A 96,247-nucleotide genomic window follows, 5' to 3' on the forward strand; every position below is an offset into this window, starting at 1 on the left:
ACGCGGATAGATATAGGTCTCGATGCCATTCGCCTCATTCCAGCCCGTGCCGTACGCATTGGCGTGGATCGAGATATAAGCATCGGCCCCCCAGCTGTTCGCCTTGCGCACACGTTCCGCCAGCGGAACGTCACGACCTGATGCATGTGCCGTCATCACCGTGATTCCTTCGGCCTTGAGAAGCTTTTCTGCATACGCTGAAACCGATGTGTTAAAGGCAAATTCCAGCATTGATCCGTCGGGCGTCCGCTTGCCCGGTGTTGTGGGTCCGTGGCCGGCATCCAGCATGATTTTCTTCATCTTCAATACACCTCCGCCTGTTACATAGAGCTGTAAGGCATGGCGGATACACCCGAATCAGGGCTTTCGGATAAAAGCGATGTTCATTGACCGAATCTTTGTTAGAATATAGGGCATGGCCGACATTCGGCAGCGAAGGGGGCAATGCCGATGGATCACGTGACGGTAAAAGACGTGATGGAACGTTTCGGACTTGAACTGTCTGCGGGCGCGGAAGGGGTCGGGCGGCATATCGCCAGCAGCGACATTTCCCGTCCCGGACTTGAAGTGGCCGGCTTCTTCGAATATTACCCGGCGAACCGCATTCAACTCCTGGGGAAAAGCGAGATCTCATTTTTCTCGATGCTTCCCCGTCTTGACAAGATGGAGCGCGCCCGGAAGCTCTGCTCTCCGGACACGCCCATGATTGTCGTCTGCCACAGCATGCGGATTCCTCCGGAACTTGTGGCGGCGGCGGAGGAGGAGCAGGTGCCGCTCTTATCGTCACCGATGACGACGACCAAACTGTCGAACAAATTGAGCGACTTCCTCGAAAACCGTCTTGCTCCGATGACGGCGGTGCATGGCGTCCTGCTTGATATCTATGGGCTTGGCGTCCTGATCACGGGCAAAAGCGGCATCGGCAAAAGCGAGGTGGCGCTCGACTTGGTCAAGCGCGGGCACCGGCTCGTCGCGGATGACATGGTGGAAATCCGACAGGTGGCGGAAGACACTTTGGTCGGCAATCCGCCGGAGCTGCTCCGCCATCTGCTTGAGATCCGCGGGCTCGGCATCATCGATGTACAGATGCTTTTCGGGGCGAGCGCCATCCGTGACTTCAAGCGCATCACGCTCGTCATTGACCTGGAACTTTGGGATCCGGGACGTACCTATGACCGTCTTGGGCTCGAGGAAGAGAAACTGAAAATCCTCGATACCGAGCTGACACGGCTCACCGTGCCGGTGCGTCCGGGACGGAACATGTCGTCAATCGTCGAGGTGGCGGCGATGAACCATCGAATGAAGCAAATGGGCATGAACGCAGCCGAGCAGTTTTCCGATCGGCTGAACGATATGATCGGACGGGAACAGGACCCGTCCTACTAAGCCGGCAATCCCGCCGGTGTGCACGGAAGAAGGGGTCATTGAATGCAGTTTACTCTCGCGGCGATCGATCCGATCGCCTTTTCTCTCGGACCGATCGACGTCCGGTGGTACGGGATCCTCATTGCGACAGGAATCGTGCTCGGGTTCCTCGTCGTTCAGCGGGAAGCGGTGAAGAGGGGCCTCCATCCCGACTTCATGACGGACTTCCTCATCTGGGCAGTGCCGATCTCAATCGTGGGTGCCCGGCTCTACTATGTCATCTTCCAGTGGGAGTACTACCGGGACGATCCCGGAAGAATCTTCAAGATCTGGGAAGGCGGGCTCGCCATTCACGGCGCGCTGATCGCGGCAGTGATTACGGCCATCATCTATACAAGGAAGCACGGTGTATCATTCTGGAAAGTCGCGGACATCACGGCACCCGGCCTGCTCATCGGCCAGATTCTCGGCCGATGGGGTAACTTCGTGAATCAGGAAGCGCACGGCGGGCCGGTCGCAGATGACTGGTGGGGCTATTCCGCACTGCCGGACTGGATCGTCAATCAGATGACAATCGATGGCGTGACCTATCATCCGACGTTCCTTTATGAATCGGTCTGGAACCTGATCGGACTTTTGCTGATCTTGTTTGTACTCCGCCGGATGAATCCGGAGCGCGGCGTCATTTTCCTGTTTTACATCGCATGGTACTCGTTCGGCCGCTTCTTCATCGAGGGAATGCGGACGGACAGCCTGATGGCTTCCGGCCTGAAGGCGGCACAGATTGTCTCGATGATCGGGTTCTTCGGCGCGATCGTGATTTATGTGGTCCGCCGGTTCGTGATGAATATCCGCACACGCTATAAAGAATAAGTCAGCAGACGGCCCGGCTGAGCGGGCCTGAAAGATAAGCAAAGGATGTCGAACTGAAACATGTCTACTCTACGCAAAGGAATACAGGCGGGGCTGAAAACGACTTGGACGCTCGGCAAGATCATTTTCCCGATCACGCTGCTGGTCGTCATCCTGCAGCATACGCCCGTCCTCCCGTGGATCATCGACCTCGTGGCGCCGCTCATGGGACTGTTCGGGCTAAGCGGAGAAGCGGCGATTCCCCTTGTCCTCGGTAATGCACTGAATCTGTATGCCGGCATCGCCGGCATCCTGTCGCTGGAACTGACGGTGAAGGAAGTCTTCATCCTGGCCGTCATGCTGTCGTTCTCGCATAACCTGTTTATCGAATCGGGCGTCGCGATGCGCGTCGGGGTCAAGCTCTGGGTCATCCTGGTCGTGCGCCTCGGACTTGCATCGGTTTCCGCCATTCTGATCAACCTGTTCTGGAAGGGCGGATCGGAAATTGCGCAGTATGGGATGGCGCCGGCACCGGAAGCGGCACCTGAAACCTGGGGAGCCATTGCCCTGCTCGGATTTGAAAAAGCAGGATTCGGAGTCCTGCAGCTTGCGGTGATTGTGATTCCGCTCATGGTCGCCATCCAGTTCCTGAAAGACGGAGGCTGGATGCAGAGGCTCTCCGCCAAGCTCGGGCCGCTTACGAAGCTGATCGGCGTCCAGCCAAACGCCGGCATGACACTGGCCACCGGACTTGTCGCGGGACTGGCAATGGGAGCGGGCGTCATGATCCAGGCTGTGGAAGAGGACGGCGTCAGCAAAAAGGACGCGACACTCGTCCTTATCTTCCTCGTCAGCTGCCACGCGGTCATCGAAGACACACTGATCTTCGTTCCGCTCGGTATTCCGGTATGGCCGCTCCTGCTGATCCGTGTGGTGACCGCGTTTGCGCTAACGATGGCGGTTGCTTGGGCATGGAAGCGGGCAGAACTATCCAAAGGGAAGGGAGTCGTGCTGCCGCATGGCCAATAAAATCGAAACCATCCTGTTTGACTTTGATGGGACTCTGTTTGATACGAACGATCTGATTATCGAAACCTTCATGGCGGTGCTCGGCAAGCATTTCCCGGGCCGCTATTCACGCGAGGACTGCCTACCGTTCATGGGGCCTCCGCTGCGTGAGACGTTCGAGGCGCTTGCGCCTGAGAATGTCGAGCAGATGATGGAAGAGTACGTGAACTGGAACCTGGAAAACCATGACAGACTGACGACGGAGTTCCCGGGCGTGTCTGACGTCCTCAAGAAGCTGAAGGCGCGCGGCCTCAAGATGGCAATCGTCTCCACCAAGAGGAACAAAACCATTCACAGGGGCCTCGGCCTCATGGATGCGGACGGTATCTTCGACATAGTGATCGGATTGGACGACGTCACTCACGCGAAACCCCATCCGGAACCGCTTCAGAAAGCGATGGACGCGCTTGGCGCCGACCCGGTGACTACACTGATGGTCGGCGATAACTCGCATGACATCGAAGGCGGCCGCAATGCCGGCACTCTAACGGCAGGCGTTGCCTGGAGCGCGAAGGGAAGGGAGTTCATGGAATCCCTCAAGCCGGACTATATGCTGGATGCAATCGAGGATCTGCTGGAGATTGCGGATGGGAAGGTCCGGGCGAAATGAGGCGGACCGACCGCCATCCTGCGCCGGTCAAAGGGACGAATCCGCTCTGGCACATGTACCGGACGGTCTCGTTCTTCAAGGTTGCCAAGAATTTCATCGTCATCCAGATTGGGCGGTATACCCCGTTCCTGTCCGTGAAGCGTTGGCTTTACCAAACATTTCTCGGCATGAACATCGGGGAGAAGACGGCGCTTGCGCTCATGGTCGTTCCGGATACGATGTTTCCGGAGCGCATCCGCATCGGCCGCAATTCGATCATAGGGTTTAACACGACGATCCTCGCCCACGAATACCTGACCGATGAATACCGGCTTGGTGATGTCATCATCGGCGACAACGTGATGATCGGCGCCAATACGACGATCCTGCCGGGAGTGGAGATCGGGGACGGCGCCACCGTCTCCGCTGCCTCGCTCGTCAACCGCGACATCCCCCCCGGCAGCCTTGCCGGGGGGAACCCGGTCCGCATCATCTACACCGCGGAACAACTGAAGGAACGGAAGAGAACCCCCCGTCAGCAATGACGGGGGGTTCTTAGGTATTGCGCTGATATGTCAACGTTTCACTCGAGTATGTTAACGTTTCACTGGAGTATGTTAACGTTTCACTGGAGTATGTTAACGTCTCACTCGAGTATGTCAACGTCTCAATGAAATAACGCAACGTCTCATCGGAACGCACCAGCCCCTGCCGCTCCGGGGGAATCATCCGCGTAATGCCCATCCATTACCGGCGACCGGGAGACGGTCACTATGATATAATGGGTAGCTGAAAACATTTGAACCTATTTGTACCATTACGCGGCTTTGCCGCTTTCATAATGCGGAGGAATTTTTATTGAACAACCACTCTCAACAGGGAAACCATAAAAAAGTCATCAACTTCATACCGAACGGCGAATTCTATTACAAGAAGGCGCTCGGCGCACTGAAACGCGACGAAGTGGAGAAGGCCCACAAGTTTCTCAGCAGGGCGGCGGACCTGAGTCCGGAGGATGCTGACATCCTCCTTCAATACGCCATCCTGGAGATTGACATGGGGCGTTTTGAGCATGCCCGCGACTTGCTGATGACTGCGCATGACTCGGGCCCGGAAGATCCGGACACCCTGTTTTACCTGTCGGAGGTGCACGTCAATCTCGGCTATCTGCGGGATGCGATCCGGTATGCCCAGCGGTACCTCAAGCTCGCACCGGAAGGGTTGTATCGCGATGAGGCAATGGACATCATTGAGTTCTCGGAGCATGAGCTCTACGGGCTGCCGGATGATGCGGAAGGGGACGGGCGGCTCGACTATATCCTCGACCGCGGCCGCCGGCTGATGGAGTCCGGTGAATTTCGGGAAGCTGTCAGCCTCCTTGAATCGGCAATCGAGGAACACCCCGATTTCTGGGCGGCCTACAACAATCTGGCGCTCGCCTACTTCTATATCGGCGATACGGAGCAGGCCGAGGCCCTTCTGAATCAGGTGCTCCGGGGAGATAACGGCAACCTCCATGCCCTCTGCAACTTCGCAGTGTTCCACTTTTACAAGCAGGACGCTGAAGCCCTCAACCGGATGGTCTCCATCCTGCTGAAGATCCGTCCGATGCTCGTTGACCACCGCTATAAACTCGGGGCGACACTCGCGCTTGTCGGCCGCCATCAGGAGGCGTACGGCTGGCTGCGCGGCCTGCAGAGGATCGGCTTTGAAGGGGATCCGGGCTTTTATTTCTGGCTTGCGCATGCCGCGGCCATGATCGGAGAGGATAAGGTCGCACGTGATGCATGGGCGATGCTCGTCTCGATGGATCCGTCCAAGGAAGGCAAAGAACCGTGGCTTCGGGCCCGCATTCCGGATACGCCCGAAAACGATCCGAAGTTCGTCATCGGCAAGCTGAACAGCGGGGAAGAGGGGCTGCGCCTGCTCGGCCTGTTCCTGACGGGCAAATCGATGCGCCGCGAAGACATCCTGACACATCCGGAATGGCCGGATGTCGAGAAAATGTCGACGACCGAAAAACTGTTTCTGGCGAACGGCCTCGGTCACCGTCTGCCGGGACGGGACCGCGGGGAACTGCTCTATAACCGTGTGTTCGAAGCGACCGACCTGCTGTACAGCCGGTATGAGCCGCTTGCGGAAGAGGATCTGCCCATTCTGGAAATGTGGTTCCTTATGTGCAGCCGTGCGATCGACGAAAGCTATGCTTTCCGCAATCCGCGTGCAATTGCCGCATCGGCGGAGTACATGTACCGTTCTTCCCGACATGCGGGCACGACGAAAAAGGAAATTGCGGAAGCTTACGGCATTTCGGTGAAGACACTCACGAAGTATGTCAATGAACTGTTCCGCTTCCTGCCATTCCCGCGCAGTTAGGCAGAAATGTTGAGCCTGGGCTGCAAATGGAATAGCATGAATGCAGACAGGCGTTCACATTTAAGGAGGAACCATTCATGGCTGAAGATAAAATTTATGATGTCATCATCATCGGTGCCGGTCCTGCCGGCATGACGGCAGCGGTCTATACAAGCCGCGCCAACATGTCCACGCTCATGCTCGAGCGCGGAATCCCCGGAGGACAGATGGCCAACACGGAAGACATCGAGAACTACCCGGGATTCGACAGCATCCTTGGTCCGGATCTCTCCAATAAAATGTTCGAACATGCGAAGAAGTTCGGCGCCGAGTATGCATACGGCGATGTGTCCGAAATCCGTGACGGGGAAGAATACAAGACGATCGTTGCGGGCGGCAAGGAATACAAAGCCCGCTCGATTATCATCGGCACGGGCGCGGAGTACAAAAAGATGGGCATCCCGGGCGAATCCGAACTCGGCGGCCGCGGCGTCAGCTACTGTGCGGTCTGTGACGGCGCATTCTTCAAGAACAAGAACCTCGTCGTGGTCGGCGGCGGCGATTCAGCCGTTGAGGAAGGCAACTTCCTGACTCGCTTTGCGGACAAAGTGACCATCGTCCACCGCCGCGATGAGCTTCGCGCGCAAAAAATCCTGCAGGACCGCGCTTTTGCGAATCCGAAGATCGACTTTATCTGGAGCCATACCCTGAAGTCGATCAACGACAAGGACGGCAAAGTCGGCAGCGTCACGCTCGTTTCGACAAAAGATGGCAGCGAGCGCGAATTTGAAGCGGATGGCGTATTCATCTATATCGGCATGGTTCCGCTCACCGCTCCGTTCAAATCGCTCGGCATCACTGACGAGAACGGCTACATTCCGACGGACAAACATATGAAGACCGCGATTCCGGGCGTGTTCGCAGCTGGAGACGTACGCGAAAAAACTCTTCGTCAGGTCGTCACGGCGACAGGCGACGGCAGCATTGCGGCGGAGTCCGCACAGAAGTTCGTCGAGGAACTAAAGGAGAAAATCGGCGCGGGTGCCTGATTTAATACGTTCTTAACCGCACTGTAACAGCGCTGCAATAAAAAGGGTGTATAGTCAGAAGTGTAAATTGACCCCCCTTTATGATTGAAATACTTTTAGACGGCACCGGGAACGCCCGGCTGCCGTCCTTTTTTGCATTCCTTTTGTATCCCCTATCCGTTGCATAGTATAATAAAGGGTAGAATGTTTTCCGGGAAGGTGGGAGACCGATGCAGCGGATCGCCAATCTGTTGGTTATCCAGGACGGAAAAGTCCTGTTATTGAAGAAGCCCCGCCGCGGCTGGTATGTCGCGCCGGGCGGGAAGATGGAGTCGGGAGAGTCCGTCTATTCGGCCGCTTTCCGGGAGTTTACGGAAGAGACCGGTGCGACACCGGTCGAGCCGCATCTGAAAGGGATTTATACGATGGTGATCCGGGACGAGGAAAACACCCGGACACTGGATGAATGGATGCTATATACATTCGCGGCACGCGGTCTCGAGGGCGTTCCTTTTGAGGAGAACCGGGAAGGGAAGCTTGAATGGCATGATGTCGGGGAACTCGACACCCTGCCGATGGCCGAAGGCGACCGGATGAACCTGAAGTTCGCCGCGGAAAGCCCCGGCACCCAGTACGGCACGTTCACCTATACGGAAGAGTTCAGGCTGCTCGGGGCGGACCTCCAGCAGTCCGCAGAAAGGGTGGGACCATGACGGAGCAGAAGAAAGAAAACAGCGGCAACATGGAACTGGTTGTCATCACCGGAATGTCCGGCGCCGGCAAGACGGTCGCCATGCAGAGTTTCGAGGATCTCGGCTACTATTGCATCGACAACCTCCCTCCGGAATTGCTCCTGACATTCCTGAAGCTTCTGGCGCACTCGGACCACAAGCAGAGACGGGTTGCTGCCGTGATGGACATGCGGGGCAGGGAGTACTTTGATTCCCTGACCGGGACACTGGACCAGATCGATGCGGCGGATGGGTTTGACCTGCAGGTGCTCTTCCTTGACGCCGACGACAGCACGCTCGTCAAGCGTTACAAGGAAACCCGCCGCAAGCATCCGCTGTCCCACGGCGGGCTGGTCAGCGACGGCATCCGCAAGGAACGGGAGATGCTGTCGGATCTGAAAGGCAGGGCACGCTACCTGTTCAATACGTCCAATCTGGGGCCGCGGGAGCTCCGGGAAAAGATTGTAGAAAGCTTTTCCGAATCAGAAAAGGGCACATTCACAGTCAATGTCATGTCGTTCGGCTACAAGCACGGCATCCCGATTGACGCGGATATCGCACTTGACGTGAGGTTCCTGCCGAACCCTTACTATATCGAGAAACTCAAGCCCCTAACCGGCCTCCAGTCGGAAGTCTACGATTATGTCATGGAACAGAACGATACAAAGGAACTGATCACGAAGCTGGAAGATCTCTTCCGCTTCCTCATCCCGAGATACAAGGAAGAGGGCAAGGCGCAGTTGGTCATCGCATTCGGCTGCACGGGCGGCCAGCACCGCTCCGTGTCGCTCGCGGAGTATTTCGCTGAGAAGCTGAGCGAAGAATACAAGACGTCGGTGACCCACCGGGATATCAAACACAGAAAGGGCTGATCTGATGCCCGGAAAAAAGGGGAAAAAGCGCATTGTGGCAATCGGCGGGGGAACCGGCCTTTCCACAATCCTGCGTGGCCTCAAACAATATGATGTCGACCTGACCGCCATCGTGACCGTCGCAGACGACGGAGGAAGCTCGGGGAAGATCCGCAAAGATTATATGATTCCGCCGCCGGGTGATATCCGGAACGTCATGGCGGCGCTTTCAGACGTCGAGCCGCTCGTGCTGGAAATGTTCCAGTACCGCTTCTCCTCTTCGGAAGGTCTCGGAGGCCACTCGCTCGGAAATCTGATGCTGGCAGCGATGACAAATATCACCGGTGATTTCTCCAGGGCAGTGGCGGAAATGAGCAGGATTCTCAACATCAAGGGGCGCGTGCTTCCTGCCGCAAATCAGATCATCACCCTCGGAGCGGAACTTGAAGACGGCTCGATCATCAACGGCGAGTCGAAGATTCCGGCTTACGGACACCGGATCCGGCGTGTGTTCCTGCTCCCGGATGAAGTGGAGCCGCTGGAAGATGCAATACGTGCGATCCGCAAGGCCGACATGATCGTCGTCGGGCCCGGCAGCCTATATACCAGCATTTTGCCGAACCTGCTTGTCCCCGGGATCGGGGAAGCCGTACTTAAGTCGAAGGCGAGCAGGCTCTACATATGCAACATCATGACCCAGCCGGGCGAGACATCATCGTTCAGCGCATCGGACCATGTCCGTGTGATGTACGACCATCTCGGCGGCCGGTTCCTCGACGGCATCGTCGTCAATGACGGTACGGGACTGGAGGATGTGGCGGAAGAATACCGCCAGCAGCAATCCATACCGGTGCATAGTGATGTGGAGAGACTCAGGGAACTGGCGGATGATGTCATTCTGGCAGACATCGCAACCATCGTGGGCGGACATGTCCGGCACGATGCGGGCAAGGTGGCGGAACTGCTCTGCAGCTACCTGGACAGCCCGGACGGGGCGGCCGTCTGATCTGGACGGCCGTCCGTGAAAGGAGAGGAAGCCGGTGTCATTCGCATCGGAAACGAAAAAAGAACTGACGCAGGTGGAGATGGAAGAGTGCTGCACCCGCGCGGAGCTGTCGGCCTTCATCAAGATGAACGGGGTGCTGTCGTTTTCAAACCGGCAGATGAGCCTGGACGTCCAGACGGAGAACGCGGCGATCGCCCGCAGGATGTACACGAACATGCGGAGGCTTTATCCGTATAAAGTGGAGCTGCTCGTCCGGAAGAAAATGCGGCTGAAAAAGAACAATGTCTATATATGCAGGATCCGTGAAGGTGCAAAGACGATGCTGGAGGATCTGAAGATCACCGGAGAGGGAATCAGTTTTGCCGAAGGCGTCTCAGAAGAGATCATCAAAGATGACTGCTGCAGGCGGTCGTATCTGCGTGGTGCGTTCCTGGCAGGCGGTTCGGTCAATAATCCGGAGACCTCGTCTTATCATCTGGAGATTTTCTCGCTTTATCAGGAGCACAGTGAAGCATTGGTGGAGCTGATGAATGCCTATCATCTGAACGCCAAGTCGATCGAACGCAAAAAAGGGTTTATCGCCTATCTCAAAGAAGCGGAGAAAATCTCAGACTTTCTCAGCCTGATCGGCGCCCACTCGGCACTGCTCAAGTTCGAGGACGTCCGCATCATCCGGGACATGCGCAACAGCGTCAACCGCCTCGTCAACTGCGAGACGGCAAACCTGAACAAGACGATCGGTGCCGCCATGCGCCAGGTGGAGAACATCCAATACATCGACCGGATGATCGGCATCGACGGACTGCCGGAGCGGCTGCAGGAGATCGCCCGGCTCCGTGTCGAGTATCAGGACATCACGCTGAAGGAACTCGGAGAAATGGTGTCGGGACCAGCCATCAGCAAGTCGGGGGTTAACCACCGGCTGCGCAAGATTGATGAGATCGCGGAAAAGCTCCGCAAAGGCGGCGTATCGCTGAAGTAAGTTTGTCCTTGTTCTTTTCGGGCTTCTCCGATACGATAAAGGAATAGACAAGCAACCGGTTGCAAAGGAGGAAGTCGGCCATGACCGAACGGACACTAGAGGTGAAACTGAAATCCGGCCTGCAGGCCAGGCAGGCGGCGCTTTTCGTTCAGGAAGCGAACCGTTTCTCCTCGGACATCTACCTCGAGAAGGGGGCGCGCAAGGTGAACGCCAAAAGCATCATGGGCATCATGAGCCTTGCAATCGCCAGAGGGGCTGAAGTGACGCTGAGCGCGGACGGCCACGATGAGGAGAACGCAGTAACGGCTCTTGCGTCAATCATAGAAGATGAAGCGGCAAAGTGAAAAGCAGCCGTTATTAATGAAACCAACAAGAAAAGACCCGGCATCCGCCGGGTCTTTTGACTTTCTTACTTGTCTTTTTTGTCTTTCTGAAGCTCGTTGCGCTCGATGATGTGGTCGATGAGACCATATTCTTTCGCGCGCTCGGCCGTCATGAAGTTGTCGCGTTCCGTGTCGCGCTCAAGCACTTCAAGCGGCTGGCCGGTGCGTTCGGCAAGAATGGTGTTGAGCTTTTCGCGGAGGAAGAGGATGCGTTTGGCCGCAATCTCGATTTCCGTCGCCTGGCCCTGTGCGCCGCCGAGTGGCTGGTGGATCATGACTTCCGCGTTAGGGAGCGCGTAACGCTTGCCTTTTGTTCCCGCGGCGAGGAGGAAGGCGCCCATCGATGCCGCCATGCCGATGCAGATTGTCTGCACATCCGGCTTGATGAACTGCATCGTATCGAAGATGGCCATACCGGCCGTGATGCTGCCGCCCGGGCTGTTGATGTAGATCGAGATGTCTTTGTCCGGATCTTCAGCTTCGAGGAAGAGAAGCTGTGCGACAATAGAGTTTGACACGTTATCGTCAATGCCCGATCCGAGCATGATGATGCGGTCTTTCAGAAGCCGCGAGTAAATGTCATAAGCCCGCTCACCGCGGTTTGTCTGTTCAATTACTGTAGGGATGAGATTCATCTGTTCGTCCTCCTTTGAGTGGATAAGTAAATACCTGCACTGGAACACTATACCCTCCAGCCCTTGAAATTATCATAAGCTATTTGGTCAATGAAGGTCAAATGGGACGCTTCATCAAAAATGAAAAAGGGGCTTGCATCCCGGACATCATACTTGTATAATGAAAACTGTCGTCCGGTAAGGAGACTATGAATGTTCTGCCCTCGTGGTGCAACGGATAGCACGTAAGATTCCGGTTCTTAAGATGTGGGTTCGATTCCTGCCGAGGGCGCTGACAGACGCATCACCTTTATAGGTGGTGCGTTTTTTGTTGTTCCAGGAAACTTGCGGCCGCCTGCTGCTCCCTGCTTTGATTCCACATCTCCTGAATCTTTTCCTTCTTTTATACGTAGAGAATAATGAAACGGCCGTTGTTTCAAGAAGAAATGGGATAGGGTAAGGTAGGGTTATATATCGCAGATGAAGAGAGGGGACTAAGCGAATGAGAAAAATGATGGGACCGCTGCTGATCATTGTCGGCATCCTGGTCGTATTGGCCATTATCCTTGTGCCTAAGTACAATTCCTTCGTCAATCTGGAGGAAGACGTGAACAAGTCCTACAGCCAGATTGAAAACCAGCTGCAGCGACGGATGGATCTCATCCCGAACCTGGTTGAAACCGCAAAAGGCTATGCCAAGCATGAAGAGGAAGTCTTTACGGACATTGCGGATGCACGATCGCGGCTGGCAGGGGCGGGATCGCCCGAAGAACAGGCCAATGCCAACGAAGAGCTGACCGGCGCGCTGAGCCGACTGCTCGTCATCGCAGAAAACTATCCGGACCTGAAGGCGAACGAAAACTTCCGCCAGCTCATGGATGAACTGGCCGGGACGGAAAACCGTCTTGCGGTCGCCAGGATGGACTATAATGAAGCGGCCACTGAATATAACCGGAATGTCCGGAGGTTCCCGGGCAATCTGGTCGCCGGCATTTTCGGATTCGATCAGAAAGAGTACTTCGAAGCGTCGGAAGCCGCCCAGGAAGCGCCGAAAGTCGATTTCGGGGAGTACGGTAACTGATGAAGCGGATCAGCAGGACTCTTCTGTTCGTCCTGCTTCTCTTTGCCGGAACGCCCGCTCTGGCGGCGGAGCCGGACGTGCCGGAATCAACCGGAACATTTGTGCAGGACCATGCTCAAGTTCTTACGGCCGATCAGACTTCTCAGATTGAATCTATGGCAACACAGCTTGAACAGGCAACAGGAGCCCAGATCGTAATATTGACTATCCCAAATGCAATCGAAGTCCCGGAAATGTACGGTGTCGAAGCTTTCCGGAAGTTCGGTATCGGTTCCGGGGAAGACAACAATGGGGTCCTTCTTCTGGTATCGACTGTGCCGAACTCCTCGGGTGACCGGGCATTTGAAATTACGGTCGGTTACGGCCTTGAAGGTGCCCTGCCGGATGGCAAGGTCGGAAGGATTATCGATGAATATGGTATTCCTTACCTGCGCGAAGAACAACCGGGCACGGCCATTATGAACGTTTACCGCGTGCTCCATAACGAAGTGGCCAAGGAATACAACTGGGACGGCACTGTCGAGCAGCCGGAGTCGCAAGCGGATGCGGGAAGTGGTGACGGCGGGGGCGGAATCAATCCGATCGTCGCGATCATCATCATCTTCGTCCTAGTCAATATGTTCTTCGGTGGCGGAGGACGCGGCGGAGGCGGAGGCGGTCCGGGCGGCCGGAGACGCAGGCGCGGTTCGGTCGTATTCATCCCCGGCTCCTTCGGCGGCGGTGGTGGCTTCGGCGGTGGCGGCGGCTTCGGCGGTGGCGGCGGCTTTGGCGGTGGTGGCGGCTTCGGCGGAGGCGGCGGATCCACCGGCGGGGGTGGCGCCGGCCGGGGCTGGTAACCTCACAGGAAAGAAGGCTTGTACATGAACGTCACATTGTATGTCGGCAACGACTGCCCGCTCTGCGACGAAGCGATGCTTAATCTGAAACTTGCAGCACAGGATCTCCCGCTCGATATCGAAGTTGTCGACATCAGGCGGGATGACCGGCTGCACGAAAAATACATGCTGATGATCCCGGTCCTGGAAAAGGACGGAAAAGTCCTGCTCTACGGGAACATCGGCTACGGTGATGTGATGGAAGCGCTCCTGTAGCGCTTCTTTTTTTGTTTGGTTAAAAAGTTTGCAACTGTGCGTTGCGTGGAATACAATAAGTATGAAGTGGGACATGATTTAAAACACCGGGACTAAAACAGTCCCGATGTAAGGAGGATGTCCATGGATGCAGTGACACGTTCATTGCTCAGTATTCTTCCCGAAATGCCGGAGATGTTATCCGTGCGCTGCAGCATCCTGAATGCGATCCGGCAGGAAGGTCCGGTCGGCAGGCGCTCGCTTGTCGGACGGGAAGGCCTCAGCGAAAGGGAGGTTCGCGCAGTTTGCGACCTCCTCAGGAAGCAGGGGCTGATCACTGCGGAGACATCGGGTATGACAGTAACTCCCGAAGGGGAAACTGCGTTGGACTCGTTGCAGCAGGTGATCCGGCAATGGACAGGACTTGAAGAATTGGGGACTGAACTATCCCGGAAACTGGGTATACAGAAGGTGATGGTCGTTCCCGGCGGGGATGACCATGACCTGACGAAGCACAGGATGGCAAGATCCGCATGCGGCTATATGGCCGGCGTCCTGCAAGAGGGATCGATTGTGGCCGTCACCGGGGGAAGCACCGTAGCGTCGGTTGCCGACGAGGCGGTTACTGCCGGACTGCCCGCAGGGATCCGCTTTATCGCGGCCCGCGGCGGCACAAGCGGTGATGTGAAGTCACAGGCCAACATGATCGCTGCCATGCTTGCGGCTGCGACAGGCGGGGACTGGACGCCGCTCCATCTCCCGGAGACCCTTGCGGAAACATCAATCGGACCTCTCATGGAAGAGCCGTCTGTGATGGAAGCGATGGACCTGTATAACCGGACCGACTGCATTGTCCATGGCATCGGTGATGCGCTTGAATTGGCGCGCCGCCGGGGAGCCGATGAAGCGACCCTTGAAAAACTGGCTGCGGAAGGCGCAGCTGCAGAAGCCTTCGGCTACTATCTGGACCGTGACGGTTCGGTGATTCATCGTCTCCTCACAATCGGGCTCAACAGGAGCCAGATCGACCGGATCCCGCATCCGCTTGCCGTGGCAGGCGGGAAGGAGAAAGCCGGGCCGATCCTCGCTTATATGAAACAGGCGCCAGGCCAGACGGTTCTTGTGACGGACGAAGCAGCCGCAAGAGAAATGCTGCGCCTGTCCGAAAGTGAAACAAACTGAATGTCGGTAAATTGAATGAATGATAAAAATATCGGAGGGATTCAGATATGGCATTGAAAGTGGCAATCAACGGATTTGGGCGGATCGGACGCGTGGTCTTCCGCCAGGCATGGGAAAACCCGGAACTCGACATCGTTGCGGTCAACGATCTGACGGATGCGGCGATGCTCGCCCATCTCCTGAAGTTCGACTCCGTACACGGTACATTCGGACCTGAAGTGAGCAGTGACGAAGAGCATCTGGTCGTGGAAGGCAAAAAAATCCGCGTATTTGCAGAAAAGGATCCTGCCGCTCTTCCATGGGGCGACCTCGGAATCGACGTCGTCCTCGAATCGACGGGTGTCTTCCGCGACCGCGAGTCGGCCGGCAAACACCTTGAGGCAGGCGCCAAGCGCGTGCTCCTGTCCGCACCGGGCAAAGGCGACATCAAGACACTGGTGATGGGCATCAACGAGAACGACTTCGATCCGGAAAAAGACCAGATTGTTTCGAACGCATCGTGCACGACGAACTGTCTGGCACCGGTCGTGAAAGTCCTCCATGAAAAGTTCGGCGTGAAAAAGGGACTTATGACTACAGTCCACTCTTACACGAACGACCAGCGTATCCTTGACCTTCCGCACAGTGACTATCGCCGTGCACGTGCCGCTGCGGAGTCGATGATTCCGACGACCACGGGCGCCGCGACTGCCGTTACAAAAGTGCTTCCTGAACTGAAGGGCAAGCTGGACGGCATGGCCGTCCGCGTACCGACACCGAACGTCTCCCTCGTAGACTTCACGGCGCAGCTGGAAAAACCGGCGACACCGGAAGATGTGAACGCGGCGATGAAGGAAGCGGCTGAAGGCGATCTGAAAGGCCTCCTGTTCGTATCCGACCTGCCGCTCGTCTCCAAGGACTACAACGGCGTGCCGGCTTCGTCCACGGTCGATGCGCTGTCGACGATGGCGATCGGCGACGATATGGTCAAAGTCATCAGCTGGTACGACAACGAAAGCGGCTATTCCGCCCGCTGTATCGACCTGATGGTCCACATGTCGAAGGCAGGAATCTGATAGCCTTCCCATAAAGAAACCACTATAATGGAATGGGGCCAGGAACGGACGCCCCGTTCCTTTTTACATACGGAGAATATGGAGGGGTTTTCATGATCCGAAAAAAATCCATTAATGATCTCGATGTCGCCGGCAAGCGTGTGTTTGTCCGCGTCGACTTCAACGTGCCGCTTGACGGCGGTCATATCACGGACGACACCCGCATCCGCGCGGCGCTGCCTACAATAGAGAAACTGTCTGATGCAGGCGCGAAAGTCATTCTTGCGAGCCACCTCGGCCGTCCTAAAGGCCAGGTCAATGAAGACATGCGCTTAGCACCGGTAGGCAAGCGCCTGTCCGAGCTGCTCGGCAAGGACGTCCGGTCTCTTCCGGAATCAACGGGAGACGCCGTGAAGGACGCAGTGGCGTCCATGCAGGAAGGCGATGTCATCCTGCTCGAGAACGTCCGCTTCCATGCGGGGGAAGAAAAGAATGACCCGGAGCTGGCCAAGCAATTTGCCCAGCTTGCGGACATTTACGTGAATGACGCTTTCGGAGCCGCTCACCGAGCGCATGCATCCACTGCCGGCATCGCGGAACATCTTCCTGCGGCTTCAGGCCTTCTGATGGAGAAGGAATTGGACGTGCTCGGCAAGGCGTTGGCTGACCCGGAGCGGCCGTTCACCGCCATCATCGGCGGAGCGAAGGTCAAGGATAAAATCGGTGTCATCGATCACCTCCTTGATAAGGTTGATCACCTGCTTATGGGCGGCGGTCTTTCCTACACCTTTACTAAGGCCCAGGGCCATGATGTCGGAAACTCGCTTGTCGAGGAAGACAAGATCGATCTGGCAAAGTCATTTATACGGAAGGCAGAAGAAAAGGGCGTGAAGCTCCACATCCCGACGGACGCTGTGGCTGCTTCCGAATTCAAGGCCGATGCGGAGACCAGGATCGTCAAGACCGATTCGATTCCCGAAGGCTGGATGGGGCTGGATATCGGCCCTGAGACAGCGGCCGCCTACGCGGACGTAATCCGCCAGTCGAAGACCATCCTCTGGAACGGACCGATGGGCGTGTTCGAGATGGATGCCTTTGCGGAAGGGACCAAGAAAGTGGCTCAGGCGGTTGCCGAGACAGAAGGCTACACGATCATCGGCGGCGGTGATTCAGCGGCCGCCGTCGAGAAATTCGAATTGGCAGACCGGATGGACCATGTCTCGACGGGCGGCGGGGCTTCCCTCGAGTTCATGGAAGGAAAAGACCTTCCGGGCGTATCTGCTTTGGACGACAAGTAAACGGCGAAAAAATTGGAGGGAACGGATATGCGAAAACCGATCATTGCAGGCAACTGGAAAATGCACAAAACACTCGGTGAAGCGGAATCGTTCTTTGATTCGGTCAAGGACAGGCTGCCAAATGCCGGCCGGGCCGACACGGTGATCTGCGCACCTGCGCCTTTCCTGGCAAGTCTTGCGGGACGCGCCGGTGACGGTTCCCCTGAAATCGGTGCACAGACGATGCATGAAGAAGAAAAGGGCGCTTATACCGGGGAAGTAAGCCCGGTGATGCTGGCGGACCTGGGCGTCAGGTACGTCATCATCGGACACTCCGAGCGCCGAGAGTACTTCAACGAAACCGACGAGTCGGTCAATCGGAAGACCAAGTCTGCGTTCGGCCATAAACTCATTCCGATTGTCTGTGTCGGTGAGTCGCTGGAGGAACGCGAGGGCGACAAGACCGCCGAGAAAATCTCCGGGCAGGTCCGGGCTGCGCTGGAAGGCATCAGCGCGGAAGATGCAGCCAATGCGGTGATCGCCTATGAGCCGATCTGGGCGATCGGGACAGGGAAAACCGCAACATCCGATATGGCGAATGAGGCATGCGCCACAATCCGCAGCACGCTTGCCGATCTCTACGGACAGGAAACGGCAAATCAGATCCGGATCCAGTACGGCGGCAGCGTGAAGCCGGAGAACATAGCGGAACTTCTCGCACAGCCGGACATCGACGGCGCCTTGGTCGGAGGCGCGAGCCTGGAGCCGGAATCGTTCATCGCGCTTGCGGAGGCGGCTGGCAATGAATAAACGTCCTGTCGCACTGATCATCCTCGACGGCTTCGGCCTGAGGAACGAGACGGCCGGCAATGCTGTCGCTCAGGCGGACAAGCCGAACTTTGACCATTACCATGCACACTACCCGACGACAACGCTCACTGCGAGCGGAGAGGCGGTCGGCCTCCCTGAAGGCCAGATGGGCAATTCCGAGGTCGGCCACCTGAACATCGGTGCGGGCCGGATCGTCTATCAGAGTCTGACCCGCATCAACAAGTCGATCCGGGAAGGGGATTTCTTCGAAAACGAAATGCTCCTTTCCGCCGTTGAGAATGCCAAGGTGCCGGGACGGTCTCTTCATATCATGGGGCTGCTTTCGGATGGCGGCGTCCATAGTCACATCGGCCACCTGCATGCCTTGATCGACCTGGCGAAAAAACAGGGTCTGGAGCGCGTCTATCTGCATGTCTTCCTCGACGGCCGCGATGTCGGCCCGAAAACGGCTCTCGGCTACATCGAGGAGACCGAGCGGCATCTTAAAGAAGCGGGTCTCGGCCAAATCGCATCGGTCAGCGGCCGATACTATGCAATGGACCGTGACCGGCGGTGGGACCGTGTCAAGCTTGCTTATGACGCCATCACGGACGGGACGGGTGCAACGGCCCGCTCAGCCGCGGAAGGCGTCGAAGCCGCCTACGGACGGGGGGAGACGGATGAATTTGTCATCCCGTTCGTTGTGTGCGGAGACGATGGGAAGCCGGTCGCCACGATCAATGACGGCGATTCAATCATTTTCTTCAACTTCCGGCCGGACCGGGCGATCCAGCTGACGTCCGCATTTGTTTCGGATGATTTCAGCGGCTTCGGCACAACCTATCGCCGTCCGGCGGACCTGACATATGTAACATTTACACAGTACAGCGAAGACTTCGCAGGTCATGCACGCGTTGTCTATCCGAACATGAATCTGCGGAAAACGGTCGGTGAAGTGATTTCCGAAGCGGGACTCCGTCAGCTCCGGATCGCGGAGACGGAAAAGTATCCGCACGTTACGTTCTTCATGAGCGGCGGCCGGGAAGAGGTCTTCCCGGGCGAGCAGCGAATCCTCATCGATTCACCAAAGGTCGCAACCTACGACCTGAAACCGGAGATGAGCGCCTACGAGGTCGCGGAAGCGCTCGTCGGCGTGATCGGACGGGACGAAACGGACGCCATCATCCTGAACTTCGCCAATCCGGACATGGTCGGACACAGCGGCATGCTGGAACCGACGGTCAAGGCGATCGAGGCCGTCGATGAATGCCTGGGACAGGTCGTTGAGGCGATCCTCGCTAAAGGCGGTGCGGCCATCATCACCGCAGACCACGGGAATGCCGACGAAGTCGTCACGACAGACGGCCGGCCGATGACCGCGCACACGACCAACCCTGTTCCGGTCATCGTGACGGAAGAAGGGCTTGAACTCCGGGAAGGCATACTCGCCGACCTGGCACCGACCATGCTAAAGCTTCTGGGTGTCGAACAGCCGGAAGATATGACAGGCAAACCACTATTCTAATCAGAGGGAGTGTCAATGAAATGCCAATCATCAGCCAGATCCAAGCACGTGAAGTACTCGATTCCCGCGGGAACCCGACAGTGGAAGTGGAGGTCTTCACAGACAGCGGCGCCTACGGCCGCGCAATCGTGCCATCCGGCGCGTCGACCGGCGAATACGAAGCGGTCGAGCTGCGAGACGGGGACAAGTCCCGCTACCTCGGAAAGGGCGTCCTGAAGGCCGTCGACAACGTCAACGGCGTCATCGCGGATGAACTTTCGGGCATGTATTCGGTTCTTGACCAGGTATCGATCGACCAGGCACTCATCGAACTCGACGGGACGGAAAACAAGGGCAAGCTCGGCGCCAATGCCATCCTGGGTGTGTCCATTGCAGTCGCTCACGCGGCCGCGGATTACCTGGATCTGCCGCTTTACCAGTACCTTGGCGGCGTCAATGCCAAGCAGCTGCCGGTTCCGATGATGAACATCCTGAACGGCGGAGAGCACGCCGACAACAACGTCGACATCCAGGAGTTCATGGTCATGCCGGTCGGCGCGGAATCGTTCCGCCAGGCACTCCGCATGGGCGCGGAAGTGTTCCACTCCCTCAAATCGGTGCTGAAGGAAAAAGGACTCAACACGGCAGTAGGCGACGAGGGCGGCTTCGCTCCGAACCTCGGCTCCAACGAAGAAGCGCTTTCGACAATTATGGAAGCGATCGAGAAAGCCGGCTACAAGCCGGGTGAAGACCTTGTTCTTGCAATGGATGTGGCATCTTCCGAGTTCTACGACAAGGAATCCGGCAAGTATAACCTTTCGGGCGAAGGCATCACCCGCACATCAGAAGAAATGGTTTCCTGGTATGAAGAACTGTGCAATAAATACCCGATCATCTCGATCGAGGATGGACTCGACGAAAACGACTGGGAAGGCCACCGCTTGCTGACCGAGCGCATCGGCGACAAGGTCCAGCTTGTCGGCGACGACCTGTTCGTCACCAACACGAAAAAGCTGGCGCGCGGCATCGAGGAAGGTGTCGGCAACTCGATCCTCGTCAAGGTAAACCAGATCGGCACCCTCACCGAAACATTCGACGCGATCGAAATGGCGAAGCGCGCAGGTTACACGGCTGTCATCTCCCACCGCTCCGGCGAGTCGGAAGACGTGACGATCGCAGACATCGCGGTTGCAGTCAATGCCGGACAGATCAAGACCGGCGCTCCTTCGCGCACAGACCGTGTCGCCAAGTACAACCAGCTTCTCCGCATCGAAGATCAGCTGGCGGCAACTGCCCAGTACCCGGGCATCAAGACGTTCTACAACCTGAAGAAGTAATGGTGAGGACCGGCACATATGCCGGTCCTTTTTTGTCGATGGTGGAAATCGTAGTGGCGGATTGCAATAAAGACTGACGACATGCAACATGGAGCGCGAACTTGCCACATGGCGCACGGACTTGCCGCATGGCGCACGAACTTGCAACATGGGACGCTGACTTGCCACATGGCCTGCGAACTTGACACATGGCGGGCGGACTTGCAACATGGGGCGCCGACTTGCCACATGGCGCACGAACTTGCAACATGGGACGCTGACTTGCCACATGGCCTGCGAACTTGCCGCATGGCGGTCGGGATTCTGGTGCGCAATCAGCAATCTATCAGAAAGTTTTTTCGAGATAGTTGTGGCGGCAGTCCTGCTTTGATAGAATGGATATTGTTGAGAATGTTTCAGGAGGTGGAAAAATGCATACACTGCTCATGACGCTGCTGCTGATCGTATCGATTTCGCTGATTGTCGTCGTCCTGTTGCAATCCGGGAAAAGTGCAGGTCTTTCCGGAGCCATCTCCGGTGGAGCGGAGCAATTGTTCGGCAAACAGAAGGCGCGCGGTCTTGACCTCGTCTTTCATCGCGTGACGATTATTCTGTCGGTCCTTTTCTTCGTGCTTGCAATTGCCGTCACGAAGTTCTGAATTTAAACCACCCGCCCGGCCGCATGCGCGGTTGGGCGTTTTTACATAGGAGGCGAAATCATCATGAAAAAAGTGAAACTCACCCCTCCAAAGCCATTCTTCTTTAAACACGGGCCGCGGGCGGTGCTGCTGCTGCATGGGTTCCGTGGAAGCTCTGCGGATGTCCGGATGCTCGGGCGATTTCTCGAAAAGCATAATTACACTTGTATGGCGCCGCACTACTCCGGACATGGAGTTGAGCCCGAGGAACTGCTGAAAACCGGACCGTCCGACTGGTGGGCTGATGTCGAGGCTGCTTACGAGCAACTGAAAGAAGAAGGCTACGAAGAAATCGCCGTTGCCGGATTGTCCCTTGGAGGTGTGTTCACCCTCAAATTAGGGTATAACTATCCCGTAAAAGGGCTTGTATCCATGTGCGCGCCCATGGTCATGAAAACAACGGACATCATGTTTGAGGGCGTGCTGCAATACGCGGCGGAATTCAAGAAATATGAAGGAAAAGAACCGGACCGGATCGAAGAGGAAGTGGAACAGATCCGTGAGCAGGGAATGGCTTCGCTTCCGGCATTGAGGGACTTTGTCCATGACGTCCGGGATCACGTCGAAGAGGTGTATGCGCCGGTCTTCGTCGTCCAGGCCGAGCAGGACAGGGTGATTGATCCGAAATCCGCCGACATCATCTACGAAACCGTCGGATCTCCGGAAAAGAAGATCAAGAAATATCCGGAGTCGGGCCATGTCATCACGCTCGGGCCGGAAAAAGAGGAGCTCCACCGGGATATCCTTGAATTTCTGGAGTCACTGGACTGGAGCAAATAAAATCGCAAGTTGAAGACAGGCCATCGCAGGAGGGATATTGTGGAAGACTATTTAAAAGAATTGCGTGACCGGTTACTTTCGTTCATGCGGGATGACAGCTACAAACCATTGACCGTACAGGAAATCCAGGAAGAGCTGGAACTGACGGATGCAGGGGAATTCAAGGAACTCGTAAAGGTCCTAGTGGAACTTGAAGAAAAGGGCGACGTGATCCGATCACGTTCGGACCGCTACGGGGTGCCGGAGCGGATGGACATCATCCGTGGCCGGTTTATCGGACATGCCAAAGGATTCGGCTTTGTCGTACCGGAAGAAGAGGGCATGGATGATATTTTCATCCCGCCGAATGAGACGAATACTGCGATGAACGGAGATACGGTGCTGGTCAAGATTCTTAAAGAATCCGGCGGAGACCGGCAGGAAGGATCCGTCATCCGCATCGCAGAGCGGAAAAACACAAAAGTCGTCGGGACATTCCAGGCGCACCGCGGCTTCGGCTTCGTCATCGCGGATGACAAGAAGCTGCCGATGGACGTGTTTGTATCCAAGGAAAACACGCTTGGTGCGGTCGATGGTCACAAGGTGGTCGTGGAAATCACCGAATGGCCGAGCGAGCGGAAATCCGCTGAAGGTATCGTGGTGCAGGTGCTCGGACACAAAAACGACCCGGGCGTCGACATTCTCTCGATCATCTATAAATATGGCATTGAGATCGACTTCCCGGACGAAGTCATCGAACATGCAAACCGAGTGCCGGATGAGATCCGCGAGCAGGACCTGTTCAAGCGGCGGGACCTCCGTGGCGAACAGATCGTCACGATTGACGGCGCAGAAGCGAAGGACCTTGACGATGCCGTCACAGTCACCAAAAACAGCGATGGCACCTATAAGCTCGGTGTCCACATCGCTGATGTCAGCTATTACGTGACGGAGAACTCTGCGATTGACGAGGAGGCCCGTGAACGCGGGACGAGTGTGTATCTGACGGACAGGGTGATCCCGATGATCCCTCACCGCCTATCGAACGGTATCTGCTCGCTGAACCCGCATGTCGACCGCCTTACACTCAGCTGTGAGATGATCATCGACAGCAAGGGCAAGGTCGTGTCCCACGAGATCTTCCAGAGCGTGATCCGGACTGTGGAGCGGATGACCTATCACGATGTCTATAAGATCATCGAAGAAAAGGACGAGGAGCTCCGGGCGCGCTACGAGCCGCTTGTACCGATGTTTGAACATATGGCTGAACTCGCAGCCATCCTGCGCCAGCGTCGGTTCGACCGCGGAGCAATCGACTTTGATTTCAAGGAATCGAAGATCATTGTCGACGAAGAAGGCTGGCCGACGGACGTTGTCGTACGGGAACGTACGGTAGCGGAGAAGCTGATCGAAGAGTTCATGCTTGTCGCGAACGAGACGGTTGCGGAACATTTCCACTGGCTTCGAGTTCCGTTCATCTACAGGATCCACGAAGATCCGAAATCCGAGAAGCTGGAGCGGTTCTTCGAGTTCATCACGAACTTCGGCTTGCTCGTGCGCGGAACGTCGAACAAAGTGCATCCGAGGGCACTCCAGGAAATTCTTGAATCGATCTCCGGAGAGCCGGAAGAGCCGGTCGTCTCGACAATGCTCCTGCGTTCGATGCAGCAGGCAAGGTATTCTGAGCTGAGCCTCGGCCACTTCGGACTTTCCAGCGAGTTCTACACGCACTTCACTTCGCCGATCCGTCGGTATCCCGACCTTCTCGTTCACCGGCTGATCCGGACATACCTCATCGAAGCAGATACTTCGCCGGCTACCGTCGCAAAGTGGAAAGGTGAAATCCCTGAAATCGCGGAGCACTCTTCCGACATGGAGCGGCGGGCGGTCGATGCCGAGCGGGACACGGAAGCGCTCAAGAAGGCCCAGTTCATGGTGGACAAGGTCGGCGAAGAGTTCGAGGGCATTATTTCCTCCGTCACGAACTTTGGCCTGTTTGTTGAACTGGAAAATACGATTGAAGGACTTGTCCACGTCTCTTATATGACTGACGACTATTACTGGTTCGATGACCGTAATCTGATGATGGTCGGTGAGCATACTGCCAAGCAGTTCCGGATCGGGGATAAGGTGAAAGTCCGCGTTATTTCGGTCAAGCCTGAAGAGTCGGCAATCGACTTTGAACTGGCGGATATGGACAGCACGAACGCACCGGTCCGCCGGACGCGCAAAGACTCTCCTAAAGTCATCCGGACAAAGGGTGACACGCGAGGCGGAGGCAAAGGCCGCGGTGAAGGCGGACGTGGCGGACGCGACTCCGGAGGAAACCGGGGCGGAGGCCGTAATGGCGGCGGTCGAGGTGGAAGCGGTGGCGGTCGCGGAAACCGTAGCGGCGGTTCTGGCTCAGGCAGACCATCCGGCCAGGGCGGTTCCGGAGGCAGGAACCGTTCCGGCGGCGGTGGCGGTAACAGAGGCGGCCGCGGAAACGCACCGCGCGGCGGCAACCGGCAGAAATAACACCAGCCGAAATGAATAAACCATGACACCGGACGGCATCCTGCCGTCCCGTTGTCCGTTATAGAGGGGGGAAACCGATGGCAAAAGGAAATGACAATCGTGTCCTGGCACAAAACAAAAAAGCCGGGCATGATTATTTTATCGAGGATACTCTTGAAGCGGGGATTGTCCTGCAAGGGACCGAGATCAAGTCCGTCCGGAACGGCAAGGTCCAGCTGAGGGATGCCTTTATCCGGATCCGGAACAATGAGGCTTGGATCTCGAACATGCATATCAGCCCCTATGAACAGGGGAACCGCTATAACCATGATCCGCTGCGGGCGAGAAAGCTGCTCCTTCACAAAAAGCAGATCAGCCAGCTGATCGGCAAGACGAAGGAAGAGGGATTCTCGATCATCCCGCTAAAAATGTATGTCAAGAACGGCTATGCAAAAGTCCTGATCGGTGTTGCGAAGGGCAAGAAGAAGTACGACAAGCGGGAAGACCTGAAGAAAAAAGAACACAAGCGCGAAATGGAGCGGGCATTCAAGGCAAAACAGCAATATTGAATGCGCTCCGCCTGCAAGCGGACAAGCAGTACTGAGTGCCCTCCGCTTGCAAGCGGGCCCGAAATATCCTATAATAAGGTTACAGATTGCCAGTGTAACGAGCTTCAGTAATCCTATTCAGGATTTCCAATCTTCCCAAACGGGGACGTTTTGGATTCGACAGGGATGGTCTGAGCTCCGGTTGCGCGTCGGAGGGTCGGCTCCGTATCAACGACATTTAACAACAACTGGCAAAACTAACAACAACCTCGCTTTCGCAGCGTAAGCTGCTGAAACGGTCCTTCGGTTCCATCGCCCATGTGGCATCGCGGGACTCACTTATCAGTGGGATACGACGTCTGTCTGCCGCCTGAGGCTGACGTAAGAGATTTACAGGATAGCGCGCAGGACGCCTGCTGACCGGCAAAATGCCGCGCGAACTTCAATAGATCAGATACACGCGTAGAAGCCGGAGTATTGGAGTCTCTGGACGCGGGTTCGAATCCCGCCGTCTCCATAATTATGGTGACATCATAACGATTCAAGCCCCCTCATCTGTTGAGGGGGCTTTTTCATGCATGCCTGATCCGCTCAGCGGCAGGAGAATGAACGGATTTCGTCCAGGTCGATGCCGAAATACTCCCAGCGGCCCTGCCGTGATCTCCACCGGTAACCGGCAACCGAGCGCCGGCCGACAAAGGTCGGATAGAACCAGAAACGCTGGCCATTAGTGAGGCGTACCTGGGTCACGCGGTTGAGGCATCTGCGGATAGCACCAGGGTCCACTGCGTGCGGCATGATAGGAGGCTGTCCGGGCGGTCCGGGTTGTCCCGGCCTGCCTGGTTGTCCAGGTCTGCCTGGTCTTCCTGGCTGACCCGGGAACCCAGGCATCCCCGGGAACCCCGGTCCGCCGCGTCCTCCATCATCCCACGGCAGCCAATCCATCGGAGACTCCCACATGTCTCCTCCTCCGGGTCTGTTAACCATGATTTCACTCCTTCCGGCAATCTTCCGTATTCTATGCAGGAACCGGGTAATGGACCGGGCGCCGGAAAGGTGAGCAAGGGTCTTTCGCCGGTGCACAGGAAAATCCGGCTCCTTTGAAAGTAAGGAGCCGGATGATTCGGTTGTGGAGTTGATGTGCATGTCGGTCAAAATGGCCTATTGAGGTGGTGCGGGCTTATGATTCATCCGTAGACGATGATGTCTGTTTTCCGATCGAGACGGCGTGCAGCATCTTCAGGACGGGCTTGATCAGCAGAAGGACGCTGCCGATCAGGAAAAGAACGGTTCCGGCATCCATTGCACTTTTAAAAAAGAAACAGATGCTCCCGATAATAAACAGAAGGCCAGTGAGAATTTCATTGGCCAGGGAGATGATCCGACAGTTTTTGTTAAAGAAAATTGCATACTTGCTCATTGGCAAGTCGAGTTCCTCATACTTGTCTAGATTCTTAAGAAACGGCAAAAAAAACCTCCTTTTGCCCGGTTGCCCCTCTTGTTGTCCCATACCCTCAAAAGATTCTTTGAAACGGTGTCCGGCTTGCAGCCCGTTAATGGCTTATACCAGCGGGCAATCCAAGCAAAAACAGGTCCATCCCATTATCGGGATGGACCTGTTGGCGGATTTAAGGTCGAGGTTTTTTCCATTCCTCTGATTTAAGGAGCCGCTTATGATCGCTCTGCATCGCCTTGATCAGGGACACCATCATGAGCATCATGATAACTGAGAACGGCAATGCCGCGATGATCAGCGAGTTCTGCAAAGCAGTCAGGCCATTTGCATACAGCAGGATGACCGCGATTGTAGCCTGCAGGGCGCCCCAAGTCAACTTCACTGCGTTCGGTGGTGTCAGCGAACCGTAGGTCGTCTGCATACCCAGAACGAATGTGGCCGAGTCGGCCGAAGTGATAAAGAAGATGGCGACCAGCAGGATGGCAACTATGGACAGGATCCAGAACATCGGCAGCTGTTCAAATACCCCGAACAGCGTTTCTTCCGTGAGAAGGCCTGTCAGGTCTGTGCCTGAGCTCTGGACATCCATTGCCGTCACACCGAACACCGAGAACCAGAAAAAGCTCACAATGGCAGGGAGGAGCAGTACGCCCGTAAGAAATTCCCTGATGGTGCGGCCACGGGATACCCGGGCGATGAAGATGCCGACAAACGGCGACCAGGAAATCCACCATGCCCAATAGAAGATGGTCCATCCGTCAATCCATTCACGTGCATCCGAATTAAGCGGAGCGGAGCGGAAGCTCATTCTTGGCAGGTTCTGAAGATATGACCCGATCGTATCGGTAAACGTGTTCATGATCAGCAGTGTCGGACCGACCGTGAGAACAAGGATCAGGAGAATCACTGCCAGAACCATGTTCGTATTGGACAGGATTTTGATGCCTTTGCTGAGTCCTGACCAGGCGGAAATGGAAAACAGGATGGTGACGACGATAATGATGATCGTCTGTACACCGAGACTTACCGGAATGCCCCACAGATAAGACAGGCCTCCGTTTATCTGGATGGCTCCAAAGCCGAGCGTCGTGGCTACGCCGAAAACAGTAGCGAACACCGCCAGGACATCGATCAGTTTCCCGAGTGGACCATTCATTCTCTCTTCACCGAAAATGGGTCGCAGCGTGGAAGAAATCAGGCCGGGATAGCCGCGGCGGAACTGGAAATAGGCCAGTGCCAGCGCGACCACGCCGTAGACCGCCCATGCGTGGATTCCCCAATGGAAGAAGGTGTAGCGCATCGATTCAATAAAAGCTTCGCGTGTCCCCGGTTCTTCCGTGGCGGGATCGATGGCAAAGTGGGATAGCGGTTCTGCTGCTCCCCAGAAAACAAGGCCGATTCCCATGCCGGCAGAGAAAAGCATGGCAAACCAGCTGATTGTTGAAAATTCCGGGCGATCTTCTGGCTTGCCCAGCCGCATCTTGCCCAGCGGACTGACGATCATGGCGAGGCAGAAGATGACAATCACTGTCACGATCAGAAGATAATACCACCCGAATGAGGATGTGATAAATGCAGTCATGGAACTGGTTACCTGCTCGAAACTATCCGGAGCAAATGTACCGTATCCAACTGCGAGGATCACAAGAGCAACTGCGATCCAAAAAACACTGGAAACTTTCTTCATATAATCCCTCCAATATGTTCGATTTTCGGGAACGTGCACACAGTGACCGACCTTAACGCAAAATTCCGGTCACTGTCAAGGATGCGGCTTGCCTGACATTGGCCAGCCGCATCCATATCGTCATTTTGCACTTCCGGACACCGGATAAAACCGGGATGCAGAATGATTGCCTGCTTCCGGCAAAATCGTTCCGTTTCTTTAATCATCAATTTCCAATACCCCAAATGGGCACATTGAAACGCCGGCTTCCTTTCGTCGGGTAAACGGCTGGCTTATTAATTGGGCAGGAAATTGTCGGTGATCGGAGAAAGCGTTATCATTTTTCGATAAGATAAAAGAAGAAGGGGTTGAGGCGATGATTACACTGACCGGGAGCGGGCTGACCCTCAGGCAACTTAAGCAGATTGTCGTCGGCAGGGAGCAGGTGACTCTTTGCTCTGAAGCGATGAAAAAAGTAAGTCGCAGCAGGGATGCCGTTGAGCGCCTCATCGCAGATGGACGGACCGCCTATGGCATCAATACTGGATTTGGCAAATTCAGTGATGTCAAGATAAACGCAGAGGATACGGAGGCACTCCAACTTCATCTTATCCGGTCCCACGCGTGCGGACTCGGGGAGCCGTTTCCCGAGGAAGTGTCCCGGGCGATGGCTGTTCTCCGCCTGAATGCACTTCTGAAAGGGCACTCCGGCATCAGGACTGTTGTGCTCGAGCGGCTGCGTGATATGGTGAACCTTGGAATCACGCCGATTATTCCGAGCCAGGGCTCGCTTGGCGCATCAGGCGATCTGGCTCCGCTTGCTCATCTCGCACTTGTGCTGATCGGGGAAGGGGAAGCCGTACTGGAGGGGATCGCAATGCCTGCAGGGCAGGCATGGGAGCGGTTGGGCATCCGGCCAGTCCGCCTCCGTGCGAAGGAAGGGCTTGCTCTCATTAACGGAACCCAGGCGATGACAGCCTGCGGGGCACTTGCTTTTCTGGAAGCCGAACAGCTTGCCCTGCAATCAGAATGGATTGCGGGGATGACCATAGAGGCGCTCACGGGGATCACGGATGCTTTCCATCCGGCCGTCCATGCGGCAAGAGGTTATCCGGAACAATCGGCGGTGGCAGAACGGATGAGAAATTGGCTTGACGGAAGCCGGCTGACAACACGCCAGGGGGAGCAGCGGGTCCAGGATGCCTATTCGATCCGTTGCATCCCGCAAGTGCACGGAGCGACCTGGCAGGTTTTGGGCTACGTCAGGGAAAAGCTTGAAATCGAATTTAACGCTGCGACCGACAATCCGCTTATTTTTGACGAAGGAGAGACCGTCATCTCGGGCGGGAATTTCCATGGGCAGCCGGTGGCATTTGCACTGGATTTTCTGAAGATCGGCATGTCTGAGCTTGCCAATATTTCGGAGAGACGGACCGAACGGCTCGTCAATCCTCAGTTGAATATGGGCTTGCCGCCGTTTCTCAGCCCGGAACCCGGACTGCAGTCGGGTGCCATGATCCTGCAGTACGCTGCGGCAAGTATCGTTTCAGAGAACAAGACATTGGCCCACCCGGCTTCTGTCGATTCCATACCGTCTTCGGCCAATCAGGAGGACCATGTCAGTATGGGAACAATAGCTGCGAGGCATGCAGCCAGGATCGTCGGTAACGTGAGGCGGGTACTGGCCGTCGAAGCATTTTGCGCGTTTCAGGCTTGCGCCATACGCGGGGAGGAGAAGATGTCTCCTGCCCTCCGGAGTAAGTGGGACAGCCTCTCCAAAACCATTCCGATATTAACAAAAGATCGGATATTCAGTTTGGACATCGCCAAAGTCGAGCGGCTGCTTGATGAGGAAGCCAGAAAATCCGGCCTTCATTCCGACACAGCGGACGGCTCCTGCGGTATGATGGAAGGAACGCAATGAGGAAAAGGTGATCGCATGAATACGATGGAGAAAATGGGGACGGAAAGCTGTAAGGAAACGGAGCGGCCGAAACTGCTTTTGATCGACGGCATGGCGGTACTGTTCCGTGCCTTTTTTGCAACGTCCGTGCACGGACGATTCATGAGGAATGCGGAGGGGACACCGACAAACGCCGTCCAGGGGTTTCTTGGCCACGCACTGTCTGCTCAGTCGATATTCCGGCCGACCCATATCGCCGTCTGCTGGGACATGGGGGCCTATACCTTCCGGAATGATCTGTATGAAGGCTATAAGGCGAACAGGCCGGAACCACCGGAAGAGATGAAGCCACAGTTTGATATGGGGCGGGAGTCCGCCTATCTGCTCGGCTGGAAAAGTTTCGGCATGAACGGCGTGGAAGCGGATGACCTGATCGGGTCGCTGACCACCCGCTGGAAAGACGAGGCGGACATCATGGTCGTCTCCGGTGACCGGGACCTGCTCCAACTGCTCGCGTCCGGGGTGCAGATTGCCTTCATGAAAAAAGGGCACACGGTATTCGATATGTATACAGACGAGCGCTTCCGTGAGGAATACGGATTCGAACCCGGGCAGTTCGTCGACCTGAAAGCGTTCATGGGCGACTCCAGTGACGGATATCCCGGTGTAAAAGGCATAGGACCGAAGACGGCCACAGGACTGATACTGGAATACGGTTCCGTAGAAGGTGTACTTCAGCATCTCGATGACTTGAAGCCCGCCGTCCGAAAAAAAATCACCGAACAGCTGGATATGCTCCACCTGTCCCGTGAACTGGCAGAGATCGACTGCCACGTGGTGTTTGACGCAGACCTGGACGAACTGGAAGTTCCGGAATATGGTTCAGATACCGCTCAGGCACTGGAAGCGGAAGGTTACCCGACCGCTGCCAAGCGGCTCCTGAATCTGTTCCCGGTATCCGGGGAACAGGAAGAATGGCCATTTGGCTGAGTCTTCATTATGATGAAAACCGCCGCAGCGTTCTGCGGCGGTTTTTCGTATACTCAGCGGACAGGTGTCATCCGGACAAAGGTCAAAATCGGCCGGTTCCGGGAATAGGGCACCCGGCGGATCCGGCTGGGACGACCGCGGCCGCCGTTATCATGGATGATGAGGATGATATCCCCGCTTTCCTCGCTGTATCCGACGACAGGCACCCAGTGGTATGCAAAGGTATATTTGCCGAACCAGCGAAAAGAAAACCACTTATCAAACTTTGCCGCCACCGGACGCCCTGCGAGAATTTCTTCTTTCAATCCGTCGAGCGTACATTTCCTTACGGCCCATCCTGTCCCGAGCATATGGGAAGCACCTCTGATAAACTTCCTGACGGACAGTCCGAGAGGTGTGCCGCCGAATGACCGGTAAAGGTCCGAAACGGTCAATGGACAGGCACCAAGAAGATGCCCGATCATCGTATATGCGGTTACCGGCCCGCAGGCGGAATTCTGCTGTGCCGGGTCGATATCCGGATCATATTGCGACTTTCCCCTGAATGACTCAATCAGACTCATGCCGGTCTCCCTCCGTATAACGTTTGCACTGATTATACCGCAAGAAAAGGGCATACAAAAAAGGAAGGCGGTCGCCTTCCTTAAAAATCAAGCATTGTAGCTGTCGAGGAATGTGGTCACCTGATCCGGTGTCTTGGCATTTGCGCTGTGAAGATGGGCTTTTTTCTCGCCTTCCTTGAAGACAAGAAGGCTCGGAATGCCCATCACTTCGTGCTTGTCCGCGATTTCCGGAAGGGCATCCCGATCCACTTCATACCATGTGAACTGATTGTACTTTTCCTCGATCGGCCCGATGAACATGTCCATCCGCCGGCAGTCCGGACACCAGCTTGCGTCGAACTTGATCAGTGACTGTTCCGGGTTGTTGATGATTTCGTTGAATTGTTCAGCTGTCGTAATTTTTTTCATCTCTATCCCTCCCATACGGATAGTGTACACTTTCCGGCGGGGAAAGGGATAGCCACTTGTTTCAGACGACCGGCGGGGCAGAGCCTTCAAATTTCTTGATGACGGTCTCGTAGTCCTGCCGTTTGGCGGCTTCCGGTTTCATCCAACCGTGGCGGGTGATCAGATCGCGCAGGTTCCGGCGGTTACTGTTGGAGTTTTGCAGGAAACTGGAAAGAAGGGATTCAAGTTTGCTGCTATACGTTTCGTTGTCCGCTTCCTGATAGAGATGGCATAGCTGTTCCTCCATTCTGAGCAGTAGGATGGCCATTTCTTTATCATTAAGGGAACCGTCATTTTGGTCCTGCTGATTATTTTGCTGATTATCCTGCTGATTATTGGAGGAGTCTCCGGATTCCTGCCCGTTTTTCTTATCGGCTTCCTGTTCCGTGTTCTGTTCCGCTTCTTTGCCGGCTTCTTTTTCGCTCATTGTGCCTGGTCCCTCTCTTTCTTCAGGAATTCAAGGATGTCACTTGCCTGCTTCAGATGATCCTTTTGGATACTCTCGAATTCTTTCTTCAGATCGGGAAGTTTTGTCGAGGCAGCAGCCGCTCCATACATTTTAGCGCAGAGCTTGCTGAGCTCCATGATCTGCGCAAGATCTCCTATGTTCCGCACAGTGACGGTATCAGTCTTGAACAACTCGGGATTCGGCTTGGATTGGTTCCCGGTTTTGATGGCCGGCTTGGAGAAGATGCCCATGTCAGGTCCTCCTCTTATACATGATTTAAAGGTAGGATGCCCTGATGATTTAAAAAGATGAGCGGAAATTCATTTTTTTCGATTGGCCATGTTGCACATTGTGGTGAAATATTCTAAACTATGAATAAAGCAATTGCCTATTTTTTTGGCAATGAAATGAATGAGCATTCATTCAAAGTAGAAGGAGGCAATCACGTGGCTCACCAAATCAATAAGGCCGCTGTCATCGGCTCCGGAGTTATGGGCTCCGGTATCGCGGCACATCTTGCGAACATCGGCATTCCGGTTCTTTTGCTGGACATTGTGCCGAATAAGCTGACAGCTGAAGAGGAAGCAAAAGGTCTTACGCTTGAAGACAGCAAAGTCCGCAACAGGCTGACAGACCAGGCCCTCAAAAACATGAAAAAGCAGAAGCCGGCGCCGCTTGCGTCAACGGAAAGCCTTTCACGCATCTCGACAGGTAACCTCGAAGATGATCTCGGAAAGCTGAAGGACGTTGACTGGATCATTGAAGTGGTCGTTGAAAACTTGGAGATCAAGAAAGCGCTTTACGACAAAATTGAAGGGGTCCGATCGGAGCATGCGATTGTATCCTCGAACACATCGGGCATCAGCATCGAAGCGATGGCGGAAGGGCGTTCGGAAGGCTTCCGCAAACATTTTCTCGGCACCCACTTCTTTAACCCGCCGCGCTATCTGAAGTTGCTCGAAGTCATCCCGACGAAAGAGACTGCGCCTGAAGTGTTGGACTTCATCGTCCGATTCGGAGAAGACCGGCTCGGCAAGGGGGTTGTCATCGCAAAGGACACGCCGAATTTCATCGGCAACCGGATCGGGACATACGGGCTTCTGATCACACTGCGTGAGATGATCGGGCGCGGCTACTCGGTCGGAGAAGTCGATTCCGTCACCGGGACGCTGATCGGCCGTCCGAAGTCTGCCACTTTCCGGACGCTCGATGTCGTCGGCCTGGACACATTCGTCCATGTCGCGAAAAACGTATTTGACCAGACGGAAGGCGAGGAGAAGGAAGTGTTCCGCACACCGGACTTCCTCGTGAAGATGGTCGAAAACGGATGGTTGGGCGCCAAATCGAAGCAGGGCTTTTATCTGAAGGAAGGCAAGGAGATCAGGGAAATCGATCCTGCCACCCTCGAGTACTCGCCTCAGAAGAAATTGAAAGCGGCTTCTATTGAAATGGCAAAGCAGCAAAAAGGTGAGGCCAGGCTGAAGACGCTCGTTTACGCGAAAGACCGTGCCGGGGAAATCCTCTGGAACATCCTGGCTCCTACACTCCTGTATTCCGCGGAGAAGGTCGGGGAGATTGCGGACGATATCGTTTCAATTGATAACGCGATGAAATGGGGCTTCGGCTGGAAACAGGGTCCGTTTGAGATTTGGGATTCCATCGGTGTCGGGAAGTCGGTCGGCCGGATGAAGGAGGAAGGCCGGGACATACCTGCATTTGTCCAGAAGATGCTGGATTCAGGAAACACCTCTTTCTATCAGGATGAAGAAGGAGTTCTGACGTACTTCGACGGTGACGGCTACTCCTCCGTACAGATCAATGACAAAGAGATCGACCTGAGAAAGTGGAAAGCCGGCAATGGTGTCATCAGGAAAAATGCCGGAGCCAGCCTGATTGATCTGGGTGATGGCATTGCACTGCTCGAGTTCACCTCCCAGGCGAATTCACTTGGTCCTGACGTCATCAAAATGCTCCTCGACTCTCTGGAGGAAATAGAAAACAACGATGGATACAAGGGACTCGTCATCGCCAACCAGGGCAAGAACTTCTCGGTTGGGGCGAATCTCGGCATGATCCTCATGGAAGCACAGGACGATAACATCTTCGAACTGGACTTCATGATCAAGTCCTTCCAGGATGCCATGATGAAGGTCCGCTATTCGAAAAAGCCGGTCGTCGTCGCACCGCACGGCATGACACTTGGCGGCGGCGCGGAGATCACGCTGCCTGCCGCACATATCCAGGCGACGATGGAAACGTACATCGGGCTCGTTGAAACCGGTGTCGGCCTGATTCCGGGCGGGGGCGGCAACATCAGCCTATACCGTAAGCATCTTGAAGGGATGCCGAACGGAGTCAAGGCGGACTACGTCGACATCGCGGCGAAAGTGTTCGAGACGATTGCCATGGCGAAAGTTTCGACATCCGGAGCGGAAGCGCGCGAGAACAATTTCCTCGGCAAGACGGATGGCGTCAGTGCCAACCGTGATCATCAGATCTATGATGCGAAGCAGGCAGCGATTGCACTTTACGAAGCGGGTTACACGGCGCCTTCCAAGCGGACCGTCCCTGTTTCGGGCGAACCGGGCTATGCTGCGATGATTGTCGGTGCGGAAGGCATGCACCTTTCCGGATACATCAGCGACCACGACTTGAAGATTGCAAAGAAACTGGCTTACGTGCTGTCCGGCGGCAAAGTGCCGTACGGTACGGAAGTTGATGAACAGTACATGCTCGACCTTGAGCGGGAAGCGTTCCTGCAGCTTGTGGCGGAACCGATATCGCAGCAGCGGATGCAGCACATGCTCGTGAAAGGCAAGCCGCTCCGCAACTGAGCGGAAGGCAGACAGAGGAGGATGAACCATGCGTGAAGCAGTGATTGTGGCCGGCGCGAGGACGCCGGTCGGAAAAGCAAAGAAAGGATCCCTTGCAACGGTCCGCCCGGACGACTTTGCCGCTCTTACGGTGAAAGAGACGCTCAGGCGAGCCGGGGGCTACGACGGACCGATCGATGACTTCATCGTCGGGTGCGCCATGCCGGAAGCGGAACAGGGCATGAACGTCGCCCGCCTGATCGGCGGACTTGCCGGACTGCCGGATACAGTGCCGGCAGTGACGGTCAACCGGTTCTGCTCGTCCGGTCTCCAGACAATCGCAACCGGTGCGCAACAAATCATGCTCGGCCATGCGGATACCATACTCGCGGGCGGTACCGAATCGATGAGCATGGTGCCGATGATGGGCAACACGATCCGCCCGAACGCAACCCTTGCGGAAACCGCGCCTGAATATTACATGGGCATGGGCCATACGGCGGAGCAGGTCGCAATGAAATACGGAGTGAGCCGTGAGGACCAGGATGCATTCGCGGTCCGCTCCCATGAGCGTGCCGCCGCCGCCATCCGGGAAGGCAAATTCAAGGATGAGATCGTGCCGGTCGAAGTGATCCGCCGCACGGTCGGACCGGATGGCAAGCTGAAGGAAGGAACCTTCACCTTCGATATGGATGAAGGCGTACGCGAAGGCACCAACATGGAAACCCTCGCGAAGCTGCGTCCGGCGTTCAACGTGAAAGGGACGGTCACTGCGGGGAACGCTTCCCAGACATCGGACGGAGCGGGTACGGTCCTGATCATGGACCGTGAAAAGGCGGAGGCGGAAGGGCTGAAGCCGATCGCCAAGTTCCGCTCGTTCGCAGTCGGCGGTGTTCCGCCGGAAGTGATGGGCATCGGCCCGATCGAGGCCGTACCGAAAGCGCTGAAGCTTTCCGGCCTGTCGGTCGAAGACATCAACCTGTGGGAGCTTAATGAAGCTTTCGCCTCACAATCGATCCAGGTCATCCGCCATCTTGGCCTCGATGAAGACAAAGTCAACGTCAACGGCGGCGCCATCGCGCTCGGTCACCCGCTTGGCGCGACAGGCACAATCCTGACGCTGAAGCTCATGAACGAGCTCAAGCGCCGCAACGAACAGTTCGGCGTCGTCACCATGTGCATCGGCGGAGGAATGGGAGCCGCCGGCGTATTCGAAATGTTGTAAGTAAGTGCGAAGGGTGGCTGCCCAGGCCCGCCAGGCATAAGGGGACATGCGCAGCGGATCCTGATCCGCGGAGTGTTGCCACTTATGACCCCGAGGGCCTGCCGCCCGCAGCCGGATAGCGTAAAAGCGGAGAGCGGTTGGTCATGGGCGACAGGCATAAGACGACCTGCGCAGTGAGGCCTGCCTCATGGAGCGGGACGGCTTGTGACCCGGGCCCGTACTGCCTGGAGCTGGCCACCGGAAATATGATCAGCAACCTGATTGATAACAAAACGAAAAAAGAACAGGGAGGAAACGAATATGGCTGAAACGCAAGACAAGGCACTCGTCAAAGGCGGGGCATTCCTCATCGAGGACATCGATGCGGACCAGGTGTTCACGCCGGAGGATTTCACGGAAGAGCATAAGATGATCGCAAAGACGACGGAGGAGTATGTCAAGAACGAAGTCATCCCGGTCATCGACAAACTGGAAAACCATGAGTTCGAAAACTCCGTGCGGCTTCTGAAATCCGCTGGGGAACTCGGCCTTCTCGGAGCGGACATTCCGGAGGAATACGACGGCTTCGGACTTGATAAAATCTCGTCTGCGCTCATCACCGAAAAGATGTCCGTCGCCGGCGGGTTCTCCATTACACACGGGGCCCACGTCGGCATCGGCACGCTTCCGATTGTCCTCTTCGGCAACGAAGAGCAGAAGCAGAAATACCTGCCAGCTTCGGTTACGGCAGAAAAAATCTTCGCTTATGCACTCACTGAGCCGGGCTCCGGTTCGGACGCGCTCGGCGCGCGTACAACTGCGAAACTCAATGAGGCGGGCACACACTATATCCTCAACGGTGAAAAACAGTGGATCACAAACTCCGGCTTTGCAGATGTCTTTGTCGTTTATGCCAAGATTGACGGTGAACATTTCACGGCATTCATCGTCGAGAAGGATTATCCGGGCGTTTCCGTCGGTGCCGAAGAAAAGAAGATGGGGATCAAGTCTTCTTCGACACGTACTCTTATCCTCCAGGATGCGGAAGTGCCGGTCGAAAACCTTCTCGGTGAAAAGGGACGCGGCCATGCGATCGCATTCAACATCCTGAACATCGGACGCTACAAACTTGGTGTGGGCGGTGTCGGCGGTTCCAAGCGGGCACTTGAACTGGCGATCAAATACACGAATGAGCGCCAGCAGTTCAAGCGCAGCATCGCTTCCTTCAACCTGACAAAGGAAAAAATTGCAACGCTTGCATCCGAGCTGTATGCGACGGAAAGTCTGATCTATCGCACGGTCGGCTACTTTGATGACCGCATGGGCCAGATGAGCGAGGAAGACCAGAAAGACGGCCGCAAGATCGCCCAGGCGATCGCGGAATATGCCATCGAATGCTCCATCAACAAAGTCGTCGGTTCAGAGACACTTGATCATGTCGTCGACGAAGCGGTCCAGCTGCACGGCGGATACGGCTACATGCAGGAGTATGAAGTCGAGCGCGCGTACAGGGACTCCCGCATCAACCGCATCTTCGAGGGTACGAACGAGATCAACCGCCTTCTCGTACCCGGTACGTTCCTTAAGAAAGCCCTGAAAGGGGAGCTTCCGCTTCTCCAGAAGGCCCAGTCGCTTCAGGAAGAGCTGCTCATGATGATGCCGGAAGAACCGGGCGATGAAGCACTTGCGCAGGAGAAAATCCTGGTGAAGAACGCCAAGAAAATCGGCCTTCTCACTGCGGGCATGGCAGCACAGCGATTCGGCACGAAGCTTGAAGACGAGCAGGAAGTCCTTGTCAACATCGCCAACATCGCCAATGACATCTTCGCGATGGAATCCGCTTTGCTCCGCTCTGAAAAGGCGATCCGCCGCGCTGGAGAGGAGAAGTCTCGCCAGAAGGTTCTCTATACGGAAATCTTCTGCCAGGAAGCGATGCAGCGCATCGAACAGGAAGCGAAAGAAGTGCTCGTCGCGTCTGTCGAGGGAGACAACCAGCGCATGATGCTGTCTGCTCTCCGCAAACTCACCCGCTACACGCCGAAGAACCTGATTCCTCTGAAGCGCGAAGCGGCAGACAAGCTGAACGAAGCCCTGAAATACACAGTCTGATACGGACAGTACTATAGCCCGGACTGCTTCTTGAGCAGAACGGGCATTCTTTTTGTTATACTGACTTCAAGAGAAGATGCAGGGAGGCAAGGGAATGGCAATCACCTATTATGGGTATCCGAAGTGCACCACCTGCCGAAAGGCGAAAAAGTGGCTGGATGATCACGGAGTGGCCTATGAGGAAGTCGATATCAAGGAGGCTCCCCCTTCGGAGGAACAGCTCCGGGAAATCATATCGGCCAGCGGACTCGAACTGAAGAAATTTTTCAACACAAGCGGTAAAGTCTATCGCGAAGGCGGGCTCAAGGACCGGCTTCCGGAAATGGCGGAAGATGAGAAGGTCCGTCTTCTCGCTTCAGACGGGATGCTTCTCAAACGTCCGATCGTCTATGATGGTGAAAAGGCGACAGTCGGTTTCCGTGAAGCGGACTTTGAAGCTGCATGGAATTAAGCGACTATTGAGTTTCCTGCCGCCGTATGGCAAACTGAGATGGGTAGATATTTTAAACTTCCTGGAGGGGTCAGAATGAGCACACCAACAGAACTTCGCTACTCCGAAGAACACGAATGGGTAAAGACGGAAGACGGCAAGGCGCGCATCGGCATCACACATTTCGCACAGGCGGAACTCGGTGACATCGTATTTGTCGAGCTTCCTGAAGTCGGCGATGAAATCAAGGCGGACGAGCCTTTCGGCAGCGTTGAATCCGTCAAGACGGTTTCCGAGCTTTACGCACCGATCAGCGGCACAGTAGTTGAAGTGAACGAAGATCTCGAGGACAGCCCTGAGTTCGTCAACGAATCTCCTTATGAAAAGGCATGGATGGTCGTTGTTGAACCTTCCGACTCTTCGGAGATCGACAAACTCATGTCCGCCGAACAATACGATCAAATGACGCAGGGCTGACCTGCATGCAGGAAACGCCGGCATCTTCCGGCGTTTTTTGCATCTTCTAATATAAAGGACCGCGACCGGAAACGGCGCCTGTTCCGGATGCGGCCCGATATCAAATGGTGTGCTCGCGGAGGGATCAGGATGACCGATAAAGTGATCGTCGTCGAAGGCAACTCTGACAGGAAACGGATCGCCCCGCTTTTGGATGAACCGGTGGATATCATCTGCACAAACGGGACGGCAAGCCCGACAAGGATTGAAGAACTTCTTGAACCGTATGAAGGAGCGGACATATTCGCATTTTTCGATGCGGACCGTTCCGGTGAGAAACTGCGTGCGCTTCTCAGGCGGGAGTACCCGGAAGCACGTCATCTCTATACGGACCGGGTCTACCGGGAGGTGGCGACCACGCCACTCCGGGTACTGGCGGAAGAACTGCTTTCGGCAAACATCGAGATTAAGACAGAATTTCTGCTGTAAAGGATGAGCATGGTGGAAGAATGGAATCTGCATCAATTTGAAGAAGCATCAAAGAATCCGGCCGTTGCCGCCTTTTATCTGTATACACCCCTTTGCGGGACATGTCAGGTGGCCTCGAAGATGATGGATGTCGTGGAACAACTTCTTCCCGATGTAAAACTTGGCAAGGCAGACCTCAATTATCACGAGGAGGTGGCCGCCAGGTACGGGGTGGAGAGCGTTCCATGCCTCCTGATTTCAAAAGAGGGGCAGCCGGTCGAAAAAATCTACGCATTCCGGTCGGTCCCGTACCTGTATGAGAAATTAAGTTGACGCAAAACGATCAGCTGTGTTATAGTTTCATCCATCAGTCATCCGACAAACGGATGATCTAAACGAATACGGAACACTCTTATTGAGAGAGGCGGAGGGACGTGCCCGATGAAGCCCGGCAACCGTCACGGAAACGTGAAATGGTGCCAAATCACTCAAAGCGCAAGCGCTTTGGCAGATGAGAGGAAATGCACCGGTCGGAGACGGATCGGTTGCGCGACCTGTCTGCCTGTAAGCAGATGGGTCTTTTTAATGCAGAGGTGACCAAATGATTAAGCTAGAACAAATAACCAAGCAGTTCCGCCTTTCCAATGGGACTCTTACTGCCGTCGATGCGGTCGATCTGGAGATCCGGGAGGGCGAGATATTCGGCATCATCGGATACAGCGGTGCAGGAAAAAGCACACTGATCCGCATGCTGAACGGCCTTGAAAAGCCAACCGGCGGCCGCGTGACGGTCAACGGTATGGAAATGTCGAAGGTTTCCGGAGCGGACCTCAGGAAGGCACGCCAGAAAGTCAGCATGATCTTCCAGCACTTCAACCTGCTCTGGTCACGCACAGTGGCGGAGAATATTGCTTTCCCGCTTGAGATTGCAGGCGTGAAAAAGGCGGATCGGGAACCGAGGGTGCGGGAACTGATCCGGCTTGTCGGGCTTGAGGGGCGTGAGGATGCTTATCCGTCGGAGCTTTCCGGCGGACAGAAGCAGCGTGTCGGAATCGCACGGGCGCTTGCCAATGAACCGGATGTCCTGCTGTGTGACGAAGCCACATCGGCACTGGACCCGGAAACAACCGACTCGATCCTGGATCTTCTGACCGATATCAACAAAAGGCTGAACCTGACAATCGTGCTCATCACACACGAGATGCACGTCATCCGGAAAATCTGTCACCGTGTCGCCGTCATGGAAGCGGGACGGGTCGTGGAGATGGGGGACGTGCTCCAGGTGTTCCGCTCGCCACAGCAACCGATCACAAAGCGGTTCGTGTCCCAGGTGACCGAATCGCCGGATGTCAAACAGGCCATCGGGCAGCTTGTCAGCGAGAATCCGGACGGCACTCTGATCCGCCTCGGTTTCGTCGGAGAACGGACGGGAGAACCGGTACTTGCCCGGCTGATCCGGTCATTCGATATTGACGTCAACATTCTGCAGGCCAATGTCTCGCAGACGCACGGCGGTACATTCGGCTCCATCATCCTGAATCTCATGGGCGATGAGGCGGCGGTTGCACAAGCAGTGGAGTTCCTTCATTCTGAAGGCGTGGAAACAGAGGTGATCGAACGTGATTGAACAACTGTTTCCCAACGTCGACTGGGAGAAAATGTGGGAGGCGACACTTGAGACACTTTACATGACGGCAGTCGCCACAGTATTCACCTTCCTGATCGGGCTTGTGCTCGGTATCCTTCTTTTCCTTACGGGGCCGAAAGGCATTTATCAGAATCGGATTTCAAACCTGATCACAGCGGCATTCGTCAACATTTTCAGGTCAATTCCATTCATCATTCTGATCATTCTGCTGATCCCGCTCACGAAGTTCCTGCTCGGCTCGATCCGAGGGCCGAATGCGGCACTGCCGGCCCTGATCATCGGCTCTGCGCCGTTTTACGGACGGATGGTCCAGATTGCGCTTGCGGAAATCGATAAGGGCGTCATCGAGGCGGCCCGTTCGATGGGGGCGACCACATGGACGATCATCCGGAAAGTGCTGCTCCCGGAATCGATGCCGGCGCTGATCTCAGGCATCACCGTGACGGCAATTGCGCTCGTCGGCTATACGGCAATGGCCGGCATAATCGGGGCGGGGGGTCTCGGTAACCTGGCTTACCTGGACGGCTTCCAAAGAAGCCGCACCGACGTGACGATGGTCGCCACCATCCTGATCCTGATCATCGTCTTTGCCATCCAGTGGATTGGTGACATCCTGGTCAAGAGGACGGACAAACGCTAAAAGAATTTGAGCACTCAAATAAAATTACAAAACCCAAGGGGGAAATCATAATGAAAAAATTTGCAGCAGGACTATTTCTGGCAACTGGCACACTTGCTCTGGCCGCATGTGGCGCAGGCGGAGACGACACCTCTTCCGGCACATCCGAAGGCGGGGAAAGCAGCGGGGAGCCAAAAGAACTCGTTGTCGGTGCATCCAACGTACCGCATGCCCTGATCCTGGAAGAGGCCAAGCCGCTTCTTGAAGAGAAAGGCATCGAACTGAAGATCGAAACTTATCAGGACTATGTCCTTCCGAACGAGGACCTGGAATCCGGAGAAATCGATGCGAACTACTTCCAGCACATCCCTTATCTTGAAACCCAGATGGCCGACCATGGCTATGACTTCGTGAATGCCGGCGGCATCCATATCGAGCCGATCGGCATCTATTCGAAAAAGTATGATTCCCTGGAGGACCTGCCGGACGGCGCGACGATCCTAATGAGCAACTCGGTTGCCGACCACGGCCGGATCCTTTCCATGCTGGAAAGCCAGGGCCTCATCAAGCTTGATGAAGGAGTCGACAAAACAGCAGCAGAAGTCAAGGACATCGTGGAAAACCCGAAAAACCTTGAATTTGATGCGGACTATGAGGCGTCCTTCCTGCCTCAGCTCTACAACCAGGAAGAAGGTGATGCGCTTCTCATCAACTCCAACTATGCGATTGATGCGGGACTCAATCCGCTTGAAGATGCCATCGCTCTCGAAGACTCCGATTCCCCTTATGTCAACGTGATCGCTGTCCGCAGCGGTGACGAAGACAAACAGGAAATCAAGGCACTTGTTGAAGTGCTCCGCTCTGAGGAAATTCAGGACTTCATCATCGAAGAATGGGGCGGCTCGGTCGTTCCTGTTGACGGGGAATAATACAGATAAAATAGCGAAACAATCAAGCCGCCGTGCCGGGACTCTGAAAAAGAATCCCGGCACGGCGGCTTTTTCACTGCCTGCCTGTCATTTCCTGTTGTAACCGTTCACAAGTAAATGTATTCTGAATAAGTGGCCAAGCCTTCTATTGGATGGGGGAGTGTGGTAAAGTGGTCACATCAGAAAAACAAGTGTCTTTTTAGGGGGTACATTCATCATGAAGAAAATCGGTCTGCTGGGCCGGATCGTCATCGCTATTGCGCTGGCTGTCGGCATCGGCTCGATCCTCAACACGATCCCGGAAAAGTATGGACTCTGGTTCGTCGAACTCGGAGCGACATTCAATATGCTGTTTGGCGGGTTCCTGAGTTTTGTCGTTCCGCTGATCATCATCGGATTCATCGCACCCGGCATCGCCAAACTTGGAAAAGGTTCTGCCAAACTGCTCGGACTTTCGACGGGCCTGGCGTATCTTTCTACAATTGTTGCAGGGGTTCTGGCATTTTTCGTGGCATCCAACCTGCTGCCGGGACTGATCGGCAGTCCGGCGGCCGACAATATCGGCGATCCATCTGAGGCATTGGCCTCTGCATTTTTCGAGCTGGAAATCGAGCCGATCATGGGCGTGCTCACTTCCCTGATCTTCGCTTTCCTGATGGGCATCGGGATGGCGGCAATCGGAAGCAAAACGTTGCTGTCCGTTTTTGACGAATTCCAGCAGCTGATCGAAAAGACCATCAGCAGTGTCATCATCCCGCTGCTGCCGTTCCACATTTTCGGCGTCTTCCTTAATATGACGTATGCCGGGCAGGTGGCCAGCGTCCTTTCGGTATTTGCGATGGTGTTCGTGCTGATCATTGCCATGCATCTGATTATGCTGCTGATCCAGTATACGGCCGCAGGCGCGCTGACACACCGCAATCCGTTCAGATTGCTGAAAACAATGGCTCCGGCGTACTTCACGGCTCTCGGCACTCAATCGTCTGCCGCGACCATTCCCGTTACCGTCCGGCAGGCCCGCAAAACCGGTGCTTCCGACAAAGTTGTCGATTTCACGGTACCGCTATTTGCCAATATCCATCTGTCGGGAAGCACCATCACGCTGACAACCTGTGCGATCGGGGTCATGCTCATGAATGGGCTGCCGGTTTCAATCGGGCCGATGATGCAATTTATCGCTGTACTTGGTGTGACGATGATCGCGGCACCCGGAGTGCCGGGAGGAGCAGTCATGGCGGCGCTTGGCCTGCTGTCCTCGATGCTCGGCTTTACAGAGCCGATGATTGCGCTCATGATCGCCCTCTACATGGCGCAGGACAGCTTCGGCACGGCTACAAACGTTACGGGTGATGGCGCGCTTGCAATTATTACCGACAAGTTCGCGTCTCCTGGAACTGAGGTCTCTTCGCCAGCGCCCGCCGATACGAAAACAGTATGATTTTCCCTGTTTTGATCTGCGGCAATAGGGTAGACTAGAAGGGAAATCAAACCGGCTGAAGCCGGCATAATCGAAAGGAATGGTTCATTATCGACCCCATGAGGCTCGAGTATACGGACAGGATGGCACAAAGTTTTCGGAGCACACACGGCATCGGCTATGAGGATTATCGCATGAATCCGAAGCTGCAGCTGGAAGTGGAGAAGCAGAGGGAAAGGGAATATGCCCTCAGCCAAAGCTTCGGCATGAGGCCGGAGACGGGTGGCCATCATCACACAATGACCGAATAATAATGAACCCGCCCAAAAGGACCGCCGCTTAAAGCGCCGGTCCTTTTGTTAACCTGCTTTTCATTCTCATTGGGAAGCTGATAATTGAAAATGACTTTCAATGATGGCGCGCCAGGACCAAAAAGCTCTGAATTATAGGGTTTCTGCGTTTTCAAGGGCTTTCTGCATAACCCGGCGAAATGATTTGCAAGCGTCCCCGGTTTCAGTTAAGATTAGAATGATGATAAATAAGGATGGCACAGCCGTCCATACTGGAGGTATTCGGATGTCTACTCTCGAAATCAAAGGTCTGCACGTCGAAATCGAAGGCAAGGAAATCCTGAAAGGCGTCGACCTGACAATCAATACAAATGAAATCCATGCTGTCATGGGACCGAACGGGACAGGTAAATCCACTCTCGCATCGGCCATCATGGGGCATCCTAAATATGTAGTTACTGCCGGTACAGTTACACTCGACGGTGAAGACGTCCTTGAAATGGAAGTGGACGAGCGTGCCAAGGCGGGCCTCTTCCTCGCTATGCAATATCCAAGTGAAATCTCCGGTGTGACAAATGCCGACTTCCTCCGTTCCGCAATCAATTCAAAGCGTGAAGAGGGCGAAGAAATCTCTCTGATGAAGTTCATCCGTGAACTCGACAGCAAGATGGAAACGCTCGAAATGAATCAGGAAATGGCACAGCGCTACCTGAACGAAGGCTTCTCCGGCGGTGAGAAAAAGCGCAACGAGATCCTTCAGCTCATGATGCTGAAGCCTAAATTCGCCATCCTAGACGAAATTGACTCCGGTCTTGACATCGATGCGCTGAAAGTTGTTTCCAAGGGCGTCAACGAAATGCGCGGCGAAAACTTCGGGTGCCTGATCATCACTCACTATCAGCGTCTCCTCAACTACATCACGCCGGACAAGGTCCATGTGATGATGCAGGGCCGTGTCGTCAAATCCGGCGGTCCGGAACTTGCCCAGAAGCTTGAGGCACAGGGCTATGACTGGATCAAGGAAGAGCTCGGCATCGAAGATGAAACTGTTGGACAAGAAGCATAACGGAAGGGGACGAACGAAATGACGGTTGAAACGAAATTGGCATTGACCGGCGAGGACGTGCGTTCCTATTCGGAATCGAACCGCGAACCGGAATGGCTCGCGGCAAAACGCTCCGAAGCCTATCAACTTGCTGAAACACTCCAGCTGCCGAAGCCGGATAAAACGAAGATCCAAAACTGGAACTTCACCGAATTTCCGGTCCACGCAACGAAAGATGAACCGCTGACAGGCCTTGCGGAGCTTCCGCAGGAGGCCCGTGCGCTTATTGATATTGAGAATCAGAAAAACATTTACGTCCAGCGGAACAATACGCCGGCTTACCTCAAGCTGTCGGATGAGCTGAAAGAGCAGGGCGTGATCCTGACCGACATCTTCACAGCAGCACGCGAGCATTCCGACCTGCTGCAGAAATATTTCATGAATGATGCAGTCAAAGTGGACGAGCACAAGCTGACCGCACTGCATACCGCATTCATGAACGGCGGTGTCTTCGTCTATGTTCCGAAAGGCGTAGAAGTAAAAGAGCCGGTACAGGTCCTGTTCCTGCATGAGGGCGAAGATGTATCGCTCTTCAACCACGCAATCATCGTGGCGGAAGACAACAGCTCCCTCACATATGTGGAGAACTATTTGTCGCTTTCGAAAGACTCGAAAGGCCTCGTCAACATCATTTCCGAAGTCATTGCGAAAGACGGGGCGAAAATCACTTACGGCGCTGTGGACGTGCTAGCTGAAGGCTTTACATCCTACATCAACCGCCGCGGGGTTGCCGGCCGTGATGCCACCATCGAATGGGCAATCGGCATGATGAACGACTGCGATACAATCTACGAGAACGTGACCCACCTCGTGGGCGACGGCTCTGTCGGCCATTCCAAGTCTGTCCTGGTCGGACGCGGGGATCAAAAGCAGAACGTCACAGCCAAGACGGTACACTGGGGCAAGGAAGCAGAAGGATACATCCTCCAGCACGGCGTCATGAAGGATGAAGCATCGACCATCTTCAACGGAATCGGCAAGATCGAGCACGGTGCATCGAAATCGGATGCCGTTCAGGAATCCCGTGTGCTCATGCTGAGCGAAAAAGCACGCGGAGACGCAAACCCGATCCTTCTGATTGACGAGGACGACGTTACGGCGGGCCACGCGGCTTCCGTTGGCCGTGTCGATCCGCTCCAGCTCTACTACCTGATGAGCCGGGGCATCTCCCGTGTTGATGCGGAGCGCCTGATTGTCCACGGCTTCCTGGCACCTGTCGTTTCCCAACTTCCGATCGAAGGCGTCAAGAAACAGCTGTCGGAGGTTATTGAAAGGAAAGTGCGCTGATGATCACAAAAGACATCAAAAAACGCTTCCCGATTCTCGACCAGCAAGTGAATGGCCATCCGCTCGTCTATCTCGACAGCGGAGCCACTTCACAAAAGCCGGATGTCGTGATCGAAGCGATCAAACGATACTACGAAAACGACAACTCCAACGTCCACCGCGGTGTCCACACACTGGGCAACCGGGCGACAGACGAATATGAAGGTGCGCGCCAGAAAGTTGCGGACTTCATCAACGCGTCGTCGGTCCAGGAAGTGATTTTCACCCGCGGCACGACAACCTCGATCAATACGGTTGCGCAAAGCTACGGCCGCGCGAACGTGTCGGAAGGGGACGAGATCGTCATCACGATGATGGAGCACCACTCCAACATCATTCCATGGCAGCAACTGGCCAAGGAAACAGGAGCGACGCTGAAGTACGTCGACCTCGAAGATGACGGCACCCTCTCGCTGGATAAAGTCGAAGAGACCATCACCGACAAGACGAAAATCGTCTCGGTCATGTATGTGTCCAACGTGCTCGGCACGAAGAACCCGGTCAAGGAAATTGCGGAAATCGCCCACCGTCACGGGGCTGTAATGGTGGTGGACGGCGCACAGGCCGCCCCTCACCTAAAAGTCGATGTACAGGACCTGGACTGCGACTTCTTCGCATTCTCCGGACACAAGATGTGCGGACCGACAGGCATCGGTGTCCTGTACGGCAAAAAAGCCCTCCTTGAAGACATGGAGCCGGTTGAATTCGGCGGTGAGATGATCGACTTTGTCGGCCTGTACGAATCGACCTGGAAAGAGCTTCCGTGGAAATTCGAAGGCGGCACGCCGATCATCGCAGGCGCAATCGGACTCGGTGCGGCGATCGACTTCCTTCAGGAAATCGGCCTCGACAACATCGACCGCCACGAAAAGCATCTAGCGGCCTATGCCATGGAAAAAATGTCGGAAATCGACGGACTGACGATCTACGGGCCAGCAGACCCGGATCTCCGTGCCGGCATTGTGACTTTCAATCTCGACGGAGTGCATCCGCATGACGTCGCGACGGTTCTTGATATGAACGGGATCGCCGTGCGTGCCGGCCATCACTGCGCGCAGCCGCTCATGAAGCGTCTGGGTGCGACCGCGACGGCGCGGGCAAGCTTCTACGTATACAACACGGAAGAAGATGTCGACCGCCTCGCAGATGGGCTCCGCATAGCAAAGGAGTATTTCTCTGATGTCATCCATTAATCTCGACCAGCTGTACAGGCGGGTCATCATGGACCACTATAAGAATCCACGCAACAAAGGGGAAATCGCGGACGGAGGCCTCACCATCGACATGAACAACCCGACTTGCGGCGACCGGATCCACCTGACGATGCAGGTGGAAGACGGAATCGTGCAGGACGCGAAGTTCGATGGCGAAGGCTGCTCGATCTCAATGGCATCCGCGTCGATGATGACGCAGACAATCAAAGGGAAATCCGTCGAAGATGCAGTCAGGATGTCCAAAGCCTTTTCCGATATGATGCTCGGGAAGGAACTGGATGAAGACCTGGACCTCGGGGACATCGAGGCGCTATCCGGCGTCTCGCAATTCCCGGCACGCATTAAATGCGCGACCCTTGCATGGAAGGCAATGGAAAAAGGCGTCGACAGCGACGTCAATCCAAATTGAACGGAGGAACAGTAATGGCTAAAAAAATGCCGGAAATCGGCGATTATAAATACGGCTTCCACGACAAAGACGTATCGGTTTTCCGTTCGAAGCGCGGTCTGACAAGAGAGATTGTCGAAGAAATCTCCAGGATGAAAGAAGAGCCTCAATGGATGCTCGACTACCGCCTGAAGGCGCTCGACATCTTCTACAAAAAGCCGATGCCGGTGTGGGGCGGCGATCTCAGTGAACTGAACTTCGACGAGATCACTTACTACGTCAAGCCGTCGGAAGCGACTGAGCGCTCGTGGGATGAAGTCCCTGAAGAAATCAAGCGCACGTTCGACAAGCTGGGCATTCCGGAAGCGGAACAAAAGTACCTCGCGGGTGTTTCCGCGCAGTACGAGTCCGAAGTCGTCTACCACAACATGAAGGAAGACCTCGAGGATATGGGAATCGTCTTCAAGGACACCGACTCGGCGCTCCGCGAAAACGAAGACATCTTCAAGAAGTACTGGGCAACGGTCATTCCGGCTGCGGACAACAAGTTTTCCGCGCTGAACTCCGCTGTCTGGTCGGGCGGCTCGTTCATCTATGTCCCGCCGGGCGTGAAGGTGGATACACCGCTCCAGGCTTACTTCCGCATCAACTCCGAGAACATGGGGCAGTTTGAGCGTACGCTGATCATCGTCGATGAAGGCGCGAGCGTTCACTATGTAGAGGGCTGCACTGCTCCTGTCTACACGACAAACTCGCTTCACTCGGCGGTTGTTGAGATCATCATCAAGAAAGACGCCTACTGCCGCTACACGACCATCCAGAACTGGGCGAACAACGTCTACAACCTCGTCACTAAGCGCGCGGTTGCAGAGGAAAACGCGACAATGGAATGGATCGACGGCAACATCGGCTCCAAGCTGACGATGAAATACCCTGCTGTCCTCCTCAAGGGCGAAGGCGCACGCGGCATGACGCTGTCCATCGCACTTGCAGGCAAAGGCCAGCACCAGGATGCGGGCGCGAAGATGATGCACCTCGCACCTAACACGTCCTCGACGATCGTCTCCAAGTCGATTTCGAAACAGGGCGGCAAGGTTTCGTACCGCGGAATCGTGCACTTCGGCCGCAAGGCACACGGTGCGCGTGCCAACATCGAGTGTGATACGCTCATCATGGACAACCAGTCCACGTCCGACACGATCCCGTACAACGAGATCCTGAACGACAATATCTCGCTCGAGCACGAAGCGAAAGTCTCGAAGGTATCCGAAGAGCAGCTCTTCTACCTCATGAGCCGCGGCATCTCCGAAGAAGAAGCGACGGAAATGATCGTCATGGGCTTCATCGAGCCATTCACAAAAGAACTTCCGATGGAATACGCGGTCGAAATGAACCGCCTCATCAAGTTCGAGATGGAAGGTTCAATCGGTTAAAAAATATAAAATTGTCGGCGTGCCGATTTGATTTTATCTTCTGATGTAGGAGGCGAACTTTTATAGTTCGCCTTCTTTTTTTAGTGATATCAGGATAAGATCCGTCAATTTTAGGGTTGTTTGATCGTTTGGTTCATATACTGGCGTGGAGTGCCATAAAAAGCAACCTGCCTATATTGCGGATAAATGGATAAGTAATGGATAAAGATGGGGGCATCGACGAGGAAGGGATAGTGTACGTAGAATTGACGATCACCATAGACAATCCCATTAAGTGCTGTAGCCATTTCTTTTTTAAATATTTTAAAACGGGTGTCTGCAATTTTCTGACTGAACTCTCCGCCATCTACATGCGCTTTTCCGATCAAGTTTAGACAGCCATGTGAATCTATTTTCCATTCAGCCAATACTTCATCACGCATTTTGGGGTTAATGGATTTACAGTTGTACACATATCCAATATCCAAAAATAATTCTGCTGTAATATCTGAATGCGTGAGAGTATATTTTCTTCCTTCAACCGGCTGAGCGAAAGTGGCAGGTGGAATGAGCTTGACGGATAATTTCTGTGGATCAAAAACGGACATAGACAATCCCCCAATATTTAAAATCAATGTCCTTGATTTCTTTAGATCAACATGAAGTATTACTTTATGTGGGTCAATACCTATATATGACTGTATGGATGCCTAGTAAGGACATAACGATTCATAGATGGCCAACCGCGGCTTGAGCTCAGAAAGATCAAAGCTCAGTATAAAAAACGCCAACCGAAATAGTGTCTCTTGCATTAACCGAAAAAACTTGGCTGAATCAATACTAAAAACCCTTGCCTTTAACAGCGGCAAGGGTTTTGGTACTTCACGAACAATATGGATAGCGATCTGGAGATTGATGGTTTTCAATATTTGACCGGCTCATGCTCATCAACCTGAACCACTTCAATTCTCTTGGAGATGCGGGTTTTATAGATCACGGCGAGCATGATAAACCAGACAGGTGTCACCATAAGGGAAATGCGCGTATCTTCCGCAATCGCGAGCACAACCAGCACGAATGCCAGGAAAGCGAGGATCAGATAGTTGGCAAACGGGTAAAGCGGCATCTTGAATTTGTTCGCCTTGGCCAATTCAGGTCTGGTTTTGCGATATTTCAGATGACTGAGAACGGTGATTCCCCAAATGAAAATAAAGCAGACGGTGGAAATGCTCGTGATCAGGGTGAACACCCCTTCAGGCATGACGTAGTTCAAGATAACGGAAATCAGGATCACACCTGCCGAGAAGAACAAGGCACGGGATGGCACTTTGCGCCGGTCCAGATTGGCGAACTGCTCCGGCGCATCTTTTTCCTTGGCCAGGGAAAACAGCATCCGGCTTGTACTGAAAATGGCACTGTTGCAGGCCGAGGCCGCTGAAGTCAGAACGACAAAATTGACGATTGCGGCAGCAGCTGCAATACCGACTGCGACAAACACTTGGACAAACGGGCTTGCTGCAGGATTAATGGCGTCCCAAGGATAGACACTCATGATGACGAAGAGGGCACCGATATAGAAAATCAGGATCCGGATCGGGATGCTGTTGATCGCCTTTGGAAGCACTTTTTCCGGGTTTTCCGTTTCTCCGGCTGTGAGTCCGACAAGTTCAATCCCGACAAAGGCGAATACGACCATCTGGAATGACAGGATAAAGCCGTTGATGCCGTTCGGGAACAATCCGCCGTTATTCCAGATATTTGAGAATGCGGCCGTTCCTGAATCGGTGGAAAAACCTTTCATGATCATGAAAATACCGACCACGATCAGGCCGATGATCGCGATGATTTTGATCAGGGCAAACCAAAATTCCATTTCTCCGAAAAGCTTCACGGTCGCCAGGTTCATGAGAAGCAAGACGACGAGTGCGATGAGTCCGGGCATCCATTGGGGGATCCCGGGAAACCAATACTGCGAATAGATTCCGATGGCGGTCAGGTCAGCCATGGCAATGCAGATCCAACAGAACCAATAGGTCCATCCGGTAATGAACGCTGCCATTTCTCCGAAATAATCCTTAACAAAGTCCACAAAAGAGTGATACTCCAAATTACTCATCAGGAGTTCGCCAAGCGCACGCATAATCAGAAATAAAATAACGCCTGTGATCAGATAAGATAGTAAAATTGATGGCCCCGCCAAATGGATGGACTTTCCCGCTCCAAGGAATAACCCTGTACCGATGGCTCCCCCGATGGCAATCAGTTGTACGTGTCTGTTTTTTAAACCTCTTTCCAATGTCTGTTCCTGCATATTCATTCCCCTCCCCAAAAACTCCGATGAACAAAAAAAGGACAGAAGAACGCGATACTCCGGTCTTTGTCCGATTTTTTGATGAATACTCTCAATAACGAACATCTTCCTTCAACCGAACTAGAGTTCAAGATTAAGAGCATAAATAATATTTAAATTACTTATATTTGAATATTAATTTTTCGGGTGAATTTTGTCAATCGGCTTTTCTGACCAGGACTATGACTTTATCCTCATTGGCTTAGCTGCAGGTTGCTTGTGGTACTCAATAATAGAAGGGAGAGAGACCAATTGGACATTCCTTATGTTGAGCTGAAAGATGGTCAAAACCTGCCTGCAATGGGCTATGGCACTGTATTCCTGAAAGGCAGCGAAGCGGTTGCATCATTTCAGTCTGCAATCAATAACGGCTACCGGCTGCTGGATTCCGCCTATAATTACGAGAACGAAGGGACACTTGGAGAGTCGATCAGGAAAAGCCGGGTCAGCAGGGAAGAACTGATCGTTACGTCCAAGCTGCCGGGACGTTATCATGATTACAAAGAGGCGCTGAAAGCCATCGAGGAATCGCTATTCCGTACCAGTCTGGATCATTTCGACCTGTACCTGATTCACTGGCCGAACCCGAAGGAAGGCAAGTACGTGGAAGCCTGGCAGGCCATGATAGAAGCGAAAAAAAGAGGGCTTATCCGCTCAATCGGCGTCAGCAACTTCCTGCCGGAACATATGGAGCAGCTGGAGAAGGAGACAGGGGAGCTGCCGGTCATCAATCAGATCGAGATGCATCCGTTCTTTAATCAGGCTGAGCAGCGAAAATGGCATGAAGAGCGGGGAATCATTACGGAAGCATGGAGCCCGTTGTTCCGGGGACGCGGCGTCTTGAGTGAGCCTGTCATCATTGAGCTATCGGAGAAGTATGGGAAAACCCCCGCGCAAATTGTATTGCGCTGGCATTATCAGCATGGAGTGATCTCTATACCACGATCCGCGCATCCTGACAGGCAGCGGGAAAACATGTCGATTTTCGATTTTGAATTGTCTTCGGAGGACATGGAGAAAGTCGATTCTCTTAGCCGCCGTGACGGCCGCATCGACGATCAGGATCCGGCGGTTTATCAGGAGTTTTGAATGGGTTCAAATGTCGGGGTTCATCCCCAAAGTGTCCAGCCCCGTATTTGAGTGACGTGGTCCGTCTATCGGGCGGTACGATGTTGTGATGAAGAGCTGGCTTTCACAAAGTAGGGGCAGTGTTGCACTGCCCTTTATTCTCATTGACTATACCGTGCAGCATGGGCTTTCCGGGTCTCTGATGCGGGTATTGTGATAAGATGAATCATATGGAAATAGGATGAAGGGAGAGGGAGGCCCATGATCAGGGTTGGCCTGACCGGATGGGGCGACCACCCGGATGTTTACAGCCCCACTTCCAAGAAAACGGAGAAGCTGCAAGACTACAGCGGCCATTTCAAGGTTGTTGAATTGGATTCAACCTTTTACGCGATCCAGTCGGAACGGAATATCCGGAAATGGATCGGCGAGACGCCGGACGATTTCGGTTTTATCATCAAGGCGTATCAGGGCATGACGGGACACCACAGAGGGCGTCTCCCCTATGAATCGGAAGAAGAGATGTTCCGGCTTTTCCGGCTTTCGGTCGGGCCGATGCTCGAAGCCGGCAAGCTGCCGATGATCCTTGCCCAATACCCGCCTTGGTTCGACTGCACCAAAGACAATGTCGGGGTGCTGAGGAAGATGAGGGAGTATCTCGAAGGGCTGGACGTGGCCGTCGAGTTCCGGCATCAGTCCTGGTACTCGGAAAAGTACCGGGAAGGCACTCTGGAATTCCTGCGGGAGCAAGAATTCATCCATTCGGTGTGTGACGAGCCTCAGGCGGGAGACGGAAGCGTTCCCTTCGTACCGGCAGCCACCCGAGAGGACAAAACGCTTGTCCGTCTGCACGGACGCAACACGGCCGGGTGGAAATCCAACGGGCGTGACGACAAAAAATGGCGGGAAGTCCGCTACCTGTATGATTACAATGATAGCGAACTGGCAGGACTGGCCGAAGAGATATCCGGCATCGCTTCAGAGGATGTCTATGTCGTCTTCAACAACAACTCGGGCGGACATGCCGCTGAAAATGCCAAGCGCTTCATGGGAATCGCGGGGATTGAAACGGACCGGCCAGGCGCTCAGCAACTGGATCTGTTCGGCGGGGAGGACCTCTGATGGAGTTTGTTATTCTTGCAATAACGGGGCTGTTCGCCGGCATCGTCGGCGCTTTGGTCGGCCTCGGAGGCGGTGTGATCCTCGTGCCGGCAGCCCTTTATTTCGGCATCACACTCGGCTGGGTGCCGGGTTTGACCCCGCAGAGGATCGTCGGCCTGTCCGTCATCATGATGATTTTCATCGGTCTGTCTTCAACGCTCTCCTATATGAAGTCGAAGACGGTGGATTACCGGAGCGGACTGATCTTTTTCGCGGGAAGCATCCCCGGAACGATTCTGGGTGCCTACGTTAACAAAGGGCTGGATTTGCCTTCGTTTAATCTGTATTTCGGCATCCTGCTCATCTTTCTGTCCGTGCTCCTGCTCGTGAGAAAGCACCTGAAACCGGTACGATGGTTTGTCGAGCATGGCAGGGCGCTCACTTTCCGGGATTCGGAAGGGACTGTCCATAAATACGGGTATCCCGTCTGGTTTGCGGTCATGCTGACATTCGGTGTCGGCTTTGCTTCGGGGCTCTTCGGGATCGGCGGAGGCTCGATCATCGTTCCCGCGATGATTCTGCTGTTCCTGTTTCCGCCGCATGTTGCCGTGGGCACGTCGATGTTCATGGTCTTCCTGTCCGCCATCGTCAATGCGGCCAGCCATATCTCACTCGGCAATGTCCCGTGGCTTTATACGCTCCCAGTCGTGCCGGCTGCATACATAGGGGCGAAAGTCGGAGCGGCCCTGAACAAACGGCTGAACTCTGAAGCACTTGTGACCGCACTCCGGATCATTCTCCTGATCACGGGGATCCGGTCCATCTATGAAGGAATCTGGGGCTGATTGCACGTTGAAAGAAACCATTCACATTTACCATACGAATGACCTTCACAGCCATTTTGAAAGGTGGCCGAGAATCCGGGATTTCCTAATGAAGCGCAAGGCGCTCCATAAGGAACAGGGAGAAGCCTGCTATCTGTTTGATATTGGTGACCATATCGACCGTTCCCATCCCTATACGGATGCCACGAGGGGGAAAGGGAATGTCATCATGCTGAATGAAATCGGCTATGATGCCGTCACGATCGGCAACAATGAGGGCATCACCCTTTCACCTGAAGAACTCACTGATCTTTACGGGGAAGCGGAATTTCCTGTCGTTCTGGACAATCTTTTCATGGAAGACGGAAACCGGCCCGGCTGGATGGTTCCTGACGCCTATCTGACGACCCGCTCCGGCATCCGCATCGGGCTGATTGCCGCGACTGCCGATTTCAGCACGTCCTATGAACGAATGGGATGGAAGGTGACCGGTCCGCGCTCAGCACTTGAGGCGGCAGCGCCCCGAGTCAGCAGACAGTCGGACATTCTGGTCTGCCTCTCGCATATGGGGTCTTCGGAAGACGACCGGCTTGCGGATCACACGGAAGGCCGGATCGATGTCATCCTCGGCGGACATACCCATCACCTGTATCCGGACGGCAGGGAAGTTGGCGGCACGCTGATCGCCGCTGCCGGCAAGTGGGGGCAGTACATCGGTGAGGTTACACTGACATTCGACCATGCTGAAGGCCGGGTCGTACAAGCCCGTGCCGAGGTCCATGATACGGAGACCCTTCCCAAACCCGATGACGATACGGGCTATGACCGGCAGTTAAGGGAGAAGGCGGCGGATCTCCTGTCGGCAACCGTGTTTTTGAATCCAACTGAATTGAAGGGGGGCTGGGACGGTCCGACGCCGCTTTCCGATCTGTTTGCCGACGCCCTCCTTTTCCACACAGGCGCCGACTGCGCCATGTTCAACTCGGGCATCTTGCTCGGAGGACTGCCTGAAGGTCCCATTTCCGGCATGGACCTGCACAGGCTGCTGCCGCATCCGATCAACCCCTGTGTCATCACGCTGTCAGGCGCAGAACTTGAAGAGGCGTATGATCTGAGTCTGAATCCCGAATGGCCGGACATCCGGCTCAAAGGCCTGGGGTTCCGGGGCGAGAAGATGGGGGCGATGATCCATCAAGGAATCGGCCGCGGAAAGGACGGAAAGCTGTATATATCAGGAAGTCCGGCGGATTCGGACCGCATGTACATGCTTGCAACGTTGGATCTGTTCACATATGGGTTCTTTTTCCCGGCATTCAAGCAGGCCAGGAAAGAATACTTCATGCCGGAATTGATCAGGGACGTCCTCGCCGGATATGCCATCCGGAAGTTTGGAACCCCGTCCTCATAAATTGATCCCTCTCCCCGTAAGATGGGGCAGGGGGATTATTTATTGAAGTTTCCTTATGCGCGCAGGAGGAGGCTGCGATCCAGGTCGGGAAAGAGGAGGCTCCTGCCGCTTCTCCTCCCGGTCGGACTCATCCTGATGGCGGGATTTTTCTATTTCACCAATGCTCGTCTTGGACCGGCGCTCACGCAATACGCGGAAGTGCAGACCCAGAAAATCGCATCCGAGGTCATTGCGAAGGCGATTGATGCCCGGACTGCCAATGTGCTCGACATAAACGACATTATTGAATACGTTCCGTCTGAACAATCGGAAGTGGTGACGGCAAAATTAAACACGGAAATCATCAACCGGTTTATTGCAGAAACCCACCGACTGGTTTCGGATCATCTGGAAATGGCAGAAGCGGGAGAACTGAACACGTTGCCGAAGCTCGAGAACATCGAGTACGATGTGGAGACAATGAAGGACAGGGACGGGATTGTGTTTTTCGTGCCGCTCGGGCAGGCGATCGGCATGCCTATTTTAGGGAATCTGGGGCCGAAGATACCGATCCGATTCCATGTGATCGGTGACGTACATGCCAACCCGAAAACAGAAATCCGTGAGTTTGGCATCAACAATGCACTTGTTCAAGTGGATGCGATCATCCAGGTGAATGTTCAAATCATCGTGCCATTTGCGTCCAAGCAATCGAGAGTCGAGCAACGGATCCCGATTGCCATCGGGCTCGTTCAGGGGCAGGTGCCGCATATCTTCAACAAAGGGGAGAATGTGGATCCGCCGTCGATCGAGGTGCCGATCCCGCTTCCTGAGGAATAAGTTGCTATTGCAATCGGCAGGGTCATCTATTATAATCGGTGACATGGTATGAATAGAATCGATTGGGTAGAGGCCGCAATCGCTTATGAGTAGCACACGTGAGTTGACAACGATGACCGTGCGTAAAAGGAAGCATTGCCGAAGTGGACCGGAGCAGTCAGTGAAGGTCCGCTGGGGCCATTCCGAACAGGGATGGCACTGTCATGCGGGAAGATCTGCATGGAGAGCTACAGATCGTACGTTGTAATGAGTTATTTCAACTGACGAACGTAGTGGACGGCCGGCTTCCCTTTGCGCCAACAGCGCAGGGTGCCGGCTGTTTTTGCTTTTGCGGAAAAGCTTTTACCCCTTCAAAAAAAATGGAGGAATCAAAATGTCAGGTACTATATTCTCGATCCTGCCGCCGATTATCGCCATCGTCATGGTACTGATCACGAAACGTGTACTTCTCTCACTCGGCACAGGTATTATTGCAGGGGCATTGATCGTGGCCTCATTCAGCCCGCTGGAATCGATCAAAGCGTTCTGGACGGCGCTTACGATCACTTTCTGGGACGGCGGCCTGAACACATATAACATTTTCATTATGCTGTTTGTCATCTTGCTTGGCGTTCTTACAGCATTTGTGAGCCTTTCCGGAGGGAGCCGTGCATTTGCAGAATGGGCAACAAAGCGTATCCGGACCCGGCGGGGGGCCAGATTGCTTCCGGTATTTCTCGGAATCCTGATTTTCGTCGATGATTACTTTAATGCTCTTGCCGTCGGACAGATTGCTCGTCCCGTTACGGATAGCCACAAGATTTCACGCGCCAAACTGGCATATTTCATCGACTCGACTTCGGCACCGATTTGTGCGATTGCCCCGATCTCCAGTTGGGGTGCTTACCTGATCGGAGTCATCGGAACAATCCTGGCGGGTGCATCGGTTGTTTCTTATTCTGCGCTCGAGGCATTCCTGCTCATGATCCCGATGAACTTCTATGTACTCTCCACTCTGGTCTTTGTGCTCTTCGCGGCACTCACCAACTTTGACTTCGGGGAGATGCGCAAACATGAGCGCAGGGCGATTGAAAAAGGTGAATTGTTTGATCCGAATAAGGAAGTGCCGGGTGAACTCAAGGAAGAATTCCCTGTCCACAACAATGGCCGTGTCATCGACCTTGTCCTGCCGATTGTCACACTCGTCGCCGTCACCTTTGGCACAATGATGCTGACGGGCTATCGGGGGAGCATGGCCGAATACGGCCGGGCGGATATCTGGACCATCTTTGAGATGACCGATGTTCCACTGTCGCTTCTTGCGGGCGGACTTGCAGGTGTGGCGATTGCTTTTATTCTCTATATGACCCAGCCGGGCAAAGCGGATTATCAGAAGTCGCGCTTTATCCTCCCGGCATTCATCAGCGGAGTCAGGGCGATGATGCCGGCGGTATCCATCCTCGTTCTCGCATGGGCACTTACGTATCTGATCGGTGAGCTTGAAACAGGTGCATTCCTCTCGCAAGTGGTGGAGAGCGCCAACATTCCAACTGAACTTCTGCCGGCAATCATGTTTATCCTGGCAGGAATAATGGCCTTTTCTACAGGGACTTCCTGGGGCTCGTTCGGTATCCTCCTCCCGATTGCGGGTGAAATCATGCTGAATGCGGCGCCTGAGATGCTGATTGCATCCCTTGCAGCCGTTCTTGGCGGTGCGGTGTTCGGAGACCACTGTTCACCGATATCTGATTCTACAATCATGTCTTCGACAGGGGCGGGTTCAAACCATATCGATCATGTTTCCACACAACTTCCGTATGCACTTGTAAGCGCAGTGTTTGCGGCAATCGGATATGTGGTGATGGGGTTAACAGGTTCTCTTGTTGCCGGCCTTGCAACTGTAGCGCTCCTTCTGGCAACGGTTATTGTCATTTGGATGATGAAAGGACGTACGGCAACTCCGGCTATGCATGGAAATACCGAGAACTGAGACAAAAGACAGGGTAAAACCCTGTCTTTTGTTGTATCTTCAAAACTTGTCGAAAAAGAAAAAAGACTTTGACTTCATATTTGGGGGTCGTTATACTTACAATAGAGTTAAAGAAGTCTGAATAAAATAAATCTTCCCGTTTATTAAAAATGTGGGGGATAACCGGGGAGAGACATCAAGGGGGATCAATATGGAACAGCGTTCACAATGGGGGACAAGGGCCGGCTTTATCTTGGCTGCGGTGGGGTCCGCAATCGGCCTGGGGAACATCTGGCGTTTTCCTTATGTCGCCTATGAAAATGGCGGCGGGGCATTTTTCATTCCGTATTTATTCGCGCTTCTTACTGCCGGAATCCCGATTCTGATCATGGAATTCACAATCGGGCAGAAGTACCGCGGATCGGCACCGCTTTCCTTCTTCAGGATGGAAGGGAAAAAGGCCGAATGGCTGGGATGGTGGGGAGTCTTTGTCGCATTCGTGATCTCCACCTATTATTCGGTCATCATCGCATGGGCGATGAAATACACGGTGTATTCGTTTAACCTTCAGTGGGGAGATGACACCCAGGGCTTCCTGTTCGGTGATGTTCTGAACCTGGCTGATGTACCGGGACAGGTCGGCGGCTTTGTTCCGGGTGTGCTCATTCCGCATATTCTCGTATGGGTCATCGTTTTCGGAATTCTGTTCGCGGGGGTCAAGAAAGGGATTGAGCTCGCCAACCGGATCTTCATTCCGGCGCTCGTCATTGTCTTCCTGCTCATTGTCATCCGTGCCGTCACGCTTCCTGGCGCATTGACCGGGCTCGAAGCATTCTTCAAGCCGGACCTCAGCCAGCTGGCGAATGGAACCGTCTGGGTAGCCGCCTACGGCCATATCTTCTTCAGTCTCTCAATTGCTTTCGCGATCATGATCACTTACTCGAGCTATCTGCCAAGAAAATCTGATATTACCAACAACGCCTTCATCACAGGCTTTGCGAACTCCGGCTTTGAACTTCTCGCGGGGATCGGTGTCTTCGCCGCCCTGGGGTTCATGGCGGTGCAGAGCAACGTCCCGGTGGATGAGGTGGCAACTGCAGGAGTCGGGCTCGCCTTTGCGGTATTCCCGCAGATCATCAACGAGTTTCCGGGGATGAACGCACTGTTCGGCGTCCTGTTCTTCCTGTCTCTCGTTCTGGCAGGGCTTACATCGCTGATCTCCATTTGTGAGACGTATGTGGCAGGACTTTCCGAGAAGCTGGGCATTTCCAGGAATAAAGCGGTCATCTTTGGTGCTGGTCTTGCCTCACTGATCTCGCTCCTGTTTACGACACGCGGGGGCCTTTACTTCCTCGATGTGGTCGACTATTTCATCAACCAGTTTGGCGTCGCCTTCATCGGTCTGGTCGAAGTCATCGCAGTGGCCTGGATTTTCCGCAAGCTTGACTTGTTCAAGGCGCATGCCGATCCGATGTCAGACATCCGCATCGGCGGCTGGTGGAAATTCTCTCTGATGTTCATCACGCCGATCGTCCTTGGCTACATGATGTTCGATCTGTTCCGGACGAACCTCGGGAAGCGGTTTGATGGAGAAACCGGCAACTATGAAGGATACTCGGATGCCTTCATCATGGGCGCGGGCTGGTCGGTGGCCATCGCCGCACTTGTCCTCGGCATCGTGTTCACCATGATCAAGTGGAACAGCCGCGCACTAGAACCATATGACAGAGACGAAACGTAAGGGGGAAGGAACATGAGCGGATCCGCAATATTCATGATGATCCTCGGCATCCTGATCATTTGGGGAGGCCTGGCGGCAAGCATTGCAAATGCCGTCATCAAAGGGAAAAACCGCTAAGTGCCGATTATGGAAAGCGTCCTATTACGGGGCGCTTTTTTGCATGGATGTCATCTGTTCCGAATTTTTGAGGCTGTTGTCCCGGCGTGTCCATTGTGTTACATTGACAATAGTGAGCATTTTCAATACAGAGAGAATGGAGCCGATGGCGATGACATCTTGCAAGCCGGGAAACGAGCACATCCGAAAGCCGGATTGGCTTAAAATAAAGCTGAACACCAATGAGAACTATGTAGACCTTAAAAAGATGATGCGCGAAAAAGGACTGCATACCGTCTGTGAAGAGGCGCGTTGCCCAAACATCCACGAATGCTGGGGTGAGCGCAGGACGGCTACATTCATGATCCTTGGTGCAGTCTGTACGAGAGCCTGCCGCTTCTGCGCGGTTAAAACGGGACTGCCGAATGAACTTGACCTGGCCGAGCCGGAGCGCGTAGCCGATTCAGTCGCCCTGATGAATCTCAAGCACGCCGTCATTACGATGGTGGCACGCGACGATCAGCGCGACGGAGGAGCAGGTGTGATGGCAGAAACCATCCGGGCCATTCGACGCAAAAATCCGTTTACCACGGTGGAAGTACTGCCTTCCGACCTTGCAGGTGATTATGACAGCCTGAAGACTCTGATGGACGCCAAACCGGATATCCTGAACCACAATATCGAGACAGTGCGCCGAATGACCAAACGTGTCCGCGCACGGGCAACCTACGATCGCTCCCTTGAGTTCCTTCGCCGGGCAAAGGAGATGCAGCCGGAAATTCCGACAAAGTCCTCCCTCATGGTAGGCCTCGGCGAGACATGGGAAGAAATCATTGAAACGATGGATGATCTCCGCGAGAATAATGTGGATATCATGACTATCGGCCAGTATCTCCAGCCGACGAAAAAACATATTGCTGTTCAGAAATACTACACGCCGCAGGAATTTGGCGAGCTCCGCAAGATCGCCATGACCAAAGGCTTCTCCCATTGCGAAGCCGGCCCTCTGGTTCGAAGCAGCTACCACGCGGATGAGCAGGTCAACGCAGCCGCCCGCGAACGACAGCGCCGCGGGGAAAGTGAACTGGCCGTCCAATCCTGAAAGAAGGAACGAACATGATCAAGATCGAAAATACCGAGTATGAAGTGGTCAGGGATTACCGGGACGCATTGCAGGAAGAAGCTCTTGAGTCCCGCTACAGCGACATCCTTACCAAATATGACTACATCGTCGGTGACTGGGGTTATGGCCAGCTCCGGCTTCGGGGCTTCTTCGACGATAAGAATCCGAAGGCGACCATTGCGACGAAAATCAGCACACTCGAGGACTATCTGTATGAGCACTGCAATTTCGGCTGTGCCTACTTTGTCCTTAAGAAAATTTCGAAGCCAAAAGGGAACTCTAAAAAACAGGGTGCCCAGCAAGAAATGGAACAGGATGACCCGCAAAACGGCGAATAAGCCGTTGCGGGTTTTCGTCTTGAACCGACAGGAGGAATCATCATGTATTTTATCGACCGAAACAAAGTGGAACAGACCGCATCGCATATGGAGTATCTTTTCGAGGTGTACGACAGCCGCTCTGATTGGACAAACAGTCCGGTAGGGAAGCTTGCGATGGAGCGCATCGCCCATAACCTGATTGAATCGGTAATCGACATCGGCAACACGCTGATCGACGGTTTCATCATGCGGGACCCGGGAAGCTATGAAGACATCATCGATATTCTCCTTGATGAGAAAGTAATTGAAGCGGATATGGAGGCACCCCTAAAAGAGATGGTGGGCCTGAGGAAAATGATTGTCCGTGAATTCATGGATGTCGACGCATCCGAGACTGAGCGTGTGCTCAACGAAACGATGCCGGCTCTCCGGCGTTTCCCGGACTCCACACGCCGCTACCTGGCCGAGGAACTCGGTCCGGTTTCCGCTTTTCTTCCGGAGGAAAATGAATGAAGGAATACCGCGCCTGGTGCTTTGATCTTGACGGTACAGTCTACCGGGGAGATGTGCCGATTCCTGAAACAGTCCGTTTTATCAGGAGTCTTAGGGAGAAAGGGGCCGGCGTGTTTTTTGTAACCAACAACTCCGCGCTGACACCGGAGCGGCAGGCCGAAAAGCTGATGGGGATGGGCATAACAGCCGCTCCCGAAGAAATCATGACCTCCTCCGTGGCGACAGCTGACCATCTGCTGAAAAATCACGGCACCATTCCGGTCTACATGATCGGTGAAGAGGGACTGCGGTCGGCACTGACGTCTGCGGGACACCGGATTGTACGGGAAGCCCCGGATGCCGTAGTGGTCGGCATCGACCGTGAAATCACCTATGGCAAGCTGGCCGACGCTTCGCTTGCCGTCTCTGCGGGTTCAGCATTCGTCGCGACGAATAGCGATAAAGCGTATCCGACAGAACGGGGGCTGGTTCCCGGAAACGGTGCATTTGCCGGGCTGATCGAGCTCGCGACCGGAGTAAGTCCATTTTATATCGGCAAGCCGTCCGTCCCGATGCTGGAGGCGCTGGCCGATCGGCACGGGTTGGAAAAGGAAGAGATGATCATGGTCGGAGACAATTACGAGACCGACATCGTGGCCGGTATCCGCTACGGCATCGATACAGTGCATGTGGATACCGGGGTGACACGTACGTCCGCCCTGTCAAACTACGGGGAACAGCCGACCTATGCCCTGAAGACACTTGACGGATGGGGAGCAAACTGAAAAGCGCAATGCCGGATGGGCATTGCGCTTTTTCTATATGGGACTGCATCAGAACAGCGGATTCTCTTCAATAAAACGGTAGATGTTTTCCTTTAGTTCATTCGGCGTCTCGCCCTCGACGATCTCTCCGTTGACGACCGCGTATAGCGATTCGGCACATTGCGAGCAGAAGCTGAGGCAGCCGTATTCGAGGACATCAAGATTCGGGTCCTGTTCAAGTTCCTCGAATGTTTTCTGTGAACCGCAGGCCATGTTGCTCATGCAGAATTCTACGATCGGATTCACAAACATTCACCTCTCCTACCCGGAAATCGTACTCTTTTTTCAACCGCCCGTCAATTAAACGGCTTATTGTGAAACACCTCACATTCCGATATAATGGCGATGGAACGCAAGAATATAGATCGAATATTGAACTTCATCAAAGGAGATTACCATGAAGAAACTAGTCCTGTTAGGCGGCGGCTACGGTAATATGAGGATTCTGCTCCGCCTTCTGCCCAATCAAATTACTGATGACCGGGAAATCATCCTGATCGACCGGACGCCGTTTCATAGTCTGAAGACCGAATTCTACGCCCTGGCGGCAGGGACGGTCCCGGATGCGGAAGTCCGTGTCGATTTTCCTGAGCACGAACGTCTCAGGACAGTCACCGCAGAGGTCGTCGACATCAACATGGATGAGAAGTGCGTTTATCTCGACAACGGCGACAGCATCCGTTATGACGATCTCGTCATCGGCCTCGGCTGCGATGATAACTATCATGATGTGCCGGGTGCTGCGGAGTATACACACAGCATCCAGACCATCCGCAAGTCACGTGATACATACCGTGAGGTTCTGGGTCTGTCCGGGGGCGCGACGGTCGCCATCGTCGGTGCCGGCCTGAGCGGCATTGAAATCGCAAGTGAACTCCGTGAGAGCCGCCCGGACCTGAACATTAAACTGTTTGACCGAGGACCGCGGATTCTCCGTGACTTCCCGGAGCGTCTCAGCAATTATGTGCAACGCTGGTTTGATGACAACAATGTGGAAGTCATCAGCAACTCGAACATTACAAAAGTGGAACCGCATCTGCTTTACAACCATGAAAATTCGATTCCGGCAGATGCAGTCGTATGGACCGCGGGGATCCGCCCTGTAGAAATCGTGCGCAACCTGGATGTCGAGAAAGCCGGAGGCGGCCGTGTCGTTCTTACGCCGCACCACAACATTCCTAATTACGAAAACGTCTATGTGGTGGGCGACTGCGCCGCGCTCCCTCACGCGCCAAGCGCCTATCTTGCCGAGGAGCAGGGCGAACAGATTGTCAAAGTGCTGAAAATGCGCTGGAACGGAGAGACCCTTCCGGAAAAAATGCCGGAGATCAAACTCCAGGGCATCGTCGGCTCGCTCGGCAAGAAAAAAGGCTTCGCCTTCCTCGCCGACCGCACCGTCACCGGCCGCATCGCGCGCCTGCTGAAGTCGGGCATCCTCTGGATGTACAAATGGCATAACGGCTAATGAGGTAAGAAACCCTTGCTACATCAAGAGATTATGGGGCTCTAACCGGGGAGAAAACACCGAAAGCCACATTTCGGAAACATTCCGTTCACTTTGAGCGGCCACCCATTGGGTTGGCCGCTCTTTTGAACCATGTTCATCATTTCACAGTACTAACAGTCACATTAGTAAGATGATCAAGGAACGCTTTATAATTATAGAAAAGAAATTGTTAGAGGAAGCAAGATAAAGATAGGCGTATAATGTGATTTAAAACTGACGGCATAGAAGTCTAATAGAATACAACAACAGTCATAATTAATAAAATCAAGCTACATGAACGGATTGAAGCGAAGGGCCTGAGACTCCTCGAAAATGCTGCGCATTTCCTTCGTGCGAGGCGGATTCGAGGAGGTTTCTCTGTCCTGCGGGAAAAGCGTTAGCCGAAGACCCCGCAGGATGTTACGCAACGCTTTCGCGATGCGCACAGACGCCAGTCTCCGTACTGGCGTCGGCTAAGGCAACGCCCGGGGTAAGCGAGGGCGCGCAGCGTAAATCCGAAGGATTCTTTGAAGGAATCATAAATAGAGCCAAAAACTGCAGGCAAAGGAGCACTATGCTCACATTGTCTGCAGTCCATCACTCAGTATATTTGGGGAAGCTTAAGCCTCCGCCATAAACCCATGCTTCTCAAGTTCTTTGAACACCGGTTTCAGCTGGATATACCCTTCGCCGACAACTTCTCCGCCGACCACGACAAGCGGGTAGAAGAATTCGTCATCCCGTACTCGTGAAGCGATGTCAGCGCGTACCGGATCCTCGATCGGCTTTTCGATATCGATGTAATCGATTCGGAATGGCTGTCCAGGATATTTCCTGGAAATGGCGGCTTCAAGCCACTCATATGTATCTTTCGAAGAGGGTGCATTGACACAGCTTGCACAGATGACATCGGCACCGTATACTTCGATATTGATCCCTTTTTCATTCATAAATAATCCCCCCGGTTTCCGTTATGGATTTTCTGGCTTGAACACATTATAATGAAATCAGTGAAAGGAGTCGAATCGAAGTGACAGAAACAGCGATGATGGATGGTGTACAAGAAGTCCTGGATAAACTGCGTCCGTTCCTTCTCCGCGATGGCGGCGACTGCGAACTCGTTGATGTTGAGGACGGCATCGTGAAACTCCGCCTGCTTGGTGCGTGCGGAACCTGCCCAAGTTCGACAATCACGCTTAAAGCCGGCATCGAGCGTGCGCTCATCGAAGAAGTGCCGGGCGTCGTCGAAGTAGAACAGGTCTTTTGATCTTTCGGATCCGCCATGGCGGATCCTTTTCAATAATCGGGCCGGTCATTTGAACCGGCGGGCAACAAACGATATGATGAAAGAAAAGGAGTGAGGGTAAATGACACAAGTGGTGGAACTGACGGAAGCTGCGGCCTATCAGGTGAAGGAAATGATGGTCAACAACGAAGAGGAAGGTTCTTTCCTTCGTGTCGGGGTCAACGGCGGCGGATGCAGCGGACTGACCTACGGCCTCAACTTCACGAGAGAGCGCAACGAAGATGATCAATTCCTCGAACTGCACGGGATCCCGATTGTCGTCTCCAAAGAGGACGCAGGCATCCTGAACGGAACGAAAATCGATTACAAGCAATCCCTCATGGGTGGTGGCTTCACGATCACCAATCCAAATGCCATTGCATCATGCGGCTGCGGTACATCGTTCAGGACGGCCAGGAAAGAAGGCACACCAGAAAAATGCTGATTAAAAGACCGGATTTCCGGTCTTTTTTATTTCCCTGTCACCTCTTGAAAACCCCCATATAAAGGACTAAACTAAAGATGAAGGAATTTGTCGATTACGGCGCAACGCCGTGACAATCACGGCATTGTGGCCGTCCTGCATTTATATACACATTTCATAAAGGTGGTTGGGATTGAAGTGAAGAGACCTACAGTTCTGGTGCTCGGAGGCGGATACGGCGGACTTTCTACAGTCGTTAACCTTCAGAAAAAGATCGGCACCGATGATATGGACATTGTCCTCGTAAACAAAAACGACTATCACTACGAATCGACCTGGCTTCATGAAGCTGCAGCCGGAACGCTTAAGCCCGAAGATGTACGCTATGACATCAAGCGCGTCATCAATGACAGCAAGGTGAAGTTCGTCAAGGCAACGGTTGAGTCAATTGATGTCGACAACAAGAAGGTCGGTACAGATGCAGGCGAACTCACGTATGATTATCTCGTGATCGGGCTTGGATTTGAAGGCGAAACCTTCGGAATCGAAGGACTCGACAAGTATGCACTCGGCATCGCTGACGTGAACGCCGCGCGCCAGATCCGCGAACATATCGAATATCAGTTTGCGACTTGGTCGCTGGAAGAGGAAAAAGATGATTCCCGCCTGACGATCGTCGTCGGCGGTGCAGGATTCACGGGAATCGAGTTCCTTGGTGAACTCGGAAATCGCGTTCCGGAGCTTTGCGAGGAGTTTGACGTGCCGCGGGAAAAAGTCCGCGTCATCTGTGTGGAAGCCGCACCGATGGTCCTCCCTGGCTTTGATCCGCAGCTAGTTGATTATGCGACATCCTATCTGAAATCAAAGGGAATCGAATTCTCCATCGGCACTCCTGTTGTGGAAGCGACTCCTGAAGGCGTCAAGATCAAGACCGGTGAAGAGAAGTTCGAATTCATCAAAGCCGGCACAGTTGTCTGGGCTGCAGGTGTACGTGGCAACCGCCTGATCGAAGAAACATCGATCGAAAGCAAGCGTGCCCGTGTGGCCGTGCGTGAAGACATGCGCGCACCAGGATACGATGACGTCTTCATCGTCGGTGACTGCGCGTTTCTCATGAATGAGGATGCAGGCCGTCCATACCCGCCGACCGCTCAGATTGCGATGCAGCAGGGCGTTCAGGTTGCGGAAAACATCATCAGCCTCGCCAAAGGCGGCAAGACGAAGAAATTCGTTCCTGACCTGAAAGGAACAGTATGCTCGCTAGGCGATGACGATGCGATCGGTAATGTATTCGACGGCAAGCTGGTCACAGGCAAGAAAGCCAGCTTCCTGAAGAAGATGATCGATAACCGTGCGCTCTATATGATCGGCGGACCATCGCTCGTCATCAAGAAAGGTAAATTCGACATTCTTTAATGGATGTCCGGGCGGCAAGTCCTTTTCATGGGCGGGCCGCCCGATTTGCTATGTAAAGGCAACCTCCCCGATTCGGCTCCGGCATTCTCACGGAACCGCTTCGGGGAGATTTTTTAAACTGACTACTTCAGGACAACGGTCAGGATGAGGGGGAGGAGAAGGTATGGGGAAAGAACGGGGGAAAGTATGGCTGGGTGCAGCGGGCATTGTCATGAACGGAAACGGGGAATGGCTGGTTGTGAAAAAGACGTACGGCGGCCTGAAAGGCAAGTGGTCGTTTCCGGCAGGTTTCGTGGAGCCGGGAGAACGGGCGGATGAAGCCGCGATTCGCGAGGTGGCCGAAGAAACCGGTATCCGGACCGAGCTCACCGGAATGGCGGGGTTCAGGACAGGCGTACTGAAAGGGGAAGTCAGTGATAACATGGCTCTGTTTCTTCTCCGGCCGCTTTCGGATACACAGCCGGTGATTCCTCAGGAACGGGAAATTGCCGAAGCCAGATGGATGACGCCCGGTGAATTGGCGGCTTCTCCGGATTCGTCACTCCTGATCCATGAGATTGCAGGAGAAGCCGTTGACGGCGGTTTGCCGGAAGTCCGCGGAGCCTGGCCTGGAGACATTTTTGGATATACCAGTTATAAGTTCTTTTTCCGCAAAGGCGGAACCGATCCTGATTTCTGACAGATTGGTGAACGGGGACCGGCTTGTTGAAAGCAGGTCCCCGTTCCGGTAAACTGATGAAAGGAAATCGGAGGTTTGCGAATTGGACGGTTCATTATCCATTGTAGAAGTTTTGCTGTCGTTCCTGCTGTTCATGGTCATGTTCTTCGGGATCGGCTTCCTACTGAATATGCTGCTCCGCATGACATGGCTCATGGCGATCGTCTACCCGATCGTTGTCATCCTGATCGTGGATGAAGTGAGGGTACTGGACTACTTCACCAGCCCCGGCATGGCTTTCAGCAGCCTTGGGGACAAGCTGGTCTCCCTGCATGCCGCAGATATTGTCATCCTGATCGGTGGCTTTGTCGGCGCCATCATCGCGGGCATCGTCATGATCATTCTCCGGAGAATGGGCTATAGGATGTTCTGACAACAGACAAAAAGCGTTCCGCCTTCAGGCGGGACGCTTTTTAATATTTCAACGGTCAGAGCAGGAAAGCATACAGGATGACGGACAGGAAAATACCGGTCAGGGCACCGGCATATACTTCACTCGGCTTGTGCCCGAGGAGGGTTTTCAGCTCCTCAATCTTCTGCTGTTCATCCTTCTGCGGCCATTCCCTGGTCGTCTGGATAAAGTTCCGGAAATCTGTTCGCATCTGGTTGATGACGACTGCCTGCTGGCCGGCCTGGAAGCGCACGCCCGATGCATCGAACATGACGATGATCGCAAAAACGGCTGAGACCGCAAAGATGGTGGAATCAAGGCCATGCTCGAATCCGATGGCTGTCGTCAGCGAGGAGACGGCGGCGGAATGGGAGCTCGGCATGCCGCCGGTGGAAGTGAACAGCCTCCAATCCACTTTACGGGTGGCCAGATAATGGATAGGGATCTTGATGAATTGGGCAAAGAATATACTGAACACCGCCACCCATAGTGGAGCGTTTTGAAATAGTTCCATGCTGGCACAACCTTTCAGGCAGAAGATAATCAAAATTATAACATATCATGGGGAGCCGGCTGACCCGCCAGTCCGTCATTCCGGTATAATGAGGACGAAAGCTGGATGGAGGGATAAAGATGGAAGTCACTGTACAGAAAAACAGTCTGGAAGGCATTACTGCGGATGTCCTGATCGTAGGGGTTCCGAAACACCCTGAACATGTGGAAGGCTGGGAACAGCTGGATGCCCTGTTCGGAGGGGCTCTTACCGGATGGGTACGCTCGGGCGATGTTGCATCTGGACGCAGCGAATACACCCGAGTGCCGGCCATGCCGGATGCGGGATTCAGCCGAGTCCTGTTTACAGGACTCGGTAATGACAAGACGCTGGATGCTGACGATCTGAGAAAAGTGTTTGCCGGGGCAGGTAAAGAGCTTCGCAAGATGAAAGCGGAAACGGCTGCTGTCTGGTCTGCTTCTTATACCTCAGGCGATTTTGAGGATGCGGACATTGCTTTTGCAGCGGCGGAGGGCCTGGGTCTTGGCACTTATGCATTTGAAGATTATAAAACAGGCTCCAATGAGAAACAAGTGGAGTTGCGCGAGGTCACGCTTCTTTCGGATGCGGGAGCAGACGTGATCAAGCCAGCCTTCGGTGTCGGCCGTGTTTATGCGGATGCAGTCAACGAAGCAAGGGATCTTGTGAACACACCCGGCAACATTCTGACTGCTACCGCAATGGCGGACTATGCGGCACGTCTGGCCGAGCAGTATGGATTCGGAATCGAGGTCCTCGGCCGCGCAGAGATGGAAGAGCTTGGCATGGGTGCCATCCTTGCGGTCAATCAAGGCTCGGTCGAAGAGCCGCGGCTGATCGTCCTGAAGTACGAAGCAACAGAAAACTGGGAAGACGTGGTCGGCCTGGTCGGCAAAGGGATCACCTTTGATACGGGAGGATACTCGATCAAGACGAAGACCGGCATTGTCGGCATGAAGGGTGACATGGGCGGAGCGGCAGCAGTGCTCGGCGCAATGCGCATCATCGGTGAACTTCGTCCGAAAAAGAATGTGGTCGCCGTCATTGCCTCGACGGACAATATGATTTCGGGCAGCGCCTTCAAGCCGGATGATGTCATCACCTCACTGAGCGGCAAGACGATCGAAGTACTGAACACAGATGCCGAAGGACGGCTCGTCCTGGCGGATGCAGTCACTTACGCCAAGCAGTCGGGGGCGAATTACCTTGTGGACGTCGCGACGCTCACAGGGGGCGTCATCACTGCTCTGGGCTATGATAAGACCGGGGCGCTATCCAACAATGAGGGCTTCTTTGAAACGTTCCTGGAAGCCGCTTCCGAAACCGGGGAGTTCGTCTGGAGGCTGCCGCTTACGGAAAGCGACAAAAAGCGGATCCGCAAGAGTGACGTGGCGGATCTCAACAACTCTCCGGGAAGCGATGGCCATATGATTTTCGGCGGGGGATTTGTCGGCGAGTTTGCAGAGGACACACCATGGATTCATCTGGATATCGCTGGAACGTCCGGTGCTTCGTCACAACATGAGCTGGGGCCAAAAGGCGGCACTGGTGTCATGGTGAGGACCCTGGCGACTCTTGTAGACCTGATGGCGGAAGAATCAGGGGAATAATGCCCAGGCCCGGGCGGGCTTCCGGCATAGGATAGCGAGGAAAGGGGGGAGGCTAATGCCTCGTTACCATCGCTATCCCAACTGGAGAGGAGGAAGCGGATTGTTCTTTGGACCGTTTCTCGGAGGATTCGCAGGAAGCCTGCTCGGAGACCTGTTCTGGTCCGGAGGCCGTTATCCATACTATGGCGGCTATAGAGGCTATCCTTACTACGGCGGCTATGGGCCTTATCCATTCTATGGAGGGTACCCGTATTATTGGTAATTCAAAAAAAGACTTCTGCGAAATCCGCAGAAGTCTTTTAATTATTTGGTTTCCGATTGACGGATATCTTCCGCCAGCTCATCTTTGACGGTCAGCTCACTCGGCTTGACGCCGGCAAAGTAGGCGGCCCGTGCCATCATATGCCCCCCGACGGGAGCGGTGATGAAGAGAAAGAGGATTCCGAGGAGGATCCTCGGGTTGAAGTGATCCTCTACCAGCCAGAAGTGCAGAAAGACGGAGAGCAGGATTCCCAGCACCCCCACCGTGGAACTCTTTGAAGCCGCGTGTGCACGGGTGTAGGGGTCGGGAAACCGGTGCAGTCCGACCGCCGTTACAAGGGTGAAGACGACACCGACAATCAATGGTATTGCCACGATAAGATTAATCAGAATCTCCACGGTCGAAAACCTCTCCTTTCTCTATGAACTTGGAGAAGGCGACCGTCCCGATAAAGGACAGGATGGCGAGCAGCAGGATGATCTCCAGATAAAGGTTCGTTCCGACAAGGACTGACAGCAGGGCGATTACAGATATGAGTGTGACGCCCATGGCATCCAACGCGATGACGCGGTCCGGGGCGGTGGGTCCTTTGATCAGGCGGTACACGAACAGGGCCATGGAGACAACAATCAGGACAAGGGATACCCAAAACAGGATAGTCAAGGCCGGCTCACCTCCATAATGGCTTTCTCGAACGAATCCCGTATGGACGCGACTGCCTCGTCCACATCGTCAATATGAAGCGTATGGACATAAAGAGTCTTTTTGTCTTCCGAGACGTTCATGACAATCGTGCCCGGCGTCAGGGTGATCAATGCCGACAACAGGGTGATCTCCCAGTCGTTCGTCAGCTTCGTCGGGTATCGGAAGATGGCGGGCTGGATACCAAGTTTCGGTTTGATGACAAGCATGAACACCTGGACATTGGCCAGCCACAGTTCTTTGAAGAACAAAAGCACCAGTTTGATGATAGACCAGATCCGCTTGATGTAGACGGGCCCCGGGAAGAAGCGGCGCATCATCAGGATCAGCAGCAGACCAAGTAACCATCCAATGATGAATGTGGATGCATCGAATGAATTAAGTATGAACATCCAGGTGAATGCCAGGATGAAGTTAAGCAAAATTTGAAAGGCCATGATCCATCTACTCCTTTAACACCGCATCGATATAGATCGATGGCTGGTGGAGGATTTCCGCGGCATCCCACATGAGCGGACGGAGCCATTCCGTGCCGACCCCGTACATGACGGTCAGGGCGGTCACGATAACGGCCGGGATGAGAAGGCCGCGGTAAACACCCGCCGTAGTCCCTTTGACCGGTTTCGGCTCTCCCCAGAACGCATGGATGAAGATTCGGATGACAGATAGCAGAACGAGCAGGCTGGATGCCAGGATAATAATCCCGCCCCATAGGTTGTCAGCCTCGAATGCACCTTGCACGATCAGGAGTTTTCCGAAAAAGCCGCTGAGCGGCGGGATGCCCGCCAGGCCGAACGCTGCGATGAGCCATGTCCAGGCCAGGCCGGGATAAGTCTTCATAAGACCGCCCATTTCCCTTAAATTCGATGTGCCGGTAATGGCGATAATGACACCAATGAGCATGAAGAGCCCCGCTTTGATCAGCATGTCATGGATCAGGTAGAACACCGCGCCTTCCAGTCCGGCCATGTTCATCTGAGCCACACCGAATAGGATGACCCCTACAGCGATGATGATATTGTAAATCACGATCTGTTTCAGGTCATAGTAGGCGAGCGCTCCGATGCAACCGGCAATGACTGTGAGAACCGCAAGGATCATCAGCAATTCATGGGTGAAGCCCGGATCATGAGGGAACAGCAGCGTAACAGTCCTCATAATCGCATAGACGCCAACTTTCGTAAGCAATGCCCCGAACAGGGCGAGCACCGGTACTGGCGGTGCCGCATACGAGCTGGGCAGCCAGAAATAAAGCGGGAAGATGGCGCCCTTGAGTCCAAAGACAAGAATCAGCATCACGGCGATGACAGTGAGAATTCCGCTTTGGCCGATTTCCGAGACCTTTGCCGAGATGTCGGCCATGTTGAGTGTCCCGGTTACAGAGTACAGCATCGCGACCGTAGTCACGAAGAATGCAGAAGAGACAATGTTCACGAGTATGTATTTGATCGATTCCCGGAGCTGACGTTTCTCGCCGCCCAGAACAATCAGGACATAAGACGCCATGAGGAGCACTTCAAAGAAGACGAACATATTGAAAATATCGCCTGTTGTGAAGGCACCGTTCACGCCTGTCAGCATGAACATCATCGCAGAATAGTACAGGTTTTTTTCCCGGCCTTTGCCGATGGATCTGAAGCTGTAGAAAACGATCGCCAGAGTGATCAGGTTAGAAGTCAGCACAAGTCCCGCTGATAGCGGATCCGACACCATCGTGATGCCGAAAGGCGCTGGCCAGCTTCCCAGTGTGACCGCCTGGACCCCGTCCCGAAGCACAACCGAGACGAGCACTGTTGAGGCGATGACGGAAGCGATCATGCCCGTGACGGTGACCGCCCGCTGTGCGGTGATCCGCTTCGGGAAGAACAGAAGGATCATGGCCGTCAGGAACGGGATCAGGACCGGAAATAACAGGAGGTTAGTCATGTTCGTCATTTCCTTTCAGTAAAGTCATATTGTCCGTCTCGAGTTCCTGGTACGCGCGGTATGCCATCACGAGGAACAGCGCCGTTACACCGAAACTGATGACAATCGCCGTCAGGATAAGAGCCTGGGGAAGGGGATCCACGAAATCCGTCACCCCGTCCGCAAGAACCGGGGGAGCGGAGCCCTCGAAGCCTCCCATTGTCAGGATGAGCAGATGCGCCCCGTGGCTCAACAGGCCGGTTCCGATGATGACCCGGAGCAGGCTCCTGGACAGAAGCAGATAAACGGCGGCCATAAAGAGAAAGCCGATGATGACCGACATGAGAATTTCCATTAGTCATCACTTCCAATCGAAAGAATGATATTCATCGTCGCGCCGACAACGACCAGGTAGACCCCGAGGTCAAACAGCATGGCCGAGTGAAGGGAGGTTTCCCCGAACAGCGGCAGCTTGAAGTAATCGTACGCGTGGGTGAAAAACGGGACATCGAACAGAATGGATGCAGACGCAGTTCCGAGTGCAAGGATGAGTCCGATTCCGATGATGACCGTGTAGTTGAAAGGCAGTGCCTTTTTGACCGTACGGATATCGAAAGCCAAGAGCAGAAGGACGAGTGCCGATGCGGTCAGCAGGCCGCCGACAAACCCTCCTCCTGGTGTGTAGTGGCCCGCAAAGAAGATATGGATCGCAAACAGGAAGATTATGAAAAACACGACTTTTGTCGTCGTCTGGATGATGACATCACTGTTTTTCACCGGAATCCCCCTTTCGTGTGAGACGGAGGCGGATCAGGCCGAGAATCCCGATCGCCGCTATGGACAGGACGGCAATTTCAAATAGCGTATCAAAACCACGATAGTCAACAAGGATGACGTTGACTATGTTTCCGCCGCCCGCTTCAGAATAGACCGTGTCTTTGTAATACTGCGATATGGACGGCAATGCTTTCTGTGATGCGGAAGACATCGCAAGCAGGGCCATCATGAGGCCGACCGCAGCGGCGATCAGCGCATTGCCGACACGGAACTTCCGTTTTTCGTCATGCCGGCTCATCTTCGGAAGGTGATAGAACGCCAACAGGTAGAGGGCGACAGATACGGTTTCGATGACGAGCTGGGTCAGCGCAAGATCCGGCGCCTTGAAGGTGACGAACAGGAGAGCGACCACATAGCCTGCCGCTCCAAGAGCGATGATGGCCGTCAGGCGCTTTCGGGCGACAAGTGTCGTTACAACAGAGGCGACGAGTACAAGCAGCAGTCCGACTTCCGCAGGTCCGATCGGCGCAGTTCCCTCAAAGGAGACTTGGAACGCATCTTTCGCGATCATCGAACCAAGCACGATGATGACAATTCCGGAGAACATATAGATCAGGTAGCTCCGGATCTGTCCGTCCATATAGGAGCGGGACAGGCGGTTCATGCCGCTTTCTGCGAAATACATGGAGGAATCATAGAACTTGTTGAGTGTCAGGTACTCAGGGAAGGCCCGGTAAAGTCCTTGCCATTTCGGCAGGAGCCAGTAAAGGACCAGTCCTGCGATGACAATGCCGATTGTCATCATCAGTTCAGGCGTGACATGGCCGTGCCAGGCGGCTACATGGACATCAACATCTGCCGGAGAGTTGTACATAAATGGCTGCACGGCAGCAACTGCGGGTTTGACGATCCAGTCCCCGATAAAATTCGGAACGAAGAAGATGGCTACGACAATCAGGCCAAGCACTGCCGGAGAGACAAGCATGCCTGCAGGTGCCTCATGTGCCGATTTCGGCAGCAGATCCGGCTTGTGTTTTCCTGTGAACGTACGCAATACAAAATAGAAGCTGTAAATGAACGTGAACACGCTGGCAATCCATGCAACCACCAGAAGCACGGTTCCCCAGGAAGCAGGAGCGAACAGGTCAAGTTCTCCCAAACTCAGCATTCCTGTCAGGAATAGTTCCTTGCTCAGGAAGCCACCGAACGGAGGCAGACCCGCCATGGAAAGGGAACCGACCAGGGCGATTGTGAAAGTAACGGGCATGAGGGCCATGAGGCCGCCAAGCTTCCGGATATCACGGGTACCCGTTTCATGGTCCACGATACCCGCAATCATAAACAGGCTGCCCTTGAATGCGGCATGGTTCACGAGGTGGAAGATAGCGGCGAAGCCGGCGTACTTGAACATTGTTTCTGCAGCACCATCCACGTGGAAAGCAGCTGCGGCCGCACCCAGCAGGGACATGATCAGCCCCAGCTGACTGACAGTCGAGAAAGCCAGAATGCCTTTCAGGTCAGTCTGCTTCACCGCAAAGAAGGATCCCCAGAACAGGGTGAGCACACCGATTGAAGTCACTAGCCACACCCAGATTTCAGATGCCGCAAAAATTGGCGTGAAGCGCGCAACCAGATAGAGACCCGCTTTGACCATGGTCGCGGAGTGGAGATACGCACTGACCGGAGTAGGCGCTTCCATCGCGTCCGGAAGCCAGATATAGAACGGGAACTGGGCGGATTTTGTGAACGCCCCCAGAAGGAGGAGTACTAGTGCCCATGTGAAAAGAGAATGTTCTGCTAATTCGGGGGCCATTGATACGAGTTCGCGAACCGAGAATGTTCCTCCCATGATGTAAAGAAGAACGAAGCCCCCGAGCATCATGAGACCGCCAAAGACAGTGATCAACATTGATTTGAGCGCACCAAAGCGCGACTTGTCCCTCGTATACCAGTAACCGATAAGCAGGAACGACGAAATCGACGTCAGTTCCCAAAAACCGTAGAGGGCGATCATGTTGTCTGACTGGACGACCCCTAGCATGGCCGTCATGAACATGAGCAGGTAGACGTAGAAGTTACCGAGCCTTTCCTTTTCCTTATCAAGGTAGAAAATCGAATAAAGAACCACCAAAGATCCAATTCCCGTGATAAGTAGTGAGAAAAGCAGACTAAGGCCGTCTATGTATGAAGTGAGTGTAATACCATATGACGGAATCCAGGCCAATTCACCTATATGGACCCCGCCGTCTTTCACTTGGGGCAGGAAGCCCAAATAGTAGATAAACAGCAACACCGGCACGGCAAGCACGAACCAGCCGGTATGGATACCCCGCAGCCGGTTTGCCAGGAATGGGACGAACAGAGCGGCTATGACCGGTGCGAATAACAACAGCACGGATATCAAGAATGTTCCTCCTTTCAATAGTGGTGATCCGATAGTTATTCGGTAAATAGGTAACAGGACTAATTATAACCCAATTGTAAAGCGGTTGCATTGAAGAAACTGGGGCTATTCACCGATTGCAGTACCTTGGAACCGAGTTCTTCCTATATTAAAAAAGCTCCAGAAAAACCACAGTGAAATCTTTTTGAACATCACACAAATAAAAACGTCGCGCAGCAAATGCTGCGCGACGTCATTCACTTGATATGGAGTTGCAGAACTACAGTCATTAGTGCGGATGCAGCATCTCCTGCCGCTCCAGCACATCCTCGAAATCCTCTTTCGGACGCTTCCTGGTGAAGTGAAGGGAGACTAATGCAATCAGGAACAGGGCCGCCGTTACATAGAAGACGGAGGAGATGCCGATAAAGCCGCTCACGATTCCCCCGAACATCGGGCCGATGATGTTCCCGAAAAAGCGGAAGCTGGTATTGTAGCCAAGCACTTCACCTTGGATATCTACAGGTGCTTCTCTCCGGATCAGGGCGGTGGTGACCGGTATGAGACCGCCGATCGAAACCCCGAACAGCAGGCGCAGGATGATCAGTTGCCAAAGATTTGTGACGAGAGCCTGCGGAATCATGAATATAAAGGTCAGCAACAGCAGCACAGTCAAGACCCGCTCATACCCATGGTTGTCGCCGAGCTGCCCCCATTTCCTGGCGAAGAGAAGGTTGCCGACACCTGCGGCGCTGAAGGTGAGGCCCGCAAGAAATGCCACCTGGTCGGCTTCCGTGAGTTCAGCGACGTAGAGGGAAAGAAGGGGCTGGATGCTGAAATTGCCGATCTGGATCAGCGCCGTGATAATCATGACGTTCAGCATGAGACGATGGGAGAGTATGGAACGCACGATGGTGTTTCTGGAATAGACATGATCTCGGTTCTTCTTTTCTTTTTTCTGTTCCTTGATTCCGAATGTCACGATCAAGGCGGCGATGAAGATGGCGGCGGAAGAGATGATAAAGGCCAATTCGAACCCGAAAGAATCAGCCAGCAGGCCACCGAGCGCCGGTCCGAAAAGAGTTCCGGAAACGCTGCCCATCTGGAGTGTGCCAAGTGTCTTGCCGGCTTGGCCTTTTGCGGTATGGGCACTAATGAAGGCAAGGGATGTCGGGATGAAGCCCGTCACAACACCCATTGCCAGCCGGAGAAAGAAGAACGTGTACACATCGTCGACAAACCCCATCATGAACATGAACGCCGAAATACCGAAGGCGTTGATCATGAGAATCGGCTTAAAGCCGTACCTGTCACCGATCCGTCCCCAGATTGGAGACATGATAAATGCCGACACGAATGTTGCGCCAAAGATGAGGCCAGCCCACTTTTGTACAAAGGCATCGGAGTGACTGCCGAATGTGTCAATGTACAGGGACAGGAATGGCATGATCATGGTCATCGTTCCCGCGACCAGGAAGTTGGTCACCAGGATGATGATAAAGTTGCGTTTTTGTATTGACATCTATCGAACGTCCTTTTTAGCACTTAGTATCCCCATTATAAAGCATTTCGTAACCCGAAAAAAGTGTCATGACTTATTCATCGTTTTCCCTCCGGCCAGTATGTTACACTTATGAACATACTGAACCTCCTGTGCCGTCCGGTGCTGGGAGAAAAGGAGAGATACGATGTTTCCTCAACTGGCGAACGAAGCTGCAGAAAATGAAGCACTTGCAATCATTCATACAAACCATGGCGAGATGAAGGTGAAGCTGTTCCCCGAACAGGCACCGAAAACGGTAGAGAACTTCCTTACACATGCCGAGAACGGCTACTATGACGGAATTATCTTCCACCGCATTATTCCGGACTTCATGATCCAGGGCGGCGATCCGACCGGAACAGGCATGGGCGGAGAAAGCATCTACGGCTCCACTTTCGAAGACGAGTTCTCGCCGGAGCTGTTCAATCTCCGTGGAGCTCTCTCTATGGCAAATGCAGGACCGGGAACGAACGGAAGCCAGTTCTTCATCGTACAGGCAAAACGCGTCCCTTCCCAGATGCTCAGCCAGCTGGAGGGAGCAGGCTTCCCGAAAGAAATCATCGAAGCTTACGCAGAAAAAGGCGGCACGCCTTGGCTTGACCAGCGCCATACCGTATTCGGCCAGGTAGTCGAAGGCCTGGATGTTGTCGATGAGATTGCAGGCGTCAAAACAGGTGCCCAAGACAAGCCTGTTGAGGATGTAGTCATCCAGTCGATTGAAATTCTGAAAAAGTAACTCTGAACCCGGAATCCACATTAAGGAAGTGAGTCATCATGAAAACGGTTCTTCTCATGCCGTTCCTTTATTTTCCGGAAGACAAGACCCTTTATATACCGGCAGTAGCGTCATTGCTTGTCTGCATGTTCCTTTGCTACCTGGCTTTTCGCTGGATCAAAAAGAAATCCGCCGAACAGGAAAAAGCGACACATGAACTCGAGCAGCGCATTCTGGCCGAACGGAATGCAAAACAGCCGCCCTCTCATTGAGGCCGGCTGTTTTTATGTACGAGGTTCAGGCTGGCCAAAATACGATCCAAAATTTCTCCCTTTCTTTTTTTAATGGCTGTGCTATTATAGCTAATAATCATTCAAAGAACTGAAAAATAGGTGAGTACTGTTGGATACCATCGAAATCAATCATTTTGCGGCGGATCTTCTGGATCGGTGGGACCCGTTCAATCAGGGGCCGGGTGCATACGAGACTGAGATTGCCGACGTCATTGCTGCTCTCCATGATGCCGCCCATCCGTCCGAATTGGCGGAACGGATCCGTCTGATTTATGAGCATTCCTATGAACTTTGGATCCCGCATGAGGCCTGCATGGACATCTCCTATAAGCTGATCGCGCTCAAATACGGGGCAGGATGTCCGCTATAATGAAAAAACCGCCGAGTTGGCGGTTTTTTTTCATGTGTTTGCTCATCCCCAAATAGTAGAGATGAAAACCAATATGATGGCAAGCGGGCAAACATAGCGGACGAGGAGCCGCCAGGCGGACGCCTGGAATCCGGAACCTCCGAGTTCTTCTTCGGTAATCTGGCGGGACAGATAGTAACCTGCAAACAGGGAGATGAAGAATGCGCCGATCGGCATGCCGAACTTGGAGACAATTGTGTCTGCCAGATCGAAGAAAGACAGGCCGAACACCTTCACATCCGATAGGATCCCGAATGACAGGGCGCTTGGAATGCCGACCAGAAAGACGATCAGCCCGTAAAGGAACGCAGCGCCTCTGCGCCGTTCATATTTGTTCCGGATGCCGATCGACACAGTAATCTCGAGCATCGCAATACTGGAAGTCAATGTCGCGAATAGCATCAGGATAAAGAACAGCAGCATGAACAGGAAGCCCAGCGGCATCGATTCGAAAATGGCCGGCAGGATGACGAAGACAAGTCCTGGCCCTTCCGCCGGTGATCCGCCGAAAGCGAAGACAGCAGGGAAGATGACAAGGCCCGCGAGAATGGAGATGAAGATGTTCAGGACCGCCACACTCCAGCCGGATTTCATGAGGTTCTCATCTTTCGGCAAATAGGACGCATATGTAATCATGCTGCCGATCCCGACACTTAACGAGAAGAAGGCCTGTCCAAGTGCCAGAAGGGCTGTTTCTCCGTTTAAGTAAGAGAAATCTGGCACGAACATAAATCGGATTCCTTCCATCGCTCCGTCGAGCGTGAGGGAGCGGATGGCCAGGATGATGAAGAAGATGAACAGCATCGGCATCATCCATTTGCTCGCCCGCTCGATGCCTCCCTTGATGCCTCGTGACACGATCCAGATCGTCAGGAACATGAAGACGGCCTGGGCAAGGAGTGCCTCACCCGGTCTGGCGATGATCGAATCAAACAGAGCTCCAAAGTCCTGAGGATTTCCGCCTCCGAACAGATAAGCGACTGAGCGCACCAGATATGACAGGATCCACCCGCCGACCACGCTATAGAAGGACAGCACGATAATGGACATTGCAAAACCGACAAATCCGAAAATCGGCCATGCCGTTCCGGGTGCCAACCGGCGGAAGGTTGTGACGACGTCTGCCTGACCGCGCCGGCCTATCAGAAATTCCGCAATCAGGATCGGGAGGCCGATCAGGAATGTACTGAGGATAAACAGCAATATGAAGATGCTGCCGCCGTTCGTACCGGCCATATATGGGAACTTCCAGATGGCCCCGAGGCCGATGGCACTGCCGGCCGCTGCCAGGATGAATCCGATCTTGGAAGTCCAATTTTCTCGATTTGACATAAATAGTTGATCCCTCCGAAAACTGATTCCCCCATTGTACAACATGTTGCCCAAAAAGAAAGTCCGACCATGTAACCAATCGGAAATGCACAAATCAAAATACGGTGGATTTGGTATAATAAAGGAAGAAGCATGAAGAGGGTGTGGGAAATGGGGGAAAAAGAAAAAGGGACGAGGGCGTTGTACAAGGCGCATGACTTAGAACAATCACTTAACTGCTTTCTCCACCAGGCGGGGGTGCCATACGAGAGGGTAGGGGAGATTGCAGAGAAGGCAATCGGGAAGGCAGAGGAAGAACAGACTGACGGAGCGGATCCGCGTGTGATTTTGTTCAGGGCTGCCGCAAGATTGATAGCAGATCCACCTGATGGGGAGGAGGATCAAGAGCTTTTCCGGTTTCAAGAAGACGAACAGCTTAATCGGGAGATCCGCAATCTGCCTGTTGGAGTCAGACTGCCGTTTGTCCTGATCAGACTTCATGATTTCGGCGCTGCAGAAACGGGTTCCATTTGCCGGATGACAGCCGATGAGGCACGGACGGCAGCGGAGACGGGTGACCGGATGCTCACAGAAGCTGATCCGGATCGGGATCTTGACCGGCAGCTCAGTCTGCTGCGTCGTGCCTATGGCCGCATCCGCTATCCGGAACCCGTGGCCCATCAGCCAGAGACTCCGGCCTTGGCTGAACAAGAAAAAGACCGATCCAAGGGAGTACGCTTGTGGGCAGCAGGAGCCGGGCTTCTTGCCACAGTCGGCCTCCTGATCGCTGCGGCGTTCATCCTCCCGGTACAGGCTGGGCCTGTTGATGCCGCATATGTAAAGAAGCTGGAGACCCGTTTCGATGAAGAGAAAGCACGGTTCCAGGAAAAGATTGGTGCGCAAGACATGGATATGATGGATTTGTTAACGATACAGGAAGGAAAGTCGGAGTTCAGTCTGTTCATCTCAAGACTTGACCGTGCCGTACAGAAAGGTCAAGCACCGGCAAAGAAGGAGGCGAACGAGGAGCTGGCAGAAATCTTGGATGTGTTTGACCTTCCTTCCGAGATGGCCATGCAGCTCAGTGAACAGCCGATTAATCATGATCAATTAAAGAGCAGGGAATATGTACGCGTATTTGAGATGCGGAAACAGGAAATGGCAATGATCTTCTCAAACCGATTAATGGAACACATGAATTTTATAGAGGCGGCAATTCATGGCGAGAAATTTGATAAAGAAGGCTTCCTCGCCAATACCGATGAATATCCCGAATCCCTCCGGTACGCTCTGCAGCTGATGGAGCAAGAAGGCTACGAATTGTCGGAAGAAATCATTCGTTTTGGGGATCAGGTATATGTGATTCCCGAAAAACTGCCGACCCTTGGAGAACATGCGGATGGACTGGAAGAGTCGGTAGCAAGTGTAATAAGGGTGGCTGAAAGGGTGCCTCTGCAGAAAATCTCTGATCATGAGCCGGTTGTACTGGAAGAAACACTCCTCGAACTGGAAGAAATGGCCGGTGATAGGAACACAAGTGATCAGTGGAGAATGCCGGAAGAATTGGCTGTTCATTATTTTGGGGAATTCGTGTTTGGAGGTGAAAGCGGCAGGGTGTTCGGAGAAGACGGAACAGTATTGGCGGAACGGAGGGAGCTCTGGAAGCGACTGGCCGGACGGCCAGAGTCTCCTTCCGGAAAATTACTGGAGCCGGTCGTGGCTGAAATGGAAAAGACCGGATGGAAGCGGTCGAAGTCTTATGATCATCTGGTAACAGCAAGTTATCAATCTGCACTGAAAAGTGCGCGTGAAGGGCATGACCGATATTCAGAAATAGACAATCATGTTTTTCTGGATGGTTCTTTCGGAAACTCTGATTTTCGGGTAAGGACGGAAACTTTGTATCGGGACCTGACGGCTGCTGGGGATCGGTCACTGCTATCGGACACCACTCCGGTCATGGTGGCTGCGCTCGCACTAATTGCTGCAGACAGGGGAGACGTCACAATCATGGAATTGCTTTCTGCAGATGGGAATGCGGCCAATCTAACATGGTTATCGGAAAAAGGATTGACAGAAGCGATTGAAGAAGTCCATCTTTCATTTCATGAAGACGACGTTGTTCCCCATGAGACCGGCGTAAGTGTACCGGTCAGGGTCGATACATTCTCCGGTTTCGAACAGAAGCAGATTTGGCTGACTCTCACCCCTGAAGGCCTCTGGCTTGTAGACCGCCAGGACGCCCCGTAATCCCGACCGCTTTTTGCCGTAAGCACTCCCGTATGGTATAATTTGCAATGGCCAAATGGCAGATTCGTAAATCAAAGCGATTGGGAGCGGTATTTATGGCAAGCAACTATCAAGCGGGAGATGTGGTGACCGGGAAGGTCGCAGGCATCCAGCCATATGGGGCATTTATCGCCCTGGACAAGGACACGCAAGGCCTCGTCCACATTTCGGAAATCACTTACGGTTTCGTCAAGGACGTCAATGACTATCTGACGGTAGGGGAAGAAGTGAAAGTAAAGGTGCTCGACGTTGATGAGAAGGCAGGGAAAATCAGCCTCTCGCTCCGCGCTCTTCAGGAACGTCCGCAGACACGGAGGGAGGACCGTCCGAGGAAATCTCTTCAGGACCGCATCGATGAACGGGAACCGGACGGTTTCAATACGCTCCGCGACAAACTGCAGGACTGGATCCGTCAGTCCGGACAATAATCGAAAAAAGCAAGGAAGCCTATCCGGTATGAACCGGACGCTTCCTTGCTTTTTTATTTTCAGAGAAGGAGTTTTCTTCATTGGCCATTCCGGATTTTCTTCAGGTGATACTGCAGATTCTGGCGGCTCATTCCGAGTGCGTGCGCCGCTTTCGTGACATTGCCTTCGAATACATTCATCACTTTCGACAAATAATAATCCTCTGCTTCACGGAGGTAAGTATCCAAGGGAAGAAACTCTTGGCCCTCGCTCATCACGAAGTCCTGCGGCCGCTTGGCAGGAGAGAATTCCTCCTGTACCTTCAGTTTAAAATGGTGGGGCAGGAGATCTTGTGAAATCTCGGTCTCCGTCGTAAGGAGCGAAGTGATCTCTTCGAGAAGCAGTTCGACTTCCTTCAGGTTTCCCGGCCAAGTATACGAGTCGAATGTTTCCCTGACTTCCGAAGATAGCCCTCTTACTGCAGAACCGAAGCGCCTGCGGTGGCGTTCCAGGTAATCGTCGATGAATGGCCACAAGTCGTCCATCCGCTTTCTGAGCGGCGGGATATAGATCGTGATGGACGAAAAGAAATAGTAGAGACCCTTCAATAACGATCCGTTTGCAATCAGATCAAATGCATCCCCGCCGATGCTGGCGATGTACTGCCTGGAATCATCCCCGAGAGACTCAAGTTCCCTGAGCAGTTCTTCTTGCAGTTTTATGGGCATCAGGTCAATCCGGTCACAGAAAACGGTACAGGTCTCTTCCTTGCTGATCGCTTTCATCGTCCGGTGGATGTCTGCAGAGTCCAAACCAGGGCAGAAGAGGGTGTAGTAAGGGCTCCCGGCATTTGCCGAACCATTATGCATGGCACCTGCTAGCAGATCCTTCCCGGTGCCGGTTTCCCCGGTGAGTAAAACAGGAAGATCCGCATCAGCCGCTTTTTTTGCCGTGGCGATCACGGATTTCATCGTTTCGCTTTCAGCCGAGATGGAAGCGAACGTGACGTTCTCATCGTAGGTCCGGAGCGGCTGGTGGACGAATTTTTCCAGCGCGGTCACATCCCGGGCCAGTTCCACGGCGCCGATCATTCCTTCCGGCCCGATCACCGGATAGGTGTCATTCACTGTGGTGATTTCCTGTCCGTTCCGGTTCCAGTAAGTCTGTTTGACATTCCGGACCGGCTCTCCACTCCTGATGACTTTCATAAGCGTGCTCTCCTCCTGGCCGAACCGGAACATATCCAGCACACTCCGGTCGGCCAGGTCGTCGAGGTCGAGTCCTTCGATTTGCTTCATTTTCTCGTTGTAGATGACGGTCCTTCCATTCATGTCAACGGCGTGGATGCCGAGAGCGGCATGTTCCACGGCGAATTCGTAGAAGGGCCATAGCGAGTCTTTTTCGATAGACATGGTCCACCTCAAAATAGTTTTTTGCGTTTTTCAAATGATTAAGACTTGAAATTCGCAATGATCTTTTGCATTATTATAAGTGTGAAACGAAAAGAGCGCAAATATTTTTAGCGTCTCGAACATAATCAGGAGGAGGAGTTCAATTGATTCCTTACAAACATGAGCCACTTACGGACTTTTCGAATGAAGAAAACCGATCTGCGTACGAGCAAGGGTTCAAGGTAGTAAAAGAGTACCTTGGTCAGGAAATTCCGCTCATCATCGGCGGTGAACGCATCTACACGGATGATAAGATGGAAAACTTCAACCCATCCAACCGTGAAGAGATAATCGGATACGTTTCGAAGGCGACCCAGGAGCATGCTGAAAAAGCGATGCAGGTTGCACAAGAGACGTTCAAGACCTGGAAAAAGGTGAAGCCTGAAGTCCGTGCAGATGTCCTTTTCCGTGCTGCAGCAATAGCACGCCGCCGCAAGTTCGAACTCTCGGCGCTTCTTTCCAAAGAAGCCGGCAAGCCTTGGCCTGAGGCGGATGCTGACGTGGCTGAGGGAATCGACTTCCTGGAATATTACGGACGTCAGATGGTCGCAATGAAGGATGGTGTTCCGATTGCGCAACGTCCGGGCGAAGACAACCGCTTCAATTACATTCCTCTGGGAGTCGGTGTCGTCATCTCCCCTTGGAACTTTGCTTTCGCCATCATGGCGGGAACAGCGGTTGCTGCAGCTGTTACGGGGAATACGGTTCTCCTGAAGCCGGCATCCAATACATCGGTTATCGCCTATAAGTTCGTCGAGCTCATGGAACAGGCAGGTCTTCCTGCGGGCGTCATCAACTTTGTTCCGGGATCCAGCCGCGATATTGGCGACTACCTGGTCGATCACCCGAAAACCCGCTTCGTCAGCTTCACGGGCTCCCGCGAAGTGGGCGTACGCATCTTTGAGCGCGCAGCGAAAGTACAAGAAGGACAGATCTGGCTCAAGCGTGTCATCGCGGAAATGGGCGGCAAGGATACAATCGTCGTTGACAGCGATGCTGACCTTGAACTGGCGGCACAGTCGATCGTCAAGTCCGCGTTCGGCTTCAGTGGCCAGAAATGTTCGGCATGTTCGCGCGCGGTCATCGTGAGCGACGTCTACGATCAGGTTCTTGACCGTGTGACGGAACTGACGAAAGAACTGACAGTCGGCGATCCGGAAGACTACAACAACTTCATGGGGCCTGTCATTGACAAGGGATCCTACGACAAGATCCTCGATTACGTAGAAATCGGCAAGGAAGAAGGCCGTCTCGTTCTCGGAGGCACCGGCGACGACTCCAAAGGCTACTTCGTCAACCCGACGATTTTCGCGGATGTTGATCCGGAAGCACGCATCATGAAGGAAGAGATCTTCGGACCGGTTGTGGCCTTCGCAAAGGCAAAAGACTTTGACGAAGCGATCGACATTGCCAACAACACCGACTACGGCCTGACAGGTGCGGTGATTTCAAACAACCGTTTCCACCTGGAAAAAGCACGCGAGGACTTCCACGTCGGAAACCTCTACTTTAACCGCGGCTGCACGGCTGCAGTTGTCGGCTATCAGCCATTCGGCGGATTCAACATGTCCGGAACCGATTCGAAAGCGGGCGGACCTGACTACCTTGCTCTTCATATGCAGGCGAAGACCGTTTCGGAGATGCACTGATCGCCGGAATAGGATTATACTAGTAACAATTTGAGGCGGACCGCTCAATGTGAGTCCGCCTTTTATATGAGGGAGGATGAGAAGGATGACAAAGACACAGCAGATCATTGAACAGACGGACAAGTATGGGGCAAGAAACTACAATCCGCTGCCGATCGTTATTTCCGAAGCAGAAGGGGTTTGGGTAAAGGATCCTGAAGGAAATAAGTATATGGATATGCTTTCCGCCTATTCCGCGGTGAACCAGGGCCACCGACACCCGAAAATCATCCAGGCACTGAAGGACCAGGCAGACAGGGTGACGCTGACATCGCGTGCATTCCACAACGACCAGTTGGCGCCATGGTATGAAAAAGTCAGCACACTTACCGGCAAAGGCATGGTCCTGCCGATGAACACCGGAGCAGAGGCAGTCGAAACTGCTTTCAAGGCGGCTCGCCGCTGGGCTTACGATGTAAAAGGTGTCGAAGAGGGCAAGGCCGAAATCATCGTCTGCAACGGCAATTTCCATGGCCGTACGATGACTGCTGTATCGATGTCATCCGATCCTGAATATCAGCGCGGCTTCGGCCCGATGCTGCCGGGCATCGTCCATATCGATTACGGCGATCTCGAAGCACTAAAAAGCGCTGTTAACGGAAATACCGCCGCAATCATCCTCGAGCCGATCCAGGGCGAGGCGGGCATCATCATCCCGCGTGAAGGCTTCCTTAAAGAAGCACGAGAATTCTGCCGCGAAAACAACGTTCTCTTCATCGCGGACGAAATCCAGGCCGGGCTGGCCCGCACAGGCAAAATGTTCGCATGCGAGTGGGAAGGTGTAGACCCGGATATGTATATTCTCGGCAAGGCACTTGGGGGCGGAGTGTTCCCGATTTCTTGCGTTGCTGCAGACAAGGATGTTCTGGGTGTATTCAATCCGGGTTCCCACGGCTCGACATTCGGTGGAAATCCGATGGCTTGCGCAGTCTCAATCGCTTCGCTCGAAGTGCTTGAGGAAGAGAATCTGGCGGACAAGGCTCTTGAACTCGGTGAATACTTCATGGCCGAACTGAGCAAAATCGACAACACGGACATCAAGGAAGTACGCGGCCGCGGGCTCTTTATCGGAGTCGAGCTGCATTCCGATGCACGTCCATACTGCGAGAAGCTGAAAGAACTCGGCCTGCTCTGCAAGGAAACGCATGACACGGTCATCCGTTTCGCTCCACCGCTCGTCATCTCCAAAGAAGAGATTGACTGGGCACTCGGCAAAATCCGCGAAGTATTTGCGGCATAAACTTTGTGTATGAATTGTGAACTTGAGCCGACAACAAACCGTTGATCTATGTTACAATGTTGCCGAGCATCCTATTATGATTTAAAGAGGCGAATCAATACCATGAGCGAGAACACAAATCTTGTTACCTCCACACAGAAAGTAATCCATGAAGCACTGGATAAATTGGGCTACGATGAAGGCATGTACGAACTGCTTAAAGAGCCGATCCGCATGACGGAAGTCCGCATTCCGATCCGTATGGACGACAATAAAGTCAAGGTCTTCACGGGTTACCGCGCACAGCACAACGATGCCGTCGGTCCGACAAAGGGCGGCGTGCGTTTCCACCCGGGCGTGTCGGCTGATGAGGTCCGCGCGCTGTCGATGTGGATGACGATGAAAGCCGGAATTGTTGACCTGCCATATGGCGGCGGCAAGGGAGGCATCATTTGCGATCCCCGTGAAATGTCCATGGGAGAACTTGAGCGCCTTAGCCGCGGATATGTCCGTGCGCTCAGCCAGGTGATGGGACCTGCAAAGGATATCCCTGCGCCTGACGTTATGACAAACGCTCAGATCATGGCTTGGATGATGGATGAATACAGCCGGATTGACGAGTTCAACTCCCCGGGCTTCATCACGGGCAAGCCAATCGTTCTTGGCGGTTCACAGGGACGTGACCGCGCAACTGCTGAAGGTGTCATCATCTCGATCCGTGAAGCGGCAAAGCGCATCGGCATCGAAGTCGAAGGCGCGCGTGTCATCATTCAGGGCTTCGGCAACGCCGGAAGCTACCTCTCCAAGTTCCTCCACGATGCCGGTGCGAAAGTCATCGCGATCTCGGATGCCTACGGAGCGCTTCATAACCCGGACGGCCTGGATATCGACTATCTTCTTGACCGCCGTGACAGCTTCGGTACGGTGACGACTCTGTTCGAAGACACAATCACGAACGATGAGATGTTCAAGCTGGACTGTGACATCCTCGTTCCTGCAGCGCTTGAGAACCAGCTCCATGAAGGCAATGCAAACGACATCAAGGCGAAAATCGTCGTCGAAGCAGCCAACGGAGCTTCCACTTCCGAAGCCACAAAAATCATGACTGACCGCGGAATCTTCCTTGTGCCTGACGTTCTTGCAAGTGCCGGCGGTGTCACGGTATCTTACTTTGAATGGGTCCAGAACAATCAGGGCTATTACTGGACCGAGGAAGAGGTTCATGAAAAGCTTTACCAGAAGATGACCGAGGCATTTGAAAATGTCTATAACACAGCCAAATCCCGCAACATTGATATGCGTCTCGCTGCATACATGGTCGGTATCCGCAGAACCGCGGAAGCTGCCCGTTTCCGCGGCTGGGCGTGAGGTAACAAGTCAGGACCGTCCCCGGATCGGGGACGGTCCATTTTTCATTTCTCTTCCATCATCCCTGCCGGCGGACGTGTCTGCCATTCGTACTCGTCCTGCTCAACCCGCAGGGGCCGTTCCGGCTCATCCCTGAACAGATAGCTGAGACTCACCAAGCCGCCAATTGCGACGAGGCCGTAGATGATGCGGGCCACGAGGGTATCTCTGCCGCCGGCCAATTCAGCAACGGCATCGAAATTGAACAGTGCCACGAGGCCCCAGTTAAGGGCACCGATGATGGTGAGAGCAAGAGCGATTTTGCGGAAAGTATCCATAATAGCGCCACCTCCTCTTATATAGGATGGACGCGCCATCTCAGGTTTATTCGCCGGATAGGTGCCGGAATAATGGAAAACATCGGTTCTTCGTGAGAAAATATACCGGAGGAGGCGAGGACATGAATTCATTCACATTTCAAAATCCGACAAAACTGATTTTCGGCGAAGGCCAGATTGAGACCCTGAAAAATGAATTGCCTATGTACGGAAAGAAGGTGCTCCTTGTGTACGGCGGGGGAAGCATCAAGCGAAACGGCGTCTATGATGATGTCATGCGCGTGCTTAATGAAATTGGTGCCGAGGTTCACGAACTGTCCGGCGTTGAACCTAACCCGCGTGTGACAACTGCCGCAAAGGGTGCCGCCATCTGCAAGGAGCAGGGAATCGACATCGTGCTTGCAGTAGGCGGGGGATCGGTCATCGACTGCTCCAAACTCATTGCCAGTGCTGCGAAATACGACGGGGATGCATGGGACCTCGTTACGAGAAAAGCGATCCCGAAAGAAGCGCTGCCGATCGGCGTGGTCCTGACCATTGCCGCGACGGGTTCCGAGATGAACGCGGGATCGGTCATTACAAATGAAGAGACACAGGAAAAGTACGGCTGGGGCGGCCCGCAGAACTTCCCCAAGTTCTCTATTCTTGACCCTGCCTATACGAAAAGTGTTCCGAAAGACCAGACCGTCTATGGCATCGTGGATATGATGTCCCATATATTCGAACAGTATTTCAACAATGCGGTCAACACGCCAGTACAGGATGAAATGTGTGAAGGGGTACTTAGAGCAATCATCCGCACGGCACCTAAGCTGATGGAAGATATGGAGAACACGGAACATCGCGGGACCATCATGTTCGCAGGGACCATAGCGCTCAACAAATTCCTTGAGATGGGCTACAGGGGAGACTGGGGAACGCATAATATCGAACATGCGGTTTCTGCAATCTATGATATCCCCCACGCAGGCGGGCTTGCGATCCTATTCCCCGAGTGGATGAAGTACAACATCCGCAAGGGGACCCGGCCGGAGCGCTTTGCGCAGCTGGCGGTCAATGTGTTCGGCGTCGATCCGGAAGGGAAGACAACCGAGGAAACTGCGCTTGAAGGTGTCGACAGGCTACGCAGTTTCTGGACGTCCATCGGGGCGCCGGAGCGTCTTGCCGACTACGGAATTGATGATAAAAACATTAGCCTGATGGCTGAAAAATCCTATTCAGGTGCTCCGGTTGGCCAATTCGCTGCACTTGAAAAAGAAGAAGTCGAAGCCGTCCTGAATAACAGCCTGTAATCAAAAAAGTTGCCGGTCCACAAGACCGGCAACTTTTTTCTGTGTCTTAATGCAATTTCTCAAGATCTTCCGGTGTCGGCCGAATGCCAAGACCTTCACGTTTCCAGGTTTTAATGCCATCGTCTTCGTCAAACGAGATGGTGACATCCGCAACATTCCGCTGACTTGCAATGAGATCAAGCAGCCGGTCACGGATATCGTCGACCTCATGGAACGGAAGGCTTTTATCGATTTCTGCGACAACCTCGACGTGAAGTGATTCCCCTTCTTTAATGACTTCCACTTTCTGAAGGTCACGAACATCTTTGTCTTCTGCCAAAAGGAAAGCGATATGGTTCAGCATTTCCTCATCTGTCTCTCCAATCGCTCCGCGGGCATTTTCGAGGAAGACAATACCGACGACGTAGAACATCATGGCACCGATCAGGACGGAGGCGACTCCTTCAGTCCAGCCCAGGCCGAAGAGTTTGGCCAGCACGACGGCAATGAGGGCAAGCAGACCGCCTGCCGTTGCGACGGTATCTTCCATAAAGACCAGTTTAGTCGCGGGGCGGGCATATTTTAGCTTGGTGAAGCTGGTTGTGACCGGCGCGAGCGGGCCGCCACTGATGCCGGCATCGTGAAGGATTTCCTTGCCTGCCTTGTACAGGACGAAGAATTCAAGAAGAGTAGCAATCAGGAGAATGGTAAAACTGATCCAGAAGCCGCTGGATTCGGTTGGATGGAAGATATGGTTCCAGCCTTCCTTGATCGTCTCGTAAGCCATGATCCCGACGATGACAACGGCAAACAGGCAGACAAGGTTGACGATCCGGCCGAAGCCATTCGGAAATCGCCGGGTCGGTGCTTTCTTGGATAATGCAGACCCCACATAAACGAAGTACTGGTTGGCCGCATCACCGAACGAGTGCATGGTCTCGGCAAAGAGCGCGACGTTTCCCGTGAAGAGGAAGCCGGCACCTTTCATAAGTGCTATGACTGTATTGACGACAGCTGCAAGAAGGGAAGGCTTGTTGCCTTGCTTCAGAAGTTTCCAGAATTCTTTCATTGTGCACCTCCGGTTATTGTGTTGCGGTCAGTTCTGCAGTCTGGATGTAATCCAGTTCATGGAGCCAGCTATATATTTCAGATGAGCTCACTTTCGGCTGCACGGACAACCGCAGCTCGACTTCGTGGGAGTTTCGCGGGAAGTCTTCATTGCTCAGCATTTTCATCCGGACATTTTCCGGATCCGCACTGTGTTCACCTAAATAGCGGATAAGTTCCTCGATATTATCCCTCCCGGCTACAACCGCGACCAGTGAATATTCTTTTAATCGAAGTCTTTTCGGACCCACAATATTCATGAGGGGAGGGAGGAACTCCACGCCAATCATGACGATTCCGACGGCTACAGCCGCTTCAACGTAGAAACCTGCCCCTACAGCAACCCCGATGCCTGCTGCACCCCAAATCATGGCCGCGGTTGTCAGACCGGTAATGTTGTCATTGTCCCGTTTCAGGATAACGCCCGCACCGAGAAAACCGATGCCGCTGACAATTTGTGCGGCCAGACGGAGCGGATCCATCGTGATGTTGATGTCGTCGCGTGCGGGGGTAGAGTAGGCCGTCTCAATTGAAATGATTGTAAGCAGACAGCTGAACGTGGCAATGACGACACTTGTTTTCAGCCCGACAGGCTTCCGCTTAAGCTCCCGCTCAATTCCGATGACCAGGCTGAGCAACCCCGAAAAACCCAGTTTGAAAAGAACACCGGTTTCGAGCAGAGGTGAATCGAACAAGTAATCCATATGATTCCCCCTTTTCCGTCAGCTATGGGCAGACGGAGCCAATTCTGTTAGGCTATAATCTGTATTCACTTCCCGGACTGCGGTGAAACGCCGGGAAAGACTTTTATATAAGAGAGAAGATGCACAAAGTGGAAAAACCGCCAATCCATCCATATATACCGATTATGGTCGGAGTGATCACTCTGGCTTTCTCGGCCATTTTCGTTAAGCTGGTATCTGCGGATGCAGGTATCACCGCATTTTACCGGATGCTGTTTTCAGTTCTAGTCATGGCGCCGGCCTTCCTGCTGAAGTACAGACATGAATTGAAACTAATTTCAAAAAGAGATTGGTTATTTTCAGTGATTGCAGGTGTGTTTCTGGCGTTTCATTTTATTCTATGGTTCGAATCACTGAATTACACATCGGTGGCAAGCTCAACAGTCCTCGTGACGCTCCAGCCAATCTTTGCTTTTGCGGGCACATATCTCTTCTTTAAAGAGAAACTTACGGTTAAAACCATTCTTTCCGGCCTGATTGCAATCGGTGGGAGTGTCCTCATCAGCTGGGGGGACTTCCGGCTGGGCGGGGAAGCGTTTTTCGGGGATATGCTGGCACTGGCTGCCTGCGCACTGATCACCGGTTATCTTTTGTTCGGCCAGGATGTCAGGAAGAGGATTTCCCTCATCACCTATACATTTATCGTTTACAGTGTGAGCACCATTGCAATCTTCTTCTATGTGATTGCAGCGGGCGAGAAGTTCGGCCCTTACCCGGCGATGGACTGGTTTTGGTTTGCAATGCTTGCAATACTGCCAAACCTGTTTGGACATACCCTGTTTAACTGGTCACTGCGCTATGTGAGTACAAACGTCATATCAATTGCCATTCTGTTTGAGCCGGTAGGCGCTGCATTGCTGGCTTACTACATTTTTAACGAGACCTTGATTTCGACTCAGGTCATAGGCGGGATTGTCGTACTGGCGGGAATCGCATTGTTTGTATTGGACGGGCGGAAAATCAGAAAACTCTTTCTTGGAAAAAGGGCTTGATTTCCGCCGGCCCTATCATGTATAGTTGTTCTTGTCCTTAAGGGGCAGGCCAAGCGGCCGAGAAAACTTGCTAAAAAAACTTCTTGACACTATGAAGACACGGTGTTATGATAGTAAAGTCGCCAAAAGCCAACAGGCAAGGCGCGGTGCAAGTTCCATGAACCTTGAAAACTGAACAGCAAAACGCTGATGAAATGTGTTCCCGGAACCCGACCCGTC

At 53.9% G+C, this 96,247-nt stretch carries 101 protein-coding genes, 1 tRNA gene, 1 other RNA gene and 2 riboswitches (1 of these 105 running past the window's edge); of the genes, 76 read left to right on the top strand and 27 right to left on the bottom strand.

The features are described from left to right. A protein-coding gene (locus tag DZC51_RS02905; protein ID WP_157293877.1) for an N-acetylmuramoyl-L-alanine amidase family protein crosses the window boundary here: on the bottom strand, positions 1-300 show its 5' portion. It extends 258 nt beyond the left edge of the window; only the first 300 of its 558 coding nucleotides appear in the window; its start codon is at positions 298-300; its stop codon lies beyond the left edge, outside the window. 150 nt (positions 301-450) lie between these two features. Here DZC51_RS02905 and hprK point away from each other — a divergent pair, with 150 nt between their 5' ends. The 12 genes from hprK (at position 451) to DZC51_RS02965 (ending at position 11,171) form a co-directional block, all read left to right on the top strand. Further along, positions 451-1,386 carry an HPr(Ser) kinase/phosphatase gene (hprK, locus tag DZC51_RS02910; protein ID WP_157293878.1) on the top strand — a complete coding sequence of 312 codons (936 nt, stop codon included), beginning with the start codon at positions 451-453 and terminating at the stop codon, positions 1,384-1,386. Positions 1,387-1,428: 42 nt separating this feature from the next. Further along, positions 1,429-2,238 (top strand): prolipoprotein diacylglyceryl transferase, encoded by an 810-nt coding sequence (gene lgt / locus DZC51_RS02915; protein ID WP_157293879.1) that lies wholly within the window; start codon positions 1,429-1,431, stop codon positions 2,236-2,238. Positions 2,239-2,298: 60 nt separating this feature from the next. Further along, entirely contained in the window at positions 2,299-3,246 is a 948-nt protein-coding gene (locus tag DZC51_RS02920; RefSeq protein WP_157293880.1) for a nucleoside recognition domain-containing protein, read from the top strand. After that, the gene (ppaX, locus tag DZC51_RS02925) at positions 3,236-3,895 is read left to right on the top strand and encodes a pyrophosphatase PpaX (RefSeq protein ID WP_157293881.1); all 660 of its coding nucleotides are present in this window, start codon (positions 3,236-3,238) and stop codon (positions 3,893-3,895) included. The genes DZC51_RS02920 and ppaX overlap by 11 nt, the downstream gene beginning before the upstream one ends. Further along, positions 3,892-4,419 (top strand): acyltransferase, encoded by a 528-nt coding sequence (locus DZC51_RS02930; RefSeq protein ID WP_157293882.1) that lies wholly within the window; start codon positions 3,892-3,894, stop codon positions 4,417-4,419. Before ppaX ends, DZC51_RS02930 begins: the two co-directional genes overlap by 4 nt. Before the next feature lie 313 nt (positions 4,420-4,732). Beyond that, on the top strand, positions 4,733-6,250 hold the full coding sequence (locus DZC51_RS02935; protein ID WP_157293883.1) for a tetratricopeptide repeat protein: 1,518 nt from the start codon (positions 4,733-4,735) through the stop codon (positions 6,248-6,250). Between the two features lie 77 nt (positions 6,251-6,327). Next, positions 6,328-7,278 (top strand): thioredoxin-disulfide reductase, encoded by a 951-nt coding sequence (trxB, locus tag DZC51_RS02940; protein ID WP_157293884.1) that lies wholly within the window; start codon positions 6,328-6,330, stop codon positions 7,276-7,278. Between the two features lie 209 nt (positions 7,279-7,487). Next, positions 7,488-7,970, top strand: coding sequence for an NUDIX hydrolase (locus DZC51_RS02945; RefSeq protein ID WP_157293885.1), 483 nt, complete (start codon positions 7,488-7,490; stop codon positions 7,968-7,970). Beyond that, entirely contained in the window at positions 7,967-8,860 is an 894-nt protein-coding gene (gene rapZ, locus DZC51_RS02950; RefSeq protein ID WP_157293886.1) for an RNase adapter RapZ, read from the top strand. Before DZC51_RS02945 ends, rapZ begins: the two co-directional genes overlap by 4 nt. Before the next feature lie 4 nt (positions 8,861-8,864). Then, the gene (locus DZC51_RS02955) at positions 8,865-9,845 is read left to right on the top strand and encodes a gluconeogenesis factor YvcK family protein (RefSeq protein ID WP_157293887.1); all 981 of its coding nucleotides are present in this window, start codon (positions 8,865-8,867) and stop codon (positions 9,843-9,845) included. A 34-nt stretch (positions 9,846-9,879) separates the two neighbouring features. Beyond that, positions 9,880-10,827, top strand: coding sequence for a DNA-binding protein WhiA (gene whiA, locus DZC51_RS02960; protein ID WP_157293888.1), 948 nt, complete (start codon positions 9,880-9,882; stop codon positions 10,825-10,827). Positions 10,828-10,907: 80 nt separating this feature from the next. Then, positions 10,908-11,171, top strand: coding sequence for an HPr family phosphocarrier protein (locus DZC51_RS02965; RefSeq protein ID WP_157293889.1), 264 nt, complete (start codon positions 10,908-10,910; stop codon positions 11,169-11,171). A 65-nt stretch (positions 11,172-11,236) separates the two neighbouring features. On the opposite strand, the gene clpP is transcribed toward DZC51_RS02965, so the two are convergent. Then, complete coding sequence (clpP, locus tag DZC51_RS02970) at positions 11,237-11,869, bottom strand: ATP-dependent Clp endopeptidase proteolytic subunit ClpP (protein ID WP_255448099.1); 633 nt, start codon at positions 11,867-11,869, stop codon at positions 11,237-11,239. Positions 11,870-12,044: 175 nt separating this feature from the next. On the opposite strand from clpP, the gene DZC51_RS02975 reads away from it, so the two are divergent. The 15 genes from DZC51_RS02975 to ssrA all read left to right on the top strand — a co-directional run bounded on the left by DZC51_RS02975 (position 12,045) and on the right by ssrA (position 26,119). Then, positions 12,045-12,116: transfer RNA gene (locus DZC51_RS02975), tRNA-Arg, on the top strand. 210 nt (positions 12,117-12,326) lie between these two features. Next, complete coding sequence (locus tag DZC51_RS02980; protein ID WP_157293891.1) at positions 12,327-12,905, top strand: LemA family protein; 579 nt, start codon at positions 12,327-12,329, stop codon at positions 12,903-12,905. Further along, on the top strand, positions 12,905-13,741 hold the full coding sequence (locus DZC51_RS16370; RefSeq protein ID WP_157293892.1) for a TPM domain-containing protein: 837 nt from the start codon (positions 12,905-12,907) through the stop codon (positions 13,739-13,741). The genes DZC51_RS02980 and DZC51_RS16370 overlap by 1 nt, the downstream gene beginning before the upstream one ends. Positions 13,742-13,765: 24 nt before the next feature. Next, entirely contained in the window at positions 13,766-13,996 is a 231-nt protein-coding gene (locus DZC51_RS02990) for a glutaredoxin family protein (RefSeq protein WP_157293893.1), read from the top strand. A 123-nt stretch (positions 13,997-14,119) separates the two neighbouring features. After that, entirely contained in the window at positions 14,120-15,157 is a 1,038-nt protein-coding gene (locus DZC51_RS02995) for a sugar-binding transcriptional regulator (protein WP_157293894.1), read from the top strand. A 47-nt stretch (positions 15,158-15,204) separates the two neighbouring features. After that, the gene (gene gap, locus DZC51_RS03000; protein WP_157293895.1) at positions 15,205-16,212 is read left to right on the top strand and encodes a type I glyceraldehyde-3-phosphate dehydrogenase; all 1,008 of its coding nucleotides are present in this window, start codon (positions 15,205-15,207) and stop codon (positions 16,210-16,212) included. A 92-nt stretch (positions 16,213-16,304) separates the two neighbouring features. Then, positions 16,305-17,489 (top strand): phosphoglycerate kinase, encoded by a 1,185-nt coding sequence (locus DZC51_RS03005; protein WP_157293896.1) that lies wholly within the window; start codon positions 16,305-16,307, stop codon positions 17,487-17,489. Between the two features lie 27 nt (positions 17,490-17,516). Then, on the top strand, positions 17,517-18,278 hold the full coding sequence (gene tpiA, locus DZC51_RS03010) for a triose-phosphate isomerase (RefSeq protein WP_157293897.1): 762 nt from the start codon (positions 17,517-17,519) through the stop codon (positions 18,276-18,278). After that, complete coding sequence (gene gpmI, locus DZC51_RS03015; RefSeq protein ID WP_157293898.1) at positions 18,271-19,803, top strand: 2,3-bisphosphoglycerate-independent phosphoglycerate mutase; 1,533 nt, start codon at positions 18,271-18,273, stop codon at positions 19,801-19,803. The genes tpiA and gpmI overlap by 8 nt, the downstream gene beginning before the upstream one ends. Before the next feature lie 20 nt (positions 19,804-19,823). Continuing rightward, a complete protein-coding gene (gene eno, locus DZC51_RS03020) occupies positions 19,824-21,119 on the top strand; it encodes a phosphopyruvate hydratase (protein ID WP_157293899.1) in 1,296 nt (431 codons plus the stop codon). A 410-nt stretch (positions 21,120-21,529) separates the two neighbouring features. Beyond that, on the top strand, positions 21,530-21,757 hold the full coding sequence (gene secG / locus DZC51_RS03025; protein ID WP_157293900.1) for a preprotein translocase subunit SecG: 228 nt from the start codon (positions 21,530-21,532) through the stop codon (positions 21,755-21,757). 63 nt (positions 21,758-21,820) lie between these two features. After that, entirely contained in the window at positions 21,821-22,576 is a 756-nt protein-coding gene (locus DZC51_RS03030; RefSeq protein WP_304504508.1) for an alpha/beta hydrolase, read from the top strand. A 39-nt stretch (positions 22,577-22,615) separates the two neighbouring features. Next, positions 22,616-25,072, top strand: a complete 2,457-nt coding sequence (rnr, locus tag DZC51_RS03035) for a ribonuclease R (RefSeq protein ID WP_157293901.1) — start codon at positions 22,616-22,618, stop codon at positions 25,070-25,072. Positions 25,073-25,149: 77 nt separating this feature from the next. Further along, the gene (smpB, locus tag DZC51_RS03040) at positions 25,150-25,620 is read left to right on the top strand and encodes an SsrA-binding protein SmpB (protein WP_157293902.1); all 471 of its coding nucleotides are present in this window, start codon (positions 25,150-25,152) and stop codon (positions 25,618-25,620) included. A gap of 141 nt (positions 25,621-25,761) precedes the next feature. Then, positions 25,762-26,119: a transfer-messenger RNA gene (ssrA, locus tag DZC51_RS03045) on the top strand. Between the two features lie 71 nt (positions 26,120-26,190). Here ssrA and DZC51_RS16385 read toward each other — a convergent pair. The 3 genes from DZC51_RS16385 to DZC51_RS03060 form a co-directional block, all read right to left on the bottom strand. Next, a complete protein-coding gene (locus tag DZC51_RS16385; protein ID WP_370513669.1) occupies positions 26,191-26,397 on the bottom strand; it encodes a hypothetical protein in 207 nt (68 codons plus the stop codon). A 382-nt stretch (positions 26,398-26,779) separates the two neighbouring features. Continuing rightward, positions 26,780-27,067 (bottom strand): YrhK family protein, encoded by a 288-nt coding sequence (locus tag DZC51_RS03055; RefSeq protein ID WP_157293903.1) that lies wholly within the window; start codon positions 27,065-27,067, stop codon positions 26,780-26,782. A 160-nt stretch (positions 27,068-27,227) separates the two neighbouring features. Then, a complete protein-coding gene (locus tag DZC51_RS03060) occupies positions 27,228-28,742 on the bottom strand; it encodes a glycine betaine uptake BCCT transporter (RefSeq protein ID WP_157293904.1) in 1,515 nt (504 codons plus the stop codon). A gap of 355 nt (positions 28,743-29,097) precedes the next feature. Between DZC51_RS03060 and hutH the strand changes: the two genes are divergently transcribed. Beyond that, the gene (hutH, locus tag DZC51_RS03065) at positions 29,098-30,645 is read left to right on the top strand and encodes a histidine ammonia-lyase (protein ID WP_157293905.1); all 1,548 of its coding nucleotides are present in this window, start codon (positions 29,098-29,100) and stop codon (positions 30,643-30,645) included. A 15-nt stretch (positions 30,646-30,660) separates the two neighbouring features. After that, a complete protein-coding gene (locus tag DZC51_RS03070; RefSeq protein ID WP_157293906.1) occupies positions 30,661-31,614 on the top strand; it encodes a 5'-3' exonuclease in 954 nt (317 codons plus the stop codon). A 53-nt stretch (positions 31,615-31,667) separates the two neighbouring features. Here DZC51_RS03070 and DZC51_RS03075 read toward each other — a convergent pair whose 3' ends face one another. The 4 genes from DZC51_RS03075 to DZC51_RS03090 form a co-directional block, all read right to left on the bottom strand. Then, positions 31,668-32,177 carry a C39 family peptidase gene (locus DZC51_RS03075; RefSeq protein WP_157293907.1) on the bottom strand — a complete coding sequence of 170 codons (510 nt, stop codon included), beginning with the start codon at positions 32,175-32,177 and terminating at the stop codon, positions 31,668-31,670. Between the two features lie 87 nt (positions 32,178-32,264). Further along, entirely contained in the window at positions 32,265-32,585 is a 321-nt protein-coding gene (locus DZC51_RS03080; protein ID WP_157293908.1) for a thioredoxin family protein, read from the bottom strand. A gap of 61 nt (positions 32,586-32,646) precedes the next feature. After that, complete coding sequence (locus tag DZC51_RS03085) at positions 32,647-33,051, bottom strand: hypothetical protein (RefSeq protein ID WP_157293909.1); 405 nt, start codon at positions 33,049-33,051, stop codon at positions 32,647-32,649. Next, positions 33,048-33,323, bottom strand: a complete 276-nt coding sequence (locus DZC51_RS03090) for a ferritin family protein (RefSeq protein WP_157293910.1) — start codon at positions 33,321-33,323, stop codon at positions 33,048-33,050. Before DZC51_RS03090 ends, DZC51_RS03085 begins: the two co-directional genes overlap by 4 nt. 195 nt (positions 33,324-33,518) lie before the next feature. Here DZC51_RS03090 and DZC51_RS03095 point away from each other — a divergent pair, with 195 nt between their 5' ends. From DZC51_RS03095 to sufB, 17 genes are all read left to right on the top strand, one after another. Further along, a complete protein-coding gene (locus DZC51_RS03095) occupies positions 33,519-35,906 on the top strand; it encodes a 3-hydroxyacyl-CoA dehydrogenase/enoyl-CoA hydratase family protein (RefSeq protein ID WP_157293911.1) in 2,388 nt (795 codons plus the stop codon). A 28-nt stretch (positions 35,907-35,934) separates the two neighbouring features. After that, positions 35,935-37,110: an acetyl-CoA C-acetyltransferase gene (locus DZC51_RS03100; RefSeq protein ID WP_157293912.1), complete on the top strand. Its 1,176-nt coding sequence runs from the start codon at positions 35,935-35,937 to the stop codon at positions 37,108-37,110. A gap of 300 nt (positions 37,111-37,410) precedes the next feature. Further along, positions 37,411-39,198, top strand: a complete 1,788-nt coding sequence (locus tag DZC51_RS03105; RefSeq protein ID WP_157293913.1) for an acyl-CoA dehydrogenase family protein — start codon at positions 37,411-37,413, stop codon at positions 39,196-39,198. A gap of 94 nt (positions 39,199-39,292) precedes the next feature. After that, positions 39,293-39,649, top strand: a complete 357-nt coding sequence (locus DZC51_RS03110; RefSeq protein ID WP_157293914.1) for an arsenate reductase family protein — start codon at positions 39,293-39,295, stop codon at positions 39,647-39,649. 75 nt (positions 39,650-39,724) lie between these two features. Next, on the top strand, positions 39,725-40,105 hold the full coding sequence (gene gcvH, locus DZC51_RS03115) for a glycine cleavage system protein GcvH (protein WP_063183712.1): 381 nt from the start codon (positions 39,725-39,727) through the stop codon (positions 40,103-40,105). 129 nt (positions 40,106-40,234) lie between these two features. Then, positions 40,235-40,573 (top strand): toprim domain-containing protein, encoded by a 339-nt coding sequence (locus tag DZC51_RS03120; protein WP_157293915.1) that lies wholly within the window; start codon positions 40,235-40,237, stop codon positions 40,571-40,573. Positions 40,574-40,585: 12 nt separating this feature from the next. Then, positions 40,586-40,885 carry a thioredoxin family protein gene (locus DZC51_RS03125; RefSeq protein ID WP_157293916.1) on the top strand — a complete coding sequence of 100 codons (300 nt, stop codon included), beginning with the start codon at positions 40,586-40,588 and terminating at the stop codon, positions 40,883-40,885. 76 nt (positions 40,886-40,961) lie between these two features. Continuing rightward, a riboswitch (SAM riboswitch) is annotated at positions 40,962-41,070 on the top strand. A gap of 83 nt (positions 41,071-41,153) precedes the next feature. Continuing rightward, positions 41,154-42,179 carry a methionine ABC transporter ATP-binding protein gene (locus DZC51_RS03130; RefSeq protein WP_157293917.1) on the top strand — a complete coding sequence of 342 codons (1,026 nt, stop codon included), beginning with the start codon at positions 41,154-41,156 and terminating at the stop codon, positions 42,177-42,179. After that, positions 42,172-42,840, top strand: a complete 669-nt coding sequence (locus tag DZC51_RS03135) for a methionine ABC transporter permease (RefSeq protein ID WP_157293918.1) — start codon at positions 42,172-42,174, stop codon at positions 42,838-42,840. Before DZC51_RS03130 ends, DZC51_RS03135 begins: the two co-directional genes overlap by 8 nt. A 50-nt stretch (positions 42,841-42,890) precedes the next feature. Next, positions 42,891-43,748: a MetQ/NlpA family ABC transporter substrate-binding protein gene (locus tag DZC51_RS03140; RefSeq protein ID WP_157293919.1), complete on the top strand. Its 858-nt coding sequence runs from the start codon at positions 42,891-42,893 to the stop codon at positions 43,746-43,748. 217 nt (positions 43,749-43,965) lie between these two features. Next, positions 43,966-45,186, top strand: a complete 1,221-nt coding sequence (locus tag DZC51_RS03145; protein WP_157293920.1) for a dicarboxylate/amino acid:cation symporter — start codon at positions 43,966-43,968, stop codon at positions 45,184-45,186. A 122-nt stretch (positions 45,187-45,308) separates the two neighbouring features. Continuing rightward, the gene (locus DZC51_RS16405; RefSeq protein WP_376869774.1) at positions 45,309-45,476 is read left to right on the top strand and encodes a YuzK family famiily protein; all 168 of its coding nucleotides are present in this window, start codon (positions 45,309-45,311) and stop codon (positions 45,474-45,476) included. 265 nt (positions 45,477-45,741) lie between these two features. Next, on the top strand, positions 45,742-46,521 hold the full coding sequence (gene sufC, locus DZC51_RS03150) for a Fe-S cluster assembly ATPase SufC (RefSeq protein WP_157293921.1): 780 nt from the start codon (positions 45,742-45,744) through the stop codon (positions 46,519-46,521). An 18-nt stretch (positions 46,522-46,539) separates the two neighbouring features. Beyond that, a complete protein-coding gene (gene sufD, locus DZC51_RS03155) occupies positions 46,540-47,847 on the top strand; it encodes a Fe-S cluster assembly protein SufD (protein ID WP_157293922.1) in 1,308 nt (435 codons plus the stop codon). Next, the gene (locus DZC51_RS03160) at positions 47,847-49,079 is read left to right on the top strand and encodes a cysteine desulfurase (protein WP_157293923.1); all 1,233 of its coding nucleotides are present in this window, start codon (positions 47,847-47,849) and stop codon (positions 49,077-49,079) included. The genes sufD and DZC51_RS03160 overlap by 1 nt, the downstream gene beginning before the upstream one ends. Beyond that, on the top strand, positions 49,066-49,509 hold the full coding sequence (gene sufU, locus DZC51_RS03165) for a Fe-S cluster assembly sulfur transfer protein SufU (RefSeq protein WP_157293924.1): 444 nt from the start codon (positions 49,066-49,068) through the stop codon (positions 49,507-49,509). The genes DZC51_RS03160 and sufU overlap by 14 nt, the downstream gene beginning before the upstream one ends. 14 nt (positions 49,510-49,523) lie before the next feature. Next, positions 49,524-50,921, top strand: coding sequence for a Fe-S cluster assembly protein SufB (gene sufB, locus DZC51_RS03170; RefSeq protein ID WP_157293925.1), 1,398 nt, complete (start codon positions 49,524-49,526; stop codon positions 50,919-50,921). A gap of 110 nt (positions 50,922-51,031) precedes the next feature. Here sufB and DZC51_RS03175 read toward each other — a convergent pair whose 3' ends face one another. Together DZC51_RS03175 and DZC51_RS03180 are read right to left on the bottom strand one after the other, a co-directional pair. Further along, on the bottom strand, positions 51,032-51,508 hold the full coding sequence (locus DZC51_RS03175; protein WP_157293926.1) for a staygreen family protein: 477 nt from the start codon (positions 51,506-51,508) through the stop codon (positions 51,032-51,034). Between the two features lie 314 nt (positions 51,509-51,822). Further along, on the bottom strand, positions 51,823-53,211 hold the full coding sequence (locus tag DZC51_RS03180) for an amino acid permease (RefSeq protein ID WP_157293927.1): 1,389 nt from the start codon (positions 53,209-53,211) through the stop codon (positions 51,823-51,825). Positions 53,212-53,550: 339 nt separating this feature from the next. On the opposite strand from DZC51_RS03180, the gene DZC51_RS03185 reads away from it, so the two are divergent. The 12 genes from DZC51_RS03185 (at position 53,551) to DZC51_RS03240 (ending at position 64,975) form a co-directional block, all read left to right on the top strand. Continuing rightward, positions 53,551-54,339 carry an aldo/keto reductase gene (locus tag DZC51_RS03185; RefSeq protein WP_157293974.1) on the top strand — a complete coding sequence of 263 codons (789 nt, stop codon included), beginning with the start codon at positions 53,551-53,553 and terminating at the stop codon, positions 54,337-54,339. Positions 54,340-54,579: 240 nt separating this feature from the next. Beyond that, complete coding sequence (locus tag DZC51_RS03190) at positions 54,580-55,440, top strand: DUF72 domain-containing protein (RefSeq protein WP_157293928.1); 861 nt, start codon at positions 54,580-54,582, stop codon at positions 55,438-55,440. Then, positions 55,440-56,264: a sulfite exporter TauE/SafE family protein gene (locus tag DZC51_RS03195; RefSeq protein ID WP_157293929.1), complete on the top strand. Its 825-nt coding sequence runs from the start codon at positions 55,440-55,442 to the stop codon at positions 56,262-56,264. Before DZC51_RS03190 ends, DZC51_RS03195 begins: the two co-directional genes overlap by 1 nt. A gap of 7 nt (positions 56,265-56,271) precedes the next feature. Beyond that, entirely contained in the window at positions 56,272-57,651 is a 1,380-nt protein-coding gene (locus tag DZC51_RS03200; protein WP_232524046.1) for a bifunctional metallophosphatase/5'-nucleotidase, read from the top strand. A 42-nt stretch (positions 57,652-57,693) separates the two neighbouring features. Continuing rightward, positions 57,694-58,470 carry a sporulation protein YunB gene (yunB, locus tag DZC51_RS03205; protein ID WP_232524047.1) on the top strand — a complete coding sequence of 259 codons (777 nt, stop codon included), beginning with the start codon at positions 57,694-57,696 and terminating at the stop codon, positions 58,468-58,470. A 59-nt stretch (positions 58,471-58,529) separates the two neighbouring features. Beyond that, positions 58,530-58,708: riboswitch (Lysine riboswitch) on the top strand. Positions 58,709-58,843: 135 nt separating this feature from the next. Further along, positions 58,844-60,439 carry a Na+/H+ antiporter NhaC family protein gene (locus DZC51_RS03210; RefSeq protein WP_157293932.1) on the top strand — a complete coding sequence of 532 codons (1,596 nt, stop codon included), beginning with the start codon at positions 58,844-58,846 and terminating at the stop codon, positions 60,437-60,439. A gap of 190 nt (positions 60,440-60,629) precedes the next feature. Next, positions 60,630-62,159, top strand: coding sequence for a sodium-dependent transporter (locus DZC51_RS03215; RefSeq protein WP_157293933.1), 1,530 nt, complete (start codon positions 60,630-60,632; stop codon positions 62,157-62,159). A gap of 12 nt (positions 62,160-62,171) precedes the next feature. Continuing rightward, entirely contained in the window at positions 62,172-62,276 is a 105-nt protein-coding gene (locus DZC51_RS03220; protein WP_157293934.1) for a methionine/alanine import family NSS transporter small subunit, read from the top strand. A 151-nt stretch (positions 62,277-62,427) separates the two neighbouring features. Then, positions 62,428-63,357, top strand: a complete 930-nt coding sequence (gene lipA, locus DZC51_RS03225) for a lipoyl synthase (protein ID WP_157293975.1) — start codon at positions 62,428-62,430, stop codon at positions 63,355-63,357. 14 nt (positions 63,358-63,371) lie between these two features. Continuing rightward, positions 63,372-63,716 (top strand): YutD family protein, encoded by a 345-nt coding sequence (locus DZC51_RS03230; protein ID WP_157293935.1) that lies wholly within the window; start codon positions 63,372-63,374, stop codon positions 63,714-63,716. 42 nt (positions 63,717-63,758) lie between these two features. Continuing rightward, positions 63,759-64,211, top strand: a complete 453-nt coding sequence (locus DZC51_RS03235) for a DUF86 domain-containing protein (RefSeq protein WP_157293936.1) — start codon at positions 63,759-63,761, stop codon at positions 64,209-64,211. Further along, on the top strand, positions 64,208-64,975 hold the full coding sequence (locus tag DZC51_RS03240; protein ID WP_157293937.1) for a TIGR01457 family HAD-type hydrolase: 768 nt from the start codon (positions 64,208-64,210) through the stop codon (positions 64,973-64,975). The genes DZC51_RS03235 and DZC51_RS03240 overlap by 4 nt, the downstream gene beginning before the upstream one ends. Before the next feature lie 48 nt (positions 64,976-65,023). Here the strand turns inward: DZC51_RS03240 and DZC51_RS03245 are convergent, their stop codons facing one another. Beyond that, positions 65,024-65,266: a YuzB family protein gene (locus DZC51_RS03245; RefSeq protein ID WP_198304044.1), complete on the bottom strand. Its 243-nt coding sequence runs from the start codon at positions 65,264-65,266 to the stop codon at positions 65,024-65,026. Positions 65,267-65,411: 145 nt separating this feature from the next. On the opposite strand from DZC51_RS03245, the gene DZC51_RS03250 reads away from it, so the two are divergent. Further along, positions 65,412-66,479, top strand: coding sequence for an NAD(P)/FAD-dependent oxidoreductase (locus DZC51_RS03250; RefSeq protein ID WP_157293939.1), 1,068 nt, complete (start codon positions 65,412-65,414; stop codon positions 66,477-66,479). A 641-nt stretch (positions 66,480-67,120) separates the two neighbouring features. Here DZC51_RS03250 and DZC51_RS03255 read toward each other — a convergent pair. After that, positions 67,121-67,450, bottom strand: coding sequence for a YuzD family protein (locus DZC51_RS03255; protein WP_157293940.1), 330 nt, complete (start codon positions 67,448-67,450; stop codon positions 67,121-67,123). Between the two features lie 95 nt (positions 67,451-67,545). Between DZC51_RS03255 and DZC51_RS03260 the strand changes: the two genes are divergently transcribed. The 5 genes from DZC51_RS03260 to DZC51_RS03280 all read left to right on the top strand — a co-directional run bounded on the left by DZC51_RS03260 (position 67,546) and on the right by DZC51_RS03280 (position 70,716). Further along, positions 67,546-67,767 carry a NifU family protein gene (locus DZC51_RS03260; RefSeq protein WP_232524048.1) on the top strand — a complete coding sequence of 74 codons (222 nt, stop codon included), beginning with the start codon at positions 67,546-67,548 and terminating at the stop codon, positions 67,765-67,767. A 100-nt stretch (positions 67,768-67,867) separates the two neighbouring features. Then, positions 67,868-68,230, top strand: a complete 363-nt coding sequence (locus tag DZC51_RS03265) for a HesB/IscA family protein (protein ID WP_157293941.1) — start codon at positions 67,868-67,870, stop codon at positions 68,228-68,230. A 177-nt stretch (positions 68,231-68,407) separates the two neighbouring features. Next, positions 68,408-69,625 (top strand): NAD(P)/FAD-dependent oxidoreductase, encoded by a 1,218-nt coding sequence (locus DZC51_RS03270; protein ID WP_157293942.1) that lies wholly within the window; start codon positions 68,408-68,410, stop codon positions 69,623-69,625. A gap of 163 nt (positions 69,626-69,788) precedes the next feature. Continuing rightward, positions 69,789-70,304 carry an NUDIX domain-containing protein gene (locus DZC51_RS03275; RefSeq protein ID WP_157293943.1) on the top strand — a complete coding sequence of 172 codons (516 nt, stop codon included), beginning with the start codon at positions 69,789-69,791 and terminating at the stop codon, positions 70,302-70,304. A gap of 82 nt (positions 70,305-70,386) precedes the next feature. Continuing rightward, the gene (locus DZC51_RS03280; protein WP_157293944.1) at positions 70,387-70,716 is read left to right on the top strand and encodes a YuiB family protein; all 330 of its coding nucleotides are present in this window, start codon (positions 70,387-70,389) and stop codon (positions 70,714-70,716) included. A 55-nt stretch (positions 70,717-70,771) separates the two neighbouring features. Here the strand turns inward: DZC51_RS03280 and DZC51_RS03285 are convergent, their stop codons facing one another. Then, positions 70,772-71,248, bottom strand: coding sequence for a divergent PAP2 family protein (locus tag DZC51_RS03285; RefSeq protein ID WP_157293945.1), 477 nt, complete (start codon positions 71,246-71,248; stop codon positions 70,772-70,774). A 119-nt stretch (positions 71,249-71,367) separates the two neighbouring features. On the opposite strand from DZC51_RS03285, the gene DZC51_RS03290 reads away from it, so the two are divergent. Beyond that, complete coding sequence (locus DZC51_RS03290) at positions 71,368-72,876, top strand: leucyl aminopeptidase (protein WP_157293946.1); 1,509 nt, start codon at positions 71,368-71,370, stop codon at positions 72,874-72,876. A 55-nt stretch (positions 72,877-72,931) separates the two neighbouring features. Continuing rightward, on the top strand, positions 72,932-73,138 hold the full coding sequence (locus DZC51_RS03295) for a hypothetical protein (RefSeq protein ID WP_157293947.1): 207 nt from the start codon (positions 72,932-72,934) through the stop codon (positions 73,136-73,138). 41 nt (positions 73,139-73,179) lie between these two features. Here the strand turns inward: DZC51_RS03295 and mnhG are convergent, their stop codons facing one another. The 8 genes from mnhG to DZC51_RS03335 form a co-directional block, all read right to left on the bottom strand. Continuing rightward, positions 73,180-73,536 (bottom strand): monovalent cation/H(+) antiporter subunit G, encoded by a 357-nt coding sequence (gene mnhG / locus DZC51_RS03300; protein WP_157293948.1) that lies wholly within the window; start codon positions 73,534-73,536, stop codon positions 73,180-73,182. Continuing rightward, complete coding sequence (locus DZC51_RS03305; protein WP_157293949.1) at positions 73,520-73,801, bottom strand: Na(+)/H(+) antiporter subunit F1; 282 nt, start codon at positions 73,799-73,801, stop codon at positions 73,520-73,522. Before DZC51_RS03305 ends, mnhG begins: the two co-directional genes overlap by 17 nt. Further along, a complete protein-coding gene (locus tag DZC51_RS03310; RefSeq protein WP_157293950.1) occupies positions 73,798-74,277 on the bottom strand; it encodes a Na+/H+ antiporter subunit E in 480 nt (159 codons plus the stop codon). Before DZC51_RS03310 ends, DZC51_RS03305 begins: the two co-directional genes overlap by 4 nt. 7 nt (positions 74,278-74,284) lie before the next feature. Then, positions 74,285-75,766, bottom strand: coding sequence for a Na+/H+ antiporter subunit D (locus tag DZC51_RS03315; RefSeq protein WP_157293951.1), 1,482 nt, complete (start codon positions 75,764-75,766; stop codon positions 74,285-74,287). Further along, entirely contained in the window at positions 75,759-76,100 is a 342-nt protein-coding gene (locus DZC51_RS03320) for a Na(+)/H(+) antiporter subunit C (RefSeq protein ID WP_157293952.1), read from the bottom strand. Before DZC51_RS03320 ends, DZC51_RS03315 begins: the two co-directional genes overlap by 8 nt. Further along, entirely contained in the window at positions 76,100-76,522 is a 423-nt protein-coding gene (locus DZC51_RS03325; RefSeq protein ID WP_157293953.1) for a Na(+)/H(+) antiporter subunit B, read from the bottom strand. The genes DZC51_RS03320 and DZC51_RS03325 overlap by 1 nt, the downstream gene beginning before the upstream one ends. After that, on the bottom strand, positions 76,509-78,926 hold the full coding sequence (locus DZC51_RS03330; protein WP_157293954.1) for a Na+/H+ antiporter subunit A: 2,418 nt from the start codon (positions 78,924-78,926) through the stop codon (positions 76,509-76,511). Before DZC51_RS03330 ends, DZC51_RS03325 begins: the two co-directional genes overlap by 14 nt. A gap of 268 nt (positions 78,927-79,194) precedes the next feature. Then, complete coding sequence (locus DZC51_RS03335; RefSeq protein WP_157293955.1) at positions 79,195-80,427, bottom strand: MFS transporter; 1,233 nt, start codon at positions 80,425-80,427, stop codon at positions 79,195-79,197. A gap of 166 nt (positions 80,428-80,593) precedes the next feature. Between DZC51_RS03335 and DZC51_RS03340 the strand changes: the two genes are divergently transcribed. From DZC51_RS03340 to DZC51_RS03350, 3 genes are all read left to right on the top strand, one after another. Continuing rightward, on the top strand, positions 80,594-81,184 hold the full coding sequence (locus tag DZC51_RS03340; protein ID WP_157293956.1) for a peptidylprolyl isomerase: 591 nt from the start codon (positions 80,594-80,596) through the stop codon (positions 81,182-81,184). 38 nt (positions 81,185-81,222) lie between these two features. Further along, on the top strand, positions 81,223-81,435 hold the full coding sequence (locus DZC51_RS03345) for a hypothetical protein (RefSeq protein WP_157293957.1): 213 nt from the start codon (positions 81,223-81,225) through the stop codon (positions 81,433-81,435). Positions 81,436-81,565: 130 nt separating this feature from the next. Further along, on the top strand, positions 81,566-81,826 hold the full coding sequence (locus DZC51_RS03350; RefSeq protein WP_157293958.1) for a DUF1871 family protein: 261 nt from the start codon (positions 81,566-81,568) through the stop codon (positions 81,824-81,826). A 42-nt stretch (positions 81,827-81,868) separates the two neighbouring features. On the opposite strand, the gene DZC51_RS03355 is transcribed toward DZC51_RS03350, so the two are convergent. After that, complete coding sequence (locus tag DZC51_RS03355; RefSeq protein ID WP_157293959.1) at positions 81,869-83,197, bottom strand: sodium-dependent transporter; 1,329 nt, start codon at positions 83,195-83,197, stop codon at positions 81,869-81,871. 150 nt (positions 83,198-83,347) lie between these two features. On the opposite strand from DZC51_RS03355, the gene DZC51_RS03360 reads away from it, so the two are divergent. Together DZC51_RS03360 and yugI are read left to right on the top strand one after the other, a co-directional pair. Further along, entirely contained in the window at positions 83,348-85,426 is a 2,079-nt protein-coding gene (locus tag DZC51_RS03360; protein ID WP_157293960.1) for a hypothetical protein, read from the top strand. 95 nt (positions 85,427-85,521) lie between these two features. Beyond that, a complete protein-coding gene (yugI, locus tag DZC51_RS03365) occupies positions 85,522-85,893 on the top strand; it encodes a S1 domain-containing post-transcriptional regulator GSP13 (RefSeq protein WP_157293961.1) in 372 nt (123 codons plus the stop codon). 77 nt (positions 85,894-85,970) lie between these two features. On the opposite strand, the gene DZC51_RS03370 is transcribed toward yugI, so the two are convergent. Continuing rightward, complete coding sequence (locus DZC51_RS03370) at positions 85,971-87,284, bottom strand: sigma 54-interacting transcriptional regulator (protein ID WP_157293962.1); 1,314 nt, start codon at positions 87,282-87,284, stop codon at positions 85,971-85,973. A 143-nt stretch (positions 87,285-87,427) separates the two neighbouring features. On the opposite strand from DZC51_RS03370, the gene pruA reads away from it, so the two are divergent. The 3 genes from pruA to DZC51_RS03385 all read left to right on the top strand — a co-directional run bounded on the left by pruA (position 87,428) and on the right by DZC51_RS03385 (position 91,598). Next, entirely contained in the window at positions 87,428-88,972 is a 1,545-nt protein-coding gene (gene pruA, locus DZC51_RS03375) for an L-glutamate gamma-semialdehyde dehydrogenase (RefSeq protein ID WP_157293963.1), read from the top strand. Positions 88,973-89,057: 85 nt separating this feature from the next. After that, positions 89,058-90,251 (top strand): ornithine--oxo-acid transaminase, encoded by a 1,194-nt coding sequence (locus tag DZC51_RS03380; RefSeq protein WP_157293964.1) that lies wholly within the window; start codon positions 89,058-89,060, stop codon positions 90,249-90,251. A 102-nt stretch (positions 90,252-90,353) separates the two neighbouring features. After that, complete coding sequence (locus DZC51_RS03385) at positions 90,354-91,598, top strand: Glu/Leu/Phe/Val family dehydrogenase (RefSeq protein WP_157293965.1); 1,245 nt, start codon at positions 90,354-90,356, stop codon at positions 91,596-91,598. A gap of 44 nt (positions 91,599-91,642) precedes the next feature. Here the strand turns inward: DZC51_RS03385 and DZC51_RS03390 are convergent, their stop codons facing one another. Further along, the gene (locus tag DZC51_RS03390; RefSeq protein ID WP_157293966.1) at positions 91,643-91,915 is read right to left on the bottom strand and encodes a DUF378 domain-containing protein; all 273 of its coding nucleotides are present in this window, start codon (positions 91,913-91,915) and stop codon (positions 91,643-91,645) included. A gap of 122 nt (positions 91,916-92,037) precedes the next feature. Here DZC51_RS03390 and DZC51_RS03395 point away from each other — a divergent pair, with 122 nt between their 5' ends. Then, the gene (locus tag DZC51_RS03395) at positions 92,038-93,207 is read left to right on the top strand and encodes an iron-containing alcohol dehydrogenase (RefSeq protein ID WP_157293967.1); all 1,170 of its coding nucleotides are present in this window, start codon (positions 92,038-92,040) and stop codon (positions 93,205-93,207) included. Between the two features lie 46 nt (positions 93,208-93,253). Here the strand turns inward: DZC51_RS03395 and DZC51_RS03400 are convergent, their stop codons facing one another. After that, positions 93,254-94,255: a cation diffusion facilitator family transporter gene (locus DZC51_RS03400; RefSeq protein WP_157293968.1), complete on the bottom strand. Its 1,002-nt coding sequence runs from the start codon at positions 94,253-94,255 to the stop codon at positions 93,254-93,256. A 13-nt stretch (positions 94,256-94,268) separates the two neighbouring features. Further along, the gene (locus DZC51_RS03405) at positions 94,269-94,997 is read right to left on the bottom strand and encodes an MgtC/SapB family protein (protein WP_157293969.1); all 729 of its coding nucleotides are present in this window, start codon (positions 94,995-94,997) and stop codon (positions 94,269-94,271) included. A 128-nt stretch (positions 94,998-95,125) separates the two neighbouring features. Here DZC51_RS03405 and DZC51_RS03410 point away from each other — a divergent pair, with 128 nt between their 5' ends. After that, a complete protein-coding gene (locus DZC51_RS03410; protein WP_157293970.1) occupies positions 95,126-96,028 on the top strand; it encodes a DMT family transporter in 903 nt (300 codons plus the stop codon). Positions 96,029-96,247: the final 219 nt, after the last annotated feature.

The sequence above is a fragment of the Bhargavaea sp. CC-171006 genome (assembly GCF_009761675.1).
Classification (GTDB): domain Bacteria; phylum Bacillota; class Bacilli; order Bacillales_A; family Planococcaceae; genus Bhargavaea; species Bhargavaea changchunensis.

Excerpts from the sequence above, each read along its gene's own strand:
- sufC (WP_157293921.1), top strand. The coding sequence starts at position 45,742 with ATGTCTACTCTCGAAATCAAAGGTCTGCACGTCGAAATCGAAGGCAAG.
- DZC51_RS03310 (WP_157293950.1), bottom strand. The coding sequence starts at position 74,277 with ATGGCCTTTCAAATTTTGCTTAACTTCATCCTGGCATTCACCTGGATG.
- DZC51_RS03240 (WP_157293937.1), top strand. The coding sequence starts at position 64,208 with ATGAAGGAATACCGCGCCTGGTGCTTTGATCTTGACGGTACAGTCTAC.
- DZC51_RS03090 (WP_157293910.1), bottom strand. The coding sequence starts at position 33,323 with ATGGGCATCTTCTCCAAGCCGGCCATCAAAACCGGGAACCAATCCAAG.
- DZC51_RS03285 (WP_157293945.1), bottom strand. The coding sequence starts at position 71,248 with ATGGAACTATTTCAAAACGCTCCACTATGGGTGGCGGTGTTCAGTATA.
- eno (WP_157293899.1), top strand. The coding sequence starts at position 19,824 with ATGCCAATCATCAGCCAGATCCAAGCACGTGAAGTACTCGATTCCCGC.
- sufU (WP_157293924.1), top strand. The coding sequence starts at position 49,066 with ATGTCATCCATTAATCTCGACCAGCTGTACAGGCGGGTCATCATGGAC.
- DZC51_RS03175 (WP_157293926.1), bottom strand. The coding sequence starts at position 51,508 with ATGTCCGTTTTTGATCCACAGAAATTATCCGTCAAGCTCATTCCACCT.
- DZC51_RS03255 (WP_157293940.1), bottom strand. The coding sequence starts at position 67,450 with ATGAATGAAAAAGGGATCAATATCGAAGTATACGGTGCCGATGTCATC.
- DZC51_RS03230 (WP_157293935.1), top strand. The coding sequence starts at position 63,372 with ATGATCAAGATCGAAAATACCGAGTATGAAGTGGTCAGGGATTACCGG.
- DZC51_RS03220 (WP_157293934.1), top strand. The coding sequence starts at position 62,172 with ATGAGCGGATCCGCAATATTCATGATGATCCTCGGCATCCTGATCATT.
- DZC51_RS03245 (WP_198304044.1), bottom strand. The coding sequence starts at position 65,266 with ATGTTTGTGAATCCGATCGTAGAATTCTGCATGAGCAACATGGCCTGC.
- lipA (WP_157293975.1), top strand. The coding sequence starts at position 62,428 with ATGACATCTTGCAAGCCGGGAAACGAGCACATCCGAAAGCCGGATTGG.
- DZC51_RS03070 (WP_157293906.1), top strand. The coding sequence starts at position 30,661 with ATGAATACGATGGAGAAAATGGGGACGGAAAGCTGTAAGGAAACGGAG.
- sufB (WP_157293925.1), top strand. The coding sequence starts at position 49,524 with ATGGCTAAAAAAATGCCGGAAATCGGCGATTATAAATACGGCTTCCAC.
- trxB (WP_157293884.1), top strand. The coding sequence starts at position 6,328 with ATGGCTGAAGATAAAATTTATGATGTCATCATCATCGGTGCCGGTCCT.
- ppaX (WP_157293881.1), top strand. The coding sequence starts at position 3,236 with ATGGCCAATAAAATCGAAACCATCCTGTTTGACTTTGATGGGACTCTG.
- DZC51_RS03360 (WP_157293960.1), top strand. The coding sequence starts at position 83,348 with ATGGGGGAAAAAGAAAAAGGGACGAGGGCGTTGTACAAGGCGCATGAC.
- DZC51_RS03315 (WP_157293951.1), bottom strand. The coding sequence starts at position 75,766 with ATGACTAACCTCCTGTTATTTCCGGTCCTGATCCCGTTCCTGACGGCC.
- DZC51_RS03355 (WP_157293959.1), bottom strand. The coding sequence starts at position 83,197 with ATGTCAAATCGAGAAAATTGGACTTCCAAGATCGGATTCATCCTGGCA.
- DZC51_RS03005 (WP_157293896.1), top strand. The coding sequence starts at position 16,305 with ATGATCCGAAAAAAATCCATTAATGATCTCGATGTCGCCGGCAAGCGT.
- DZC51_RS03180 (WP_157293927.1), bottom strand. The coding sequence starts at position 53,211 with ATGCAGGAACAGACATTGGAAAGAGGTTTAAAAAACAGACACGTACAA.
- DZC51_RS03390 (WP_157293966.1), bottom strand. The coding sequence starts at position 91,915 with ATGGATACTTTCCGCAAAATCGCTCTTGCTCTCACCATCATCGGTGCC.
- rapZ (WP_157293886.1), top strand. The coding sequence starts at position 7,967 with ATGACGGAGCAGAAGAAAGAAAACAGCGGCAACATGGAACTGGTTGTC.
- DZC51_RS03105 (WP_157293913.1), top strand. The coding sequence starts at position 37,411 with ATGGCTGAAACGCAAGACAAGGCACTCGTCAAAGGCGGGGCATTCCTC.
- hprK (WP_157293878.1), top strand. The coding sequence starts at position 451 with ATGGATCACGTGACGGTAAAAGACGTGATGGAACGTTTCGGACTTGAA.
- DZC51_RS03120 (WP_157293915.1), top strand. The coding sequence starts at position 40,235 with ATGACCGATAAAGTGATCGTCGTCGAAGGCAACTCTGACAGGAAACGG.
- DZC51_RS03290 (WP_157293946.1), top strand. The coding sequence starts at position 71,368 with ATGGAAGTCACTGTACAGAAAAACAGTCTGGAAGGCATTACTGCGGAT.
- gpmI (WP_157293898.1), top strand. The coding sequence starts at position 18,271 with ATGAATAAACGTCCTGTCGCACTGATCATCCTCGACGGCTTCGGCCTG.
- DZC51_RS03380 (WP_157293964.1), top strand. The coding sequence starts at position 89,058 with ATGACAAAGACACAGCAGATCATTGAACAGACGGACAAGTATGGGGCA.
- DZC51_RS16370 (WP_157293892.1), top strand. The coding sequence starts at position 12,905 with ATGAAGCGGATCAGCAGGACTCTTCTGTTCGTCCTGCTTCTCTTTGCC.
- DZC51_RS03140 (WP_157293919.1), top strand. The coding sequence starts at position 42,891 with ATGAAAAAATTTGCAGCAGGACTATTTCTGGCAACTGGCACACTTGCT.
- DZC51_RS03250 (WP_157293939.1), top strand. The coding sequence starts at position 65,412 with ATGAAGAAACTAGTCCTGTTAGGCGGCGGCTACGGTAATATGAGGATT.
- DZC51_RS16405 (WP_376869774.1), top strand. The coding sequence starts at position 45,309 with ATGGCACAAAGTTTTCGGAGCACACACGGCATCGGCTATGAGGATTAT.
- yugI (WP_157293961.1), top strand. The coding sequence starts at position 85,522 with ATGGCAAGCAACTATCAAGCGGGAGATGTGGTGACCGGGAAGGTCGCA.
- DZC51_RS03030 (WP_304504508.1), top strand. The coding sequence starts at position 21,821 with ATGAAAAAAGTGAAACTCACCCCTCCAAAGCCATTCTTCTTTAAACAC.
- DZC51_RS03080 (WP_157293908.1), bottom strand. The coding sequence starts at position 32,585 with ATGAAAAAAATTACGACAGCTGAACAATTCAACGAAATCATCAACAAC.
- DZC51_RS02990 (WP_157293893.1), top strand. The coding sequence starts at position 13,766 with ATGAACGTCACATTGTATGTCGGCAACGACTGCCCGCTCTGCGACGAA.
- tpiA (WP_157293897.1), top strand. The coding sequence starts at position 17,517 with ATGCGAAAACCGATCATTGCAGGCAACTGGAAAATGCACAAAACACTC.
- gap (WP_157293895.1), top strand. The coding sequence starts at position 15,205 with ATGGCATTGAAAGTGGCAATCAACGGATTTGGGCGGATCGGACGCGTG.
- DZC51_RS02945 (WP_157293885.1), top strand. The coding sequence starts at position 7,488 with ATGCAGCGGATCGCCAATCTGTTGGTTATCCAGGACGGAAAAGTCCTG.
- gcvH (WP_063183712.1), top strand. The coding sequence starts at position 39,725 with ATGAGCACACCAACAGAACTTCGCTACTCCGAAGAACACGAATGGGTA.
- secG (WP_157293900.1), top strand. The coding sequence starts at position 21,530 with ATGCATACACTGCTCATGACGCTGCTGCTGATCGTATCGATTTCGCTG.
- DZC51_RS03370 (WP_157293962.1), bottom strand. The coding sequence starts at position 87,284 with ATGTCTATCGAAAAAGACTCGCTATGGCCCTTCTACGAATTCGCCGTG.
- DZC51_RS03060 (WP_157293904.1), bottom strand. The coding sequence starts at position 28,742 with ATGAAGAAAGTTTCCAGTGTTTTTTGGATCGCAGTTGCTCTTGTGATC.
- DZC51_RS03395 (WP_157293967.1), top strand. The coding sequence starts at position 92,038 with ATGAATTCATTCACATTTCAAAATCCGACAAAACTGATTTTCGGCGAA.
- DZC51_RS03185 (WP_157293974.1), top strand. The coding sequence starts at position 53,551 with ATGGGCTATGGCACTGTATTCCTGAAAGGCAGCGAAGCGGTTGCATCA.
- DZC51_RS02965 (WP_157293889.1), top strand. The coding sequence starts at position 10,908 with ATGACCGAACGGACACTAGAGGTGAAACTGAAATCCGGCCTGCAGGCC.
- DZC51_RS03275 (WP_157293943.1), top strand. The coding sequence starts at position 69,789 with ATGGGGAAAGAACGGGGGAAAGTATGGCTGGGTGCAGCGGGCATTGTC.
- smpB (WP_157293902.1), top strand. The coding sequence starts at position 25,150 with ATGGCAAAAGGAAATGACAATCGTGTCCTGGCACAAAACAAAAAAGCC.
- DZC51_RS03400 (WP_157293968.1), bottom strand. The coding sequence starts at position 94,255 with ATGAAAGAATTCTGGAAACTTCTGAAGCAAGGCAACAAGCCTTCCCTT.
- DZC51_RS03215 (WP_157293933.1), top strand. The coding sequence starts at position 60,630 with ATGGAACAGCGTTCACAATGGGGGACAAGGGCCGGCTTTATCTTGGCT.
- DZC51_RS02930 (WP_157293882.1), top strand. The coding sequence starts at position 3,892 with ATGAGGCGGACCGACCGCCATCCTGCGCCGGTCAAAGGGACGAATCCG.
- DZC51_RS03130 (WP_157293917.1), top strand. The coding sequence starts at position 41,154 with ATGATTAAGCTAGAACAAATAACCAAGCAGTTCCGCCTTTCCAATGGG.
- DZC51_RS03405 (WP_157293969.1), bottom strand. The coding sequence starts at position 94,997 with ATGGATTACTTGTTCGATTCACCTCTGCTCGAAACCGGTGTTCTTTTC.
- DZC51_RS03110 (WP_157293914.1), top strand. The coding sequence starts at position 39,293 with ATGGCAATCACCTATTATGGGTATCCGAAGTGCACCACCTGCCGAAAG.
- DZC51_RS03345 (WP_157293957.1), top strand. The coding sequence starts at position 81,223 with ATGAAAACGGTTCTTCTCATGCCGTTCCTTTATTTTCCGGAAGACAAG.
- DZC51_RS03100 (WP_157293912.1), top strand. The coding sequence starts at position 35,935 with ATGCGTGAAGCAGTGATTGTGGCCGGCGCGAGGACGCCGGTCGGAAAA.
- DZC51_RS02980 (WP_157293891.1), top strand. The coding sequence starts at position 12,327 with ATGAGAAAAATGATGGGACCGCTGCTGATCATTGTCGGCATCCTGGTC.
- DZC51_RS02955 (WP_157293887.1), top strand. The coding sequence starts at position 8,865 with ATGCCCGGAAAAAAGGGGAAAAAGCGCATTGTGGCAATCGGCGGGGGA.
- DZC51_RS03320 (WP_157293952.1), bottom strand. The coding sequence starts at position 76,100 with ATGGAAATTCTCATGTCGGTCATCATCGGCTTTCTCTTTATGGCCGCC.
- DZC51_RS03190 (WP_157293928.1), top strand. The coding sequence starts at position 54,580 with ATGATCAGGGTTGGCCTGACCGGATGGGGCGACCACCCGGATGTTTAC.
- DZC51_RS03075 (WP_157293907.1), bottom strand. The coding sequence starts at position 32,177 with ATGAGTCTGATTGAGTCATTCAGGGGAAAGTCGCAATATGATCCGGAT.
- DZC51_RS03295 (WP_157293947.1), top strand. The coding sequence starts at position 72,932 with ATGCCTCGTTACCATCGCTATCCCAACTGGAGAGGAGGAAGCGGATTG.
- sufD (WP_157293922.1), top strand. The coding sequence starts at position 46,540 with ATGACGGTTGAAACGAAATTGGCATTGACCGGCGAGGACGTGCGTTCC.
- DZC51_RS02920 (WP_157293880.1), top strand. The coding sequence starts at position 2,299 with ATGTCTACTCTACGCAAAGGAATACAGGCGGGGCTGAAAACGACTTGG.
- DZC51_RS03160 (WP_157293923.1), top strand. The coding sequence starts at position 47,847 with ATGATCACAAAAGACATCAAAAAACGCTTCCCGATTCTCGACCAGCAA.
- DZC51_RS16385 (WP_370513669.1), bottom strand. The coding sequence starts at position 26,397 with ATGCCGCACGCAGTGGACCCTGGTGCTATCCGCAGATGCCTCAACCGC.
- DZC51_RS03210 (WP_157293932.1), top strand. The coding sequence starts at position 58,844 with ATGTCAGGTACTATATTCTCGATCCTGCCGCCGATTATCGCCATCGTC.
- DZC51_RS03385 (WP_157293965.1), top strand. The coding sequence starts at position 90,354 with ATGAGCGAGAACACAAATCTTGTTACCTCCACACAGAAAGTAATCCAT.
- DZC51_RS03335 (WP_157293955.1), bottom strand. The coding sequence starts at position 80,427 with ATGTCAATACAAAAACGCAACTTTATCATCATCCTGGTGACCAACTTC.
- DZC51_RS03340 (WP_157293956.1), top strand. The coding sequence starts at position 80,594 with ATGTTTCCTCAACTGGCGAACGAAGCTGCAGAAAATGAAGCACTTGCA.
- DZC51_RS02995 (WP_157293894.1), top strand. The coding sequence starts at position 14,120 with ATGGATGCAGTGACACGTTCATTGCTCAGTATTCTTCCCGAAATGCCG.
- hutH (WP_157293905.1), top strand. The coding sequence starts at position 29,098 with ATGATTACACTGACCGGGAGCGGGCTGACCCTCAGGCAACTTAAGCAG.
- DZC51_RS03265 (WP_157293941.1), top strand. The coding sequence starts at position 67,868 with ATGACACAAGTGGTGGAACTGACGGAAGCTGCGGCCTATCAGGTGAAG.
- DZC51_RS03235 (WP_157293936.1), top strand. The coding sequence starts at position 63,759 with ATGTATTTTATCGACCGAAACAAAGTGGAACAGACCGCATCGCATATG.
- DZC51_RS03260 (WP_232524048.1), top strand. The coding sequence starts at position 67,546 with ATGATGGATGGTGTACAAGAAGTCCTGGATAAACTGCGTCCGTTCCTT.
- DZC51_RS03145 (WP_157293920.1), top strand. The coding sequence starts at position 43,966 with ATGAAGAAAATCGGTCTGCTGGGCCGGATCGTCATCGCTATTGCGCTG.
- lgt (WP_157293879.1), top strand. The coding sequence starts at position 1,429 with ATGCAGTTTACTCTCGCGGCGATCGATCCGATCGCCTTTTCTCTCGGA.
- DZC51_RS03195 (WP_157293929.1), top strand. The coding sequence starts at position 55,440 with ATGGAGTTTGTTATTCTTGCAATAACGGGGCTGTTCGCCGGCATCGTC.
- DZC51_RS03085 (WP_157293909.1), bottom strand. The coding sequence starts at position 33,051 with ATGAGCGAAAAAGAAGCCGGCAAAGAAGCGGAACAGAACACGGAACAG.